Genomic DNA, 115,343 nt, shown 5'->3' with positions numbered 1-115,343 from the left:
GGGATTTCCGGATTTGTTATGAAGCCGGAGATTGTTTTAGAGCCAGTTATTTTTGGTGGTACCGGTTTTGAATCTGCTAATCAGAATATGCCTAACAGCTTGCCAGAGCGTTATGAGATGGGGACGAGTAATATTGTTGGGCTTGCCGGTCTGAACGCTGCTTTAAAATGGCTTGATGAGCAAGGAAAAGATAATGTATGGAAAAAAGAAGTTGAGCACAGGCAAAGACTCTTAAGTATCATAGAGCAATATGATTTCTTAAAGGTTGTCGGCAATAATGACCAGCAAAAATTTGTTGGCATTGTATCTTGTGTTATGAATGGAATAAGCAGTGACAGTGCTGGCGGAATTTTTGATAGGTATGGTATTTCAGTGCGTACCGGTCTGCAATGTGCGCCTTTAGCACATCAATTTTTAGGGACATATCCTGCCGGGACAATCCGATTTAGTGTAGGGTATTTTACCAGTGATGAAGATTTTACTGCGCTGGAGAGGGCGCTGGAAGAGATAGAAGATTGCTTATAATGGGGTGATTATTCATGAGCTTGAAAGACTTAAATTTAAAAAGAGAATATAGAAGTTGTATAGATGATATAGCAAAGAAATTTTATATTCCGGTTTTGAGCGAGGGTAATCAATATGATAGAGCAGTTGGCTTTTTTTCCTCATCAATTTTTTCACAAATATATAAAGGTATTAATTCATTAATAAAAAATGGCGGACGAGTAAGGATTATTGCATCTCCTAATTTATCAGAAAAAGACATAGTGGCTATAAGAGAAGGTTATGCTAAACGCGATGAAATCATAAAAAATTCATTATTAAGGGAATTAAAGAAGCCTATTAACGCTTATGAAGAAGAGCAGTTGAATTACATGGCTAATTTGATAGCCGATGGGTATTTAGATATAAGAATAGCATTTGTGGAAAATGATATAGGTTTTGGTATATATCATGAAAAAGTTGGTATTGTGCATGACAGTTCCGATAATATAGTGGTGTTTACTGGTTCTCCCAATGAAAGTGCGACAGCAATAGTAGATAATTATGAAACAATGGATGTGTATGTTAGTTGGGCAGAAGGCTCTGAAAAAGATCGTATAACTGATAAATTAAATGCGTTTGAGGCAATTTGGAATGATATAGAGCCTAGAATAAAGACTTTGGAATTTAAAAATGTAACAGATGAATTTGTAAAAAGATATAAAACAAAAAGTGTTGATTATCATGGTTATACAGAAATCGATAGTGGTATTGAAGTAAAAGAAAAGGCTTTTTTTAGAATACCGGAAAATATAGAACTGCATGAATATCAAATAAAGGCTATTGACAATTGGTTTACTTCACAGAACTGTGGTATTTTTGATATGGCTACCGGTACAGGAAAAACATATACTGCCTTAGGTGCATTATCTTCTTTATCAAAAGCTTTAAATGATGATTTAGCTGTCATAATCGTAGTTCCGTATCAACATTTAGTGGAGCAGTGGGTTGAAGATATTAATAATTTTAATGTAGAACCTATAAAAGCCTATTCTTATTCAGGAAATAAATGGCGAAAGGAATTTCAAGAAGCATTAAATTTATATAATAGAGGTATTGTAAAGAACTTTTGTGTTGTAGCTACAATTGCAACTTTTATATCTGATGATTTTCAAAAGTTAATTAACGGGTTTACAAGAAATTTTTGCTTTGTAGCTGATGAGGCTCATAATTTTGGTGCTCAAAAAACAAGAAATATCTTACCCTTAAAAGCAAGATATAGAATAGGTTTATCTGCGACTATCGAACGTTATGGAGATGAAGATGGAACAGAAGCGTTACGTAAATTTTTTGGTAAAACAAGTATTAAATTTACGCTTAAAGATGCTATTATAAATGGTTTTCTGACCAAGTATTATTACAAACCGGTAATTAATTATTTATCACAAGATGAATATGATGAATATGAAGAACTTACTAAAAAAGTCACAAAGTTAGGTAAAAGTAGTCATGAAGAATTTGAAAACAGTGACTATCTGAAAATGTTATTAATCAAACGGGCTAGAATTATATCTGGGTGTAAAGACAAAATAAAAAATATAGCACAATTGATGGAAGAACATAAAAAGGAAAATTATATGCTTGTTTATTGTGGAACTAATAAGTATGAGTCTTCTATAACGGATTGCGAATCGGATATTAAACAGATAGAACTTATAACAAAAAGAATTAGCGATATAGGTTTGCGTGTTAGAAAATTTACATCGTTTGAGGATATAAATGAACGCGAAGAGATCAAGGCAATGTTCTCAACAGGATTTCAAATACAAGTTATTACAGCAATAAAGTGTCTTGATGAAGGTGTAAATATACCTAATATAAGAAAAGCATTTATATTAGCTAGTAGTACTAATCCTAAGGAATACGTCCAACGTAGAGGTAGAGTGCTAAGAAAGGCTCCAGGTAAGAAATTTGCCGAAATCTTTGATTTCATAACTCTTCCGAGAAAGTTAAATGAGGTGAAATATATAGATAGTTCAACAAAAAAATGTGATATGACGCTTATAAAAAAAGAAATCGATAGAATGAGAGAATTTGCTGAAGCTGCAGAGAATACTAATGCTGTCGATGATTTAATTGAATCTATTTATCAAGCATATGGAATTTTATAAAGGATGGTATGGAAATGTCTGAACAAGAATTAAAAGAAGAAGCATTGAAGCGCATGATTAATAGAATTTATATATTAGAGCGTGATAATGCTAAAACACGTTCTAATAGCGATAACAAGATGAAAGAATTAATAAAACAGATTATTATTGAGGAGGCTAACAAATGTTATTGAAGCGCATAAAATATCATAATTTCAGACCATTTATAGGTGATCAGGAAATATTGTTAGATGTTGTTGATGAGGATAAGAATGTAGTTGTCCTCTTAGGTGACAATACGCATGGCAAATCAACTTTTGTTCTTTCGTTTGTATGGTGCTTGTATGGCGAAAGCAGATTTAATGAAAAAGATAGCATTTTAAATGCAAGAGTTGCTAGAGAATTAAAAACAGGAGAAACTGATACTGCATTTGTTGAAATAGAATTTGAAGATGATAGTACTCAATATACTATCAGACGTACTCAGCGCTTTGAGAAATTAGCTGATGGAAACATTAAAAATGGAATAGATGAAGCAGAAATGACACGTACAGATAAAGATGGTGTAATTCGGCGTGTACAGAAGTCAGATATTTCATCTATAGTAAAAACGATCCTTCCTATGGATTTATCATCTTATTTTTTCTTTGAAGGTGAAAAAGATAATGAGATAAATAAAGCAGAGTTAGGGGATGCTGTAAGAACACTGTTAGGATTAACTGCATTTGGTAATATGAAATTTCATATATATGGACCGCATACTGCAAGAAATTATTACAGCAACAGCGTTATGGGAATGTTTGAAAGAATGCAAGCTGGACTTAGTAGTGGTGAAGTAGATAGGATTCTTGCTAAAAAAAATGACTTGGAGAATAAATTGTCCGAATATCAGAAAGAGAAAGATATTTGTGAAGTAAATATTAATGATTATATGCAAAAAAAAGATTGCATAGAAGAAAAGCTTAGGCAAGCAGAACCGTCGAAACAATTACAAAAAAACAGAGATGAGCTAGAAAAGTTTATACAAAAGGCAAGTAAAGATTTACAGAAATTCCAATCTAAATTAGTTGATAGCTTTGGTAAAAAGTCAATGCATTTATTTATAAAACCTTTATTAGAACCGGCAATGGCTAGAATGGAAGCAATGGATGTAGTTGACAAAGGTATTCGTGGCATAGATGCACAAGCGTTAGATGAATTACTTGCTCGTAAAAAATGTCTTTGCGGTACAGAGCTAAGAGAAGGGAGTATGGCATATAAAGAACTAATGAAATACTATGATATTCTCCCTCCAAAGGCAGTAGGAACACTTATTACTGAATTAGAAGATAGTATGGCTGAAAGTTCTCAAAATTGTACCGACTTTATAAAGGAGATTGATGATAATTATGAAGATATACTTGAATTAAGAAATAGAATTAATGAATATGAAAAAGAAGTAGCTGAAATTTCGAAACAGTTGGCTGAAATGGAAGAATGTGATATAGCTACATTGGAGGAGACTAAACGTAATTATGCAAGAAATATTAGAGATTTAACTGAAAAAAAAGAGACGGTTATTGCTAATATTAGTGCGGTAGAGAGTGATATAACTAATATAAATAAAAAATTTAATGACTCTAAAGATAAAAGTGAGAAATCAGCGAAGTACCGTTTGTACTTTAAATATGCAGAGGAAATATATAATTGGCTTAATCGTGAATATGGCAAAAGTGAAAAAGATATGTTGAAACGTCTTAATAAAAATGTATCACATATATTCAATGAAATGTATAACGGAAAGCGTCAGGTTTCTATAGATGAAAACTATAAGTTCATAATGACATATGATGGAGGGAAAGTGGATACTACAGGTGGTTTGCGTGCAATACAGTACTTTTCATATGTAGGTGGTCTGGTAAAACTTGCTCATGATGTGATGAATGAACGAAATAAAACGCTGGCGAAACTTGGCGAACAGTATCCGCTTGTTCTTGATGCTGCTTTTTCACATGCAGATGAGAAGCATACTAAAAACATTTCAAAAGAGTTAGCAAAATGCACATCACAACTTATATTTGCTTTAATGTATAAAGATTGGAGATATGCGAAAGAAGGTATTGATACTAAAGTGGCTCGTGTTTATCATTTTGAAAAAATTGATGAAACGGAAGTACATATTGTCGAGGAAGGCGCATAGTATGAATTATATTATTGAGAAAAGTAATAATGGTTTATTTGAAAATGAAATAGAGTTACGTGGAATTTATGCCAAGAAATTGAAGGAGCTTAAAGAAGACATAGGACTTTTTAATACAATTAGAGAGGGATATGTTTTAAGTATATTGATAGGATATTTAAACAATGTAACTATTCATGATACTGATGAATTTAGAGATAGGGAAGTTTCTATTTTTGCAAATGACTTGAATTCCAGGAAAAAAGACTTAAAATTCATATACAGAATAATTTTGTTAGCTCAGGAAATCCCTGGTATGAGTGTAGAGGATTATATGAACAGAACGTTTAGAGATGATACGGATCCTAATCGTAGGGAACAACTGAAAGCTAATATGAATATTATTAATGAATATGCGGTAAAAGGCATAGAACTGTTGTACAATAAGTTTTCTAATTGTCATGATAAACAGATTCTTTGTGATCAGCTTTATGAATTTGTTAATAGCTTTGCTATAGATATAGGAGAAAAGAAAGAAGAACAATTAATAGATTTTCATCCGGATTTTGATTAATATATAATTAAAAAATATCATGGGAGTGAGCGGTATGAGTAATATTCTTGATGGATTGACTATTGATGATGTAATTAACAATAATAAAGATGATGAGATTAATATTGAGACATTAGATGATACGAAAGTTGAGTTAATGCAGAAAAAAATAGATGATGGAAGTATATTTGAATTAACATTAAAAGAGATTTTTTCATATTTAGATTTATCTTATGTAGATAAACGAGATAAAAAAGGTGCTTTATGGGTAATTGGAGATAACTCCTTAAATGACTTGATGCAATTGTTTGAGAAACATGGATTTAAATTTATTTTTTCCTCAAAGGGTGGAAGAGCATCAAAGAACATGCCTGCGTGGTTCACAACAGCAAAAGGAGACAGATTATCACCTGATGGAACAACGGAGCAGAATTACGAGATTATAAAAAACTACGGGTACATATCTGATAATACTCGTCCTATATGTATAAACTATATGCGATGGTATAATAACCCGCCGGCATTTGATATTCGTGAATGGAATAACACTTCTTGCGAAAAACCCGGGAAGGGAATTGTGCTAAATAAAGAAGAAATTCTTAAACTGCGTGATGTATTACGAGAAGATACAATATTTTCAAAAGATGAGTTGTTGCAAGTTATTGATTTGGGAAATGCTAGCATTGATGACTATGGACTTGTTACTGTGTTGAATAATAAGGGTAATTGGTCAACAGAAGCACGTGTCATTGATTGGGGATATAAAAAAGGATTAGATATTCGAAAATGGGATCATAAACATACGAAGTGTGGCAAAGGAGTAAATTTAAAACAGAGTGAATTAGAAAAGCTGATTGCTATTTTGGAGTCGATAGAATTATAGACCTGTTCAATGGAAAAATGTTAATCTAGAAGTGTGATTTTCGATATTAGGCAAGTATAAACACATCAACTTCTACCGTAACAGCCTTTACTATTATGCTATAATAATATGTAGAAAAAACAACGTAAGGAGCGATTATCATGAAATACGTTGCCTGTTACGGCGATTCTCTGGTGCAGGGCTTTCCCTTTGGCCCACGCTATTCCTGGACCGCTCAGGTGGAAAAGCTGACGCAGATTAAAATGCTCAATTATGGTGTCTGCGGTGACTGCTGCGACGATATCATCTACCGCATGCGCCAGTACGCGCTGCCGGAATATGTGCATCACATTATCTTCCTTGGCGGTGCCAACGACATTCTGCAGGGACGTCATCTGGAGGGCATTAGCCGCGATTACAGGCGTGTGCTGGAGTGGTGCGAGGAAAAGCACTACAGCCTGTGCATCGTGCTGCCGTTTATCAGCACGGAGCAGGCGCTCAACCGTCAGCTGCTGAACCTGCGGCAGGAGGCAGAGCATATCTGTGGCGGCAAGGCCTTCCTGCTGGATTTGCAGCCTGCCATCGGCATGGACGCAGGGGCACGCTTCAAGGCCTACGTTGACGGCATTCATCCCAAATCCCAGACGTATGAGGCGATGGGAAGCTACGCAGCGCCGCTGATTTGGAAGTGGCTGAAGGACGAAAAAGAGGCTTAGAAAAATTTTTGAAGGTGACAAGTAAAAATACTTGACAAGCATCGCTTTATGCTTTATACTTACATAGTCGACTAAATTTCGAGAGGGATAAATATGTCAGCAGAAGAAATTTTTGCGCAGCGTATGCGCTTAGGCAGGCTCTTTGATATTTACGGCGGACTTCTGACAGCTAAGCAGAAGCAATGCCTGGGACTGTATTTCTATGACGACTTGTCTCTGAGTGAGATTTCGGAGGAGCTGGGCGTTTCGCGTCAGGCTGTCCACGACCTGCTCAAGCGTGTTGAGCAGCTGCTAGAACGATATGAAGCATCACTGAAGGTGCTGAGCCGCGAGGAGGAGCTGCATGCTAAGCTGCAGCAGGCAATAGATTTGCTGGCAACTTCGGATGAGGCAAAAAAAGACGAGGCCGTGCAAATGCTGAAAGAGCTTTGCAGTGAAGGTAGGTAGATAGAATGGCATTTGAAAGTTTATCTGAAAGATTACAAAATGCATTAAAGATGTTCCGCGGCAACGGCAAGCTGACTGAGGAAGATTTAAAGGCTCCTATGCGCGAAGTGCGTATGGCGCTTTTGGAGGCCGACGTTAACTTCAAGGTTGTTAAGGACTTTGTAGCCAAGGTTAAAGAGCGTGCTGTTGGTGAAGCGATTGGCGAAGGCCTGAATCCGCATCAGCAGATTATCAAGATTGTAAATGAAGAGTTGATTGAGCTTTTGGGCGGTACCCAAAGCAAGCTCACTGTTGCTCCCAAACCGCCGACAGTTATCATGCTGGTTGGTCTGCAGGGCGCAGGTAAAACCACTACCGCCGGCAAGCTGGCCAACTACCTGAAACGTAAGCACAAAAAACCGCTGCTGGTTGCAGGCGACGTTTACCGTCCTGCTGCTATTACCCAGCTGCAGGTTTTGGGCGAGCAGCTGAATGTGCCGGTATTTACTCTGGGCGACAAGGTTTCTCCTGTAGAAATTGCCCAAAAGGCCATGGAAAAGGCGCATAGCCTGGCATGCGATACGGTAATCATCGATACCGCAGGCCGCTTACATATAAATGAAGAGCTGATGGAGGAGCTGCGCAACATTAAGGGCGCTGTTCATCCTCAGGAAATTCTGCTGGTTGTAGATGCTATGACCGGTCAGGACGCAGTAACTGTTGCTGAAAGCTTTGATAAGGAATTGGGTATTGACGGCCTGATTGTTACCAAGCTCGATGGCGATGCCCGCGGTGGTGCGGTGCTTTCCGTAAAGGCTGTTACCGGCAAGCCGGTTAAGCTGATCGGCTTGGGCGAAAAGCTGGATGCTCTGGAGCCCTTCCATCCGGATCGTATGGCTTCCCGTATTCTGGGCATGGGCGATATCCTGACTCTGGTAGAAAAAATCCAGTCTACAACTGACCTCGCCAAGGCTCTGGAGATGGAGAAGAAGCTGCGCAAGGACGAATTCACCTTAGAGCAGTTCCTGGACCAGATGCAGCAGGTTAAAAAGCTGGGTTCTCTGGAAACCATCTTAGGCTTAATCCCCGGCATGGGCGGCATCAGCCAGAAGCTGAAGGAAGCTAATGTGGACGAAAAGGAATTCGACCGCATTGAAGCAATCATCCGCTCCATGACCAAGAAGGAAAGACAAAAACCCGAAATCATCAACGGCAGCCGTCGTAAACGTATCGCTGCAGGCTGCGGCATGCGTGTACAGGATGTCAACAAGCTTCTGAAGAACTTCGAAGAAAGCAAGAAGATGATGAAGCGTATGCAGGGTATGGCAAAGTTTGCTTCCAAGGGCGGCTTCAAGCTGCCGTTTGGCAGATAATAAATGAAAAGTTCCATGTTGTGAGATATTAATTTAAGGAGGTGAAAATCAACATGGCAGTTAAAATCCGTTTAAAACGTATGGGCGCTAAAAAAGCTCCTTTCTATCGTATTGTTGTTGCAGACGCTCGTTCTCCTCGTGATGGTCGTTTCATCGAATCTATCGGTTACTACGATTCCACCGTTCAACCGGCTAGCGTAAAAATCGATGCTGAGAAAGCTATCGACTGGATGAACAAAGGCGCTCAACCGACCGATACCGTTAAAAACCTGTTCAGCAAGGATGGTATCATGAAAAAATTTGCTGAAGCTAAAGCAGCAAAATAATTTGAGGGGGCGTGATCTACATGAAAGAATTGGTAGAAGTTATGGCCAAATCTCTTGTAAATGATCCCTCTGCAGTAGTAGTGGAGGAGGAGACCACCGGTACAACAACGGTGCTTCGCCTCCATGTTGCTTCTGAAGATATGGGTAAGGTTATTGGAAAACAGGGCCGTATCGCAAAAGCTATCAGAACTGTTATGAAAGCAGTAGCAACCCGTGAAAATGTGAAAGTCATTGTCGAAATTATTTGATTGAGGATGGTATATCGCTATGGATAAAATGATCGTTAGGGTTCCCGTCGCTGTTAAAGCAAAAGTTACTGAAGATTTAAAGTTGAAAATTGTTGGAGATCTCCAAAATACCATAAAGAATATGGAGCTTGATCTGGAGCAATTCGAGTTCCAGGCTAAAAAAGCATTGCATCAGGCTGCCAGCGATTTGAGCGTGCTTCCGGCTTTGCGCGAACAAATTGACATCGAAAGAAATAAGCGTACTGCTGCTAAACAAGAAGCAGAGGCTAAGCTGAAAAGAGCGGAAGCTCTGGAGCTGGGCGCTGAAATTGGTCATGGTACCCTGGAGCGTACTGTAGAAATTACCGTAGGCACCAATATCGATACCCTGATGGGCGCAGAAATCCTTACCGAAGACGGTAAGATTATCGCTTTCCGCGAATAATCCATGGAAAACCAAATAGTTATTGGCAAAATTGTCGCTCCGCACGGTGTGCGGGGCGATATTCGTATATTGCCGTTAACCGATAAGCCGGAACAATTTTTAGACCTGGATTATCTGCTGCTGCCGGACGGTCGCAAGCTGACCGTGAAAGCAGCACGCTTTCATAAAAGAATGGTGCTTGTGACTACTGCCGAAATCAAAAGCATGAATGAGTCCGAGCTGCTGCGCGGTATGGAGGTAAGCATTAACGCTGAGGACCTGCCGGAGCTGGAGGAAGGACGCTTTTATGTTGCTGACCTTATCGGCCTGCCTGTTTATGACGAGCAGGGCGAGCAAATCGGTACCTTTAAGGACGCACTGAGCACAGGCAGCAATGATGTTTATGTTATCGCTGTCCCCGGACAGAAGGATTACCTGCTGCCGGCACTGAAGAAATATGTCAAGGAAATCAATCTGGCAGAAAAGCGCATTGTCGTGGAGCTGCCTGAGTGGGTTGAGGCAGAATGAAGTTTTTATTTGTAACCTTATTTCCCGAACAGATTGAGCAGGCCGCAAGCCACAGCATTCTGCAGCGCGCTGCCTCCAAGGGCCTGATTGAGGTGAGCTGCATTAATCCGCGCGATTTTACGCATGACGTGCATCGCACGGTGGATGATTCTCCCTTCGGCGGCGGTGCAGGCATGGTGCTGAAGCCCGAGCCGATGGTGGCTGCCATCCGCAAGGCGAAGGAGCAGCTGCCGAACGCCCGCGTTATTGCCATGTGTCCGGGAGGACGCACGCTGAAGCAGAGCATCGTCGAGGAATATGCTCACAGCGGCCAGGATTTCATCTTCGTCTGCGGTCATTATGAGGGCTTTGACGAGCGCATCTTCCATTGGGTAGATGAAAAGCTGTCTATCGGCGATTATGTGCTCACCGGTGGCGAAATGCCTGCCATTATCGTGATGGATGCAATTTCCCGCTTTATTCCCGGCGTACTGGGCAAGATTGAAAGTGCGGAGGAGGATTCCTTCAGCACTGGCCTTCTGGAATATCCGCAGTACACCCGTCCGGTGAATTTTGAGGGCATGGAGGTGCCTGAGGTGCTGCGCAGCGGCAACCATGCGCTGATTAACAGCTGGCGCCTGAAGCAGTCGCTCAAAGCAACGCTCGCTCTGCGTCCCGACCTTTTGAGTGCGGAGCAGAAGGAGCTTTTGACAGGCCGCCTGCCCTATAAAATGAAAAAATCGGAGCGCCGCTTCTATGAGGAGCTGCGTGCCGAAATCGCTGCCGATCAGGAAAAACGTACAAGCGCCGAGGTGAAGGAGGATGAGGTGAATGGCTGATTTATATGTTGGCCTGGTCCATTATCCTATCTACAACAAGCGCATGAACGTTATCGCCGGCGCGGTGACTAACTTTGATATCCACGATATCTCGCGTACCTGCCGCACTTATAACGTGCAGGGCTATTACATCATCCATCCGCTGGAGGTCCAGAAGCAGATTATCGACAAGATACTTTCCTACTGGCAGGAGGGCTATGGCAAGGTGTATAACCCCGACCGTGCCGACGCGCTGAGCCGTGTGCTGTGGCAGCCTGATATCGCAAGTGCGGTGCAGACGATTACAGAGCGCACAGGCAAGCAGCCTTACGTTGTTACTACGGATGCACGCATTTATCCCAACACCGTTTCCTACAGCTTTATGCGCAAGCAGCTGCAGGAGGGTGACAGACCGGTGCTGCTTTTGTTTGGCACAGGCTTTGGCATCGAGGCGGAAACTATGGCCAAATTTGACTATATTCTGGAGCCTGTTTACGGCCCATGCGACTATAATCATCTTTGCGTGCGCAGTGCCGCAGCCATTATTCTGGATAGGCTTGCAGGCGAGGCCTGGTGGGAAAAAAATTAAAGAAAAATGCAAGAAATTATACACTTTTCTCTTGCATAAATTGTTTGTCTATGATACAATTTACGTTGTGTAATACGGACGGTCCGCTGTGGAGTTCGCACATGAACGTCTATGATTTAGGAGGAAACTATGAACATTATTGAAGTACTGGAACAAGAACAACTTCGTTCCGACATCCCTGAGTTTAAAGCAGGCGACACCGTTAAAGTTTATTGCAAAATCGTCGAGGGTACCCGCGAGCGCGTTCAGCTGTTTGAAGGCGTTGTAATTTCCCGCAGTGGCTCCGGCGTTCGTGAAAACTTCACCGTTCGTCGTATTTCTTACGGCGTTGGCGTAGAAAGAACTTTCCCGGTTCACAGCCCGCGTATTGAGAAAATCGTTGTAGCACGCGTTGGTATCGTTCGCCGTGCTAAACTGTATTATCTGCGCAAACTGACTGGTAAAGCTGCTCGTATCAGAGAAAAACGCTAATCAATCTTTGTTTATAGTAAAAGGGACTGTAGTAGTACGGTCCCTTTTATTACGTTATGAAGCATTTATGCTTTAAAATAAAGCAATTTTACAATTATGTCATAACTGAAGCTGTAATCTATGCTACAATATATCTATATTATTGTAGTTAAAAATCCGGCCTGTGCCGGCGATAGAGAGGAGGCTCATTAGTTGAGCAAGAAAAGTGAAACCTCCTGGCAGGATTCTGCCAGCGACTGGCTTGTTTCGATTATTATTGCGGTTGCACTGGCATTCTGCATCCGCACCTTTTTGGTAGAGCCTTACATGGTAGAAGGCTCCTCTATGTATCCTACTCTGGTAAACCATGAGCGTCTTGTCGTTGATAAGCTGAGCTACTTTGTTACCGACCCGAAAAAGGGCGAAATCGTAGTCTTCCGCTTCCCTAAGGATCAGACCCGTGACTTTATCAAGCGCGTTATCGCAGTTGGCGGTGACACTGTGGAGATGCAGCAGGGCAAGGTATTCGTCAACGGCAAGCAGCTGAACGAAACCTATATCTACCACAATGACCCGAAGGGCAAAAACATTTCCGATTACCGCAAGGTAGTTGTTCCCAAGGATACCATCTTTGTATTGGGTGATAACCGTAATAACTCTGAGGACAGCCGTTTTGCCGATGTTGGCTTTGTGCCGCTGAAGCTGGTTAAGGGACGTGCGCTGGTTGCCTTCTGGCCGCTGGACAAGATGCGCGTGCTGAAGGCTGATACGGGTATGGGCGAATGATGCTGGAGGATTTTAAGATTCAGTGGTTCCCCGGCCATATGACCAAGGCGAAGCGCATGATGGAAAGCCAGATTAAGCTGGTTGACGTTGTGGTGGAGATGCTGGACGCACGTATTCCGCGCTCCAGTACCAACCCCATGCTGCAGGATATCCTTGGCAGCAAGCCGAAGGTTATCGCACTGAACAAGATTGATATGGCAGACAAGGCGCAGACTGATGTGTGGCTGGAAAAGGTTAAGCACAGCGGTTTGCCTGTGTGCAAGATTGACTGCGCTACCGGTAAGGGCGTTAAGCAGCTTATCAATGCAGTTCAGCTGGCTGCCAAGCCGGTGATTGATAAATGGCTGAAGAAGGGCGTGCGCAACCGTCCCGTCCGCGTTATGATTGTAGGTATTCCGAACGTCGGCAAGTCTACCCTGATTAACCGCCTCGTAGGCAAGAACAAGGTAATGGCTGCCGATAAGCCGGGTGTAACACGCGGACAGCAGTGGGTAACGATTGCCAAGGGCTTAGAGCTTTTGGATACGCCGGGTGTACTCTGGCCTAAGTTTGATGACCCGTCGGTAGGCTTTGCGCTTGCCGTTACCGGTGCCATCAAGGAGGATGTATTCGACAGGGAGCAGGCCGTAGAGCTGCTGCTTGATCTGTTGATACGCAAATATCCTCAGGATTTGCAAAATAAATATGCAGTAAGCCTCGAGCAGGGTGATGATGTCAACGCCGTTATGGCGAAGATTGCCGTTGCCAGAGGTTGTCTGAAGTCTGGTGGACAGCTTGACATCGATAAGGTGGTTCAGCTTGTACTCAGAGATTTCCGAGCAGGACGTTTAGGGCGGTTTACAATCGACGAGCCTTGATTTGTCGTGCCATAAAAACCGCCGCAGGGCGGTTTTTCTTTATGCAAAAATAAATGTTAAGGGGGATACAGAAGATGAATATTACCGAAATCAAGGAGCTGCTGGCAGGTGCACCGACGGCGGAGCAGCTGGCGACATTGGCAGCAGACGAGCGCAAGGGAGTACAGAAGCTGCTGGCAGCATACAACAAGCGTCTGGAGAAGGCGGCGGCGGAGAAGGAGCGCTTTACGGCGATGCTGAAATTGGAACACGAGCTGTATGATGAAGGCTACGAGCTGATTGCCGGTGTAGATGAGGCAGGACGCGGACCTTTGGCAGGACCGCTGGTTATCGCTGCCGTTATTCTGCCCAAGGATGTGTTTATCAGCGGGCTGAACGATTCCAAGCAGCTTTCCGCTGCCAAGCGCGATATGCTGTATAACGAGGTTATGGCCAAGGCGCTGGATATCGAGGTAAACATCGTCAGCGTCAGCAATATTGATGAGCTGAATATCTATGCCGCAACGCAGCAGGGCATGGCGCAGGTGCTGGAAAACCTGCACTGCAAGCCGCAGGCAGCGCTGATTGACGCTATGCCGGTGAAGGTTCCCGATATGAAGATTGAATCCGTGGTGCATGGTGATGCGCTGAGCGCTTCTATCGCCGCTGCTTCTATTATCGCAAAGGTTACCCGTGACCGCATCATGGAGCGCCTTGATCTTGTTTATCCTGCCTACGGCTTTGCGCATAACAAGGGCTACGGCAGCGGCGCGCATATGCAGGCCGTGAGCGAGCTGGGGGCCACACGCTGGCACCGCCGCAGCTTTGAGCCTGTGAAGAGCATGCAGCTGCCGCCGGTGTCTGCTGAGGAAAATATCCTCTATGCTCCGCAGACGGATAACTATGAGTACCCCGTCGAGGAGTAGTCTTGGGAAATACGGCGAAGATTTTGCCTGCCGCTATCTGCAAAATATGGGTTATAAAATATTAACCCGCAACTTTCGCTGTCACCGTTATGGTGAGATTGATATTATTGTTGAAAAAAGTGGCTGTATCAGCTTCATAGAGGTCAAGACGCGTGCTTCTACCCGGTTCGGCAGACCGATAGAGGCCGTGACACCGGCAAAGCAAAGAAAAATTCATCGTTGCGCTGAATATTATCTCCAATGCAGAGGTCTGCTGGAGCAGCCGCCGGTGCTTTCCTTTGATGTAGTAGAAATTATCATTGAAAGCACTGCGGCTATCAGCATCAGGCATTTGCCGCACTGCTTTTAAAAGAAAAGGAGTGTTGATAATGTTTGCACAGATTCTTGGCGAAACAACTTGTGGTATTGATGGTGTACAGATTTTGGTTGAGGTGGACGTGAGCAACGGCTTGCCCAGCTTTGATCTGGTGGGACTGCCGGCGATGGCTGTGCGTGAGTCCAAAGAGCGCGTGAAGGCGGCGCTGCGTAATTCCGATTATCCCTTCCCGATGACGCGCATTACGGTCAATCTTGCGCCCGCAGATTTGCGTAAGGAGGGCAGCGGCCTTGATTTGCCGATTGCCATAGGCCTGATGACCTGCGGCAGAATTCTGGAGCCGGAAAAGCTGGAGAACAAGGTTTTTATCGGCGAGCTGTCGTTGGACGGCAGAATACGCAAGGTTTCCGGTGTGCTATCCATGATTATGGATGCCAAGAAGTGCGGGGCGCAGGAGGTGTATATTCCGCAGGCCAACGCCGCCGAGGGCAAGCTGATTCATGGCATTGACGTGTATACGGTGGCAACCTTAAAGGAGCTGGTGGAGCACCTGAAGGGGAAGAATACGCTGACGCCGTTGCCGAAGGAAAATATTCTGCAGAATAATAACAGGATTTATCATGTGGATTTTGCCGATGTCAAAGGACAGCTCGTGGCGCGCAGAGCCTTGGAAATTGCTGCCGCCGGCGGTCACAGTATCCTGATGGTGGGTTCTCCGGGCTGCGGGAAGACGATGCTGGCACGCCGCCTAGTGACAATTTTGCCGCCGATGACGGAGGCCGAGGCGCTGGAGGTAACCAAGATTTACAGCATCGTAGGACTGTTGCCGCAGGCCGACAGCGTTATGCTGGAGCGTCCGTTCCGCAGTCCGCATCACAGCATCAGCGGCAGCGCCTTGCTTGGCGGTGGCAGTACACCGCGCCCGGGAGAGGTGACGCTGGCGCACAACGGCGTACTGTTTTTGGACGAGCTGCCGGAGTTTGAACGCGCTACTCTGGAAATGCTGCGTCAGCCGCTGGAGGATGGCGAGGTGAGTATTTCGCGCGTCAGGGCGGCGATGACCTTCCCGAGCAAGTTTATTTTATGTGCTGCTCAAAACCCTTGCCCTTGTGGGTTTCTCGGCGATTCGGTGCACCGTTGTTCCTGTAAACAATCGGAAATTGACAGCTACAAACGCAAGATTTCCGGTCCGCTGATGGACAGAATCGATATGCAGATAAACCTGAGCAGGGTGGAGTTCAGCGAGCTGAAAACGAAGGAAAAGGGAGAATCTTCGGCTGCCATCCGCGAACGCGTAGTGAAGGCGCGACTGCTGCAGCAGGAGCGCTTGGAGGCCTTGGGGATGCACTGTAATGCGCAGATGGGACGGAGCGAGGTTGTTAAATATTGCCAGCTGGACGCGGCGGCGCAGAATGTTATGGAGCGCTACTTTAATATGCTCAACCTCAGCGCCCGCAGCCATGACCGTATCCTGAAGGTGGCACGCACGATTGCGGACCTTGCGGGCAGTGAAAGCATTGAGGCGGTGCATCTGGCGGAGGCCATTCAGCTGCGCACCAGCGTGCGGCCGTAAGGAGCAGAGAAGTCTTGCGTAGCTGCAAGATATGCTTTTTTTGGCAAATATGCTATAATTTAAGAAGAAATATTTGAAGCAAGGAGATGGAATGATGCGTAAGACCTTTAATACGACAGCTGTTTGCATACCCGGCGAGCATTATATGGTTGATATCAGTGGACGACTGCAAAAGATTAAAGAAATGATCGATGCCAAAAAGTATTTCACCATCAACAGAGCACGCCAGTATGGTAAGACAACAACGCTGCAGGCACTTTTCGGCTATCTGCAAAGTGAATATTACACCGTCTTGCTAGACTTTCAAACCTTTGATGCTTCTAAATTTAAGGACGGCAATATATTTTCTATTGCTTTCGCAGGCTCTTTTCTACATGCGCTGAAGCGTAACCGCCTGTCGGAAAATACTGCCTTGGAAAAGGCCTGTGCAGATTTGAAAAATGCTGCTGTAATCAGTAACAGTATTTTCAGTCTGAAGGAGCTTTTTGAATGTCTGAGAGATATCTGCGCAGCGAGCGATAAGCCTATCGTTCTGATGATTGATGAGGTGGACAGTGCTTCCAATAATCAGGTTTTTTTAGATTTTTTGGCACAGCTCAGGGCGCAATATATCGAACGTGCCTGGCAGCCTGCGTTTCAGTCCGTTATTCTTGCCGGAGTATATGACATCAAAAATCTTAAACAAAAGCTGCGTGCCGATGAAGATCATAAATATAACAGTCCTTGGAACATAGCGGCGGATTTTACGATAGACATGAGCTTTTCACAAGCCGAGATTGCTGATATGCTTGATGAATATGCCAAGGATTACGGACTTGCTTTTGATACCAAGACTTTTGCAGGCTGGATTTACGATTATACGGCAGGCTATCCGTTTTTGGTTTCCAGATTGTGCCAGCTGCTCGATGAAAAGGTTTGCTTAATGCCGGAGTATACTTCTAAAAAAGCTGCTTGGACTAAGGATGGCTTTAATGCGGCGGTGCGCCTGCTTTTGCAGGAGAAAAACACCCTGTTTGAATCCTTGATAGGGAAGCTGCACGCCTATCCGAAGCTGAACCGGATGCTGAAGGCAGTGCTTTTCTCCGGCAATATGTATCCTTACAGTGCTGATGAAGCAGCTATTGATATGGCTACGATGTTTGGCTTTATAAAAAATAAAGACGGGTATGTAGCGATTGCCAACAGAATTTTTGAAACCAGACTCTATAATTATTATCTGGCGGAGGATGAGCTGCAGAAGAATGAGCTTTACAAAGCATCTCTGCAGGATAAGAATCAGTTTATAACTAATGGCAGACTGGATATGGAACTGGTGCTCCAAAAATTCATTGTGCATTTTAATGATATTTTCGGTTCGTGTGATGAGCGCTTTCTGGAGGAAGAGGGAAGAAAGTATTTTTTACTGTACTTGCGGCCTATAATCAACGGAACCGGCAACTATTATGTCGAAGCGCGTACAAGGGATTTATGCAGAACAGATGTGATAGTTGATTATAATGGTGAGCAGTATATTATCGAAATGAAAATTTGGCGCGGAAGCGAATATAATAATCGCGGAGAAAGCCAATTAGCTGCTTATCTTGATGCTTATCATACCAAGGTTGGCTATCTGCTGAGCTTTAGCTTTAACAAAAATAAGCAGGCAGGAGTGCAGCGGCTCAATGTAGGAGATAAGGTAATTATTGAGGCAGTAGTTTAAGTTTGGTCTTTTAACGCTTTGCGTATTACTGACGGTAGTACGCAGAGCGTTTTTTGTTGCTTTCTTTCTTGAAATAATTTAAAACGAAAGATAACGAAAGTAAATGAAAGGAACGAAAGATAATGACGAAAGAAACACTTGCGTATGAAAGTTTTGCTATTGCTATTGCAACAGGCTAAAAATTGATACAATTCTTTTTCTTTCGATAATTTTATGGTAAAATATTCATTAGAGAATTGCATGATTTATGAAAAGCCTAAACTATAAATATTACTATGGATAAAATACACGTTTTGTAGAAGGCTTTTTAGAGTTAATATGCTGATATTATCTAAGGCTTATAGATTTATCATTAGGAGGGTTAATTATGATGCTTGGCAAGAAATTTTCTGTTGCATGTATTTCTTTATTGATGGTATTGGCTTTGGCCGGTTGCGGAAAGACCGGTGAAAGTGAAGCAGAAAAATTAGTTAAAGAGGCATGCAAGATTCCTGATTCATATAAAAAGGTAGATTACCAAGTTGATGATAAGAATGGTATTTCATACTTAGATTTTAAGGCGAAGAACATGTTGGGCATGGAAATACCTGGAAGAGCATATTTTAAAATTACTAAAGATCGCATCGTAGGTATTGATACTGATGGTATTGAAAGAAATGTCTTAGATGATTTTTATAAAAATGCTCCTACCCAATTTGCAGAATGCGTGAGCAGCTATAAAGTTTTAAAGAAAAACCATTATGCAGAAAGTTTTGATTTGAAATTTTTCTTGGAACGATATAAAGAATTAAAATATGAAAATGATAATTTCTTTTCTTGGAAAATGGTAGCTAAAGACAGTATTAAAGCGAATGATATAATAAAAAAGTATAATGATGCTTATAAGACTGCCCCTGAAATTGTCAAAAAGTATTTTTCTGAGCCTATGCAATACTTTAAAATTAACTTAACTGGTAGTTATATGGGCGGTTGGAGTGCTAATGCCGAAAGAACTGACGAATATCCTGAGCAATAATTTAGATGTTATGGTACGTTAAGTACTGTGGTTGATAATACATTTACGGGTGACAAATATTTAAAGACACATAGTTTACCGTTTTTCAACGAATCTGTGACTAAGATGCTTCAAGATAATTGAGTGAATTATTATGTATGCAGTAAACAGGGTGATAAGGAGAAAAATTAGTAATATAATATTTCGCCTTTAAATACTCTTGATTAGTTCACTTGCTTGAGCCAATTGCTTTTGCTTTGTTACAAATCTGTAAACAGCTTTACAAAAGTTTCCTAAAATAAAAAAATCTGCAAGTTTTTGTACAAAGGTGTTGACGAAAGATATTCGCAGTGGTAAACTAGGCACAACTTCAAAAAAACCACAAACCGTTGAGACGGAGATCAAGTCAGCAGATGCGCTTACAGAGAGTTCGGGCAGGTGGAAGCCGGATAGAGATGCAGGCTGATAAATGGACCGTTGAGGGTGCTGTCAAATCGCTTCGGCGAGAGTATTCGGCAACGCAACACCGGCGTTAAGGGTGAGGAGTGTGATGGCACTCTGCGAGAGCGCGTCGCGATAGCGACGAAACAAGGTGGTACCGCAGGTATAAGTATTTATAGCCTGTCCTTGGAATTGCTTAGAAAAGCTAAGCAGCTTCAGGACAGGCTTTTTTGTATAACAAATCTGTGATAGACCTTCTCGTAGAATGTTAGCGTAAACTATGGGAGGAATTAAAAATGATTAAAGAAGCAATTGTAAAAATCGTCGGCAAAGAGGATTTAACCTATAACGAAGCATATGACGTAATCAACGAGATTATGAGCGGTGAAACAAGTGCAACGCAGAATGCGGCCTTTCTGGCAGCGCTTTCTACCAAGAGCACTACGGCGGAAACTACCGATGAAATCGCCGGCTGTGCCGCTGCGATGCGTGACCACGCACTGAAATGCGAAACCGGCATGGATATCTTTGAAATCGTCGGTACCGGCGGCGACGGCTCCAACAGCTTCAACATTTCCACAACCTCCGCTCTGGTTGCTGCGGCAGGCGGCATGAAGGTTGCTAAGCACGGAAACCGCGCTGCTTCCTCCAAATGCGGCACCGCGGATTGCCTGGAGGCGCTGGGCGTAAACATTCAGCAGGACCCGGAAAAATGCGTGGAGCTGTTAAAGGAAGTCGGCATGTGCTTCTTCTTCGCACAGAAATACCATACTTCGATGAAATATGTAGGACCTATCCGCAAGGAACTGGGCATCCGCACCGTATTCAACATCCTCGGACCTCTGACGAACCCCGGCAGCCCGAAGATGCAGCTCCTGGGCGTGTATGACGAGTATCTGGTTCAGCCGTTGGCGCAGGTACTGATGAACCTGGGAGTTAAGCGTGGCATGGTGGTTTATGGTCAGGACAGACTTGATGAGATTTCGCTGAGCGCACCGACTACCGTTTGCGAGTTCAAGGACGGCTGGATGAAAAATTACGTGATCAAGCCTGAGGACTTCGGCATGGAGCGCTGCACTAAGGCTGATCTGGTAGGCGGTCTGCCGGAGGAAAACGCTCAGATTACGCGCGACATTCTTGCAGGAGCGCAGGGACCGAAACGCAATGCAGTTTTGCTGAATGCCGGCGCCAGCCTGTACATCGGCGGCAAGGCTGAGAGCTTTGCGGATGGCGTGAAGCTGGCGGCAGAGCTGATTGACAGCGGCAAGGCACTGCATACATTGGAAAAGCTGATTGAGCTGAGCAATAAATAAGCTGATTAAAGAGGTTAGATTATGATTTTAGATGAGATTGCGGAATATACCAAAGAGCGTGTGCGGGCGCTCAAAGCGCACAAAAGCCTTTACGCGGTGCGTGATGAGGCAGAGGGCAGACCGCAGGGCAAGGATTTCAGGGCAGCGCTTGCTGCCCCCGGCCTGAGTGTCATCGCCGAGCTGAAGAAGGCATCCCCCTCGAAGGGCGTGATTGCCCCCGATTTTACGGACATCTATCTGCGCAAGGCTGCAGAGTACGAGGCAGGCGGCGCAGCAGCCATCTCCTGCCTGACGGAGCCGCAGTTCTTCCAGGGCAGCGATGCTTACCTGCAGGCAGTGCGCCAAAGAGTGGAGCTGCCGATTCTGCGTAAGGATTTCACGTTGGATGAGTACCAGATTTACGAGGCCAAATGCATCGGCGCCGACGCGGTTTTGCTTATCTGCAGCCTGCTGAGTGCAGCGCAGCTGGATGAATACCTGGCGCAGGCGCAGGAGCTGGGGCTGAGCGCATTGGTGGAGGCGCACACTGCCGACGAGGTGCAGCAGGCACTGGCGGCGGGCGCGGAAATCATCGGCGTGAACAACCGCAATCTCAAGGATTTCAGCGTGAACCCTGTGAACAGCCTGCGCCTGAGGGATGCGATTCCTGCAAGCAAGATTTTTGTAGCGGAAAGCGGCATCAAGTGTGCTGCCGATACGCAGGCGCTGAAGCAGGCAGGTGTGCAGGCGGTGCTGGTGGGCGAGGCCTTGATGCGCAGTGCAAATCCTGCGGCGATGCTGAAGGAGATGCGTGATGCGTAAGGTAAAGGTTAAAATCTGCGGCTTGAAGCGTGCGCAGGACATTGAATGCGTCAACAAGCTGCTGCCGGATTATATAGGCTTCGTTTTTGCCAAGACCAAACGCGAGGTGACGGAGCAGCAGGCAGCACAGCTGAAGGCAATGCTTAACCCGCAGATTAAGGCAGTCGGCGTTTTCGTCAATGCCGAGATAGATTTGATAGTACGCCTGGCTAAAAGCAGGACGATAGACATCATCCAGCTGCACGGTGACGAGGATGCAGCCTATTGCGAAAGGCTGCGCCTGCAGACGGAGCTGCCGATTATCAAAGCAGTCCGCGTGAAGGACGCAGGCTCCTTTGAAAATCTGCAAGCCTATCCATGTGATTACCTGCTCTTTGATACCTATACCAAGGGGCAGTACGGCGGCACCGGTAAGCGTTTTGATTTATCGCTGGTGGCAGATGAAAAAATCAATAAGCCGTATTTTATCGCAGGCGGTCTTGAGGCAGCGAATGTTGCAGATGTATTGAAAAACAGTAACGCCTTTGCCGTAGATGTAAGCGGTGGCGTAGAAACAGAAGGGTTGAAGGACCCGGAAAAAATTGCCGCATTTATAGCGGAGGTAAGGGGAGATAATGATGACAAAAGGTAGATATGGTATTCACGGCGGTCAATACATGCCGGAAACTTTGATGAACGCAGTGCTGGAATTAGAGGCTGCTTATGAAAAATTTAAAAACGATCCCGAATTCAAGGCTGAGCTGGCGCGTCTGTACCGCGAATATGCCAACAGACCGTCCCTCCTGTATTACGCAGAGAAGATGACCAAGGATTTGGGTGGCTGCAAGATTTATCTGAAGCGTGAGGATTTGAACCACACCGGCGCCCACAAAATCAACAACGTATTAGGACAGATTCTGCTGGCGCAGAAGATGGGCAAAAAGCGTGTAATCGCCGAAACCGGCGCAGGCCAGCACGGTGTTGCGACTGCTACCGCAGCGGCGCTGATGAACATGGAATGCGTTGTTTACATGGGCAAGGAGGACTGCGAGCGTCAGGCGCTCAACGTGTTCCGCATGGAGCTTTTAGGTGCGAAGGTTGTGCCTGTAAGCAGCGGCACCGGTACCCTGAAGGACGCAGTAAACGAAGCGCTGCGCGTATGGACCGAACGTGTTGAGGATACCTACTATGTTCTGGGCAGCGTTATGGGCCCGCATCCGTATCCGGAAATTGTGCGTGACTTCCAAAAGATTATCGGCGAGGAAATCAAAGCGCAGATGCTCGAAAAGGAAGGACGCCTGCCTGACGTGCTGGTGGCTTGCGTAGGCGGCGGCTCCAATGCTATGGGTATGTTCTATGACTTCATCGAGGACAAGGACGTGCGCTTAATCGGCGTAGAGGCTGCAGGCCTGGGCGTAGATAATCCCAAGAACGCCGCAACCATGGCTAACGGCAAGCTGGGCATCTTCCACGGCATGAAGAGCTACTTCCTGCAGGATGAATACGGCCAGATTGCTCCGGTTTATTCCATCTCCGCCGGTCTTGATTACCCCGGCATCGGCCCCGAGCATGCTTATCTGCATGACATCGGCCGTGCGGAATATGTTCCTGCTACCGATAAGGAGGCAGTGAATGCCTTCAACTATCTTTCCAAAACAGAAGGTATTATCCCCGCAATCGAAAGTGCGCATGCCGTAGCCTACGCAATGAAGCTGGCACCGACTCTGCCGAAGGATAAGATTATGGTTATAAATATTTCCGGCCGCGGTGATAAGGACGTTGCCGCAATCGCACGTTATATGGGAGTTGATTTACATGAATAGAATACAAAAGGCATTTGACGAAAAGAAAAAGGTATTTATCGGCTTTGTGACCGCAGGCGATCCCAATCTTGATACAACCAAGGAGCTGGTGAGAGCCATGATTAAGGGCGGTGCAGGCTTAATCGAGTTCGGCATTCCCTTCTCTGACCCCGTGGCTGAGGGCGAGGTTATCCAAAAAGCTGATATGCGTGCGTTGGCTGCAGGCACTACTACCGATAAAATTTTTGACCTCGTAGCGGAGCTTCGCGAGGAAACACAGGTGCCGCTGGTATTTTTGACCTACGCTAATCCGATTTATGCCTACGGTGCGGAAAAATTCTTTACCCGCTGCGAAGAAACAGGTGTAGACGGCGTTATCATACCGGATATACCGTACGAGGAGCGCGAGGAGATGCGTCCGTTCAGCGAACCGCATCACGTTGCCCTGGTGCCGCTGATTGCGCCTACCTCCAAGGACCGCATCCAGAAAATCGCCGCTATTGCCCAAGGCTATGTATATGTAGTTTCTTCCTTAGGCGTTACCGGCGTACGCAGCAACATTACTACCGATATCGACGGCATTGTGGCAGAGGTGCGCAAGGCTACCGATATTCCGGTGGCTGTCGGCTTCGGTATCGCTGCTCCCGAGCAGGCGTACAAGATGGCGAAGGCCAGCGACGGCGCTATTGTGGGCAGTGCGATTGAAAAAATCGTGGCACAATACGGCGAGGCTTCTCCAGAGCATGTTTACGAATACGTCAAGAGTATGTCCGAAGCGGTTGCCAAGGCAGCTGCGGAGGCTTGATTACAAAAGTTTGGGCACAAAAAAACTCCGTTCCTTACTGCACAGGCAGCAGGGAGCGGAGTTTTTCGGTTTAAATTATTGCAGCGGCATGGGTTCAGCGCCACCGTTTACTGCGTCCGGCTGTTCAAAAATGAAGGCAGGGGACGGATAGTAGAATTTGCAGTGCTGGAAGTTTATAACTTCGGTGGAGAAGCGTTTCAGCAGAGCATAGGAAGCGCGCTCTTCGAAATCAATCAGGTTGTCCTTGTTGATATCAGCGTCTTTTACGATTACCAGCAGATAAGCCGGTACTTCCGGTGCATCCTTGGGAACCTGGCTGCGGTCGAGAGGGATGTTCGGAATAATTTCCAGATCACCGATAGGCTGTTGGTTTTCATTGTACAGCATAGCATGATAAACATTTTCGTACAGGGTACGAGCGAGTCTTAAAGAATAAGCTCCGGAACTCATATTATTCACTCCTTAAAAAGATGTTTTTGATGACTCTCGCTTTATCAGAAAAAGCAATAAACATAACGCTATTATTGTAACATAGATTACGGAAATAAGCAAAATGAATCTATAATGAAATGATTCCACAGCAATTTATGCAGAAAAGCTGTATTAATAATCAAAAAATAGCAAGAATTTTTCATGGAATCTGCATTTTTATGCTGAATGTATTCTGTATACATGACATTTCTGTCGATTTTTTAGCAGGAATTTACACAATGTTGACGAATAAAAAGAATAACAATATGTTGCTGCGTGAATTTTGTTATCTTAGCACATATGTATATTAAAGGAGGGGAACTCTTATGAAAAAACTCTTGGCTTTTTTACTTGGTATCATGGTTATGGCTACTATGATTGCCGGCTGCGGTGGTGGAGACAAAAAAGATGATAAAAAACCTGCTGCACAAAAATTCATTAACATTGCTACCGGCGGTACATCCGGTACCTACTTCCCGTTAGGCGGTGCTTTGGCTGATATCCTGAATAAAAATATTCCGGGTACCAATGCTTCCGCACAATCTACCGGCGCTTCCGTAGCTAACGTAAACCTGCTCAGCCAAGGCAAGGTTGAAATTGCTTTTATTCAAAATGATATTGCTTACTATGCTGCCAACGGCACTGAAATGTTCAAAGGCAAACAGGTTGCCGGCCTGCAAGGTCTTGCAACTCTGTATCCGGAAACCGTACAGATTGTTACCCTGAAAAAATCCGGTATCAAATCTGTTGCTGATTTCAAAGGCAAACGCATCGCTGTAGGTGCTGCAGGCTCCGGTACCGAAGCTAACGCTCGCCAGATCATGGAAGCATATGGCATTAAATATGATGATATTAAGGTTCAATACCTGTCCTTCGGTGAAGCTGCAAGTGCTCTGAAAGACGGCAACGTTGATGCTGCTTTCGTAACCGCAGGCCATCCGACCGCTGCTATTCAGGATATCGCAACTCAGAACGACGTTGTACTGGTTCCGGTTGATGCTGACAAAGCTGACGCTCTGATCAAACAATATCCGTTCTACACCAAGCTTGTTATCAAAGCCGGTACTTATCCGAAGCAGGATGCTGACGTTACCGCAGTAGCAGTAAAATGCATGCTGGCAGTAACCGACAAGATGGACGAAAACACCGCTTATGCAATTGCTAAAGCTCTGTACGGCAACCTTGACCGTATGAAATCTGCTCACTCCGCAGCAAATGCTATCAGCAAAGATACTGCTAAAGACGGCATGTCCATTAAGCTGAACCCGGGTGCTGAAAAATTCTTTAACGAAAAATAAGGATTTTAAATGATGCCGAACTTCAAAGACCGGAAACCGGCGTTTGCCGGTGGCCGGTCTTTTTTCCCAGTAAAGAATTTAGTAATTATTGTAAGCGTTGTGTTAATGCTTTTGGGGTGGTATAGTACGCGCCTGGTGGTGGCGATTATACCTGAGGGAGCTTCGGGAGCTGTTACTTTTGCCACAGCGGCAGGTGATGAATGGTACATCAGCCTGACGCATTCGGTGGAAAAAACTGCCTGGAATGATTATTTCAGGGTTAACGGCGCAAATAACATGACCATGACGCACACCCGCTTTTCCTCGCTGGGCTGGGGCTATCCTTATTCCGCTGCTGACGGCAAGCTGACGCAGACTGCCGATGGCAAGTTTGATATGGAGATGAACCGTCCTTATAAGGAGGTTGCCCTGCGTATATCCGAGCAGGCAATGCCGCATATTGTCCACGGCGGCGACAGCTATGACCTGATTGCTCTGTACGGGCAGGGGACTGCGGTAACGGTGAAGGCCATGTATCGATATCAGTACTGGCTGGAACGGTACTTTTAGGTTTTATTATATTAAATGAGAGGAGCTGATACCCATGTCTGAAAAAGAAAAGAAAGTAAGAGAGCTTTCAGCAGAAGAGGTATTGCAAAAATTTGACAAGGAATCAGACAAGCGTGAGCTTACAGGTGTGTGGGGTAAAATTATTTCCGCAATCTGTATTCTGTTTGCACTTTTCCAATTATATACAGCCACCTTCGGTGTGCTGGATGCGCATCTGCAGCGCGCTATTCACTTAGCCTTCGGCTTTTTATTGATTTTCCTGCTGTATCCCAGCAGACATTCCTGGTCCCGCAGCAAGATGCATCCCTTTGATGCCTTCCTGGCACTGCTCAGCGCAGGTACTGCCATGTATCTGGTTGTCAACTATCAGGAGCTGGTACTGCGTGCCGGCATGAACACAGAAACCGACTTCATCGTCGGCCTTATCGGTACGATTATGGTATTTGAAGCAGCGCGCCGCGTAGTAGGCTGGCCGATGATCATCGTTGCCTTCTGCTTCATGCTGTATGCCTTCTTAGGCCCTTACGTTCCCGGTATTCTGGCGCATCGCGGCGTTGGCGTGCAGGAAATGTTTGACCATCTGTTCTTCACTACCGAGGGTATTTTCGGTACGCCTATGGGTGTATCTTCTACCTTCATTTATCTGTTCATCCTCTTTGGTGCATATCTGGAAACCACCGGCCTGGGCAAATTCTTCATTGATATTGCCAACGCAATCGCAGGCTGGGCAGCAGGCGGACCGGCGAAGGTTGCCGTACTGTCCTCCGGCCTCATGGGTACTGTTTCCGGCAGCTCCGTTGGTAACGTTGCCGGTACCGGCGCTTTCACTATCCCGATGATGAAAAAGCTCGGCTATCGTCCGGCATTTGCGGGCGCTGTTGAGGCCGCTGCTTCTACCGGCGGTCAGCTGATGCCTCCTGTTATGGGCGCTGCTGCCTTCCTGATGGCAGAGTTCGTAGGCGTTCCGTACTTTGATGTTGTTAAGGCTGCCGTTATCCCGGCAATGCTGTACTACATCGGCGTATGGCTGGGCGTTCACTACGAAGCTAAAAAGTTCGGTCTGAAGGGCACTCCGCGTGACCAGCTGCCGAAGTTCAAGGAACTGTTCCTGGAAAAAGGCCATCTGGCTATTCCGTTAATCGTTATCGTTTACCTGCTCGTAAGCGGTTATACTCCTATGCGTGCTGCTTTGGCAGCCATCGTGCTGACCATCGTTTGCGCCTGCCTGCGTAAATCCACCCGCATCGGCTTCAAGCAAATCGTCCAAGGCCTCATTGACGGCTCCAAGGGCGTGCTTGGCGTACTGATTGCCTGTGCAACCGCAGGTATCATCATCGGCGTTGTTACCAAAACCGGCGTTGGCCTGAAGATTGCAACTGCTCTGCTGGACTTGGCAGGCGGTAATCTGCTGCCGGCAATGTTCTTTACCATGATTACCTCGTTAATCCTGGGCATGGGCGTTCCGACAACTGCTAACTACGTAATTACCTCTACCATTGCAGCGCCTGCTCTGGTGCAGATGAATGTACCGGTACTGGCAGCGCACATGTTTGCGTTCTACTTCGGTATCGTTGCCGACGTTACTCCGCCTGTTGCTCTGGCTGCTTATGCCGGCGCAGGTATTGCCGGTGCTAACCCGATGCGTACCGGCGTTATCGCTGCTAAGCTGGCGATTGCTGCGTTCATCGTTCCGTACATCTTCGTCCTGGCACCTGAGCTGCTGATGATCAACGCAACTCCGTTCACCATCTGCTACAGCGCTTTCACCGCGATTGTAGGTATGTGGGGTGCTTCCATGGCGATGATTGGCTTCTGCAACAATCTGCTGAATGTTCCGCAGCGTATTCTGTTCCTCGTTGGCGGTATATGCATGATTATCCCTGGCGTATTTACCGACGGTATCGGTGTTGCGCTCGTTGCTGTTGCTTATGTATGGCAGCGCATGAACAAGGTTAAGGGTGCGATTCAGCAAGATGGGGAAGACCTGTAAACCGAAAATTTCATAGCAAGTTTCATAGTCCTGCGTGCATTATATATGTTGCGCAGGACTTTTTTTTCTTATTATACTAATCTTTTGGGATTTATTTTGCTTTCGGATAGGCAGCTTGCAGGTTCCATTCTGCGATTGCGGGGATGCATGCCTAAATCACTATATATAATGAAGAAAACCCTCAGACTTTTATGTCCGGGGGCTTTTTTGTTTTCTATAAAGATGGGCTGCCGCATTATGTGTACGACAGCCCCTGTGCCATATGATTAGTTCTTTAGTATATTTTCGCTTGTATATACTATTTACTGCTGTGCATATGGAAATTGCATCACAAGTCTTTCCTGCAATACACGGGTTAAGGTATCGATATTGGCACTCAGCTTTTCAATTCTGCCTTCCATACGGACCAGAAGATACGAGCTGACGAGCATGGGGAAACCATAATCCGCAGCAGCGGAGAGAAGTCTGTCAAATTCCATGAGGATCACTCCTTAGTGTTTTTTACGCCAGAACTTGGACATTACGATTGACAACACGAGCTTCAACAGCTTGTACCAAGTCACCGCCGACGGTGCTGAAAATGTTGGCTGCGACGATTTTTTGCATCGCTGCGTCGGTTTCGGATTTGGAGAGGTTGTCTTTGGGGTTGGAGATGGTGATGATTTTGGTGCTGCCTGCAGCGTTTTTAAAGACGAGTTGTAAAGATTTTTCCATGGGTGATTGCTCCTTTGTGTTATGTTGATACAACCCTCAGTCAAAATCACTAACGTGATTTTGCCAGCTCCCTTTCAGGGAGCATATATGGGTTAGTGGTGGTTTTAAGAATTACGTTTCGCAAGTAGGTTATATCTCCCCTGAAAGGGGAGGTGGCTACGAGCGTAGCGAGTAGACGGAAGGGTTGTGACGAAAAGCCTTACGCTTCCGCCAGCTCACTCTTCTCGGTCAGCTCAATATCCTTATAAGGCTTCTCCATCAAGCCGCCGATAGCAGTACCTGCCTCGTACACCTTGTCCAGTGCAGCGTCGGTCTTGATGCCGTTGAAGTTTTTCGCCTTATACTTGGTAGTGCCGTCGGCACCGGTGCCATCCTCAACGTTGATTACCAGAGTACGTTTCAAAATTTCCTGATTGATTTCTGCCATAGATTAAAACTCCTTTTGATGATGAAAAAAATGAATGGGTAGATGAGAGGCTCCCCTAGGGGGGAGCTGTCGCCGTAGGCGACTGAGAGGGGACTGCTGTGAAGTGGTAAACTTATTTTAGACACAGAGGGGGTATTTCTTGTACAGATGATATATAATGGAATACACCAATATATATATCAATAGACAAGCAATACTTCGGTCTAAACAGGAGGTTTACCATGAAATACACTAAACAAGAAAAATTAGACATTGGTCGCCGAATATATGATAGCGAGATTACTCGCTATCAAGCAGCAGAGTTATACAATATTTGCGAAGGTACAGCACGTACCTATATGCGTATGTACAGAGATGCGAATAACCTGCCTGCAAAAAATTGTAAACAACAAAAATGTAATATAATACGTCCCAATGCACCTGCACTTTCTGCGAACACGGATGATTATCAATCTATGACCAAGGAAGAATTAATTCGTGAGTTGCTTAAAGCAAGAATTGCAGAAGCTAGATTAAAAAAAGGCTATGCGGTGAAAGGGGATGGTACAGTAATTCTATACGGCAACAAGAATACCAAGTAATATTAGAACTCTCTGGCGAATTTCCGGTAAAACTTATATGCGAAACAATGAATGTACAGCGTAGCAGCTTCTATGCATGGAAGAAGAAGCTCTCACATCCTTCTACAAAAATGCGGAATCTGCTTAGTAATATTTTGCTTTTTAATGAATACCATGCTAAATATCCTTCTCACGGATATCGCTGGCTTAACGCTAAGATTCGTCTGGATACCGGTCTTATCCTTTCGGATGCATATGCACATAAGTGTTGCAAAATTACTGGTATTAAAAGTCAGGCTAAGCATTACAAATACAAGAAACCAGGGGATTCATACCGGATTTTTCCGAATCTGCTCATGAAAGAAATGCAGATTGATGGACCGCTACAATGTATTGTAAGCGATATGACTGCTTTTCATGTTAAAGGGATTTATTATGAGCTGACATTGTATATGGACCTTTGGAATAATGAAATTGTAAGTCATTCTCTTTCTTCTAAACGAGGTGACCGCATGACATATATTAGCGGTTTGGAGGATTTAATTGCTTTAAAGAAACAATATCCAGAATATGAAATGATCCTACATTCAGACCAAGGTTCCGTTTACGCGTCTAAGGCATTTAATGACTTGTTGCCAATGTATAGCATTACCCATTCTATGTCTCGTGCAGGAACACCTACCGATAATGCAGCAATGGAAGCGATTAATGGTTGGATAAAAACAGAAATGTTTACTGATTTTCATGTAACAGGAGAAAAGTCTGTTGTAGATGAAGTAACAGAATACATTCATTTCTTTAATGAACAGCGTCCTGCTTATTCTTTAAACTATCTGACGCCTATTCAATATCGCGAGTTGCATTATAGAAGTGTAGCTGAATAACAGAGAGATTTTTGTTGTATATTTTTTTGTGATTTGTGTCTAAAATTTGTTGACTAGTGCACTGTCATTATGCTTAGCAATTAAACCCCTCTCCGTCATCGCTTCGCGATGCCACCTCTCCCCAAGGAGAGGCTTTTTTGTCGGCGCTAGGCGTTGCTCTCACGCTGCCAGCAGCTCAGGCTGCTCCGCCTTGGGTTCATGCGGCTGCAGCAGCTTGTCCCTGAGCATACCGTGCAAATACGCCAAAGCTTTTTTTCGCAGCAGCACGCCTCCCGGGCGCAGGGCCCTCGTTTCCGGCATGCCTTTGAGCATGTACAAATCCCAGCGCATATCGGGATCACCTTGACCGGGACCATATTGGTCGCGATTGGCTGCTTCGGCATGCGTCAGAACTGTATCATTATTGATTTCCAGTTCCAGCTCATGACACAGGATAGCGACTACTATCGCCATCTGTTCCACTTGAAGTTCAGTCGGTGGATATGCGCCAAACACAGGATTGCATTTGTAGGCGAGGATAGCATCCTTAGCGCAACAGAGAGTGACGCCAATGGAGCGACTGTTACGACGCCAGGTATGCGACTTATATTCGAGCAGCATATTGCAGGTGAGGTAAAGCTCGCCATGCTCGCCGATGTTGATGTGGTAATCATCAAAAACCTGGTCGTAGGTTCCTGCCGTCCAATGCAGATAGATGTGATTGATACCGCCTTTGGCATTTCTAGCCAAGATTCGCAGCTGTTCATGATTAATTCTGCGGGGATTTGTTACAAGCATATATCAAAAAGCTCCTTTGTATTTTTTTCTCCCATGCGCTTACTTGCATATCCGGATTCTGCTTTGGGCAAGAGGCGGGAGCATGTTGTTTTTGCCTCTCACTCTATTAATGGCTTTTTTAGGTCGTTTTACTCACCCCCTAAAGCAAAAAAATTTAAAAATATTTTTCTAAAAAAATTTGCACTGGGGGGTGAGTAAATTGATGTTTTTTAGCCATTAGTATAATGAGTTTTCTTTTTTCTCTCTTTCTTTTTTATAATTTTTTCTTTCTGTCTTTATTTCTTTTGGCTGTGATAAAAACTACTAGCGTAAGCTAGTAGTAACCTTGTTCTTTAGAGTTCTACCTAGAGGATAGACGTAAAGTACGGTAGAAGTAGAGCGTAGGCGTAGGCAGAAATCCCTTATACTTGACAAGTGAAAAGAGAATAAATCCAGATTCTTGACACTTGAAAAAGGAGATTTTCCTAACTCTTGACAAAAGAAAAGGCTGAATCCCATTTACTTGACAATGCTCTTTTTTTATACCGGCGTAGAAATAAAAAAACGTCCTGCTGAACTGGCAGCAGAACGTCAAAATAAAATTAAGCAATCATACGCTTAAGGTTGTCTAAACCTCTATGCAGATGCAAGTAGGCAGTTTTGTAGCTTATCTTATGTTCTTCGCTATATTTTTTTATTGTCATATCCGGTTCTTGCATGGCGTTAATAATATTACGCTGTTTATCCGTAAGACGTTTGAAGGCAAGCTGCATGGCCTGATTGTCCTCCATTTGAGCAATAGCATCAAATTTTTCGGCAATCTGCATTCCATCGCCTTCTTCCTCTGCGTCCAGATAATAGCAATCCTTGACAGATTTCCCGCGTGTAAACTTGTGCAGCAGTCCGTAATGGACATGGTACTGCAAAAGTCCCGGCAGATGCCCGAAGTCGCGTCCGTCATACTTCTTGATTTGCTCTAAAAAGATTAACCAGGCAGTATTGACGGCATCCTCGCCCAAGGCTTCACGCACTTCGTAGCGATAGGCCTCTTTGTAGATTAAGGGCTTAAAGGCTGTGCATAATACATTGATGGCCTCGCGGTCACCTTTTTGGGCGCTGTGCACCAGCTCTTTAAATTCTGTGAGAGTGAAGGTTGTTTTTTCCTCCGTGCGGTCCTGCGGTTCGGTGCCTTCCGGCACGCAGCAGATTACCTGTTCGGTATTTTCCTGCTCAGGGCAGTTTTTTGTTGTTATGTTGTCCAGTTCCTTTCTGAGGCGGTCGCAATGCCGCATATGACAGAATTCTGTGCTGTACTGCATCAAGTCTTGATGGGATTATTGTATCACAGAAAATTGAAAAAATTATAAAAGAGGACAGATATGTCCGTTTTAGCCGTCAAAATAAATTTATGTAATACGCTATTCCCATATGGAGGCGATTACATGGATAAAGACAATGAACGTATTTTATTGGCCAACGTGATTGGTGAGTGTATTAAATCTCTGCAGCTTGACAAGAATATTAATCAGAAAGAGCTGGCGTTGCTGTCGGGAGTGTCGGAGCGTTCGCTGCGCAGGATTGAAAGGGGGCAGGTGAACGTGAATGTGTATGTGCTGAGGCAGCTGGTGATGGCGCTTGGTGAGGAGATGCCAGATTTTTGGCGGATTGTGGAGAAGAATATGGAGCTGATGGGTGAGGAGTTTCCGCATGTGCGCAAGAGGGTTGCGGATAAAGTGTTGAGGGATAATAAAAAATAATAAAATGTAAAAATTGAGGTATATGTGGAAGAATTTTTCGAAAGCAAGAATTACCAAAGTGCATATTTTAAATTAGTACATAAGTTTTTCTTTAGGATGTAGGAAAGAAAATCAGTTTATGATATAATAAAAGAGCATTAAATACTTGAAGTTGATGATTCGAATTATTATCATAGTTAACACTCAAGAAAGTGCTAATCTAAATTATGTAAGGTTGGGGGAATAAAAGCCTTGGCGTATACTTCGCCACGGACAACGATCTGGACGATGCAGAGCGCTTTGCGGAAAAGGTGCTCAAATACCTGTGGGACGATGCTTTTAAGCTGGGCAGAAAGGAACTCTTCAATGACTGCAGCCAAGGTCTTTCCGCTGAAAAAGGTACTGGTGCCCGCTGTTTATGACGAGATGCAGAAGAAGATGGCCGAAATGGCAGCAGAGCAGGCTCAAACTGCGGAAGAAAAGACATCCGAGGAAGAAGCAGCGGAGAGCGCTGCAGAAGATAATCCGGCTCAAAAACCGGCAGGCGAGGAGTGAGCACCTTGCTCAAGGACAGATGCCATATCAACACCAACAGAAAAACCGATACCTTTGTCGGCCTGGAATTTGACGGCAAGGATTACACGGTTTCCTTTCCGCTGGGGTACGCCATAGCGTCCGAGGATGATGATAAGCTGTTGCGCGAGGATTTGCTGCTGCTGTTCCACACACTGGCGCTGTACAGCAGCCATACGGAAAGCAAAAGCGGCTTTAAGCGCGAAAAGGACGCAGCGACGGAAACGCCGATGTATGCCTATATCTACATCATTATGGACTTTGTCACCCGAGGCTACTACAAGGAAGGCATCGTGGAATACGCTTCATCCAAGCGCGGTAAAATCCACTGGAACCGCACGATTAAGCAGAAAAAGCCTGTTATTCAGGAAGCGGATGTCTATTATCTGGACTTCATCACGAAGAAGAACGTTATCAACGAAAATGACCTGATAACCCTGATACATCAATATTGCGTCTATATCAGCTTTATCCGCTTCGGCTGGCTGTTCACGGATTACAAACCGCCCGAGCCGCAAATCCCGTTCCACCGCCAATGGTTCAGCGCTGCGCTGCAGGAAAAGCTGTGCCGTACCTTTAACGATGCCAACAAGATGCTTTTTGCCAATATGCTGAAAATCATCAACAACGAGCCTGACGAGGGCATGAGGGAAACGAGCTTTACCTTTGGCACGAACAGGTTTGAGTATGTCTGGGAAAAGATGATTGACGCAGCTTTCGGCATCAGCGACAAGCAGCGCTATTTCCCGAAAACGAAGTGGAAGCTGGCGCGCAGCGGTAAGGAGTACGATAACTCTAAGCTGGAGCCTGATACTATTATGCTGTACAACAATAATATCTATGTGCTTGACGCGAAGTATTATAAATACGGTGCGACGAAGAACCCTTTCGATTTGCCGGAATCAGCTTCAATCAACAAGCAGATAACCTACGGCGAATATATTGATGCGCAGGCGGACCTCAAAAATCCGGACAGCGTTATCTACAACGCATTTCTTATGCCGTTTGACAAAAACCATTGGGCGGAAGAAAACGCAGGCACGCTGCATTATGCAGGCGAGGCTGTGGCGCTGTGGAAGGATGCCGGCGAGGGCAGAGGCAAGGAGTACGAGCATATTCAGGGCGTTCTGCTGGATGTAAAGCGCCTGATGCAGATTGCCGAGAAGCGTTCGGAAACCGATATTCGGCAGCTGGCAGAAATCATCGAGGAGCATTGCAGCAATCATGGACAAGCTGACTAAGGAGCAACGCCATAAAAATATGCAGGCCATCCGCAGCAAGGACACAAAAATCATGACCACCCGTCAAACGGGTGGTTTGACGACGGGCTATAAGCCCTTAATACTAGCCAGCGCCTCAAGACGCTGGCTTTCACTTTGTTCAAGCCACATTGCACTTTTCTCTTTCGCTGCCCCTGTCAGGGGCGTTTTGAATACTAGTTACCCTTAAAAGGGTCTTCGTACTCTTTTACACTTAACTTATCTAAAGCTATATCGTGCTTTTCTTGTTCCGCAATATATTTCTTTACGGTGGCTTCATTTAAACCTACTGTAGATGCGTAGTAACCTTCTGCCCAAAAATGTCTATTGCCAAACTTATACTTTAAATTTGCGTGTTTATCAAACATTTGAAGCGCTGACTTTCCTTTAAGATAGCCTATAAATGTCGATACTGCAATTTTAGGTGGAATACTAAGTAGCATATGCACATGATCAGGCATCATATGACCTTCGATAATTTCTACACCCTTGTACGAACATAACCGTTTAAAAATTTCTATTAAATCCTCACGGTATTGATTATAAATGATTTTTCGTCTATACTTAGGTGTAAAGACTATATGATATTTGCATACCCACTTTGAATGCGATAATTCGTTAGTTTTATTTGCCATTAATACGTCATTCCTTTCTTTGCAATAGTGACTTGAACACTTACTATTGTATATCGGAATGACGTATTTTTGTATAACAATCAATGCGCACCCGCATAGCGGGTGGTTCTGTGTGAAGCACTATCTCATTTCTTTGAAAAGAAACTCGATAGCGCTCCACGGGCTAAAGCCACATAAATAGAAATCCTTCTGCGCAAGGCACTGTGGCACGAGGGCATCCGCTACCGCAAGAACTATAAGGTGTGCAGCTGCCATCCGGATATTGTCATTACCAAGTACAAAATTGCAGTATTCTGTGATGGGGAATTCTGGCACGGAAAGAGTTTGGAGCGCTACGACGTTGCGACCAACGTAAAATATTGGCACGAAAAAATCAGGCGTAATGTGGAGCGTGACCTTGAAAACACCATCGAACTGCGCGACAACGGCTGGATGGTGCTGCGCTTCTGGGAAACGGAAATAAAAAAGCACCTTGCCGACTGTTTGGCGGAGGTGCAGCGCTGCATTGACGCGCGAAGAAGTGCTGTAAAGAGAAAGTAAAGCTGACGCGCGAAGAAGAAGTGGCGCGTAAGGCGAACACAGAACACTAAAGGCGTTCTACCCAACTGCGGTAGAACGCCTTTTGCTTTAATGTTGTGTGTGCGTATCAGGCTTGCTCAGCTTGCTCTTCCTTCAGCTTCTCCACATCAGCGAGAGATAAATTTGTAAGCTCAGAAATAACCTCGAGAGAATAGCAGCCCTTGGCCAGCATACGTTTAGCAGTAGCGAGTTTTTCCTCAGCAAGGCCAATTTCTTTGCCTTTGGCAATACCCACAGCTTCGCCTTCACGCCTTTCATCTAATAAACGTGCTTCCATAAGCATAAATTCTCGCCTCACTTTCGTATCAAGTTTCAGATAGCTGATTTCATCGTCAATCTGTTTGGTGAAATCAGTAGTTACAATGTGGTTGTTTACATAATCATAAAAGCTCTTGATGTCTTTAGAAATATCGCCATGCGTACCTTTGGTGTTCAAAATCATGGTGGTTGCTTCATCGGAAAGCTCCAACTCCCGATTCTCCAGACAACACTTTTTAAAGGTATAAACGTAATTATCCTGTTCAAAGAAGTCAAAAACGCAGATAAAAATAATAAATGTCGGTGGCAGCAGGTCATACGGCTGTCCCTTCTGCAGCAAATCAATATCAAGCAGCGCCTGATAATAGCGGGAGCGCTTGGGCAGGACGTAGGTATCCGTATCGGGATTTTTATTGTTTTTCACCTGCATCTCCAGATTATAATGCGTGTTTTTATCGTCCGCTACGATGATATCAAGGCGGATGCCGCGGCTGGTGTACTCAGGCTCAAGCGTCTTTTCTGCCTCAATGTAGTTAATGTCAGCAATTTCTATCTGCAGCAGCTCCTCCAGCAGATGCTTGCAGATGCGCTTGCGCGACATTACCTTCTTGAAGATGAAGTCGCTTTGGATTGTCAGGTTTGCAAATTTTGTTGCCAGGTCTTGCATGGTTTTTCTCCTTTCATTTTAACACAGATAAAGTAAAAAATACATAAGCAGTTGCAAGACGCCTGAAAAACAAAAAAGAGCAGTACCCTGACGATAAAAATCGTCAGTTTGTACTACTCTTAGAATGTACCAGATAAAAATAAATGGCCTTGCTTAAGCTTCTGCAGAAAAGGTGCATCTGCAGGATATACTGCTTATTTAATTGTCCGCAGGTAAATGAGCCGGAGGCGTAAGCTTACTTGCGGTTTTCAAGAACTTAATTTAAGTTTACTTGAAATATGGGGGAATGTCAAGGGAGTAGGGGGCACCTTGCCCGCAGCCACTTTTTTGCATGCGCTTTACCTCTCCCAAAAAATCATCCGTTTGGCAACAAACTTTTCACAAAAAATATGTATCACTATTTGTCAATAGCCCATATTTAGTGTATAATAAAGTAGAGAGTATGTGTGCGGACACAGTATCAAATTCAATTTCTACATTTGTACGGAAGAATGTAAAATAAAAAATGGAGGTGTATTTTTTTTGGGTAAATTTCAACATAAGGTTCAGATTATCCCGCTTGGTGGTTTGGGCGAAATTGGTAAAAATATGACGGTATTCCGTTACGGGGACGACATGATCCTGATTGATGCAGGCCTGATGTTCCCTGAAGACGATATGCTCGGCATTGACTTGGTTATTCCCGATATTACATATTTGGTTGAGAATAAAGATAAAATTAAGGGTATCTTTCTGACACATGGTCACGAGGACCATATCGGTGCGCTGCCCTATGTTATGAAACAAATTGATTGTCCCGTTTATGGTACCGCACTTACTCTGGGTATTTTACAAGGCCGCTTGAAGGAAAACGGTGTAGGCAACGAAAACCTGCACGTAGTAAAACCCGGTGACAAGATTAACGCCGGTGCCTTTAAGCTCGATTTCATCCGCGTAAACCACAGCATTCCCGACGCTGTTGCAATCGCAATTACTACTCCTATCGGTGTTATTATCCACACCGGTGACTTCAAAATCGACCACACTCCTGTTGACGGACAGGTTATGGAATTCAATAAATTTGCCGAATACGGCGACCGCGGTGTGCTGTGCCTGCTGGCAGACAGCACCAACGCCGAGCGCCCGGGCTTCACTCCCAGTGAAAAAATGGTAGGCCAGACCTTTGACGAGGAGTTCCGCTATGCTAAGCATCGTATTATAGTAGCAACATTCTCCTCTAACGTACATCGTATCCAACAGGTTATTGATACTGCTGTGAAGTACGACCGTAAGGTAGCAGTTATCGGCCGCAGCATGGTGAATGTTGTAAATATCGCCAAGGAGCTGGGTTACCTGAAGGTTCCCGAGGGCGTTTTGATTGATATTGACGAAACTCATAACTATACGCCGGAAAAGGTTGTTATTATCACCACCGGCAGTCAGGGCGAGCCTATGAGCGCGCTCACCCGTATGGCTATGAATGACCATAAAAAAGTTGATATTATGCCCGGTGATACAGTAATTATTTCTGCTACACCGATTCCGGGCAACGAAAAGCTCGTTTCCCGTACTATCGACCATCTGTACAAGCTGGGTGCGGACGTTATCTATGAAAAGAGCAACGGCGTCCACGTTTCCGGCCACGCCAGCCAGGAGGAAATCAAGATGATGCACAATCTGGTGCGTCCGCGTTTCTTCATGCCTGTGCATGGTGAATACCGTCACCTGGTTAAGCATGCTAATCTGGCGAAATCCCTCGGCATGCCGGCAGACCATATTGTTATCGGTGAAAACGGCAGCGTTATCGAGCTGACCAAGAGCAGCATTACCATTAACGGCAAGGTGCCTGCAGGCAAGGTGCTGGTTGACGGCCTGGGTGTCGGCGACGTAGGCAACATCGTACTGCGCGACCGCCGTCAGCTTTCTCAGGACGGTATTATGATTGTTGTTGTAACTATCGACAAGGAATCCTGTCATGTAGTTTCCGGTCCGGATATCGTTTCCCGCGGCTTTGTTTATGTACGCGAGGCCGAGGACCTGATGGATGAAGCACGCGACAAGGTGCAGGCTGCCCTGGACCGCTGCGAGGAAAACAATGTTTCCGAATGGTCGGCAATCAAGTCCACTGTCCGTGATTCTCTGGGACGCTTCCTGTTCGAAAGAACCCGTCGCCGTCCGATGATTCTGCCGATTATCATGGAAATCTGATAGCTTTCAGTGATTAGTGGCTAGTGAATAGTGATTAGTTTTTAGTGAGCGGTTGTTGGCAGTCAGCTGATAACAGATGACTGCTGACTGCTGCGATTTTAGGAGTTGTCTTATCTTGCGCAAGGAAAGAAGAAGGAAGCAACAGAATAGAAGCTACTCGGCGCTTGCCGGTGCTGTATGCCTGCTTATGGGCCTGCTGTTTGCAGCCGCTCTTCTTATGAAGGCTGAGGACGGCGTAATGCATTATGCTTATCTGGTGGAGCAGCATCTGCTGGGTAAGGGTATCTTTTTGCTGCCTTTGGCTTTCTTTGCTGCGTCCTGGCAGCTGCTTAGGGGACAGTTTGGTGTTTTTAACAAGAGAACATTAATTTTTACTTTGGTGACGCTGTGCCTTACAGGCACAGCTCATCATGTTTTTGTGCCTGTTGGCTCTGAGCTGGAGCCTTCGCTGATAGCGGATGGCGGCGGTTTGGTCGGCGGTTTGCTGCTGAAGCTGCTGCGTTCCTTTGCCGGTGATGTGACGGTTTATATTATCCTGGCCTTAGGCTGGCTGTGGCTGCTGGGTCTGGTGTTGCCGCTGCGCAAATGGTGGGAGCTGTGGCAGGATTACCTGACCTCCGATGAGATTACGCTGATGCGCCCAGACGACAAGGTGAAGGAGGAGCGTAAGCGTCCCGAGATTGCGCCTAAGACTGTGTTCAAGCGCAAAAGTGCCGCGCCTCAACCGCATACCGCTCCTGCGGATAACGTTATCAGCAACTATACCAGCCCCGAGTTTGACGCCTTCAACGAGGGCGTGCAGAAGAAAAGTGCTTTCAGAAGCATTTTGGGCTTTACGAAAAACAAGAGCGTTTACGAAAAATCTCCTTTAAAAGAGGAAATAGAGCGTGACCCGGTGCAGCTGCCCGAATGGGAGCAGTCCAAACCCGAGGTCATTGTAAGACCGATTATCAATTATGACGATGATTACGAGCCGGACAGCCGTTTTCTGGATGATGCGGAGCCGCCGGCTGCCGAACCGGAGCCTGAGCCGGAGCGTCCTGCTTCCGTAATCCGCAATACCTATCGTGAGGAACAGGCACCGGCGTTTGCAGCGCCTGTTAAGGCGGAGCCGCAGCCTGAGCCTGAACCGGAGAAGCCGGCCGTAACAATTTTTGACAGCGCAGATAAAATTGCCGCAGCAGCGCCTGCTCCGCAGACCGCTGCAGCATATGAGCCTGAAGCGCAGGCAGCGAGCAGCTATCAGCTGCCCCCGCTGGAGCTTCTGGATACGCCGAAGGCCAGCGACCCGTCCACCTATCAGAAGGACATCATGGACCAATGTGCGGTGCTGGAGCAGACTTTGGCAGATTTCAAGGTGCGCGCCAGAGTTGTTGCCGTTACGCGCGGACCGTCGGTTACCCGCTTTGAGCTGGAGCCTGCGGCAGGCGTGAAGGTAAGCTCGGTGGTGAACCTTGCGGATGATATCGCTCTGCGTCTGGCTGCGCCCGGTGTGCGTATCGAGGCGCCGATTCCCGGCAAATCCGCCATCGGTATCGAAGCGCCGAACACGAAGAACGATCCTGTGTGCTTCCGTGAGGTTGTGGAGGCAGGCAGTGTGCGCAATGCGAAGGAGCATCTGTGCATCGGTCTGGGCAAGGATATCAGCGGTGATATTATTTCCGCCGACCTTGCGAAAATGCCCCACCTTCTGGTAGCAGGCTCCACAGGCTCCGGTAAATCGGTGTGCATCAATACGATTATCGCCGGTCTTTTGTACCGTGCTACCCCGGACGAGGTTAAACTGATTCTTGTCGACCCTAAGGTCGTTGAATTGTCTAATTACAACGGTATTCCGCATCTGCTGACACCTGTTGTCACCGAGCCGAAAAAGGCAGCCAGCGCGCTGCATTGGGCGGTAGCGGAAATGGAGCGCCGTTATAAGGCGTTTGCCGACAGCCGTGTGCGTGACATCAAAACCTATAACGCACAGGCCGCCGAAAAGATGCCCTATATCGTAATTATCATCGACGAGTTATCCGACTTGATGATGGTAGCCAAGGTTGATGTGGAGGATGCCATCCTGCGCCTGGCACAGAAGGCCCGCGCTGCCGGTATCCATCTGATTCTGGCAACCCAGCGTCCGTCCGTAGATGTTATTACAGGCATCGTCAAGGCGAATATTCCTTCACGTATTGCTTTCGCCGTATCCTCGCAGACAGATTCGCGCACCATTATTGATATGGGCGGTGCCGAAAAGCTGCTGGGCAAGGGCGATATGCTCTTTTACCCCATGGGCTACAACAAGCCTGTGCGTGTACAGGGTGCTTTCGTCAGCGATGATGAGCTGAATAAAATAGTAGATTTCATTATCAAGCAGTCCATTCCTGTAAATTACAGCGAAGAAGTAACAGAGCAGGAGCTGGAATGTGATAATAAAGGCCATAATGCCGAGGATGCAGGCTCCAATGCGCCTGCAGAGGATGAGCTTTTTGAGGATGCCCTGAGCCTTGTGCTGGATATGGGGCAGGCATCAAGCTCCATGCTGCAGCGACGCTTCCGCATAGGCTATACGCGTGCGGCGCGTCTGGTAGATACCATGGAGGAGCTGGGCATTGTCGGTCAATCCGTAGGCAGCAAGCCACGAGAGGTTATAATGTCGCGTAAGGAAGCAGAGGAACGCTTCCTGCGTCGTGAATAAGCGGAGGTGCAGGCGAAATGGATGATAAGGAAAAGACTGTTGGCGCAATTTTAAAAGAAGCAAGACTGGCCAAGGGTATTTCCCTGGCTGATGCAGAAAAGGCTACCAGTATCCGCAGCCGTTATCTGCAGGCTGTAGAAAATGACGAATATGACAAGACTCCGGGCGAGGTTTTCCTGAAGGGAATAATCCGCAACTACGGCAATTATCTGGGACTGAACGGTCCGGAGCTTGTTAATGAATATAAAGCAAGTGCTGCCGGTATGGCGGCAGAGGCTGTACGCAGCCAGGGTATCCGCGAGGTGGAAAAGGTCCGCCTCAATATCCAGCTGAAGGATAAGCGTGATATCGGCAGCGGTACAGGCCGTTTTGAAATGCCGGGTTTGCCGAAGCTGCCGATGAAGCAGTGCCTGGCAGGCTTAGCAGCGGTAGCGGTGCTTACCGCAGGCTATTTTGCTATTCCCGCTACGATTGATTATTTTAAAAACATGCCTAAGGATGAGGCTAAGCAGACCGAGCAGGTTAAGCCTGAAGCTAAAGCACCCGCAGTGCTGGACAAGGTTACCGTTGACCTGGAGGCCGAGGGTGACTGCTGGCTGGAGGCAAGTGCCGACGGCAAGGAGCTTTTTGCCGGCATTCTGCATGCTAAGGAAAGCAAGCATTTCGAGGCTAAGGATAAGCTGATTATCAAATACGGCAATATCGGTGTTGTGCGCATTAAGGTGAACGGCGAGGCTGTTGACCTGAAGGGCGAGCATGGCGTGGCCGTGAAGACCTATCTGCGCAACGCTCCCGCACAGCCTGCAGCTGAGAAAAAAGCAGAGGAGGCTGCACCGCAGCCCGTAGCCGAAACCAAGGCTGCACCTGCTGCCGCAGTAGAGGAAGCAGCGCCGCAGCCCGCAGCAGCAGCACCTGCGCCGAAGGCAGAAGAACCGAAGCCGCAGGCTGAGGTTAAGCCGGCTGAGCCGCAGCAGCCGCAGGCTGCCGGCGAAGTGAAGGCCGATAAGAAGAAATAATAATTTGTTCAGGAGTTTTTAATGAAACAGTTTTTACCGATTTCCGCTCAAGAAATTGCCGAGCGTGGCTGGGAGCAGATTGACTTTCTGTTTATCAGCGGCGATGCTTATGTAGACCATCCCTCCTTCGGTCCGGCAGTAATCTGCCGTGTACTGGAGGCGCAGGGCTACAAGGTAGCTATGCTGTGCCAGCCGCGTTGGGATAAAGCAGAATATATGGCAGAGCTGGGCAAGCCGCGACTGGGCGTGCTTATTTCCGGCGGCAACCTTGACTCCATGCTATGCCGTTATACGGCAGCCAAGAAAGAGCGTTCTGTCGACAAATATACCGCAGGCGGTGCTGTGGGACAGCGCCCCGACCATGCTACGGCCGTTTATGCGCAGCTCGTCAAGCAGCTGTGGCCCGATATGCCTGTAATTATCGGCGGCATTGAAGCCAGCCTGCGCCGTTTTGTGCATTTTGACTACTGGGAAAACAAGCTGATGCCTTCTATTCTGGAGGCCAGCGGTGCGGACCTTTTGGTTTACGGCATGGGCGAAAAGCAGATTATGGAAATTGCCGATTATCTGGCAGGCGGTGCCTCTGCCGAGGACATGCATTACATCCGCGGCACGGCCTATATGTCCGACACTTTGCCTGATGAGGAATATGTGGAGCTTCCCGACTGGCAGGCGATCAAGAATGACCGCAAGGAATTTGCCAGAGCCTTCAAGCTGCAGAGCAAGGAGCAGGATCCGTTCTACGGCAAGCCGGTAGTTCAGAAGGGACAGAAAAAATATATCGTACAGAATCCGAACATCTTCCCGCTGACGATGGAGGAGATGGATGCTATCTACGATTTACCCTATATGCGTAACTGGCATCCGAGCTACGACGCCAAAGGCGGCGTGGCGGCGCTGGAGGAGGTTCAGTTCAGTTTAGTCAGCAGCAGAGGCTGCTTCGGCAGCTGTTCCTTCTGCGCTATTCATGCGCATCAGGGACGTATAATTCAGGCTCGCAGCCATGAATCTATTCTGCGTGAGGCAAAGCTGCTGATACAGCTTCCCGGCTTCAAGGGTTATATCCATGACGTTGGCGGCCCTACGGCCAACTTCCGTCATCCTTCCTGTGCCAAGCAGCTGAAATACGGCGTGTGCAAGGACAGACAGTGCCTGTTCCCCAAGCCGTGCCCCAATATTGATGCCGACCACAGCGATTATATAGCACTGCTGCGCAAGCTGCGCGCTTTACCGGGCGTCAAGAAGGTGTTTATCCGCAGCGGTATCCGTTATGATTATCTGCTGGCGGATAAAAAGCAGGAGTTTTTGGACGAGCTGTGCCGTTATCACATCAGCGGCCTGCTGAAGATTGCACCGGAGCATATCGCACCGCAGGTTCTGGCGCGTATGGGCAAGCCCGGCAAGGAAGTTTATCTGAAGTTTATGCGCATGTTTACGCAAAAAAATAAAGAAATCGGTCTGCCGCAATATCTGGTGCCGTACTTTATTTCCAGCCATCCGGGTTGCACGCTGAACAATGCTATTGAGCTGGCAGAGTTTTTGCGTGACATCAAGCACAATCCGGAGCAGGTGCAGGACTTCATTCCTACTCCCGGCAGTGCGGCGACGGCGATGTATTATTCCGGCATCGACCCGGAAAGCGGCGAAACCGTATTTGTGGCCCGCAATCCGCATGATAAGGCAATGCAGCGTGCGCTGATGCAGTACCGTGTTCCGCGTAACCGCAAGCTGGTGCTGGAGGCGCTGCAGAAGGCCGGACGCATGGACCTTGTGGGCAGCGGACATAAATGCCTGCTGCATACCGAGCAGGAGCAGCGCGGCGGAGTGCGAGGCGCGAAGCGTGATGCATCTCGCGGACCGAAACGTAATGCAACGGGCAGTGCGACATGTAATGCAGCGCGCAGTACCGCTTCAGGCAGTACCGGTGGAAAAAGGCGTGAGGATAAGCGCCGCAGATAGTAACGGAGGGATGAGATGATCCGTTGTATCTTTTTAGTGCTGATTTTGGCCGGAATACTGACGGGAGGCTGCGGTGAGCAGCCTGCTCCTGTACAGAACGCAGGGGCAAAAACCGTTATCCTGTATTCCGAGCTTGATAATAAATTTACTGAAAATCTGGTTGATGCCTTCAACAAGGAGCAGAAGGATAAGCTGCAGCTGAAGGCTGTTTACGAGCTGAAGCCCGGCGGGGAGCTGCCGGACGTTGTGCTGGCCGAACAGCGCACGCTTGTCGGCCTGAAGCGTCAGGGACGCCTGAAGCCTGTGGCCTTTGCCGATGGCGACAGACTGCCGCAGAAGTTTCGTGACCCGGATTTAAGCTGGTACGGCGTTTTCTATGATCCGATAGTTTTTCTGGTCAACCAGCAGTACGCCCGTACTGTCGGTCAGACCAATATCTGCAGCTGGCAGGATTTGGCAGGGAAAGAGCAGCTGCGCATTGCTCTGGAAAATTTATCCGACAGCAACAGTACGCAAAACTTTCTGGCAGGTCTGGCAGACCGCTTCGGCGAGGATGAATCGCTGGAGTATTTAGGCAATATCAACCGCTTTATCGGGCAATATTCCAAGTTTCCCTTTACGCCTGTGCGCATGGCGGCGGTAGGTGATGCGGATGTGGCTATTACCAGACAAAGCTACGTTTTTAAATATCTGGAAAATAAATTTCCCGCTTATGTTGTCTATCCCAAGGAAGGCACGCCGGTAAATCTTTTCTGCGTAGGCCTGTTTAAGAATACTGCAGATGATTTGCAGGGCCTGAAGGTTATGGAATGGCTTTTGACAAGCGAGCAGGTGCAGGCGATAGCGCAGGAAAATGCTACAGGCTATCTTTTCCTGTTCCCGCGTGGCTTTGATGAGGCTGCCGCCGATGCCGATAAAATCTGGCTCAACAGCAGTTATCTGGAGCCTGGTAAGCAGGACGGCCTGACAAATAAGTGGCTGAGTAAGGTAAGATTCAGTAAATAGTGGCTGGTGATTAGTGTTTAGTCATCAGTGATTAGTGATTAGATTATAGTGATTTATGCTCTTGCTTGCTGTCCCGACAGCTTGGGTGAGGGCAGCAGGTTTTGGAGGTAAAGAATGAAAATAGGTATGGTCAGCCTTGGCTGTCCCAAAAATCTGGTAGATTCTGAAGTTATGCTGGGTATTATCAAGGATAAGCAGCTGGAGATTACCAATGATCCCGCAGATGCCGAACTGATTATTGTTAATACCTGCGGTTTTATCGAAAGTGCGAAGGAAGAATCCATCAGCACAATTTTACAAATGGCGCAATATAAGGAAGAGGGCAGCTGCAAGTATCTGATTATGACAGGCTGCCTCGGCCAGCGCTATGCAGACGAGCTTTTCGAAAGCATGCCTGAGGTAGACGCTATCGTCGGCACCGACAGCTTCACCGATATCGGTTGGGTTATCGACCAGGTGCTGGCAGGCAAGCGCGTAAAGCATCTGCAGAAGTTGGAAAGCAAAAATGTGCAGGCTCTGCCCAGAATGCTGACTACGCCTGGTTACATGGCGTATCTGAAAATTGCCGAGGGCTGCGACAACTGCTGCTCCTACTGCATTATTCCGCAGCTGCGCGGTCCCTACACCAGCCGTCCTTATGATGAGGTTATGGCTGAGGCAAGAAGCCTGGCTGCTCACGGCACCAAGGAGCTGATTGTCGTGGCGCAGGACACCACCCGCTACGGCGAGGACCTCACCGGCAAGCTGCTTTTGCCGCAGCTGTTGCGTGACCTCAACGAGCTGGAGGGCATCGAGTGGATTCGCGTTATGTACCTGTATCCCAACAACTTTACGGACGATTTGATTGCAGCCTTCGCCGAATGCGACAAGGTGTGCAAGTATATTGATATTCCTCTGCAGCATGCCAGCGACAGACTGCTGGAAAGCATGAACCGTTACGATACACGTGCGCAGGTAGAAGAACTTCTGGCCAAGCTGCGTGAGCGTATCCCGGGAATTACTATACGCACTACCTTCATCGTGGGCTTCCCCGGTGAAACCGATGAGGATTTTGCGGAGCTGATGGACTTTGTTGAAAAGCAGCGCTTTGAAAATGCAGGCGTGTTTCAGTATTCCCAAGAGGAGGGTACTGTGGCCGGCGCTATGGAAAACCAGATTGAGCCTGAGGTTAAGGAAAACCGCTATCATGAGCTGATGGCGCTGCAGGCAGGTATTTCCGAAGAAATCCATCAGGAGCGCGAGGATGAGGAGCTGGACGTTATCGTTGAAGGCTTTGATGAAGAAAACCCCGCTCTTGCGGTAGGACGTTCCTATCACGAGGCACCTGATATCGACGGCAACATCTTTATCGAAAATGCCGCCGAGCTGGAGGTAGGCCAGATGGTAAGAGTGCGTATTCTGCAAGGCTTTACCTATGAAATGGTGGCAGAGCTGGTTTAAGAGCGTTGCTGTAAGAGTCAAAATAACCGGTGAGAGGGTGACAGCAGGATGAAGGTTGAAATCATTACTACCGGGACGGAGCTGCTGCTGGGTGAAATTTTAAACACCAATGTGCAGTATTTATCCCGCAAGCTGAATAATATAGGCTTTGATGTTTTATATCACACTACGGTCGGAGATAATCCGGAGCGTATGCGCGCAGTGCTGGAGCAGGCCATGCAGCGCGCCGATATCATCATTACCAGTGGCGGTCTGGGACCGACGCGCGGTGATATTACCAAGGAGATGGTGATGGAGGTATGTCATACCGAAGGCTATCTCGATTTGGATACATGGGGACGCATAGATGCTTATTTTGCCAAGAAGGGACTTTGCCCCTCGCAAAATAACGAAAAGCAGGCATATGTACCCATCGGTGCCGAGGTACTGCAGAACGATGTGGGTACCGCTCCCGGACTGTGGCTGGAATATAAGGACAAAATCTTCATTATGCTGCCAGGACCTCCGAGCGAGCTTACGGATGTGTGCGAAAAGCAGCTGCTGCCGCGCATGCTGCAGCGCTTCAGCGAGCACGGCATTATCATGTCGCGCACCTTGCATCTGCGCGGTATCGGCGAATCCATGGTAGCGTCCAAGCTCGACGAGCTGATTATGGCGCAGACAAATCCGACGATTGCGCTTTATGCCCGCTACGGAGAAATTCTCATCAGGCTTACGGCGAAGGCTGCCAATGACAAGGAGGCAGTTAAGCTGCTCGACGCTATAGAAGCCAAGGTACGCAAGAGCGTTGATAATTATATATACGGTGTGGATGATGCTACTCTGGCGGCCTGCCTGGGGCAGGAGCTTTTGAAGCAGGGCAAAACTATTGCCTTTGCGGAATCCTGCAGCGGCGGTCTTGCCAGCAGTCTGGTTACGGATGTGCCGGGCAGCAGCGAATATCTGCTGGGAAGCATTGTCAGCTACACTAACATGGCTAAGCAGAAGCTGCTGCATGTGCAGGCAGATACACTGGCCAAATACGGCGCTGTCAGCCGCGAAACCGCCTGCGAAATGGCGCTGGGCGTGCGCAAGCAGCTGGGCAGTGATTATGGTGTGAGCATTACGGGCAACGCCGGACCGGGAGCCAGCGAGGGCAAGCCGGTAGGCCTTGTATATATTGCCGTTGCTACTGACGACGTGGTATATTGTCAGGAGCACCATTTTATGTCGACAAGAACAGAAAATAAGCTGAGAATAGCTCAGACAGCTATTTCCATGGCTATTGATAAATTATTAGAAGAAAAAAACAATACGGAGGATAAAAATTAATGACCATTCAAAAAGAGATGTTCGGCGAATTAGAGCTGGACAAAAAAATTGTAACTGCCCTGACTGACATGGGCTTCGAAGAGCCTTCTCCGATTCAGGCCGCTACTATTCCCCTGGTGCTCGAAGGTAACGACGTTATCGGCCAGGCACAGACCGGTACCGGCAAAACCGCTGCCTTCGGTATTCCTCTGGTGCAGGCAATTACCGACTTCAAGCATATTCAGGCTCTGATTATGACTCCGACCCGTGAGCTGGCTATTCAGGTTGCGGAAGAAGTAGGCAAAATCGGCCGCACCCGCCGCGTGCGTGCGCTGCCTGTTTACGGCGGCCAGCCGATTGAACGCCAGATCCGTGCGCTGCGCAACAATGTACAGATTGTTATCGGTACCCCGGGCCGTCTGATTGACCATATCAACCGCGGTACTATTCGTCTGGACCATATCAAATTCCTGGTACTGGACGAGGCCGACGAAATGCTGGATATGGGCTTTGTTGATGATATCGAAGAAATTATGCGCAGCCTGCCGGCTGAACGCCAGACTCTGCTGTTCTCCGCAACTATGCCCCGTCCGATTCTGAGCCTGACCAAGAAGTACATGAAGGCGCCGAAGAATGTAACCATTTCCAAGGAAGAGCTGACTGTACCTCTGATTGAGCAATACTATTTCGAAACTAAGGATAAGATTGAAGGCCTGTGCCGTCTGCTGGACGCAGAAATCGACGGCAAGCTGATTATCTTCTGCCGTACCAAAAAGGGTGTTGATGACCTGTCTATCGCACTTTCCAGCCGTGGCTACATGGCTGAGGGCCTGCATGGCGACCTGAGCCAGAACCAGCGTGACCGCGTAATGAAGAAATTCCGCGAAGGCGCTGTTGATGTGCTGATTGCTACCGACGTTGCTGCCCGCGGTATCGATGTTGACAACATTACCCACGTTATCAACTTTGATATTCCGCAGGATCCGGAAAGCTACGTTCACCGCATCGGCCGTACCGGTCGTGCAGGCAACACCGGCGTAGCTATGACCTTCATCACTCCGCGTGAGTTCCGTCAGCTTAAGCTGATTGAGCGTACCGTCAAGACTAAAATTCAACGCCGTCAGCTGCCGACCGCTGCTAACGTTATCGAGCGTCAACGCGACCAGATTATCAGCAAGATGCAGACTGTGTTGGAGCTGAACGCTTACCATGATTATATGCCGATTGCCGAAAGCCTGCTGGATGATTACAGTGCGGAAGAAGTTGCTGCCGCAGCTCTGAAGCTGATGCAGGAGGGCATTAAGGCTCTGGAGGCTCCGCAGGAGGATATTCTGTCCAAAGACCTGCGCAACACCGGCGGCCGTCCGGGCATGGTGCGCCTGTTCATCAACATCGGCCGCAGCCAGAAGATTATGGTTAAGGATATTGTCAGCACCATTGCTATCGAAGCAGACATTCCGGCACGTGATATCGGTCTGATCAATATCTATGATAAGTTCACCTTTGTTGAGGTACCGGAGGATGTAGCCGAAAAGGTTATCGGTGCGATGAACAAGAACTTTATTAAGGGGTATAAGGTTAATATTGAGCCTGCGAAGGCAAGAAGATAATAAAAAGCCTCTCCTTGGGGAGAGGTGCCGAGCTTGTCGAGGCGGAGAGGGGTTCTGCCTAAAGCAATGTTTCTTTCAGGCCCCTCTCAGTCGCCCTGACGGGCGCCAGCTCCCCCCAAGGGGAGCCTTTCGATAAGCAAATTGCTAAGTTAACCCCGAGATGAACAAGAACTTTATCAAGGGGGTATAAGGTTAATATTGAGCCTGCTAAGGCAAGAAGATAATAAAAATAGCCTCTCCTTGGGGAGAGGTGCCGAGCTTGTCGAGGCGGAGAGGGGTTTTGCCTAAAGCAACGTTTCTGTCAGGCTCCTCTCAGTCGCCCTGACGGGCGCCAGCTCCCCACAAGGGGAGCCTTTCAATAAGCAAATTGCTAATTTAACCCCCAATTGGAGGTGATTACCCATGGCTAATGAAATTTACGGCAACCTGAAGGGTATCCGTAATTCCGTTATTGAAGAATTAAAAACCTTTTATGATATCCGTCTGGAGGGCGGTCAGCTGCTGACAAGCGAGCTGGCTTTGCGTATGGCGGATGTTACTGATTTTATTAACCGCGAAGTGAGCGTTTATGTTGCGCGCAACGGTCAGGTGCTTGCCGTATCGGTGGGCAATGATCAGAGTGTGGAGCTGCCTCCGGTTGAGGGCAGACGCGGTGCCAGCCGTTTGAGCGGTGTGCGCTGCGTGCATACTCATCCCAACGGCAATCCGCTGCTGAGCGGTGTGGATATTTCCGCGCTGAAGAATAACCGCTTTGATGCGATGATTGCTGTCGGTGTTACTTCGCCGGATATCAGTCAGTCGCAGATGAGCTTCGGCATGATTACCGGTATTGACGATAACGAGCAATATCAGGTGGAATGCTACGGACCGCTGACGCTGCAGGAGGCGGAGGGAGTGTTCTTCCCGAATCTGGCGGCAATGGTGGAGCGCATCCTTGACAAGCAGACGGGCAGTGCCAGTCTGGCGCAGGGAACAGAGCGGGCGATTATCGTGGGCATGGAATATGGTGCCCCCAACAGCAGCGGCTGGACGGCCGAGGATTCTCTGGAGGAGCTGAAGCAGCTGGCAGATACTGCCGGTGCGGAGGTTGTGGCAAGATTCCTGCAGAAGCGCCCCAAGCCGGACCCGGCATTCTTTATCGGCCGCGGCAAGGTGCAGGAGCTGGCGCTTTATGTGCAGCAGGAGAACGTAGACCTGTGCATTTTTGATGATGAGCTTTCGCCGGCACAGCAGCGTAATATTGAGCAGTCAATGGGTGTGCGTGTGCTTGACCGCACGGCGCTGATTCTTGATATTTTCGCCCAACGTGCGCATACTAATGAAGGTAAGCTGCAGGTTGAGCTGGCGCAGCTGCAGTATACGTTGCCGCGCATTATGGGCAAGGGCCTGGCGCTGTCGCGTCTTGGCGGCGGCATCGGTACCCGCGGTCCCGGCGAAACTAAGCTGGAGGTTGACCGCCGTCGCATCCGTGACCGCATTGCCTATATTAAGGAATGCATCGGCAAGGTTAAGAGTGTGCGCACTCTGCACAGGGCCGGACGTGCGAAGGCAAGTGTGCCTACGGTAAGCCTTGTGGGCTACACTAACGCCGGCAAATCTACGCTTTTGAATACGCTGACGAATTCGGATATCTACGCGCAGGACCAGCTTTTCGCAACGCTGGACCCGACTACGCGCCAGTTAGATCTGCCGAATAAGCAGCAGGCTATTTTGACCGATACCGTTGGCTTTATCCAACGCTTGCCGCATCAGCTTGTTGCAGCCTTCCAGTCTACGCTGGAGGAGGTTGTGCAGTCTGACGTGCTGCTGCACGTTATTGATGTCAGCCATGAGCTGTATAAGGAGCAGGCTGCTGCTGTTTATCAGGTTCTGGATGAGCTGGGTGCCAAGGATAAGACGATTATCACGGTTTATAATAAAATTGATAAGCTGCCGCCGGATTCCGGTCTGGCAGAGCGTTTGGGCAAGGAAGAAAACAGCATCTGTATTTCCGCTAAGGCACGTTATAATCTTGACGGCCTGCTGGCGCTGATAGCAGAAAACCTGAAGCTGAAGGCGGTAGAGGAGAGCTTCCTCGTGCCTTACAGCGATTCCGCTGCGGTAGGACGCTTGCATGATGCAGGCACGGTACTGGAGCAGGAATATCTGGCGGAGGGCACACTGCTGAAGGTGCGTCTGGACGCAGAGCAGGTGCAGCAGTTTGCCAAGTATCTTGCTGCAGATGCCAAGGCTTAGGATTAATTGGCGCTATGCCAAAAAAATATAAAAATATCAGGTGAGAATTTTGGTTGATTACAATGCATTAGAGCAGGCAGCCTTAGCTGAGGTTGCTAAGCATACCGCAGAGCTGGAAGCAGCAGCTTTGTACAATACTGAAAAGGTTATTGCGGCCTTCCGTAATAACATGGTTTCCGACTACTACTTGAAGCCTACTACAGGCTATGGCTACAGTGATGTGGGCCGCGATACTCTGGATCTGATTTATGCCGAGCTGTTCAAGACTGAGGCAGCATTGGTGCGTTCTCAGTTCGTCAGCGGCACTCATGCGCTGGCAGTTGCTCTGCTGGGCAACCTGCGCGCAGGCGATGAGCTGATTGCTGTAACTGGTGCTCCTTATGACACTATGCAGACTATTATCGGCTCTCCGGTTAAAACTCCCGGCTCTTTGGTTGACCTGGGCGTAACTTACAAGGAGCTGCCGATGACCGGCGACCATGTTGACCTGGAGGCTGTAAAAAATGCTGTTACCTCCAAGACTACGATGATTCACATTCAACGCTCCTGCGGCTACAGCAGCGAACGTAAGACTATTGATGTTGCGGAAATCGGCCGTATCTGCAGTGCTGCAAAGGAAGCTAACCCGAATGTTATCTGCTTTGTCGACAACTGCTACGGCGAGTTTATCGAGAAGCAGGAGCCTACCGAGGTTGGTGCTGATTTGATGGCAGGCTCTCTGATTAAAAACCTTGGCGGCGGTTTGGCTCCTACCGGCGGTTATATTGTCGGCCGTGCCGATTTGGTAGAGAACGCTTCCTACCGTCTGACCGCTCCCGGTCTGGGCGGCGAGATGGGTGCAACCTTGGGTGACACTGCTCGCGAGTTCTATCAGGGACTGTTCCTGGCTCCGCATATCGTGGTGCAGGCTGTTAAGACTGCTGTTTTTGCGGCTGCTGTTTTCAAAGGCCTTGGCTATGCTGTTAAGCCGCTGCCGGAGGAACGCCGCAGCGATATTATTCAGGCTATTACCTTGGAGAGCAAGCAGCGTCTGTGCGATTTCTGTGTTGCTATTCAGGGCAATTCTCCTGTTGATGCGCACGTTGAGCCGGTTCCAAGTCCGCTGCCGGGTTATCAGGATGAGATTATTATGGCTGCGGGTACTTTTGTACAGGGCGCTTCTATTGAGCTGAGTGCCGATGGTCCGTGCCGTGAGCCGTTTAATGTTTTCTTCCAGGGCGGTTTGACTTTTGAGCATGGTCGTCTGGCGATTATGGCAGCGGCTAAGCGTGTTGGCCCCAAAGAGGCGTAATAAAGTTAAAGATTCGTAATTAAATCTCATTCCGTTCAAAAGAATTGCGGGCGCTCGTTTCGTGTGGAACCAAGACGAAGTGCCGAAAAACTCGCGCTAAGCTAAAAAATTATGCAATATTAGCTTGCATAGCGCTCAGACAGTTTCGGCCCTTCGGTGGTTCCAAACACTTACTCGCTGCAATTATTATTTCTCTGCATGAGAATTTAATTACTCAATGTAGTTTGCTCTTAGCTTTGCAATAAGAGTTCATTTATCCATTTTAGTTTGCTCTTAACTTTGCAATAAAGTTTCGGTTACTCAATTTAGTCTGGCATCGAATTGACGTCAATTTTGATGGCGGAGTTGTTTAAGGATGATTTATATGAATAACATGGCAGTATGTAATTATATAGTGGGCGTGCTGGGCGCGGTTATCGGCGGTCTGATTATGCAGGCTGCGGCAGCCTTTCCGCTGGAGTTTACGGAGAACGGCCCCGGTCCCGGCTTCTGGCCTTTTACGCTGGGAGCGGTGCTGGGAGCTGTTTCGGTTTTGCTGCTGCTTTATACCTTTATCAATAAAACTGATTTACATGGCGTGAAGGTGCAGCTTTCTTCGACAGGCAACAAGCGCGTTTATTTAATGATGGGACTTGTTGTTTTGTTCTGCGTGCTCATCAGCATTCTCGGCTTTTATCCGGCAGCGGCACTTATGATTCCGGCTGTTATGCGTCTTATGGATTATCGCAATTATAAGGTAATCGGCCTGACAACGGTGCTGTGTCTGCTGTTTATTTATCTTGTTTTCGGCATGCTGCTGCATACGCAGATGCCGCAATCTGTTTTCATGGAGTAGGGGGTCATACTGATGGTTGATATAATGAGCGCATTAAATATGATTTTCGTCCCCATGAATCTGCTGGGACTTTTCTTCGGCGTGCTGGTTGGCATTGCCTTCGGCTGTATGCCCGGCCTGAGTGTTAACATGGGTTTGGCGCTGCTGTTTCCGCTGGCCTTTACCTTTCACGGTATCGGCGGCATTCTGATGCTGCTGGGTATTTACTGCGGTGCGATTTACGGCGGCAGTATTTCGGCAATCCTGTTGAAAACTCCGGGTACGCCTGCTTCCGTAGCGACTACTCTGGATGGTTACCCGATGGCGACGAAGATGGGACAGCCCGGACGTGCTCTCGGTCTTTCCACCTTGGCCAGCACCTTCGGCGGTATTTTCAGTACCGTCTGTCTGATTTTGCTGGCACCGCAGCTGGCGAAGGTTGCACTGCAGTTTTCCAAGCCGGAATATTTTGCTCTGGCTATTTTCGGCCTCAGCATTATTACGAGCGTTTCCTCAGGCAGTGTTATCAAGGGTATTATGGGCGGTCTTATCGGCCTGTTCCTGGCGACTGTCGGCATTGACGGTATGAGCGGCGCTATCCGCTTTACCTTGGACACCAACTATTTTATGGGCGGTGTGTCCTTTATCCCTGTGCTGATCGGCGTATTCGCCTTTGCGCAGGTGTTGAGCAGTATTGAGGATTATTATCATAATGAACGTCAGGAGCAGCACATGATGCTTGACCGTCTGCTGCCTTCGTTTGATGATATCAAGAGAGTGTTTACCACGCTTTTGCGTTCCTCCTTCATCGGTACATTCATCGGCTGTGTGCCCGGTACCGGCGGCGATATCGCTTCCTTTGTTTCCTATGATCAGGCGAAACGCTGGTCTAAGCACAGCAAGAACTTCGGCAACGGCGAGCCTGAGGGCATTGTAGCCTCCGAGGCAGGCAACAACGCTGTATCCGGCGGTGCTTTTATTCCGGTGCTTACGTTGGGTATCCCCGGTGATGGCGCAACGGCAATTATGATGGGTGCGCTGATGGTTCAGGGCCTGCAGCCCGGTCCCTTGCTGTTTGTGGAAAAGGCGCCTGATGTTTATGCTATCTTCATCGGTCTGCTGTTGGCCAACGTGATTATGGGTATCATGGGCTTTTCGTTAATCAGACTTTTTATGAAGGTTGTTAACGTGCCTGTGCATATTCTGCTGCCGATTATCGTGATGATGACCTTCGTGGGCACTTATTCCTACAATAATTCCCTGAATGATGTTTATCTGATGGTAGCAAGCGGTTTCCTGGGTTACTTTATGAATAAGCTGGGCTTTTCCATGTCGGCGATTATCATCGGCATTATCCTCGGCGGTATGGCGGAGCAGAACTTTGTCGGCTCGCTGATTATGAGTGACGGCAGCTTTGCTATTTTCTTCCAGCGTCCGCTGTGCCTGTTCTTCCTGGTGGCAGCTCTTTTATCACTGCTTTCGCCGCTTTTCGGCAAGCTGTTCAAAAGAAGCTAAATTTTACTTGACAAACTCCCGGCGTTTGGATAAACTATGCATATAAAGGGAGTAGCTTGCACGCATGGCGTGTTCACTCTGTCGTCAGTACGATTGCTTCGGCAATCCGGCTTTGTGACTAAGTAGCGAGACTTTGTTGTAATTTTATTGCAGCAATGTCTCGCTTTTTTGTTTTTAGGGACGGCTGCAAATCAAGGAGGAAGAAAATGGAAATAGCTTTACAGTTTGTTTTATTGGCTTTAGGCTTTGTGATGCTCGGTAAGGGGGCGGATTGGTTTGTTGAAGGTGCAGCAGGCATTGCCATGCGCTTCGGCATTCCGCAGCTGGTAATCGGCCTTACTATCGTGGCGATGGGTACGAGCGCACCGGAGGCGGCGGTAAGTATCGCTGCTGCAGTTAAGGGTAATGCAGATATTACCATCGGTAATATCGTCGGCAGTAATATTCTTAATATCCTGGTGATTCTCGGCCTTGCGGCTTCTATTGTGCCGATTGCGGTAGCGCGTTCTACCGTACGCATCGAAATCCCCTTCATGATTGGTGTTACCGCACTGCTGTTTTATCAGGGACGCGACGGTAGCATCAGTCTGGCGGACGGCGGTGTGCTTATGGTAGCCTTTGCCGCATATATGATGTATCTGTACACCATGGCGATGAAAAGCAATGTCGACAGTGACCTTGAAGAACCCGGCCTGCCGCTGGGACGCTGCCTTTTGGGTGCAGTGGGCGGTTTGGCGCTGATTATTGCGGGCAGTAATGTTACCGTAGGCGCAGCAACCTCTATTGCAACCTATGCGGGACTCAGCGAGCGTTTCATCGGCCTGACGATTGTGGCCTTGGGAACCTCACTGCCGGAGCTGTTTACCTCTGTGGCGGCAGCACGTCGCGGCAATGCGGATATTGCGATAGGTAATATCGTCGGCAGTAACATTTTCAATATCCTTTTCGTAGTAGGCTTGTCCTCGCTGATTATCGACATTCCCTTTGCATCTGCTTTTAACTTTGATACTTATGTAGCGCTTGGTGCGGCAGTGCTTCTGTGGCTGTGCGTGCTGCGTACGCAAAGACTGCAGCGCTGGGCCGGTGCCTTGATGCTGGTTTGCTATGCGGCGTATCTGGGGTATATTTTGTAAGCACAGCATTATAATGTAAAAATTTAACATTTACCCTCCGCAAGCAGTAAAAATCTCTTGCCTGCTTGCGGAATTTATGGTAAAATATTTTGGTGTAAAAATAACACACGCAGGAAAATTCATCTGTTGCTACGTTTTGCCGCGTAGAGAAGAATTATAACCCATTCCTGCGGAGGAAAAAACAGGAGGAAACAAAAAATGGCTATTATCTCTATGAAACAATTACTTGAAGCTGGTGTACACTTTGGTCACCAAACCCGTCGTTGGAACCCTAAAATGGCTCCGTACATCTTCACCGAACGTAACGGTATCTACATCATCGACCTGCAAAAAACCGTAAAAAAGGTTGACGAAGCTTACAACTTCATCCGTGAGGTTGCTGCTGCCGGCGAAAACATTCTGTTCGTTGGTACCAAAAAACAAGCTCAAGAAGCTATGAAAGAAGAAGCTACCCGCTGCAACATGTTCTTCGTTAACGAGCGTTGGCTGGGCGGCATGCTGACCAACTTCAAAACCATCCAAACCCGTATTGCACGTCTGCGCAAACTGGAAGCTATGGAAGCTGACGGCACCTTCGACCTGCTGCCGAAGAAAGAAGTTATCGGCCTGAAACATGAAATGGAAAAACTGACCAAATACTTGGGCGGTATCAAAGACATGAAAAAACTGCCGGGCGCTATGTTCATCGTTGACCCCCGCAAAGAGCACATCGCTGTTCTGGAAGCTCACAAACTGAACATTCCTATCGTTGCAACCGTTGACACCAACTGCGATCCGGACGAAATCGATCATGTAATCCCTGCAAACGACGACGCTATCCGCGCTGTAAAACTGCTGACTGCTAAAATGGCTGACGCTGTTCTGGAAGGCCGTCAAGGTATGCAAACCGAAGAAGCTGCTGCTGAAGAAGCTCCGGCAACCGAAGAAGCTGAATAATCCTAACGTTAATATATTACATTTTGAGGAGGAATAACTGATGGCTCAAATTACTGCTGCATTAGTTAAAGAACTGCGCGAGCGTACTGGCGCTGGCATGATGGACTGCAAAAAAGCACTGACCGCTGTAGAAGGCGATATGGACAAAGCAATCGACTTCCTGCGTGAAAAAGGTCTGGCTGCTGCTGCTAAAAAAGCCGGCCGTATCGCTGCTGAAGGCGTTGTTGGCTCTTTCGTAAGCGCTGACGGCAAGATCGGTGCAATCGTAGAAGTTAACTGCGAAACCGACTTTGTTGCTAAAACCGACGGCTTCAAAGAACTCGTTGAAAAAATTGCTGCTCATATTGTAGCTACCAAACCGGCTGACGTAGAAGCTCTGCTGGCTTCCGAGCTGGACGGCCAAACCGTTGAAGCTCTGGTAACCGCTAGCGTTGCTAAGATCGGCGAAAAGATTTCCGTTCGTCGTTTCGCTCTGTACGAAGCTCCGGAAGGCGTTGTTGCTGCTTACATCCATGGCGGCGGCAAAATCGGCGTTATTGTTGAATTAAAAGGCGGCAATGCTGAACTGGGTAAAGACGTTGCAATGCATGTTGCTGCTGCTAACCCGAGCTACCTGGAACGCTCTCAAGTACCGGCTGCTGAGCTGGAACACGAGAAAGAAGTTCTGTCCGAGCAAGCTAAAAACGAAGGCAAACCGGAAAAAATCATCGAGAAGATGGTTATGGGCCGTATCAACAAATACTACAAAGAAGTATGCCTGGTTGACCAAGAGTTCGTTAAAGATCCGGACCAAACTGTTGGCAAACTGGTAAAAGCTGCAGGCGCTGAAGTTCTGGCATTCTCCCGTTTCCAACTGGGTGAAGGCATCGAAAAGAAACAAGAGGACTTCGCTGCAGAGGTTATGTCTCAAATTAAATAATCCGTTTAGTTTGGACTGCAACTGAACATTTAAGGCTATCACAAGCAATTGTGGTAGCCTTTTTTGCATTGCAAAACTTTTAAAAAGTGTAAAATAGTATACATTTTTCCTGCTTGACTATACTCCTGCAAAAGAATATAATAACAACGTATTTTGTTTTAGCAGTCTAGTAAACTGCTGGGGAGGTTAATGTATAATGAATAAGTTTTTAAAATACGCTCTTGTAGGCGTACTGACAATGTTTGCTATCGTAGCTGCAGGCTGCGGCGGTTCTAAGGATGACGGCAAGGTAGATATGAATAAGCCCGTTATCGTAGGCGTAAACCCCGGTCCGCATGCTATCATTATGGATAATGTAAAGAAGATTGCCGAGAAAAAAGGCCTGAAGATTGAGGTTAAAGAGTTCAGCGATTTCGTAACTCCTAACTCCGCTCTGGCTTCCGGTGAAATCTGGGCTAACTGCTTCCAGCACGAGCCCTTCCTGAAGGCAACCATGAAGAAGGAGCCTTCCTTCAAGCTGGCTAAAGCTTTTAACACTGCTTTGTTCCCGATTAACATCTATTCTAAAAAATTGAAACCCGGCGATACCATTCCTGACGGTGCGAAAATCGGTATTCCTAACGATCCGACCAACGGCGGCCGTGCTATTCTGTTGCTTGCTGCCAACAACCTGATTAAGGTTAAAGACCCGAAGGATGTTACTACCAGCGTTAAGGATATCACCGAAAATCCGCACCATTTCGAAATTGTTGAGCTGGAGGCTGCAGCAATTCCCCGCAGCCTGGATGATCTGACCTGCGCAGCAATCAACACTACCTACGCTATCAGCGCCGGCCTGGACCCCGCCAAGGATCCTATCCTGCGTGAAACCAAGGATTCTCTGTATGTAAACATTGTTGCCGTACAGGAAAAAGACCTGAACGATCCGCGTCTGAAGATTTTCCAGGAAGCATATCAATCTAAGGAAAATGCAGAATTCATCGAGAAGAAATTCCCCGGTTCTGTATACTTAGGCTGGGATAATAAATAATGAGCTCATGGTCAACGCGCAAACTCCTGCGGGAGCTTTGCCGTTGGCCTTTTGTTATGCAAAGGTGGTAATTAAATCATGGATATTCAAGCACATATTAATGAGGTATGGCCCAAGCTGCATGCTCTGGCAGAGCCTGCTTTTAAAGAGGTTAGGACTGCAGCCTTTCTGGCTGATTTTTTGCGTAAGCTTGGTTACGATGTAACCGAAAACGTCGGTGATACTACCGCGCTTACCGCTGTGCTGGACAGCGGCAAGCCTGGACCTACGGTAGCAGTGCGCACCGATATGGATTGCCTGCTGTTTAAAAACGAGGACGGCTCGCTGGAGCCTATTCACGCCTGCGGCCATGATGCGCATATGACTATCGCTTTGGGCGTAGCCAAGCTGCTGCAAGAGCAGGGGCTTGCCTGCGGCCGCGTGAAGATTCTTTGCCAGCCTGCTGAGGAAATCGGCAGAGGCGCACTGGCAATGCTGGAGGCAGGAGCGCTGGATGATGTGCAGTACGCTTTAGGCTACCATGTAATGCCGAAGGATATGGCACGCAGCGGTCAGATTATCGCGCAGATCAACTGGACGGCCTGCACCCTGATGGAAGGCGAAATCCGTGGGTTGGCAGCGCACGGCTCCCAGCCGCATCTGGGCGTGAATGCTATTGATGCCGGTGCCGCTATCGTCAATGCCATCAACGCACTGCACAGCAATCCGCTTTTGGGCGGCAGCATCAAGACTACCCGCTTCATGGGCGGTGCAGGCTCGCTCAACGCTATCTGCGACAAGGTAAGCATCGGCTTTGACCTGCGCAGTACGTCGAACGCCGAGATGCTCGAGCTGCGCCGCAAGGTAGAGGACATCGTTGTGAATACGGCGAAGGTGTACGGCGCGGAGGCGGATTGTCATATCGTCGGCACCTGCCCGGCGGCGGAGGCTGACCCGTCACTGTTGGCGCTGACGCAGGAGGTAATTTCTGCAGAGCTGGGAGCGGGGGGACTGATTCCCGCTGCCAATATTACGGTAGGCGAGGACTTCAACTTCTTCAAGCAGGAGCGTCCGCAGCTGAAAACTGCCAGCCTAGGCATAGGCTGCAATCTGGAGCCGCGTCTGCATGACCGCGATATGCACTTTGACCACAGCGCGCTGGCTAATGCCATCAACGTGCTGACAAATCTTACGCAGCGTATTTTATGCGTAAAGCCGTAAGTATATCCTGAAAAATTATAAAGCAAAAGGCTTCTGCAGTAAGGTGTTGCCAAACTGCGGAAGCCTTAATTTTACGCTTATGATTCTGTTTATGCTTCTTTTATAGCTGCGGCGATGGCTGCTACAGCCTTGTCTTTGAGGCCGGTTGCTTCGATACAGGGATTAAAGGCTGCGTCCTTGCAAATTTCAGTCATAGCCTTTTCGCTGCTGCCCTTGCCGCTGCTGCCGTAGGTGCAGACAGGGATAATTGTTTTGCCGCTCAGGTCGTTTTCTTCCAGAAAGGTGAGGATGATATTGGGGCAGGTGAACCACCAGATAGGGAACATCACCACAATGGTGTCATAGTCCTGCAGGTTCTGCGGCTTAGCCTTCATCGCAGGACGGGCGTTCTGCAGGTTTTCCAGCTTGGCCTGGCCTACGCAGATAAGATAAGAGGAGGAATATTCTTTTACCGGCTCAATAGCAAAAAGGTCGGCGTCAGTTTGCTTGGCGGTGTCCTCGGCCAGCTTTTGGGTAATGCCTGTGCGTGTGAAATAGGCGATAAGAGTTTTCTTCATAATGGGAACCTCGCTTTCATATAGTAGTATTATAACACAATTTTAGACAAAGGCTGAATTTTCTTTACAGTTTTACTGTCAGCTTGTATATTTAGCTGATTTCATGTATAATAGAGTTAGTTTTTTCAAATGGAGGGATGTCGATGAAAAAATACTTTCTGCCTATAGGCAAACGACAGGAAGAGGTAGTGCTCCCCGAGGAGCGCGTTATATATGATATTCACGGCAATGAATCCAGCGTCTGCGAGGACGTTGTTGCCGCTACTACCGAAGCAATCCGTAACCCGATTGGCACCAAGCCGCTGCGCGAAATTGTGCATGCAGGCGAAACTGTGGCTATCGTTATCAGTGATATCACTCGTCTGTGCGGTACGTCCGAATTTCTGCCGGTAATTGTTGCCGAGCTGAACAGTGTGGGCGTTAAGGACGAGGACATCACCGTTATTGTTGCTACCGGTACCCACCGCGGTCATACGCATGAAGAGGATATCACCGTTTGCGGCGAGGAAATGGTGCGCCGTCTGAAAATTGTGCAGCATGACTCCCGCAAGAGCGAGGATATGGTATTGCTTGGCCAAACCTCCTTCGGTAATGATGTTGCTATCAGCAAATATGTTGCCAATGCCGACAGAGTTATTCTGACCGGTGCCGTAACACTGCATCCCTTTGCCGGCTTCGGCGGCGGACGCAAGGCTGTTATGCCGGGCGTAGCGGCATATGACAGCATTATGAAAAACCATTGCATGACTATGTCCCCGGTAGAAGGCGCAGGCTGCAACAAGGCCTGTGACGCAAGTCTGCTCGAGGGCAATCCCATTCATCAGGATATGTATGAATCCTGCAAGCTGCTGGATCCGGATTTTCTGGTGAACACTGTGTTTACTCCGGACGGAGAAATCAGCGAGGTTGTTGCAGGCCACTGGTACGAGGCATGGCAGAAGGGCTGTAAGGATTTGCTGGCTATGGCAGGCGTACACATCAAGCAGCTTGCTGATGTAGTAATTGCTTCCGCAGGTGGTTATCCGAAGGATTTGAACCTGTATCAGGCTACCAAGTGCCACATGAACGCACAGTTTGCGGTTAAGCACGGCGGCATCATGATTTTCACTTTGGACTGCCCGGATATTAAGGAGCCTGCTATTTTTACGGACTGCTTCAGCCGTAACGATATGGAGCAGTTTGAAAAGGATATCCGTGCTAATTTCACTATTCCGGCCTTTGTTGCCTTCAAGGCGCGCTGCATTGTCAACGATGTAACCGCTTATCTGGTAACACGTCCGGAGAACTTCGATTTTGTCCGCAAGACAGGTCATATTCCCTGTACATCCTTGCAGGAGGCCTGGAATCTGGCTCAGGAAAAGCTTGCAGAGCAGGGCAAAAAGGATTACAATATTACCATTATGGGCCATGCGTCAGCTACGCTGCCTATTTTGGACAAATAAAATATTAAAGAATAATTTGGGGGGAACTTAATTATGAAAACAAGAAAAGTTGGTATTCTCGGTTTAGGTCACGTTGGTGCTCACGTTGCATACAGCCTGGCTATTCAAGGCATTGCTGCCGAGCTGGTGCTGGTAGATCCGAAAGAATCCAAGCTGGCTGCCGAGGTACAGGACCTGCGCGACGCAATTCTGTATTGCCCGCATGATGTAAAAATCAACGGCGGTACCTACGCTGACTTGGGCGACTGCGACGCTATCGTAAACTGCATCGGCGATATCGACCTGGTTGCCAGCGGTGACCGCTTGGATGAACTTACCTTTACCGCAGCACAGGTTAAAGGTTATATCCACAAGGTTATGGCCAGCGGCTTCAACGGCTTCATTGTTAACATCACCAATCCCTGCGATGTTATCACCAACATCCTTTATCGCGAAAGCGGTTTGCCGAAAGGCCATGTAATCGGCACCGGTACCGGTCTGGATACCTCCCGTCTGGTATCTGCTTTATCTCTGCAGACTGGCGTTTCTCCGCAATCCATCAGCGCTTACATGATTGGCGAGCACGGCGCTTCCCAAATGGCTGCCTGGTCCTGCGTAAACTTCAACGGCATTCCTTTAAGCTCTTTGGAGAATGAGGACGCAAAATTCGCTTTTGACAAACCGGAGCTGCAAAAACGCGCTATCGGCGGCGGTTGGGTAACCTACAGCGGCAAGCACTGCACCGAATACGGCATCTGCTCTACCGCAGCACGTATGGTACGCTGTATTTTCAACGACGAGCAACGCATTATGCCTGCTTCCATGCTGCTTGACGGCGAATACGGTGAAAAGGATGTCTTTGTAGGCGTTCCTGTTCTGCTGGGCAAAAATGGTGCAGAGCGTGTGCTGGAGCTGCCTCTGACTGCCGAGGAGCTGGCAAACTTCCACAAATGCTGCGACGATGTACGTAAGAACATCAAAACCGCAGAAGGCATTGCTGCTGCAGAATGTAAATAATTTTTAACGTATGTCTTGTAAAAGGCAGGCCGACAACGCTGCAAGGCGCTGCTTACGGCCTGCTTTTTTGCTGCTTATGCTACAAAGTTAACAAAAAAAGTGCCTTAGCAAAGATAATAGTTGAAAGTTTTGCCAATGAGTGGTAAAATATTTAGGTGATTCATAGCTGTCACAAGTTTTATGGAAAGAGGGTAATATCATGACGCGTATCAATAGAGTTTTGGAGCATATGGCCAAGCTGCAGGTAGACAGTGTCATTATTAAGGATGTTACCACAATCCGTTATCTGACCGGCTTTACAGGAGATTCCAGTCTGCTGTATCTGGACAGACAACAGGGCGTGCTGATTACGGATGGCCGTTATACAGAGCAGGCCAGAAACGAAATGAAGTTCTTCAAGGTGCTGGAGTATACTCCGACAGGTGCGCACAGCATCTGGGCTGCCGCCGCTGATTTGGCAAAGAATGCTCAAGCGCAGGTAGTAGGCTTTGACGGAGCGTATTACAGCTATGATGATTATACTGTGCTGCACGAGCTTTTGGGCGAAACCTATATGCAGAGCATTGATTTCAGCGATATCCGCATGATTAAGGATAAAAAAGAGCTGGACATGCTGCTGAAGGCTGCCAGCATCGCTGACGAAGCCTTTATCCATCTGTTGGAGGATATCAAGCCCGGCTGTACCGAGCGCAGTCTGGCAGGCCGCTTGGAATACTATATGCGTGCCTTGGGAAGTGAAAAGACTTCCTTCGATACGATTGTAGCCTCCGGCGTACGCAGTGCTTTGCCGCATGGCATGGCATCCGACAAGGTTATCGAGGTCGGTGATTTTATTACCTTTGACTTCGGTGCCGTCTATAAGGGATATCATTCCGATATGACGCGTACATTAGTAGTGGGCCTGGCAAATTCCTGGCAGCAGGAAATTTATACTATAGTTGAAGAAGCACAGCGCAAGGGCCTGAAGGCTGCCGAAGCAGGTATGACCGGCAGAGAGCTGGACGCTATTGTGCGTGACAGCATTACCGCCTGCGGCTACGGCGATTATTATGTGCATGGAACAGGTCACGGCGTAGGCCTGGAAATCCACGAAATGCCGATGATCAACAAGCGTGGCGCTACAGTGCTGCAGACAGGCATGATTTTCACTATTGAACCTGGTATATACATTCCCGGTAAAGGCGGGGTACGTATAGAAGATACTGTTGTTTTGACAGAGGATGGGGCGAGAGCCTTGAACGGTGTCAAAAAGCAGCTTATTGAAATTGTCTAATATTTAAATTTATAGGAGGGCTTCCAATGATTTCCACAAACGAATTTAAAACCAACGTAACTGTTACTATCGATGGCGACGCTTGGCAGGTTGTTGAATTCCAACACGTAAAACCTGGTAAGGGTGCTGCTTTCGTACGTGCAAAAATGCGTAACCTGTGCACCGGTGCTGTTGTTGAGCGTACCTTCAACGCAGGCGAGCGTCTGCCGAAGGCTCACATCGACCGTCGCGAAATGCAATATCTGTATGAATCCGACGGCATGTATGTATTCATGGACAATGAAACCTACGAACAAACCGAGCTGAGCAAAGAAACTCTGGGCAGCGCACTGAACTTCCTGAAAGAGAACATGGACGTTAAAATCATGATTTATGACAACCGTGTACTGGGCGTTGACCTGCCGAACACTGTAGAACTGACCGTAGTTGAAACCGAACCCGGCATCAAAGGCGATACCGCTACCGGCGGCAGCAAGAATGCTACCATGGATACCGGCTATGTTGTTAAGGTTCCTCTGTTCATCAACGAGGGCGACGTTCTGGCTATCGATACCAGAACCGGCGACTACATTTCCCGCGCTTAATTTTAATTAAGAATTACGCAGCAGCTGCTGCAGGCTTGTTCTGTTACTTACGGTGACGGAACCTGCCTGCGGCAGCTTTTTTGTATATTTGCATGCGTGTCATGTGCACTGAATTTGTTCAAAATTTACAAAAATAACAAGTGTACTTTTCAAGAGAACAGTGGTATAATATTAAAAGAACTTTGTATGAAGAAAGGGGACACTAGTATGTCTGAAAAATCCACATTCTATTTGGTTCGCGAAGAAATTCTTCCTGAAGCAATTAAAAAAACTATAAAGGTTAAAGAAATCCTTAAACGCGGCGAAATCAAAACTATTAACGAAGCAGTTGAAAAAATGGGCCTGAGCCGCAGTGCTTATTACAAATATAAGGATTTCGTTTTCCCGTTCTATGAAGCAAGCAAGGAAAAAATTATTACCTTGTCCTTACTGCTGGAGCACAAATCCGGCGTGCTGTCCAAGGTTCTGAATACTGTTGCCGACGATTCCGGCAGCATCATGACCATCAACCAGGGCATTCCTCTGCAGGGCGTTGCCAACACCACTATTTCTATCGAAACCAAGCATCTGACTGTAGATCTGGAGGCTCTGCTGGACAAGCTGCGCATGATTGACGGCGTAAAACGTTTGGAAGTTTTAGGTCAGGTATAACCGATTACTTATTTAGGTATTGGAGGGGTACTAAATGAAGGATTTTGTAAATGTTGGTCTGTTGGGCGCCGGCACTGTCGGTGGCGGCGTGCTGAAGGTTTTAGAGAAAAATGCAGAAAAAATAGCCAAAGAGGTAGGCAAGCCTGTAAGAATCACCAAGGTGCTTGACCGCCATGTAGACCGCCTGAAACAGGAATACGGTGATAAATATATTTTTACCGATAACGCTGATGAGGTGCTTGAGGATAAGGATATTGATATTATCGTTGAGCTGCTGGGCCGCGAGCATCCTGCCAAGGAATTTATCGCTAGAGCCTTTGCCAACGGCAAGCATGTTGTTACTGCCAACAAGGACGTTCTGGCCAAATTCGGCTCCGAGCTGTTCCCGCTGGCACATGAGCACAACTGCGACTTTATGTTTGAAGCCAGCGTCTGCGGCGGTATTCCTATCATCGGACCGATGAAAACCAGTATGGCAGCCAATCAGATTACCTCTATTATGGGTATCGTGAACGGCACCACCAACTATATGCTGTCCAAGATGGCTAACGAACACCTTGATTACGATGAGGTGCTGAAGGAAGCGCAGGCCAAGGGCTATGCAGAGTCCGATCCTACTGCCGATGTAGGCGGTCTGGATGCTGCGCGTAAAATCGTTATTCTGGCATCTATCGCTTTCAATACCCGTTTTAATCTGGACGATGTACAGGTTGAAGGCATTGAAAGCATTGAAGCCTGCGATATCAAATATGCAACTGACCTAGGTTACGCAGTAAAGCTTCTGGCAATCGCCAAGAACGATCCGGAAAACGGTGTAAGCCTGCGTGTTAACCCGACGATGATTCCGCTTTCCCATCCGCTGGCAGGCGTAAACGGCGTTTATAACGCTGTATTCGTCAACGGTGATGCTATCGGTGAGGCCATGTTCCTGGGCCTCGGTGCAGGCCGTCTGCCGACTGCAAGCTCCGTCTGCGGCGATATTATTGATGTTGCCCGCAATATGCAGCATCAGTCTACCGGACGCATCAGCTGCACCTGCTTTGAGGAAAAACGCCTCTGCCCGCCTGATAAGATGTCCGCACCGGCATATATCCGTCTGCAGGTAGCAGATAAGCCGGGCGCACTGGCAGCTATCGCTGCAGCCTTCGGCGCACAGAACGTGAGCCTGCGCAATGTTGTACAGACTAATGATGTTAAGAGCAACAAGGCGGAAATTGTTGTAATTACCCACAGCGTTTCGGAGGCTAATCTGCAGATGGCGCTGCAAATTTTGCGCGTGCTGCCGGTAGTAGAAGCAATCAGCTGTGTGATTCGTGTAGAAGACAGCCATTTGGCATAAAGAGGCGGCAGCATGAAAAAAGTATTTATTCAGGTTCCTGCAACCTCAGCTAACTGCGGCCCCGGCTTTGATACCCTTGGCCTGGCCTGCAATTTGTATAACGAAGTAAGCTATGAAATAACCGATAAGAAGGGCTTCCAGCTGGAGGTAGAAGGCGAGGGCGCAGATTATCTGAAGCCGTTTGGCCGTAATTTGGCTTTCGCCAGCTTTCTGCGCGTGTGGAACGCCGTAACCGACGGCCAGCGCATCGGTCTGAAGGTAAAGATGCTCAACCGCATTCCTATGTCCCGCGGTTTGGGCAGCAGCTCCAGTGCGATTGTTGCCGGTCTGTTTGCAGCCAACGCTTTGTGTGATGACCATTATACCAAGGACGAGCTTCTCGGTATCGCTACGGAAATCGAGGGCCATCCCGATAATGTGGCGCCGGCGCTGTACGGCGGCTTCACCATCAGCTATATGGAGCAGGAGAAGGCGCATTCCCTGCGTCTGCTGCCTGCCAAGCCGTTGAAGTTCATCGCCGTTGTTCCCGACAGCAAGCTGCCTACGTCGCTTGCGCGTCAGGCTATTCCCAAGACTGTACCGCATAAGGACGCAGTGTATAACACCTCCAGAGCTTCGCTTTTGGTCGGAGCGCTGCTGAGCGGCAATTATGAGTATCTGGGCATGGCGCTGGAGGACAAGCTGCATCAGCCGTACCGTGCACATCTGATTCCTGGCTTGCCAGATGTTTTTGCGGCTGCCAAAGAGGCAGGCGCATATAACGCTATTATCAGCGGCGCAGGCTCTACGGTAATGGCCTATGCTTCGCCGGAGGCAGACTGTGAGCGCATTGCCAAGGCTATGGTAGATGTGTTTGCAGCCAATAATGAGCACGCATGCTACCATATTCTGGACCTCGATACAGAGGGTGTAAAAAAAATTTAAAATAATTTATAAAATAGTGTTGACAAAATCCAAATAAACCTGTATAATACTCCTTGTGATTCGGGGCGTGGCTCAGCTTGGTAGAGCGCTTCCTTGGGGTGGAAGAGGTCGTGGGTTCGAATCCCGCCGCTCCGACCAATGTCGGACTTATAGCCTTTACGTTTTAACGTAAAGGCTTTTTTCATGTTTAAAAGGAAGTTGGGGCATGCGGGATAATATTATAATGCTCTCGATAAGAGCTAGGGAAAAACTAATCTTATAAACTTAGAACCGATTTTGGTTCTTTTTATTTGCGTAAATTTACATAAAAGTGTAATTCAGAACACAAAAAATCCCATAAAATGTGAGTAGTAAGCATTTTATACAATTCGCTCTGCAATACGTCCCAAACAGCCTACATTTTAAAGAAAAATTATTAGGGAAAAACAATCTGATATGTTATAATATAGAACGTGTAAATAAATTTTGCGCAGCTGCCGGGCAGCAGAGGTAAATACAACTGCCGCTGACGGCATAATAAAGCAATTCGAACAGTAATTGACAGCAAAAGCTGCAAAACATCAGGCCGAAGGCGCATAACTCGGGAACACAGCTTCCCGACAGCCACGGCATTACTGATTACTGTTATAGCAGAGCGCCTTGCGTTCGACGTAAGGGCTTTTTCATATTATATTGGGAGGTTTTGACCGATGATTCGTACATTGGAATTCGTCTGCAGCGAATGCGGCGAACATTTTGTGCCCGGAGAAAAATTGTATTATCGTGATAATTACATGAACAACAGCATTCGCGATACCAAATTTATCTGCCCGGACTGTATTGCCCGCTGGCAGCAGAAATGGCAGATTAAAACAGCCAGCTTTCATGAGGTTGACTACGTGCTGACAGTTGACCTGGAGCTGGAGGACGGCACAGTCTACAACAACATGGACTGCACGCCGATAGATGAAACCGAAACCGTTGTCCTGGGCGAGGACGTGCCGGTGGAGGCACAGCAGGAGCTGTACAAAATCTATGCAGCCTGGGATAAGGAACGCAAGGCACACATCCTGAAGGACTGCACCTTCAAGGATGAATTCATGCGTACTTCCTTCACCTGCGAAACCTACAGCGGTGAACGCTATGAGAACGTTGCCTTCCGCGTAACAATGCGCGGTGAGCTGCAGACGGAAATCCCTGTTCCCGACTACATCAAAATGCAGATTCTTGATGCCTACAAGCTGTACGAGGAGCAGAACGCCGATTATCCGGCAGTAGACGAGCTGGTTTCCGATGAGGATGAAATTGCCAGGATTACCAAAAATTTAAAGAAATAGGAGAGCATATACATAATGACAGAATTGATGGATAAAATTAAGAAACGCCGTACCTTCGCTATTATTTCTCACCCTGACGCAGGTAAAACAACCCTTACCGAAAAGCTGCTGCTTTACGGCGGAGCTATTCACCTGGCAGGCTCTGTTAAGGCTAGAAAGAGCAACAAGCACGCTGTATCCGACTGGATGGAGATTGAAAAGCAGCGTGGTATTTCCGTTACTTCTTCCGTGCTGCAATTTGATTACGACGGCTTCCGCGTAAACATTCTGGATACCCCCGGTCACCAGGACTTTTCCGAGGATACCTACCGTACTTTGATGGCTGCCGACAGCGCTGTTATGCTGATTGACGCTGCCAAGGGCGTAGAGCCGCAGACCAAGAAGCTGTTCTGGGTTTGCCACCGCCGCCGTCTGCCTATCTTTACCTTTGTCAACAAACTGGACCGTTACGGCCGTAATCCCTTCGACCTGATGGACGAGCTGGAAAAGGTGCTGAACATCCGCGCATATCCGATTAACTGGCCTATCGGTATTGACGGCCATTATAAAGGCGTGTATAACCGTCTGGAAAACACCATTGAGCTGTTTGAGGACGACACCAGCCATGGTGCCAAAAAGCTGAAATCCACTACCGGTTCTTTGGACGATCCCAAAATCAGAGAGCTGCTGGGTGACGAGCTGTACGAAAACCTGTGCAACGATATTGAGCTGCTGGACATGGCAGGCGATGAGTTTGACATGGAAAAGGTTAACACCGGCGAGCTGACTCCGATGTTCTTCGGCAGTGCTATGACCAACTTCGGCGTACAGAGCTTCCTGGAAAAATTCCTGGAAATGTCTCCCATGCCACAGCCGAGAATGCTGCAGGATGGTACAATATTGTCACCGGAGAACGAAAAATTCTCTGCTTTTGTTTTTAAAATCCAGGCTAATATGAATCCTGCTCACCGTGACAGAATTTCCTTCATGCGTATTTGTTCCGGCGTCTTTGACAAGGGAATGAGCGTTTACCACAAGCAATCCGGTAAGATGGTTAAGCTGGCACAGCCGCAGCAGTTCCTGGCTCAGGAGCGCACAATAGTGGAAAAAGCATATCCAGGTGACATTATCGGCGTTTTTGATCCGGGTATCTTCGGTATCGGTGATTCCTTGAGCGACAGCAGCCTGAAGCTGCAATTTGAAGACTTCCCCGTATTCCCGCCGGAAATTTTTGCCCGCGTACAGCCTAAGGACTCCCTCAAACGCAAGCAGTTTGAAAAGGGCATCATCCAGCTGTCGCAGGAGGGTGCTATTCAGGTATTCCGTCAGGAGGGCGTAGGTCTTGAAAGCTACATCGTCGGCGTAGTCGGTGTACTGCAGCTGGAGGTTCTGGAATACCGTCTGCTTAACGAGTACAGCTCTAAGCTGCTGATGAACCAGCTGCCGTACTCTGTTGCACGTTGGGTATACGCAGAGGATAAGAAGCTGATCGAGAACATTAAAGGCTTGGATAACGGAATGCTTGTTTATGATAAAAAGGGCAGACCTGTTATTCTTGTAAATAACGAGTGGTCCCTGAATTGGATTCTGGAACGAAATCCTGGTATTCAGTTCCTGACGGTACCTGCTGATGTGGAGAAAATCTAAAGATAATTACAATTACAAATCAGGAAAAACGCTTTCACTTTTACAGAAAATAGTAGTACTCATTACGCTCGTAGTGGGTATTGCACTGCTGCCGACATCTTTGTTTACGACGCAGAAGGTGGCGCGGGTAATTTACGACCGCGTCAGTATCAACGCCGTAAGCATCAACAACATTCTCTGTAACTCTCCGGAAATAAGGGAGAGCTTGGAGAAGCAGAACAAGAGGCCGGAGGATTCCGTAGACAGCTTTATGGCTGCCTTTGTTAACGATGTTGACCATTCGGATGAAGCTGGCGTAGCGATTTACGACAAGAACCGCCATCTGCGCGTGTTGTATAATCCCGGCAAGCTGCCGGACTTCGAGCATAGCGCGCGTAATCTGGTTGACAAATATGCGGGACGCAACAATATTTCCTATAAGGAAAATTACTCGATTCCCAATAAGGCCATAGGCTTTGTTAAAGATGACAACAAGAAAACCATCGGTTATGTTGTTACCGGTTATTCCGACGAAATCGTCAATAACTCAACAATCGACGCGGTTTTATTCTTGCTGTCTATGACGCTGCTTGGTCTGATTGTCGGCATCTGGGGCGCAATTTATTTGGCGAAAAGGATTAAAAGTGTTCTTTTCGGCTATGAGCCGGAAGAAATCGCCAGAATGCTGCAGGAGCGCGATGTTATTCTTAACTCTGTACGTGAAGGTATTATCAATATCAACAGCAACGGCTGCATTACGCTTGTTAATTCCGAGGCCCAATTGCTTTTAAAGCAAGCAGGTATTGAAGGAGTTAATGAACTATTTGGAAAATCTGCAAAAGATGTCTTGAAACGTGTGCCGTGGGATGATATTATAAAAGAAGGTAAAACTTTAGTTGATGCCAGTGTCAAGATGGGTAATACTGTCTTTATTATTACTGCAGTACCGCTGCTGGATGGCAAGAACATTATCGGTGCCGTGATTACCTTCCGCAAAAAATCTGTAGTAGAAGAGATGGCTAACCAGCTGACAGGCTTCAAAAATTATGCTACTGCTTTAAGAGCGCAGACACATGAGTTTATGAACAAAATGCATGTGATTATGGGCCTGATAGATATGAAGGCCTATGACGAGCTGAAGAATTTTACGCAGGAAATTGCCTATAACAGACAATCTGAGGTTTCTTATGTAGTAACCCGCCTGAAGGATATAACTTTATCAGGCTTTATCCTCGGTAAAATAAGCCGCAGCCGTGAACTTGATATCGACTTTTCTTTGACAGAGGAAAGCGAGCTGCACAGCGAGCTGGATGTGCCTTCGGTACATGATATTGTACTGATTGCCGGCAATATTATCGAAAACGCCTTTGATGCGTTGAAAAATTTTGACGGTGAACGCATTGTTAATCTTTCCATTCTGGATTTTGACCGCGAGATTGTTATCGTCGTGGAGGATTCCGGTCCCGGTATGAGCGACGAGATACGCGAGCATATCTTCCAGCGTGGTTTCAGCAGCAAATGCGAAAGCGGTCATGGCTTTGGCTTATATCTGGTTAAGCAAAGCATCAATAACCTTAATGGCACCATTACCGTGGAGTCTGCTCCGGGTGAAGGCACTACCTTTACCGTAAGGCTTCCGACCAGGAAAGAGGGGGATTAAGATGATTAACGTGTTAGTTGTAGAAGATGATCCGATGGTTGCCCAATTACATGAGCATTATCTTAGCCAGATCAAGGGGTTTCAGCTGTGTGATATCGCCGGTAACGGAGATACTGCACTGAAGCTGCTGCGTCAGAACAAATATGACTTAATCATTCTTGATGTCTTTATGCCTACTATGGATGGTTTGCAGCTTTTGGCTAAAATACGCGAGAGTGGTTATGATGTAGATGTCATCATCGTTTCGGCAGCAAACGATAAGGATAAAATTAAGCTGGCGCTGCGTTTGGGCGCTGTCGATTATATTATCAAGCCCTTTGAGTTTGAACGCTTTAACCTTGCGCTGAACAATTATCTGAAGCGTTATCAGATTGTTGAGGAGCAGGGCATCATTAAGCAGTCTGACCTTGACACTACTATTATGCGTCAGGAAAATCAGGTTGCGGTAACTCTGCCCAAGGGCCTTGATAAAAACACCTTAGGCACTGTTTGGAATTGCATCTGCAGTATTGACGGCATGTTTACTACCGAAGAGGTGGCAGGCATGGTGGGAATCTCCCGCGTTTCTATCCGTAAATATCTGGAGTTTTTGAAATCCCTACACCTGCTGAAGCTGGATCTGCACCGCGGAAGCGTAGGCAGACCGGTATATAAGTATCTGTGCCTTGACAAGCAGAGCGATGTGCTGAAGGCATATATACAGTAAAGCAATTCGGGTGAACCCTCGGCAGCAAATGCCGCAGGGTTCACTTTTTCTTGTATACGGATTTGAAATAATTGTCAGAGTAGTGTACAATAGTAGTATTATTATGCAGAAAAGAGGGGGCAAAACATATGCAAGACCCGATTAAAATATTAGGCGTGCCTGTACACGCAATGACGATGCAGGAGGCAGTGAAAACGCTTGAAGAAAGAATGCTCGCCAAGGAGCAGACCTTCGTTGTTACCGCGAATGCCGAAATCATCATGATGTGCCAGGAAAACGCAGAGTACAAAAAAATTATCTGCGAGGATGCGGAGCTGGTGCTGCCCGACGGCGCCGGTGCCGTGTGGGCAGGCAGACACCTCGGCTACAAGGTGCCGGAGCGTGTAGCAGGCTTTGACCTGTACAACGAGCTGTTGGATTTATCCGCGCACAAGGGCTACAAGGCGTATTTTTTCGGCGGCAGTCCGGGAATTGCCGAAGCTGCGAAGGCAAAGGCTGAGGAGCTTTATCCGGGCGTAAAGGTAGTAGGCTGCCACAACGGTTACTTTAAGGATGAGGATGTGCCGCAGATTATTGCGGATATCAACGCCAGCGGTGCAGATATGCTTTTCGTTGCTTTGGGCGCACCGAAGCAGGAGAAATGGCTCGTTGCACACCGCGCAGAGCTTAACGCAAAAATTCTGATGGGCATCGGCGGCAGCTTTGATGTGCTTGCCGGCAAAATGGAGCGCGCACCGAAATGGATGCAGGATGCTTCCTTGGAATGGGCCTTCCGCCTGTACAAGCAGCCCAGCCGTTTTATGCGTATGATGGCGCTGCCTAAGTTTGTAATCAAAGTAATGGCATCCAAGTTCTGATATTGACCGAAAATGCTATGCTTATCAAAAGTGCTAAGAATTTTACACTTATATAGACAAAAGCAGGTTGGTGTATTATAATAAAGTGATGGAAGTAGCATTCCATCACTTTTTATATCCGCGAAAAACAGACTGCACAGTCAGTTTGAATTTAATTTCTGATATGAAGTTTTAGATTAAAAGAAATATTCGCAGGAAAGCGAGGCTTTATATGTTTATTGTAAAAGATGGTTATATTTATGTTGGTGTTTCTCTGTTGTTGGCTGCAATAGTATATTATTTCTTCGGTGCTGTGTGGGCCGTAATCCCCGTAGTGCTGGCGTTATACTTTGCCTACTTCTTCCGCGATTTTCACCGCGTTACGCCTTATGATCCCAACATACTGTATTCGCCTGCGGACGGTACGGTAATGGGCGTAGATGAAATTTTTGATGATGAATATCTCAATGAGCCTGCGATTAAGGTAACTATTTTCCTTTCCGTATTCAACGTGCACACCAACCGTGCGCCGCTCGACGGTGAAATCAAATATCAGCGCTATACCTGTGGTCAGTTCGTGCCTGCGTATGAGAAAAATGCTTCCTTTGAAAACGAGCGTCATGCTATCGGTATGGATAACGGCCGTATGCGTTTCCTGGTAATCCAGATTGCCGGTCTGCTGGCACGCCGCATCGTTTCCTGGGTAACTGTAGGTACTAAGCTCCAACAGGGCGAAACCTACGGCATGATCAAATTCGGCTCCAGCACGGAGCTGGTTGTGCCCAGAAATGTTGAAATCACCGTTAAGAAGGGTGATAAAGTTGTTGGCGGTATTACCGTAGTGGGGAGGGTTAAAGAACAATGAACTGGCGTCGTCTGATTCCGAACAGCATCAGCTCTGCGAGCCTTATTTTCGGCGTGCTGTCAATCTTTAAAACTATCGAGGGTGATTTTTTCCTTGCCCCCGTTTTCATTGTAATCGCTGTACTTTTTGACTCTATGGATGGCCGTGCTGCCCGCGCTCTCGGCGTTGGCGGCGGTGACTTCGGCAAGGAGATGGATTCTCTTTGCGATATGTGCTCCTTCGGCGTTGCGCCTGCCATCATGATTTATATGTATGGTCTGCAGGACCTGGGCCTTGCAGGTCAGGTAATCGCCGCACTTTTCGCTGTGGGCGGCTGCCTGCGTCTGGCACGCTTCAACTGCAACACCGGTGTTGTACATGGTTATTTCCAGGGCATGCCTATTCCGGCAGGTGCCTGCTTCTTGGCAACCTATGTTGTTTCCGGTTACCAGTTCGCTCCGCCTGTGCTGGCAGCAGTTACTCTGGTAATTGCCTGCATCATGTACAGCGAGGTTAAATTCCCAGATTTCAAGGGCAAGGGCAATCCTATGTACCGTCTGCCTGTAATTATTGCCGTAATCGTCGGTGCCGTAATGCTGTACGAGCGTCCCGGTGCGTGGCCGTTTGTAGCAATGTTCACCTATACGCTGGCAGGCATTGTAAACCATGTTTACCGTGCTCTTACAGGTAAGAACAAATAATTTGCCGTTAGGGGAGTAAAGGAGATTTTTGATGTATACAGCTTTTGATATAATCATGATACCTTTGCAGCTATTGATTATATTTTTTACGCTCTACTACTTTTTTGTTTCTTGGTTCGGCCTGTTCGGCAAGAAGAAGGAAGTTAAGATATATAATGAAAGCAAGACCTTTGCCTTGATTGCCTGTGCGCATAATGAGGAAAGAGTTATTGCTCAATTAGTAGATAACCTGCGTCGTCTGAATTATAATGACGCTTTATATGATATCTATGTTGTTGCGGACAACTGCTCGGACAAAACCGCAGAGGTTGCACGCAAGGCCGGTGCGCTGGTGCATGAGCGCTTCAGTGAAACCGGTAAAGGCAAGGGCTTTGCTCTCGCATGGATGTTCGACAGACTGTTCAAGCTTGATAAGAAATATGATGCAGTTTGCGTTTTCGATGCCGATAACCTGGTGCATCCCAACTTCCTGCAGGAGATGAACAGCCGTCTGTGCAATGGCGAACGCATTATCCAAGGCTACATGGATGCCAAAAACCCGACTGATACCTGGGTAAGCGGCGTATTTGCAATTTCCTTCTGGATTGTTAACCATGTATGGAGCCTGGCAAAGTACAACATGGGCCTGTCCTGCTGTCTTGGCGGCACCGGCATGTGCTTTGATACCGAGGTGCTGAAGCGTTACGGCTGGCGTGCAACCTGCCTGACCGAGGATATGGAGTTCACCATTCAGGCGATGATGGAAGGCATTCCTACAACCTGGGCGCATGATGCAATTATTTACGACGAAAAGCCGTTGACCTTCAAGCAGACCTGGAACCAGCGTAAGCGTTGGTCGCAGGGCCACTTTGATGTAGCGGACCGCTATCTCATTCCGATGATCAAAAAAGCAATCAAGACAAGTAATATCGTCATGCTGGACTGCTCTGTGAACCTCATTCAGCCGTACTTCCTGATGATTTCCACGTTCTTCGTGCTTTGCAGCTATATTTATAACTTCTATCCGTTCTACACCAATATCCTGTATACCATTATTCCGGTAGAGGTTTGGACCTTGGTTGGTATCGGCCAGTATATTTTCCCGGTAGCGGTACTGTGGAAAATCCGTGCTTCCTTCAAGTCCTGGATGTATCTGCTGCTGTATCCGCTGTTTATTTACAGTTGGATTCCTATTACAGCTCTTGGCTGGTGGCACCGCCATGATCATGAGTGGAGCCATACGCTGCACACCCGCGGCATCAGCTTCGACGATGTAATTATTCCCGAGGACGCAGTAAATGACGGTCCTAAGGAAGTAGTCTTTGCGAAAAAGGACGAAAAATAACGTTTATAAGCACTTCTGCGTAAGTGGGAGTGCTTTTTTAGTGCGCAAAGGCAGGTAAACATGATATAATAAATTTATTATGCTTATACAAATGTTATGAAGATGAGCAAAAAGAGCGGAGAGGATATGAAGATGCAGATTAAGGGAATACTTTTTGATTTTGACGGCACTATTGCCAATACCATAGATTTGATTATCGCCACCTTTGAGCACACCTGTCAGGAGGTTCTGGGCTTTACGCCGGAGCGCGAGAAGATTGTTGCTACCTTCGGCCTGCCGCTGCCGGAGGCGATGATTGCGCTTTCCGGTAAGCCTGAGCTGGTGGAAACTATGCGTGACGCTTACAGAGAATATAATAACGCGCATCACGATGATATGATCCGTCCTATCCCCGGCGTGAGGGAAACGCTGGAGCAGCTGAAGGCACAGGGCATTAAGCTGGCGGTGGTCACCTCCAAAAAGCCGCCGATGCTGCGCCGTGGGCTGGACTGCCTGCAGCTGACGCCGTATTTTGATGCGACTGTTGCCTTGGGCGATACGAAGGAGAGCAAACCGCATCCTGAGCCTATGCTGGCCGCGTGTGCCAAGCTGGGAGTGAAGCCGGAGGAGTGCCTGTGCGTAGGCGACAGTCCCTTCGATTTGCAGAGCGGACGTAGTGCGGGGGCGAAAACCGTTGCCGTGCGCTATACGGCCTTTGGCTGGGAGAAGCTGCTGGAGGATGGCAGGCCAGATTTTGTGATTGCAAGGCCGCAGGAGCTGTTGGAGCTTGTGGAGAAAGCAAAATAAAGTCAGATAAACAGATTAAGCACTTTTGCGGTTAATGCGAGAGTGCTTTTTCTTTGCTCTTTAAATTATGCCTTATTTATGGTATTATATAATAGAAAAAGTGTGGAGAATCTGCATAGATATTATGCGTAATAACATACTTCAGCAAACAGTTTTCATTCTCACATTTAACTATAAAGGAGGCAAAGCATATGCGTAAAATTGCTATCATTGGCGGAACCGGTATTGATAATCCCGATACCCTGAAGGGATTCGAAAAAAAGATTATAGAAACACCGTTTGGTAAAGCATTGTGCAACATCGGCACAATGAGCGGTAATCAGGTGGTTTTCGTGAGCCGTCACGGCGTTGACCATTCCGTACCGCCCCACAAGGTAAACTACCGCGCCAACATCTGGGCCATGAAGAGCCTGGGAACGGAGGAGATTTTTGCTACTACCGCAGTTGGTTCCCTCAACCCGGAGATGAAGGCAGGTCACTTCGTAGTTTGCGACAACGTGTTGGACTTCACCAAGAGCCGCATCAACACCTTCTATGATTCCCCAGAGCGTGGTGTAGCGCACTGCGATTTCACCTATCCGTATTGCCCGACTTTGCGCGAGAAGGTTATCAAATGCCTGGAGAAAACGGATATTACCTTCCATAAGCACGGTGTTTATGTTTGCACCGAAGGCCCGCGCTTTGAAAGTGCTGCCGAAATTAAAATGTTCGCTATGCTGGGCGGTGACCTGGTTGGCATGACCAATATGCCTGAGTCTATTCTGGCGCGTGAGGCAGAGATGTGCTATACAAACTGCTCCATCGTTACTAATATGGCTGCCGGCATTTCCCCAACACCGCTTTCCCATAAAGAGGTTTGCGACGCAATGGCACTCAGCATTAAGAATATGGAAAAGCTGATTCTGTCCTTCATCGCTTATGAAGAGCCGACTGAGGCGAAATGCAACTGCCATCATGCAATGCAAGAGTTTGGCGGCTTTAAGCTGTAAGAGGTTGTTATGGTAGAAACTATGCGTTGGGAGCAGGGGAGCCTGGTGCTGTTGGACCAGACTCTGCTGCCGCAAAAGATAGAATGGATTACCTGCGTAGATTATAAGCGCGTGAAAGTGGCGATTGAACGCTTGGAGGTGCGCGGTGCTCCGGCAATCGGCGCTGCCGCTGCCTTCGCTATGGTGCTGGGTGCGCGCGAGGTTGAGAATAAGCCTGACTTTTTGGGTGCGTTGGACGTTGTGCGCGCAGATCTGATTACTGCGCGTCCGACGGCGGTAAACCTGGCGTGGGCGGCGAATCTGCAGTACGCTTTGGCTGTGCGCCTGAACGGCGAGGATAAGTCACCTGCGGCTATTATCAAGGCGCTGGAGGAGAAGGCCGAGCAGATTTATGCGGACGATATCACCATGAATAAGCGTATGGGCGAATACGGCGCTGCTGTGCTGCCTGACGCTGCCGTAGTGCTGACGCACTGCAACGCAGGCGCACTGGCAACCTGCGGTTGGGGCACGGCGCTGGGCGTTATCCGCAGTGCCTACGCGCAGGGCAAGCTGAAGATGGTTTATGCCGACGAAACACGCCCGCTGCTGCAGGGTGCGCGTTTGACGGCGTTTGAGCTGTTTGAGGACGGCATTCCGGTGACGCTGATTACCGATAATATGGCAGCGTGGACCATGCGCACGAAGGGCGTGAACGCTGTTGTTGTCGGTGCCGACAGAATTGCGGCCAACGGCGATACGGCGAACAAAATCGGCACCTATGGAGTGGCACTGGCGGCGAAGGCACACGGGATTCCGTTTTATATCGCCGCGCCGACGAGCACCTTTGATTTTACGATTGCCACAGGTGCGCAGATTCCTATTGAGGAGCGCAAGGCCGACGAGGTACGTCATTTCCGCAGCGAGCAGACTGCGCCTGAGGGCGTGACAGTGTTTAACCCTGCGTTTGACGTGACACCGGCAGAGCTTATTACCGGTATTATTACCGAGCATGGCGTACTTAAAGCGCCGTATACAGAAAGCATTAAGAAATTGCAGGCTCTTTTAAAAGATTAAAGAGCTTAATTTAAGGAGGATTTTCAGATTTATGCAAAGCATCATTAAAGACATCAAATTGGCACCGTTAGGTCATCAACGTATCGCGTGGGCAAAGGAATATATGCCCCTGCTGAACCATCTGAACGATGAATACAGCAAAACTAAGCCTTTCCAGGGCATCAACATGGTTGTAACCATTCACCTGGAAGCTAAAACCGCTTATCTGGCACTCGTGCTGAAGAACGCAGGCGCTAATGTTGTTGTTACCGGCAGCAACCCGCTTTCCACTCAGGACGAAATTGCCGCAGCACTGGTTGACAGCGGCGTAACCGTTTTCGCAACCCATGGCTGCACCAACGAAGAATATGATATGTATCTGCGTGAGGCTTTAAAGAGCGAGCCGCAGCTGATTATTGATGATGGCGGCGATTTGGTTAATATGCTGCACGGCGAACGTCGTGACCTGATTCCTAACCTGATGGGCGGCAGCGAGGAAACCACTACCGGCGTACATCGTCTGAAGGCTTTGGCTGCAGCAGGTCATCTGGCATTCCCGATGATTGCCGTTAATGATGCTTACTGCAAGTATCTGTTTGATAACCGTTACGGTACCGGCCAATCCTCCTGGGACGGCATCATGCGTACCACCAACATGTCCGTAGCAGGCAGAACCGTTGTTGTTGCAGGCTATGGCTGGTGCGGTAAGGGCGTTGCTATGCGTGCCAAGGGCCTGGGCGCTAACGTTATCGTTACCGAGGTTGATCCGATTAAAGGTATTGAAGCAGTATTTGACGGCTTCCGCGTTATGCCGATGCAGGAGGCTGCTAAGCACGGCGATATCTTTGTAACCGTAACCGGCTGCAAGGACGTAATCACCAAACCGCATATGGAGGTTATGAAGAACGGCGCTGTTATGTGCAACGCAGGCCACTTCGACGTAGAAATCAACAAACATCATCTGGAGGAGCTTTCCGTAGTTGCTCCGTATGAAGTACGCAAAAATATCATGACCTACACCATGGCTGACGGACGTAAGCTGAACCTGCTGGGCGAAGGCCGTCTGGTTAACCTGGCATGCGGCGATGGTCACCCGATTGAAATCATGGACCTGTCCTTCGCTATGCAGTTCCTGGCTATGAAATACCTGCTCGACCATAAGGGAGCAATGGAAAATAAACTGTATGTACTGCCGGAAGAACTGAACACCGAAATCGCTGCTCTGAAGCTGCAGGCTATGGGCGCAGGCATCGATACCCTGAGCGATGAGCAGAAGGCATATCTGGCTGCCGAATAATCATGGAAACGCAGTTATTTGCTAAAGAAAGTGCATGTGCCGCCATTGTGGAAACAGGCCATGCGCTGATTGAAAAAAAGCTCGTCGCAGGCTCCTGGGGCAACATCAGCTGCCGTATTGACGCGCAGAATATTGCTATCACACCCTCCGGCCATGGTTATGAAACACTGACGCCTGAGGACGTTGTTATCATCAACAGAGATGGCAACGTTGTCGAGGGCAAGCACATTCCTTCTTCCGAACTGAAGGTGCACACCGCCATTTACAACGCCTATCCCGAGGCAGGTGCCGTAATCCATACGCACAGCATTTATGCCAGTGCGCTTGCGGCCATGCATCAGGGGGTACCGGCGATTATCGAGGATATCGTGCAGATTATCGGCGGCAGGGTAGAGTGCGCACAGTATGCTCTTTGCGGTACGCAGGAGCTGGCGGACAACACCGTGCGTGCGCTGAACGGCAAAAAGGCTGTGCTGCTGGCCAACCATGGCGCTGTGTGCTGGGGCAAGAACCTGGCGGAGGCACTGCTTGCTGCCGAAATTCTGGAAAAAGCGGCGCAGATTGCCGTAATCTGTGTAGGCACTGGCAACAAGGTGTTCGAGCTGAGCTGTGAGGACGTGGACGTGATGCATGATTTTTATGAAAAGCATTACTCCAAACGTCAGCAGGGCGAGGAGTAGAAAACAATAATATCACGGTCATCTGCCTCCCTAAGCATTAAACAGGGAGGCAGGACTTAATTTATACCAAGGAAGTGAAATCTTTTGGCTAAGCTACTGATTAAAAATATCGAGCTTCTACATACTCCGAACGGTGAAATGCAGAACATCGCCGTTGAAGATAATAAGATTGTCTATGTAGGCAAGGACGTGCCTGCAGACTTTGCTGCCGACGAAATTGTAGACGGCAAGGGCAAACTGGCTACCGCCGGCATGGTCAACACCCACGGCCACGTTTCTATGACACTACTGCGCAGCTATGCCGATGACATGGCGCTCATGGACTGGCTGCAAAACAAAATCTGGCCGATTGAAGACAAGATGGACGCTAACGACATCTACTGGGGCGCAATGCTGGGCATCGTAGAAATGCTGAAGGGCGGTACTACCTGCTTTGCCGACATGTACGCCTTCATGGAGGATGTTGCGCGTGCCTGTGCTGAAACCGGTATCCGCGCTAACCTCAGCCGCGGCTTGATTGGCGTAGCGCCGGACAAAGACGTAAAGCTGGCAGAAAACACTGTGCTGGCGAAGAATTGGCAGGGCTATGACAACGGCCGTATCCGCATCACCTACGGTCCGCACGCTCCTTATACCTGCCCGGTAGATTATCTGGAAAAGGTTATTGCCGAGGCTGCTGCCAACAAGGCAGAAATCCAGATGCATCTGTGCGAAACTAAATTTGAGGTTGATACCGTTGTCAAAGAGCATGGTATGACTCCGATTCAGCTGATGGATAAGCTGGGCATGTTTGAGCTGGGTACCATCGCTGCGCACTGCGTACATCTGACCGACGAGGATATGGATATCATGGCTACCAAGCACGTGCGTGTAGCACACAATCCGCAGAGCAACCTGAAGCTGGCAAGCGGTATCGCACCGGTAGCGGCAATGCTGAACAAGGGCATTTGCGTTGGCCTGGGCACGGACGGCGCATCCAGCAACAACAATCTGGATATGCTGGAGGAATGCCGTGCTGCCGCAATGCTGCATAAGGCAACCACCTTTGATCCTCTCGTTGTTCCTGCTAAAAAGGCGTGGGAGATGGCAACCGTTGACGGCGCCAAGACTCTGGGCTTTGCCGATACAGGACTTTTGGAGGCAGGCCAGCAGGCAGATATCGTACTGTGGGATATGCACAAGCCTTACTGGTATCCGCGTCACAATAAGCTGTCCCAGCTGGTTTATGCAGCAAGCAGCACCGACGCCGACACTGTTTTCGTAGCAGGCAAAAAGGTTGTGGAAGCAGGAAAACTGCTGACCTTTGACGAAGAAAAGATTTATGCGGAAGCTGAGGCTTGCACCAGAAAGCTCTTGAATAAATAGCAATTAGCAGCAAAAGGAGAAATGCAAGAAAATGGCTAAAATCATTACCAAAGCAAATTTAGCACCTGCAGTTTACGAGTTCGTCGTAGACGCGCCGCTGGTGGCACACAAATGCCATCCGGGACAGTTTGTAATCATCCGCACTGACGAATACAGCGAACGTATTCCTCTGACTATTGCGGATTTTGACCGTGAAAAGGGATGCATCACCTTAATCGTGCAGGCTGTGGGCAACACCACCAAGCATCTGTGCGACACCTTTAACGAGGGTGATGATATTCTCGACGTGGTAGGTCCTTTGGGACATCCTTCCGAGATGGGCAAGTTCGGTACTGTTGTAGTAGTTGGCGGCGGCATCGGCGTTGCACCTGTTTATCCAATCGCGCGTGCTTATCACGAGCTGGGCAACAAAGTTATCTCCATCATCGGTGCGCGTGACAAGAATCTGGTAATCTGGCAGGATAAAATGGCTGCTATCAGCGACGAGCTGATTTTGACCACCGATAACGGCAGTGCAGGCCGCAAGGGCTTTGTAACCGACCCGCTGCGTGAAATGCTGGAAGCAGGCGAGAAGATTGACCTGGTATTGGCCATCGGCCCTGTTATCATGATGAAAAACGTGGCAGCAACCACCAAACCCTTCGGCGTTAAAACTACGGCCAGCCTCAACACCATCATGGTAGACGGCACCGGCATGTGCGGCGGCTGCCGTGTAATGGTTGGCGGTGAGAACAAATTTGCCTGTGTAGACGGACCGGAGTTTGATGCTCACGAGGTAGATTTTGCAAACCTGGTAATGCGTCAGCAGATGTACAAGGACCAGGAAGCACTGGAATATAGCTGTGGAGGTCATTGCAAATGCGTGGAGGAATGAGAAATGCTATGCCGGAACAGCCGGCTGATGTGCGTAACAAAAACTTTCAGGAGGTAGCACTTGGCTACACTAAGGAAATGGCGGTAGACGAGGCACAGCGCTGCCTGAACTGCCCCAAACCGCGTTGTGTAGGCAGCTGCCCGGTTAATATTGATATTCCTAAGTTTATCCATGAGGTGGCACAGGAAAACTTTGCCGAGGCTTATAAAATTCTCAAGCAGAAGAGCACCCTGCCCGCTGTCTGCGGACGTGTCTGCCCGCAGGAAAACCAGTGCGAAGGCAAATGCGTGCTGGGCATCAAGGGCGAGCCTGTAGCTATCGGCCGCCTGGAGCGCTTTGTGGCCGACTATGCACGTGAGCACGGCCTGGATAACGATGTGGAAGCTCCGGCAGAACGCAAGGGCAAAAAGGTTGCCGTAGTAGGCAGCGGCCCCAGCGGTCTGACCTGTGCCGGCGATTTGGCTAAAATGGGCTATGATGTAACCATGTACGAAGCGCTGCATGCTGCCGGCGGCGTGCTGATGTATGGTATTCCGCAGTTCCGTCTGCCGAAGGAAATCGTACAGCATGAAATCTCCGCACTGAAAAAATTGGGCGTAAAAATTGTAGTTGACGCTGTAATCGGCCGCACCTTCACCATCAAGGAGCTGATGGAGGAGGAAGGCTTCAGCGCTGTTTATGTTGGTACCGGTGCCGGTCTGCCGCATTTTATGCAGATTGACGGCGAAAACCTTAACGGTGTATATTCCGCCAACGAATTTTTAACGCGTGTAAATCTGATGAAGGCTTACGAGTTCCCGAACTACGCTACACCTGTATACGTTGGCAAGAAGGCTGCTATCGTTGGCGCAGGCAACGTGGCAATGGACGCAGCGCGTACCGCGAAGCGCCTTGGCGCGGAGCAGGTATATATCGTTTACCGCCGCAGCGAGGAGGAAATGCCCGCGCGTAAGGAAGAAATCGGCCATGCTAAGGAGGAAGGCATTGAGCTGCGCCTGCTGAACAATCCGGTTGCAATTTTGGGCGATGAAAAGGGCTGGGTTAACGGCCTGAAGTGCATCAAGATGGAGCTTGGCGAAGCAGATGCCAGCGGCCGTCGTAGCCCTGTAGCTATCGCAGGCAGCGAGTATGTGCTCGATGTTGACATGGTAGTTATGGCTATCGGCCAAGGTCCGAACCCGCTGATTAAACAGACTACTCCTGATCTGGAGGTTAACAAGCGCGGTAACATTGTTGCCGACGAGGCAGGTGCTACCTCTATTCCGGGCGTGTTCGCCGGCGGCGATATCGTAACCGGTGCTGCAACCGTAATCAGCGCTATGGGCGCAGGCAAGAAGGCTGCAGCTGCTATTGACGAGTACCTGAGCAAGTAAGGGGAAAGCCGGCGCTGTTGCATAATTTAATATGAGATAAGCGTAAAATCCTATTGCAGATGTTCTGAGTTAGTCTGCAATAGGATTTTTTATTGGTGCCGTTCAAAGAAATAAAAAGCCTTAAAACGTTTCTTTTATCTGCTTAAGGCTGTATAATATAATTATGAATTTGTTTGTTGAGTAATTACTATACATTAAGATAAATTTAGGAGGTTTTGACGTGACTGATATCAAGAAGGAACAGGAAAGAGAAGAGCTTCACCGTGCTATTTGGGCGATTGCGGATGAGCTGCGCGGAGCTGTAGACGGCTGGGACTTAAAAAACTATGTGCTTGGCACTATGTTTTATCGCTTTATTTCTGAGGATCTGACTAATTATATTAACCTAAATGAGATTGAAGCAGGTGATGCTGACTTTGATTATGCTAAGATGTCCGACGAGGATGCAGAGGAAGCTCGCGAAGGTCTTATCGAGGAAAAGGGCTTTTTTATGCTGCCCAGCGAACTCTTTTGCAATGTTTGTGCTAATGCAGCCAATGACGAGAACCTTAACGAACGTTTGGAACGTATCTTCAACAACATCGAAGGTTCTGCTAAGGGAAGTGAGTCTGAGGCTGATTTCTCAGGTCTGTTCGATGATTTTGACGTTAACAGCAATAAGCTTGGGTCTACTGTAGCGAAGCGTAACGAGCGCCTTGCAAAGCTGCTTAACGGCGTGAAGGATATGAACCTTGGTGATATCAATGACCATTCTATTGATGCTTTTGGTGATGCTTACGAATACCTTATGGGCATGTATGCATCCGGTGCCGGTAAAAGCGGCGGCGAGTTCTTTACCCCGCCGGAAGTAAGTGTGCTGCTTACGCGCTTGGGCACGGTAGGCAAGAAGGAAATCAACAAGGCTTATGACCCGGCCTGCGGCTCCGGCTCTTTGCTGCTGAAATGTGCTGAGCTTTTGGGCAGGGATGCTGTCCGCAACGGTTTCTATGGTCAGGAAATCAATATCACTACCTATAACCTCTGCCGTATTAACATGTTCCTGCATAAGATTGGCTTTGATAAGTTTGATATTGCCTGCGAGGATACGCTCACCAATCCGCAGCATTGGGATGAAGAACCCTTTGAGCTAATCGTATCAAACCCGCCGTATTCCGTAAAATGGGTTGGTGACGGCGATGCTACCTTGATTAACGATCCGCGTTTTGCTCCTGCAGGCGTGCTTGCACCCAAGAGCAAGGCTGATATGGCTTTCATCATGCACAGCCTGTCCTGGCTCGCTGCCAACGGCACGGCTGCCATTGTCTGCTTCCCCGGCATCATGTATCGTGGCGGTGCGGAGCAGAAAATCCGCAAGTATTTGGTAGATAACAACTATGTAGATGCGGTTATTCAGCTTAGCGGCGGCCTTTTCTTCGGTACGAGTATTGCAACCTGTATTATGGTGCTCAAAAAAGGCAAAAGCGATAACAAGGTTATGTTCATTGATGCTTCCAAGGAATGCATTAAGGTCACGAATAACAACAAGCTGACTCCCGAAAACATTGACCGCATTGTTGATGTATTTGCCAAACGCGAGGAAGTTGCTCATTTCAGCCATCTGGCAGACTATGCGGAAATCGCAGAAAACGATTTTAACCTTTCTGTTTCTACCTATGTGGAGCCTGAGGACACCCGTGAGAAGATTGATATCAAAAAGCTAAATGCGGAAATCGCGGAGATTGTTGCCCGTGAGCAGGTTCTGCGCAGCGAAATCGACAAGATTATTGCGGAAATTGAGGGGTAAAGATGGATAAGCAGATGCAGTTTTTGATTTATAAGGTTGCGGATGAAAATAGATTTATCAATGCTTTTATTCAGAATGAAACTATTTGGGTAACGGCAAATCAAATGGCAGTGCTTTTCGACAAGAGTGAATCGACAATCCGTAAGCATATCAATAACGTTTTTGAAGAAAAGGAATTGGAACGTGAAAACAACACGCAAAAATTGCGCGTTGATGGTGTAAAACAGCCGGTTGCTTTTTATAATCTTGATACTATTATTTCCGTAGGGTATCGAGTTAATTCTCATCGTGCTACCAATTTTCGCATCTGGGCGACGCAGGTTTTAAAGGAATACATGCTAAAAGGCTTTGCTATGGATGACGAACGCTTGAAGCAAGGAAAGACAGCCTTTGGCAAGGATTATTTCCGCGAATTACTGGAACGCGTTCGTTCTATTCGTGCAAGCGAAAGACGCATTTGGCAGCAGATTACGGATATTTTTGCTGAGTGCAGTATAGATTATGATAGTAACGCTGATGTAACACAGAGCTTTTATTCTACGGTGCAAAATAAATTTCATTATGCTATAACAAAACAGACAGCAGCAGAAATAATTTATAATAACGCTGACCATACTAAAGAAAATATGGGTTTGCAGACCTGGAAAAATGCGCCGCAGGGACGTATCTTGAAATCTGATGTTAAGGTTGCTAAGAACTATCTTTCTGAAAAAGAAATACGTCAGCTGGAACGAGCTGTAACAGGTTATTTTGATTATATCGAAGATTTGATTGAGCGGGAAAATACCTTTAGCATGAAAGAATTTGCTGCCAGTGTCAATGAGTTTTTAGCATTTAGGCGTTATGATATTCTGCCGGATAAGGGCAGGGTATCGCGTAAGCAAGCGTGGGAAAAGGCTTGTGCAGAATACGATATTTTTAATAAAACACAGAAGATAACTTCGGATTTTGATTTACTGCTTAAGGCAACGGAAAAAATGGGAGAAGGAAATGAGTAATTTAGAAGAGTTGATTGAAAGGCTGTGCCCCGATGGGGTGGAGTATAAATATCTTGCTGATGTTGTAACTATAAAACGTGGTGTAAGGTTAATAAAAAAAGAATTGAAAGATAACGCCAAGTATCCAGTGTATCAGAATAGCTTAATACCATTAGGATATTATGATGATTATAACTGTGAAGCTAATAAAACAATGATTATTACTGCTGGAGCAGCAGGAGATATTGTATATAGTAATACTAAATTTTGGGCAGCTGATGATTGTTTTTATTTTATATGCAATAGGAATATAGATGATAAATTTCTGTATTATGTATTAATGTCTCAACAAAGAGGAATATACTCAAAAGTGCGTAAAGCTAGTATCCCAAGATTGCCGAGAATTGTTATTGAGAAAATCAAGCTCCCTGTACCTCCTCTGGAGGTACAACGTGAGATTGTCCGTATTCTGGACAATTTCACGTTCTTAACTACCGAGCTTGCAGCCGAGCTTGCAGCCGAGCTTGCAGCTCGGCAGAAGCAGTACGAATATTACCGGGATTTACTGTTGACGTTCAAACCGAATGAGAGTACCATTTTGAACGAACGAACGAACGAACTAGAGCTTAGTGGCGCTATTCGCTGGATGAAGCTGGGGGATTTAAGTATCACAATAACTAAAGGTACTACTCCTAAAACTTATTCAAAATCAGGAATTTGCTTTATTAGAACTGAGGCTATAGAATCAGATTTGATTAATTTTGATAAAGTAAAATATATTGATGATGATATTCATAATGGTTCCTTGCGTCGTTCGATTTTGCAAGCCAATGATATATTATTTACTATAGCAGGAGCAACAATAGGAAAATGTGTTGTTGTCCCTGCATCAGCATTGCCCGCTAATACAAATCAAGCATTGGCTATAATTAGATTGAAAGAAAATTATGAACATAAATATATTTTTTATCTGTTAAAATCAAAATATATGAAAGACTATATACAAAAGAGTATAAAGGGCTCTGCTCAGCCTAATTTGAATTTACAACAATTGAATGATTTTGTTATACCTGTCCCTCCTCTCGAAGTCCAACAACGCATCGTCGATATTCTCGACCGTTTCGACACTCTTTGCAACAACATCTCCGATGGTCTGCCTGCAGAAATCGCAATGCGCCAAAAACAGTACGAATACTATCGTGACAAGCTTTTAACCTTTAAGGAACTAAAAAAGGAGGCGTAAGCCATGCCTTATTTCAATATCGTAGCGGAAACTACGGAAAGCACGGTTATAACCGAATATGAGCCTGTGCCAAGACGCTCGGACAGCTACCAGAGCGAAGAGGAGCTGGAAAAGGAATTTATCCGTCTGCTGACTGAACAGGGCTACACCTATCTGAACATTCATAAGGAGGCAGACCTTATCGCTAATCTGCGTGAACGCTTGGAAGAGCTTAACAACATTAAGTTTACGGACAGCGAATGGGAGCAGTTCTTTAATACTGCTATCGCTAATCCTAATGACAAGATTGAAGATAAGACGCAGACAATCCAAGAAGACTATGTAAAGGTTCTGAAGCGTGAGGACGGCACTTCCAAGAATATCCGCTTTATTGATAAGAAGAACGTGCATAATAACCGCCTGCAGGTGCTTAATCAGTACGAGAACGGCAAGGCAGAGGGTGCAAAGTATAATAACCGCTATGATGTGACTGTGCTAGTCAACGGCCTTCCGCTGGTCCATATCGAGTTAAAGCGCAGGGGAGTGCCTATCCGCGAAGCTTTTAACCAGATAGAGCGTTACCAGCGTGATTCCTTCTGGGCGGGCTGCGGACTCTTCGAATATGTGCAGATTTTCGTTATCTCCAACGGTACGCTGACCAAGTATTACTCTAATACTACCCGTATCAATACAATCAAGGATGCAGTGAGCGGTAAGACCAAGAAGTCCAAGACCAGCAACAGCTTTGAGTTTACAAGCTACTGGGCAGATGCCAATAATAAGGTAATTCCTGATATAGTAGATTTTGCTAAAACCTTCTTTGCCAAGCACACGTTGCTTAATATCATCACCAGATACTGCATTTTCACTTCTGAAAAGATGCTGATGGTCATGCGTCCTTATCAGATTACGGCAACGGAACGCATTCTGAACCGCATTGAGATTGCGCATAACTACAAAAAATACGGCGACGTAGCTGCAGGCGGCTTTATTTGGCATACTACCGGCAGCGGCAAGACCTTAACCAGCTTTAAGACAGCAAGACTGGCTTCACAGCTTGATTTCGTTGATAAGGTTCTCTTTGTTGTAGACCGTAAGGACCTTGATTACCAGACCATGAAGGAATATGACCGCTTCGAGAAGGGTGCTGCCAACAGTAATACCAGCACAGCGATTCTGAAAAAGCAATTAGAGAATCCTAATGCTAAAATCATTATCACTACGATACAGAAGCTTGCTAATTTTATTAAGAGAAACCAACAGCATGATTTCTATAATAAGGAAATAGTTATCATCTTCGATGAATGTCACCGTTCTCAATTCGGTGATATGCATACCGATATTATCAAGCATTTCAAGAAGTATTACCTGTTCGGCTTCACCGGTACGCCTATCTTTGCCAAAAACGCAGGCGCAAGGAAGAACGCACAGCTTATGACTACGGAGCAGGCCTTCGGTGATAAGCTCCATACCTATACCATCGTTGATGCTATTAATGACAAGAACGTCCTGCCCTTCCGTGTTGATTTCATCAAGACGATGGCGCTGGAAGAGGATATCAAGGACGAAGATGTATGGGGCATTGACCGTGAGAAGCCGATGATGGCTCCCGAACGTATTTCGCTTGTAACCAAGTATATTCTCAATAACTTTGACCGCAAAACCTACCGTGGCGACAAGACCTATGTGTTCAACGCTCTGACCAACATTAAGGATGTTGCTTCTGCAGGCCGTCAAGAGGTTGAAGAAATCAAGCGTAAGCAGCGTCTGAGCGGTTTTAACTCTATTTTCGCGGTAGCTTCTGTGCCAATGGCTAAGCTCTATTATCAGGAGTTTAAAAAGCAGATGGCGGAGGATCCTTCCAAGTCTTTGAAAATAGCAACTATCTTCAGCTATGGAGCTAATGAAGAAGAAGCTGATGGCGTTATTGATGACGAGAACTCCGAGGATACATCAGCTCTGGACCAGAATTCAAGAGATTTTCTTGAAGATGCTATCCGTGACTATAACGTCATGTTCCATACGAACTATGATACTTCCTCTGACAAGTTCCAAAACTATTATAAGGACGTATCGCTCCGCATGAAGAACAAGGAGCTTGACCTGCTTATAGTAGTAAATATGTTCCTTACAGGCTTCGATGCGACCACGCTCAATACGCTCTGGGTTGATAAGAACTTAAAGATGCACGGACTTATTCAGGCGTTCAGCCGTACAAACCGCATCCTGAACTCTATTAAGACCTACGGCAACATTGTATGCTTCCGCCGGTTACAGCCACGCATGGAAAGTGCTATTGCGCTTTTCGGAGACCGTGATGCGAGCAGCATTGTGCTTGTGCGTACCTTTAAAGAGTATTATTACGGCTGCAGGGACGATGATGGCAAGCCTGTTCGTGGTTATATTGATATGATTGCTGAGTTGCAGGAAAAATATCCTGCCTCCGAGCATCAGATTATTGGCGAAAAGAACCAAAAGAACTTTATTATGCTTTTCGGTGCAGTGCTTCGTATGCGCAATCTGCTTAGCTGCTTTGATGAATTTGTCGGCAAGGAAGGCATCAGCGAGCGTGATATGCAGGATTATCTCAGCATTTACGAGGATTTGCGTCAAAACTGGCCTCCAAAAGGACCAGAAGGCGAGAAGACCGACATCACCGATGATGTTGTCTTTGAGGTTGAGCTTGTAAAGCAGATTGAAGTCAACATTGATTATATCCTTATGCTGGTCAAGCAGTATCATGACAGCAACTGCGAGGATAAGGATATACTGGTTACTATCCCAAAGGCTGTTGATTCTAGTCCGACTCTGCGCAGCAAGAAAAAGCTTATTGAAGCGTTTATTGAGGATGTCAACGACAGTGACGGTAACGATATAATCGGAGACTGGAATGATTTTGTCTTTGAAAAGCGCGAAGAAGAGCTTGAAGATATCATTAAAGCTGAAAAGCTTAAGCCTGAAGCTACACGCAACTTTCTTGAAAACGCATTTCAACAGGGTGAAATCAAGACTACCGGTACGGATATTGATAGCATGATGCCGCCTGTAAGCCGTTTCACGAAGAATAATAAGCGTGAAGAAAAGAAGATGGGTATTATTGACCGTTTGAAGGCTTTCTTTGAGAAGTATTTTGGTATTGGTGGCAACAGAAGCTTTTTCAGTAAGAAAGAGGAATGATCGCAAGAGGAGTGAAATTATGCCTAAGACGGAAATATCTTTTGAAATTGTTGAACATATCGGTGTTCTGAGCACTGGTTCTAAAGGCTGGACCAAAGAGCTTAACCTGATATCCTGGAACGGGCGTGAGCCTAAGTACGACCTTCGCGAATGGTCTCCAGAGCATGACAAAATGGGTAAGGGTGTGACGCTCAGTAAAGAAGAGCTGGAGGCACTAAAAGATCTTTTGCAAAAAATGTAAGATTGACTTTATGAACAAAGAGGTTGGGACAAAACCCGGCCTCTTTGTTTTTAAATATGCTTAAAAAAAACACACACCTTTTTAGGTGTATTCTCAAAAATTAAATATTATGTTATAATACATTTTGAGACAACTGGTAGTCGGTTTTTCTACTCCCTAGCGAGTGGGGGTGATGTTATGACTGTTTTTGAAGCGTTATCTCTGATGATTGCTTTCGCAACTCTGGTCGTGCTGATCCTTACGTATCGTAAGTAATTACGGCATGAAAAAAACCGCCTAGCGGTAAGACGGTTTCTTTCTGAATACAAATTTTTGAGGAGAACCGGCTTTCCACAACCAGTTGTCTCTTTATGTTTATTATACGTTTTATCTTGTTTTTTGTCAAACCTGAAGGGTTTGCGGAGGGTGTTTTGGATTTTACTGTGGTTTAATGGCAACCTTAATCCCAAAAATAAAACACATACCCTAAGAAACCTGCTAATATTTTAGGCAATTTGCTTACTCTCCTTTGCCATTTCCCACATAAGTAAAAGATTATCCGCTGCGAAGCTTTCAATCCAATAAAGCTCGTCCTCACTAAAGCCAAAAGCCTTGATAAACTTTTTGTCAGGCATAATAATTTCAGCGAAATCAAAACCATTATTATTGTTGGGACGCTCAAATCTTACGCAAATATATTCCTTGTATTCTTCATCTATAATGTCGCTGGTAGTGACTGTAATGCCGTTGAACATGCAGTAGTAATGCTTGTTGGTACACATAGGCGCACAACTCCTTTCAATGAGCTTATTTAATTATATTATAGCGTAGCAGGGGTGAATAGTAAATAGAAGAATATCTCCCCATCACCTCCACACTTAATTCACAATAGTTTTATATTTTCTTTTAGTAACCTATGCTATAATATGCTTAGAAAGTGTAAATGAGGTGATTATCATGCGTAAAGTTACAGCCTTACTATTAGCTGCCTTAGTGCTTGTAGGCGCCAACACAGCTCTTGCTGATAAAACCATAACCTTAGACAAGGATACCAAGCTGGTGCCGCAGGGCTGGACGGTAGCGGACGATATCAAGTTCAAGAAGAATACTGTTGTAAAGATCAACGATGACGGTCAGGTAATCGAGGGCGTGCTGGCGAGCGCAACCTATCTGCGTCCTGCAGGATGGAAGAACCTGGCGAGCAATTATTATTATGTGGAGCGGAGTGCGCCGTTCTTCCCGCCGCGCTTTTTCTACCATCCGTATCGCCCGGGGCTGGTGATTCCTGCCGACGGTCATGTGCGCTACATGGGCAATAAGTCCGTGACCTTTGCCAAGGACGGCACTGTGCTAAGCGGTGTGATTGATAATGACGTTATCCTGCAGCTGAGCGATAACGGCTACGGCTTTGTGCGCTTTAAAAATGATAATCTGCTGACCTTTGATACAAACGGCAGGGTTATAAGCGGTACACTGGCGGAGGCAACGAAGCTGCGTCCTCGTGGCTGGCAGCACAACCTGCAGGATGAAAGCGCTGGCTTTGTAGAGTTCAAGAGCGGTACAGGCATCTCCTTTGATGCGACTGGACTTGTAACCAACGGTTCGCTGAACAAGAAAACCTTGTGGCATAATGCTGATGGCAGCACGAAGGAACTGGAGGCCAAGGCAACGGTTGCCTTTACTGCGGACGGAGCAGAGCAGGGTTAACAAAAATATATAATACCGTACAGGCTTCTGTGGCTATGACGCTGAGGTCTGCACGGTATTTTTTATAGGCGAGTATGCCTAAGGATAAAATAGAATTTTTGACATCAGCGTTTGTAACAGGCGCTAAGTGTAGCCGTAAAAGCAATACTGTACAATTATGGAGTAATGAGGTATACTATATGTAGTGCGAAAGCAATATTATTATGAATTGAAAAAATTTTCTTCAAGGAGGAAACAGCATGGAAGAAACAAGACCCTTTGTAAGCTGGGACTTAGTCCACGATTTTATGGTAGACGTATTTGTTAAATACGGTGTTCCCGAAGAGGATGCACGCATTTGTACAGATGTTCTGCTGGAAAGCGACAGACGCGGTATCGAGAGCCACGGCTGCAACCGCTTCAAGCCTATTTACCTGGATCGTATTAAAAACGGCACCCTGCTGCCGAAAACCGAAATTGAAATTGTCAAGGATACTCCTTGTACTGTAGTTATGGATGCTCATAACGGCATGGGCATGGTTGCTTCCCATAAGATGATGGAAATGCTGATTGAAAAGGCTTCCAAGTACGGTATGGCCGGCGGCACCATCTTTAATTCTACTCACTACGGCATTGCAGGCTACTGGACCACTATGGCTGAAAAGGCAGGCATGATCGGTATTTCCGGTACCAACGCAAGACCTTCCGTTGCTCCTACCTTTGGTGTTGAGCCGATGATGGGCACCAACCCGCTGACCTTTACTATGCCTACCGATGAGAAATTCCCGTTCAACTTTGACTGCGCAACAAGTATCATCCAAAACGGTAAGATTGAGTTCTATGCAAGACAGGGCAAGGATACTCCGGCCGGTCTGGTAGTTGCTAAGGACGGCGGCACTATGACCGAATCCGCTACCATCCTGAAGGAAATGCGTGCAGGCAACGTTGCTCTGCTGCCGTTGGGCGGTTTGGGCGAAGAAACCGGCGGCTACAAGGGCTACGGCTTCACTACTATCGTAGAGATTCTGTCCTCCGCACTGGCAGGCGGTCCTTTCATGAAGGCGCTGTCCGGTAAGGATGAAAACGGCAACAACGCTATGTATCATCTGGGTCACTTCTTCTTCGTTATCAACCCTGCATTCTTCATGGGCGTTGACACCTTCAAGAAAACTGCCGGCGATATCTGCCGCGGTCTGCGCAATTCCACCAAGGCTCCCGGTCAGGAACGCATTTACACTGCCGGCGAGAAGGAATACATGGCTTGGCTGGATAGAAAAGACAAGGGTGTACCGGTTGGCGAATCCATTCAGAAGGAATTCATTCAGCTTAGAGATGAGCTTGGCCTGACTAAGTACAAATTCCCGTTTGAAAAATAATAAGCTATAACAAAAGCCTGGGCGTTTGCTCAGGCTTTTTGCGTTTGGGGAGATGTTGTTAAAGAGGAATAATCATATTATTATTTTATTGACAAAGCCGTACGGCTTGATTTATACTTTTAAGTAAGAAAATAGCCGTACGGCTTGATTTTGAAAGTTATGGTTGTTTTATAGCCGTACGGCTTGTTTTAAGTGCTAATAATAAAGCGAGTATTGCTTTGGAGGATTTATGAAAATATTAGATGTTATTTCTTTAGGCAGTGCGATAAAAGAGCGTCGTAAAGAGCTTAATTATACTCAAAAATTTTTATCAGAGGTTACCGGACTAAGCAGCAGCTTTATCTCTGATTTAGAGCATGGTAAGGAAACTACGGAAATCGGCAAGGTTCTTTTTTTAATCAATACTTTAGGATTAAACTTTATTCTTGAAAAGAGAGGTTAAGTAAATGATTGATTTGATAGTGGAGATAGAAATTTCTGGGCTAAATTGCGTTGTTGGCAAGATAATCGGAAACGATTATAATGATGCACGTTTTAGCTATACTGTTGATTATTTGCAAATGGAAGGTAGCAGACCGATTTCCTTAAGCTTGCCTTTGCAGACAGAAGCGTTTAGTGTTCATGTTACGAGAAATTTTTTTGAGGGTTTACTTCCCGAAGGATTTATCCGCAAATGTGTTGCTAAAGAAGTTCATGCTGATACAAATGATTATTTGAATATTTTAGCTGTACTCGGCAACGAATGTTTGGGAGCAATTCGGATTGTTGATAATGAAGCTGCTATCCCTGTAACTTCATATAAATTACTGCAGGATGCAGAGATAAAGGCTTTAGCGCAAGAGGGAGCAACGGAATCTGTTCAGCTTATTACAAAATCCCATCTGTCTTTAACAGGAGCTTCCGGAAAAGTTGGTTTATATTATGAACCTGAAAGTAAAAAATGGTTTTTCCCGGAAGGCAATGCACCAAGCACCCATATAGTAAAGCAGAGCCATATAAGATTAAAAAAGATAGTTGCTAATGAGCAGCTGTGTATGTTGACAGCTAAAAATTTAGGTATAGAAATACCGGAAAGCTTTATTGTTAATGTTGGCAGCGATAATAAGGAAGATATTTTATTCGCAACCAGGCGTTATGACAGAAAATTTGATGAGGACTCAGCTGTTTTAAATGGACTAAGAGTACCTTATAGGCTTCATCAGGAAGATTTTGCGCAAGCATTAGGAATTGCTGCCGGTGATAAGTATGAGAAAAGTGGAGCTGCTTATTTAAAGAGGTCTATGAATCTTTTGCGTTCTTTTTCATCAGACCCTATTACAGACCAATTGAAGCTGTGGGATATTTGTATTTTTGATTATTTAGTGGGAAATACTGACAATCATATAAAGAACTTGTCGCTGCTTTATAGCAAGAATTTAAAATCTATCCGCCTTGCTCCTGCTTATGATATTGTAAGTACTATGGTTTATGATAGTAGTACCGAAGATATGGCTATGAGTATCGGTGGAATCTATAACATTAATGATATTGACAAAAAAGCGTTTGAGCGTGAAGCTCTTAATGTCGGATTAGGCAAGAATATGGCACTTAAGCACTTTGATAAAATGGTGGCAGGATTTTGCGACGCAATAGATAAAGCAAGCTTTACTCTGATGTCACAGGGTTTTGAATACGTTGATGTAATAAAACAGGAAATCCTGCAAAAGGGCGGTATTAAAAGTTATTTATAGTTTGACTAGAACAGCTATAACAAAAGCCTGGGCGTTTGCTCAGGCTTTTTGCGTTGGCGTTATGTTGTTATTAAAGCATGAAAAAAGCCGTACGGCTTGATTTTTACTATTACAGTAAATTTATAGCAGTACGGCTTGTTTTTAGTCTTTATTCTTGATGAAGATGAAGATCAGTCCGCTGATACCCATCAGCAGCGGATAGAAGCAGTAGGGGATGATGGCGAAGGGGGTAAGTCCCGTGAGGCTTGCCGCAGCCAGAAGCTGTGCGCCGTAGGGGATAAGTCCCTGGCCCATGGAGCTGAACATATCAAGCAGAGAGGCGCTGCGGCGAGGCGTTACGCCGAACTCTTCGCTGATATCCTTGGCAATCGGACCTGCCATAACAATCGCAACAGTGTTGTTTGCGGTGCAGATATCAACAAGCAGAGCGAGAGCTGCAATACCCAACTCACCGCCTTTGGTGCTGCTGATGCGGCTCTTGATGAAGTTCAGTACGAAATCAATACCGCCGTATTCCTTAATCAGGGTAATGATGCAGGCCACGATGATAGAAATAACGGTGATGTCATACATAGACATAATGCCGTTGCCAACGTGGGTAAACATTTTGGTAGCAGTAAACATGCCTGTTCCGAGGCCTACCAGCATACTGAGCACAGTACCGATAATAAGAATCACGAAAACGTTAACACCGCTTACAGCACCGATTAATACGAACAGATAGGGAAGAACCTTTATCAGACTGTAGTCGAGGTTACCGTTGACCTGATATTCGTTGGTGTTGCCCAAAAAGTAGAACAGGCCAAGAGTGATGATTGCTGCCGGCAGGACGATTTTAAAGTTTTCGCGGAACTTGTCGCGCATATCACAGCCCTGTGTTTTGACAGCAGCAATGGTTGTATCGGAAATAATAGAAAGGTTGTCACCGAACATAGCACCGCAGACTACGGCACCGGCGCAAATAGCCATTGGGAAGCCGGTTTTGTCGCTGATGCCTGCAGCAATCGGAGCAAGTGCGGTAATAGTGCCTACGGAAGTACCCATAGAAATGGAAATAAAGCAACCGATAGCGAAAAGGCCTGCTACTGCCATGTTGCCCGGCAGAATGGAAAGCCCAAGGTTGACGGTGCTTTCTACACCGCCGGCAGCGCGTACAGCGCCGGAAAAGGCACCTGCGGCAAGGAAGATGAGGCACATGGTGAGAATATTTTCGTCACCTACGCCGGTAGAAGCAAGGCGCAGCTTCTGCACAAAGCTGAGCTTTTTGTTTTGCAGGAAAGCTATGATTAAAGCAATTAAAAAGCCTACAATCGCAGGCATGCTGTAAAAATCCCCGGTAATCAGGCCTGAGCCTATAAAAAACAGCAAAAAGACTGCGATAGGCAGCAGAGCGATGGCACGCCCCTTGGAATGGTTGTTGGTCATAAACAGAATCTCCTTTTATATAATTTTCAGCTTTTTCTATTATATCAATTAAATTTTTAGTATGCAAGGAAGATTGATGAAGGATTACTAAAAGAATAAAAACAAAAAGCTCCGAACTTCTAAAAGTTCGAAGCTTTAATTTCTTGGCTCCCCGAGTAGGACTCGAACCTACGACGCCCTGATTAACAGTCAGGTGTTCTACCGGCTGAACTATCGGGGAATTAAGGTTGGTAAGTCAACCAACGAAGATTATTATACTCGCATGGCAATTATTTGTCAACAGTTTTTTTAGAAAAATTTATAAGTATTTTGGGAAGGCGATAAATGCGCGGAATTTAGGAGATGAAATGCCTATATAGAATTAAGGCAAGTGATATGAAAGGCGAGGGAAAGATGGTCTTGATGTGTTGCCTTAAAGACACCACCCTTCATCTTTACTTAATGCAGAAATTGAAGAAACCAGTAAAAGATAAAATCTTTAGATAAATAGTAGGCGCATTTAAGGTTTTATGCTATAATATCCTTAATGATATAAACTACATGTGTAAAGGAGTGTTCCCCATGGAAGAAGCTGTATTATACGCTGTGGAAAACAATATTGCGACGATTACTATGAACCGTCCGAAGAGCCTGAATTCAATGAATGACGCGCTGATTGACGGTCTGCATGCTGCCATTACCAAGGCTGCTGCCGACGCTGAGGTGCGTGCTATCGTACTTACCGGCAACGGCAAGGCATTTTGTGCCGGCGGTGATCTTAGCTACCTGAACGGCTTGGAGTGCGTTGCTGCCAAGAAGGACTTTATCGCTAAGGTGGGCGACGTTGCCAAACGCCTGACTACTATTCCTAAACCTGTTATTGCTTATATCAATGGCGTTACTGCCGGTGCCGGCGTTAACCTGATGCTGGCCTGCGACCTGGTGTATGCATCTGCCAAGGCACGCTTTGGCGAAAGCTTTGCCAAGGTTGGCCTGATTCCCGACTGCGGCGGTCTGTATTTCCTGCCGAAGGCTATCGGTGTGCTGAAGGCTAAAGAGCTGATGTTTACCGGTGATCTGATTGACGCTGCGACTGCCAAAGAGCTTGGCATGCTGAACGATGTTTATGAAGACGAAGAGCTGAAGGATAAGGTTTACGCTATGGCTGCACGCTTGGCAGCAAGCGCTCCGCTTTCTATCAGCCTGACGAAGAAATATCTCAATGACCATGACCTGACTCTGGACGAGGTGCTGGCAATCGAAGAAACTACCCAGGCACTGCTGATGGGTACCGATGACTGCAAGGAAGGCATTGCTGCCTTCTATGAAAAGCGTGCGCCGCAATTCACAGGCAAATAAGAAAATAATTAGCAGAAAAAGTAAATGTTTACGGAACTGTCACATAATTTATACTGATGGTTCCGTTTTCTTTTTGACGTAGGAATACAAGATGTTGTATAATAAATCTATTGATAAATTTTTCTCGGAGGAAAGTATGCTCGATTTCAGTACGATGATCTATCGCATTCCTGCGCTGCTGTTTGCGATTACGATACACGAATATGCCCATGCGCAATGTGCGGACAGCATGGGTGACCCGACTGCGCGTTATATGGGACGCATGACCTTCAACCCGATGGCGCATCTGGACCCGTTGGGTGCGATTCTGCTGGTGGTAGCCGGCTTCGGTTGGGCTAAACCAGTAGAAATTAACCCCAGCAATTTCCGCAACCGCCGCGAAGGTATTCTGAAGGTTTCCTTTGCCGGTCCCGCAGCCAATCTGTTTTTGTGCTTTCTCGCAGCATTCTTCATGACGTTTTTAAATCGCTTCGGTCTTTTGAGTGATGGCGTTTACCGCTTTTTGCTGTGGATGCAGTTATATAATGTATGGTTTGCTTTCTTCAACCTGATTCCGGTTCCGCCGTTGGACGGTTCCAAGATTCTTTCGGAGCTTCTGCCGCCGTCTATGGCCTGGAAGTTCGATAATCTGGTTGGACGCTACGGCTTTTATATTCTGATTGCGTTGGTTTTTACCGGTATCACAGGTGCGATTATCAGACCGCTTGCCGCAGGCTACATGATGCTGGTAAACGGTATCTTGGGTTTAGTGTTCTAAGCCATGGCTGATTTATCGTTGAAGCTGACTGCGTTCGAGGGCCCGCTGGATTTGCTCCTGCACCTTATCGAGCGTGATAAAGTAGATATTTATGATATTCCTATCGCTGCGGTTACGGAGCAGTATATAAGCTATCTGCGCAGCATGAGTGAATTTGATATGGAGGTTGCCAGTGATTTTCTGGTGATGGCCGCAACGCTGCTGCAGATTAAATCGCGTATGCTGCTGCCCAAGCAGTTCGTTGAGGGCGAGGAGGAGGAAGCAGACCCGCGCCAGCAGCTGGTGGAGATGCTGGTGGAATACCGCCGCATTAAGCGTGCCGCTGCTGCTTTGGCGGATATGAAGCAGAGCGCTGACCTGTATTGGCAGCGTGATCCGATGTTCGGCAACTTGGTGGAGCGCACTATTGCTCCCTGCACGGTGCAGCAGTTATTGAAGGCTTTGGCAGGCATGACTACTGCGCCCGACGGCAGACCGGCAGCCTTTATCGAGCCGCAGGCCTATAGCGTGCAGGATAAAATGGCAGATATTCTGCAAAAACTGCAGCGCAGGCCGCAGGGCTTTATGCTGAATGAGATTTTTACCGCCGGCAGTGCTGCCGAGAAGGTGGCCTGCTTCTTGGGTGTACTGGAGCTGCTGAAGCTGGGGTTGATTACTATCAGCCAGGCACAGCGCTTTGCACCGATTTATATCTTCGGCAAGCAGGGACAGGAGGAAGCAAACGATGTATCTTGATAAAATGACAGGAGCACTGGAAGCGGTGCTGTTTGCTGCTGGAGAGCCTGTTTCTGTGGCAGAGCTTTCAGACCTTCTGCAGATGGAAAAGCCGCAGGTGTGGGAGCTTGTTTCGGAGCTGAAGCAATCCTACGAGGCGGAAAGCAGGGGATTGATGCTGCGTGAAACAGCAGGCTGCTTTCAGCTGGTGACCAAGCCGGTTTACTACAGCATATTGCTGGGCTTGGGACGCAAAAAGGAAGTAAAGCTGACGAATGCATCTTTGGAGACATTGGCGATTGTTGCTTTTAAACAACCGGTGACGCGTGCTGAGATGGAGGCCATCCGTGGCGTGAAGGTTGACGGCGTACTCAATACACTGCTGGACCTTGGTCTGGTGGCGGAAGCAGGACGCAAAAAGGCTTTGGGCAACCCCATTTTATATGCTACGACAGAAAAATTTCTGATGGTGTTCGGCTTGAACTCATTGGAGGAGCTGCCTCCGCTGGAAACGAAGCCTGAGGACGAGGCAGAGGCCGCACAGCAGGTGCTGCAGCTTGATAATACATTAGAAGCAAAGGAAAACTGAGATAGATGGAAGAACGTTTACAAAAAATCCTGGCGGCAGCAGGCGTTGCCTCCCGCCGCGAAGCAGAAAAAATTATTACGGCAGGTCGCGTCCGCGTGAATGGTAAAGTAGTTACCGAGCTAGGCTGCAAGTTTGATGCATCAAAGGTACGCATCAGCGTTGACGGCAAGCCTATTGCCCAAGAGGCTAAGGCATATTACATGTTCTATAAGCCGAGGGGAGTAGTCACCACGATGTCCGACCCGCAAAACCGCCGCAGCATTGCCGATTTCGTGCAGAACCTGCCGGAGAGAGTTTTCCCGGTAGGCCGTCTGGACTTCAATACCGAAGGACTGCTGCTGCTGACGAATGACGGTGCGCTGGCACAGGCACTGATGCATCCGAGCCATGAAGTCAACAAAACCTACCTTGTTAAGGTTCCGGGCATTGTGCCGCAGGAAAAGCTGGACCAGCTGCGTTTGGGCGTAAAGCTGGAGGATGGCCCGACCGCTCCGGCGATTGTTAACCTGCGTGATTATGACCATGAGCGTGGCTTTACGCTTTTTGATATCACCATCCACGAGGGACGTAACCGCCAGATTCGCCGCATGTGCGACGCTATCGGCTTCCCGGTGCGCGATTTGAAGCGCATCAAGCTGGGACCGCTGCAGCTGAGCAACTTGGGACGCGGCAAGTTCCGCAGCCTGAGCGAGCAAGAATTATCTCAGCTCAGAAAGGCGGCTAAGCTATGACGCGAGTTGCGATTGTAGGCGGCGGCGCGGCAGGCCTGTTGGCAGGTATTGCTGCAGCCTGGGGCGGAGCGCAGGTAACGATTTATGAAAAAATGCGTGTGCCGGGCAAGAAAATGCTCATCACAGGCAAGGGACGCTGCAACATTACCAACGCTTGCGAAATCCCCGATTTCATAAAAAATCTGCCCGGAAACGGAAGATTTTTAAATAGTGCTTTACATAGGTTCACAAATGATGATATAGTATTGCTGTTGGAGAGTAACGGATTGCCGACGAAAGTTGAACGCGGCGGACGTATTTTTCCGGTAAGCGACAAGGCGAAGGATGTAGTTGATACGCTGGTAAGGGTTTATACCGAGGCCGGCGGCAAGCTGCAGACCGACACCAAGGTTATTGATATCATGGTCAAGGAAGGCCATGTGTACGGCGTGCGCACGGTCAACGGCGTGTACGAGGCAGACAGAGTTATTCTGGCTGCGGGCGGCGCCTCCTATCCGGGCACAGGCAGCGACGGCGGCGGCGCCAAGCTGGCGAAAAAGCTGGGGCACACGATCGTACCGCTGAAGCCTTCTCTGATACCGTTGGAAAGCGATTATCCTTATGTTGACGACCTGCAGGGCTTATCTTTGCGCAACGTACAGGCAACGCTTTTGGCTGACGGCGTGAAGCTGGGCAGTGAATTCGGCGAGATGCTGTTTACGCATTTCGGCGTTTCCGGTCCCATTGTGCTTTCGCTGAGCAATCTTGCCGCGGACGCTTTGGCTGCGGGCAAGGATGTAGAGCTGGAGGTTGACCTGAAGCCTGCGTTGAGCGAGGAAAAGCTGGATGCGCGCATTCAGCGCGATTTTGTGCAGTACAGCCGTAAGCAGGTGCTCAACGGCATGAAGGATTTGCTGCCGCAGCGACTGATTCCCGTTGTGCTGGATATGTCCTACGTTGATGAGAACAAATTCATCAACCAGGTTTCGCGCGAGGAGCGTCACAGACTGCTGCAGACGCTGAAGCATTTTGTGATCACCATTTCCGCAACACGTCCGATTGCAGAAGCTATCGTTACCGCAGGCGGCGTGAGCGTGAAGGAGATTGACCCCAAGACCATGGAATCCAAGCGTATCAAGGGCCTGTACTTTGCAGGCGAGGTTATGGATGTCGACGGCTATACCGGCGGCTATAATCTGCAGGCGGCCTTCAGCAGCGGTCATGCTGCGGGCGAAGCGGCGGCTGCGGAAGAATAATTCATAAATTTGACTTAAATTAGGCTATCCATATGCATGTAAAACATGGTATTATATAGATAGCTAATACATTATAAAGTGTGGTTATGTAGAATGAAGAAAATTGTTGTGGCAATTGATGGTCCCGCAGGTGCAGGCAAAAGCACTATTGCGAAGCTGGCTGCCGAAAAATTAGGCTATGCCTATATTGATACCGGTGCCATGTACAGAAGCGTAGCCTGGAAGTTTTTGCAGACAGGCAAACCTTTTGACGAGGACTTTATCAGCGGCTTATCCAAAACTATGCTGATTGACTTCAAACCGGAGGCAAAAATCAACCGTGTTTTTGTGGACGGTACCGAGGTTACCGATGCTATCCGTACTCCCGAAGTGACGGCGATTGTATCGCGTGTTGCTGCTATCGGAGCAGTGCGTGAGGCAATGGTGGACCAGCAGCGCCGTATGGGCGAGGCAGGCGGTGTCCTGATGGACGGCCGTGATATCGGTACGGTGGTATTCCCGAACGCACAGCTGAAAATTTTTCTTACTGCTTCGGTTGAGGAAAGAGCGCGCCGCCGCTATGCGGAAATGGTGGCCAAAGGTCAGCAGGTTGATCTGCAGCAGCTGCAGGCGGATATTGCCGAGCGCGACAAGCAGGACAGCGAGCGTGCTATCAGTCCGCTGCGTCAGGCAGAGGATGCCTTGCTTCTGGATACATCCGATATGGGCATCAGCGAGGTTACCGAGAGAATTTTACAGCTGGTGCAGGAGCGCGCACAATGATTTATACCTTAGTGAAGAATCTCTTTAAAATTCTTTTTACAATCTTTTTGCGATTGAAGGTAGAAGGAACAGAAAATATTCCCAAGGATGGTCCGCTGGTTATAGCGAGCAACCATCTGAGTCTGCTTGATCCGCCTGTACTTGGTACGGCAGCAACCCGTAAGGTCCACTTTATGGCCAAGGAAGAGCTGTTTGTGCCGGTTCTGGGCACTATCTATAAAATTCTGGGTGCTTTCCCGGTGCGCCGTGGCGGTGCGGACCGTGCTGCAATCAAGCATGGTATTGATATCCTGGAAAGCGGTCAGGTGCTGGCGATTTTCCCTGAGGGAACACGCAGCAAGACCGGCGAGCTTGGTAAGGCTCAGCCCGGAGCGCTGATGATGGCGAGCAAGGCGAAGGCAACTATCGTGCCGGCCTGTATCATCGGTACCGATTACAAGCGTCACGGCCGTATCTGGCCGAAGGTTACGGTGCGCTTTGGCAAGCCGATGCCCTTCCCTGAGGACGCTGTGGTCAACAAAGAATTTTTGCATGCAATGACTGAAGAGCTGATGCAGCACATTGCAAAGCTGCAGGCAGGTGAAGATGTATAATGGAAATTAAGGTAGCAGAGCACTGTGGTTTTTGCTATGGTGTGAAGCGCGCGGTGGCGTTGGCCCAGAAGGCTGCGACCGACCGTGTGCAGGGTGCAACGCTGGGACCTTTGATACACAATCCCCAGCTGATTGCCGAGCTTGCATCTAATGGCATTGCCTGTAAGGACAGCCTGGAGCAGTTTGCTCCCGGTGAAACGGTTATCTTCCGTTCACACGGCGAGGGGCCTGAAACCTACGCGCAGGCAGAAAAACAAGGGCTGATAATTCTGGACGCAACCTGTCCGAATGTACGCCTGGCACAGCAAAAGGCTGCTCAGGCAGCAGCTGATGGCTATTTTCCTGTAATAGTCGGAGAAAAAAATCATCCGGAAGTAAAAAGTATTTTAAAATGGGCAGGAAAAAACGCTATCTGTGTAGAATGTATAAAAGATATCTCTTATGTACCGCGCCAGGAGCGTTATGGAGTAATCATCCAGACGACTTTTGAGCTGCAGAAATTTAATGATATATTGCAGGCACTGCAGGAGCAGCGCCCGGGAGAATACCGTGTGGAGCGCACCATCTGTCTGGCGACAGCGCAAAGACAGCAAGCCGCTGTAAAGCTTGCTGCTGAGTCTGATGCCGTTATCGTCATCGGCGGACGCAACAGCGCCAACACAAGGCATCTTTTCGAGCTGGTGCAAAAGCATTGCAGGCAAGCATATCATATAGAGACTGCCAGCGAACTGAGCAGCGATATGCTAAGGGGTTGCAATAAAATAGGAATCACGGCAGGAGCATCGACTCCGGACCGTTTAATTAAGGAGGCTATTTTAGTAATGGAAAACATGGATTTTGAAAGCATGCTCAACGAAAGTATGGAGGTAGAGGTATATCCTGGCAAAGTTGTCAACGGTACCGTTATTCAATTGGATAAAGACGGCGTTTATGTATCTTTTGGATATAGACATGATGGTCTGATTCCTTATTCCGAATGGTCCCAGACCGAATCTGCTGAAGAACTGCAAAACTCTATCAAAGTTGGCGACGAAGTAGAAGCTAAGGTTGTTCCTGGCAGCACCAAGAGCGATTTCGTTCGTCTGTCCAAAATCAAAGCTGAGCGCGACGCTGCATGGAAAAATGTTGCTGAGCTGCCCGAAGGCGAAAAACGCCCGGCAACCGTTAAAGTTCTGCGCATCATCAAAAACAAAGCTAAAAACATCGTTGGTCTGGCTGTTGCAGTTGAAGGTGTTGAAGGCTTCATGCCCGCATCTCATGTTGAACTGCGCCGCGTAGAAGACTTCACCGGTTATATCGGCAAAGAGCTGGAAGCTGAAATCATCGAAGTTGATCTGGAGAAAAAACGTATCGTTGTTTCCCGCCGCGACCTGCTGAGAGCTGAAGCTGAAGCAAAACGCAAAGCTTACAAAGAAGCTAAAGAAGCTCGCATTGCTGCTGCTAAAGAAGCACGCGCTGCTGCTGAAGAAGCTGCTTACAACTCTGTTGAAGAAGGCAAAGTATACACCGGTAAGGTTGTAAAAGTTGCTGAATTCGGTCTGTTCGTTGAAATCGGCGAAGGCCTGGTTGGTCTGGTTCACAACACCGAGCTGTCTTGGGACCGTAGCGTAAAAGCTGCTGACGTTGCTAAAGAAGGCGACGAAGTAACCGTTCTGGTTAAGAGCATCGACCGCGAAAACAAACGCGTTGCTCTGAGCATCAAAGCTACTCTGGAAGATCCCTGGAAGGTTGAAGCTTCTCAATTCCACATTGGCGACATTCTGGACGTAGAAGTTGTTCGTCTGCTGGCTTTCGGCGCTATCGTTAAACTGAGCGACAAGGTTGAAGGTCTGGTTCACATTTCCGAAATCGCTCCTGAGCGTATCGAAGCTCCGAGCGACGTTCTGGAAGTTGGCCAAGTTGTTAAAGCTGAAATCATTAAAATGGATCTGGACAGCAAAAAAATCGGCCTGAGCATTTCCAAAGTTAAACGCGACGCTGAAAAGAACGAGTTCCGTTCCTACATGGGCAGCAAAAAATCTCACCTGAGCCAAAACCTGTCCGAGCAGCTGGAAAGCCTCGAAAAATAATTGGAGAAGGATATGCAACGTGCAAAGCGTAAGCTAGAACATATTCAATATGCACTGGAGCTGGGCGACGGCCCGGCGGCAACGCACCTTGCTGATCTCCGCTTCTTACACAACTGTCTGCCGGAGATTAATCCGGCAGACTTTGTTTTATCTGTAGAAATTTTAGGCAAACGTCTGCGTTTGCCTTTTTTCATTGATGCTATTACCGGCAGTACAGATGCGGTGACGGAGATTAACAGAAAGCTGGCGCAGGTGGCGGCAAGAACCGGTATCGGTATGGCTGTCGGCTCGCAGTTCGGCGCTGTACGTGACGACAGCGGTATCGCGAGCTATACTGTGGTGCGCGAGGAGCTTGCCGAAGGTCTTGTTATCGGTAACATCAGTGCTCTTGCTACGCCTGCGCAGGCGCAGGCTGCCATTGACATGCTGCAGGCTGACGCGCTGGAGGTTCACCTGAATGCTGCGCAGGAGCTGTGGATGGCCGAAGGCGACAAGGATACCTGCGGACTTTTGGCAAACCTGGTGCAGATTCGTGATGCTGTGAGCGTGCCTGTGATTGTTAAAGAAACAGGCTGCGGTATTGCGGCAGAGCAGTACGAGCTTTTGCTGGAGGAGGGCTTTATAGCCTTTGACTGTGCCGGCGCAGGGGGGACGAACTTCCCGGCGATTGAGGCGAAGCGTCAGGGCGTGGAGCTGACGGAAGAGTTTGCTGCCTGGGGTGTGCCTACGTGCTGGAGCTTGCTTGACGCGCAGCAGACACTGCCGCAGAATGCTCTGCTTTTGGCGAGCGGCGGCATCCGTACAGCCGGGGACGCAGCGCGTGCCTTCGCTCTGGGTGCGGACGCGGTGGGCATTACCGCTCCGCTTTTGCGTCTGGTCATAGAGCAGGGAGTTGACGCTGCCGCAGACTATGTGGAAACACTGGCGGACGGACTGCAGAAGTATATGCTGCTTTTGGGTTGCCTGACGCCGAAGGAGTTGCGTGACGTTCCGCTGATTGTGACGGGAGAAACGCGTGACTTTATTGCCAGCCGCGGCTACGAGCTGGCGAAGCTGTGCAGATGGCGCAGAGGGTAGAAAAGTAAATATTTTGGCCAATCATGACCACCCGTCCAACGGGTGGTTTGACGACGGGCTATAAGCCCTTAATACTAGCCAGCGCCTCAAGACGCTGGCTTTCACTTTGTTCAAGCCACATTGCACTTTTCTCTTTCGCTGCCCCTGTCAGGGGCGTTTTGAATACTAGTTACCCTTAAAAGGGTCTTCGTACTCTTTTACACTTAACTTATCTAAAGCTATATCGTGCTTTTCTTGTTCCGCAATATATTTCTTTACGGTGGCTTCATTTAAACCTACTGTAGATGCGTAGTAACCTTCTGCCCAAAAATGTCTATTGCCAAACTTATACTTTAAATTTGCGTGTTTATCAAACATTTGAAGCGCTGACTTTCCTTTAAGATAGCCTATAAATGTCGATACTGCAATTTTAGGTGGAATACTAAGTAGCATATGCACATGATCAGGCATCATATGACCTTCGATAATTTCTACACCCTTGTACGAACATAACCGTTTAAAAATTTCTATTAAATCCTCACGGTATTGATTATAAATGATTTTTCGTCTATACTTAGGTGTAAAGACTATATGATATTTGCATACCCACTTTGAATGCGATAATTCGTTAGTTTTATTTGCCATTAATACGTCATTCCTTTCTTTGCAATAGTGACTTGAACACTTACTATTGTATATCGGAATGACGTATTTTTGTATAACAATCAATGCGCACCCGCATAGCGGGTGGTTCTGTGTGAAGCACTATCTCATTTCTTTGAAAAGAAACTCGATAGCGCTCCACGGGCTAAAGCCACATAATAAAAAAACACACAGCGCAAACTTCACAGTTTGTTCGTTGTGTGTTTTGGTTTTATATGATAAAATATTGTGTAAGACAACCGAGCTAGAGGGTGGGGCATTGCCGAAATTCTTCGGAATGGAGGTGATGTCTATGGTATATTTCAGTTTTCAGGATTTAATGTCCTTTGGAATTTTTATCGTAGCATTGCTGACGTTCATTTTTCAGAACCGAAAGTAAAAGCATACGGACATAGAAAAACCGCCCCTATACTTTGACGAGAACAGGGCGGCTTTTCCGTAACCTAAATCGGCAACCCACCTAGTTGGGCGGTTGTCTTATCATCTATAATATAACATAAAGCCATGCTTTGTGCAAGTTGCGCTTTGTGAACTTTTGAAGGCTGTCGCTAATGGGCGCAGTATTTATGTAAACAGGAGGAACTTTGCCTATCTTTTTTATATAGCAGTATTATTTTGGGGGCCACGTCAGTGTGTCCCCTTTTTGCATTCTTCAAGCTAATATGATATAATAATTTGACGACTGATCTTTTCACGGTTTATTATATGCATTTTTTTAAGGAGTTGTAATGGTAGGACTTATTAGTGGTGTACGCAAGAACAGTTTGGCAGCGGACGCAGGCATCAAAGTCGGCGAAAAGCTGTGCAGCGTAGACGGCGTACAGGTTAAGGATATAATTGAATTGAGCTTCTATACCTCCGATTACGAGGTTGATCTGGAGATAGAGGCCACCGATGGCACACGCCGTCAGGTACATATAGAAAAATATCCGGATGAGGCTCTTGGCTTGGAGTTTGATTCCGCAGTTTTCGACAGAGTTGCGACCTGCTACAATAACTGTGTTTTCTGCTTTGTCGACCAGATGATTCCCGGTATGCGTCCGGGTCTGTATGTGCGTGATGACGATTACCGTCTGTCCTTCTTATATGGTAACTTCATTACACTCACCAACATGAAGGATGAAGATTTTGAACGTATTATCCGCACGCATCTTACGCCGCTATATGTTTCGGTACACGCTACCGACCCGCAGGTGCGCTGCCAAATGATGCACAACCGTTTTGCCGGTCAGCTGATGGAGCGCTTGCAGCTTTTGTTCGATGCGGGCATTCAGGTGCATACGCAGATTGTCTGCTGTCCCGGTTATAACGACGGCGAGATTCTTGCCAAGAGCTTCCACGATTTGTACGCGCAGTATCCCAATGTGCTGACAATGGCGGTTGTTCCTGTTGGTACTACCAAGCACCGCGAGCATCTGCCGCAGCTTGCTACATTTACGAAGGAGCAGGCCGCAGAGGTTGTGGAGCAGGTGACCGCATGGCAGGAGCGCTGCCGTAAGGAAACAGGCAAGACGTTTATCTATTTGGGCGATGAATTTTATCTGCTGGCGGAAAAGCCTTTTCCTCCTACCGAATGGTATGACGGCTTCCCGCAGCTGGAAAACGGCATCGGCCTTACTGCCAACTTTATGCTGGAGTGGGACGAGGCGTTGGCGCAGATGCAGAGATTTCATGCTGCAGAGCCTGCGGTGATTCCCGTGGGTGAGGGCGCTTACCGTGTGCTGGAGCCTTTGATGGCGAAGCTGAACAGCCAGTTCGGTTCGGAGCACCGTTTTGTGCCTGTGCCTAACAGCTTTTTCGGCGGCAAGGTCAATGTCACCGGTCTTTTGACAGGCACAGATATCTTAGCGAACGTGCAGGATAAGAAGATTATTCTGCCGGATGTGGTTTTGAATAACGATAAGCTGTTTTTGGATGATATGTCGCTGGCGCAGTTCAAGGAGCGTTACCCCGGCAAGGTGGAAATTGCCAAGGGTGCGAAGGAATTGCTGCATTTATTATTGGAAAGATAGGTGAAGCGTATGCTGCAGGTTTATACAGGTACAGGCAAGGGCAAGACTACTGCCGCTTTAGGCGTAGCGCTGCGTGCCTCCGGTTATGGTATGAAGACGCTGATGCTTTCATTTTTGAAGGATGATCCTGAATACGGTGAAGCGCGGGCTGCAAAGAATCTGCCCTGGTTTACGCTGCGGCAGGTGGGACGCGACGCCTTTGTCAACTTCCGTAATCCCGATCCTATTGATTTAAAGATGTGCCGTGACGGCTGGGAAGAAGCGAAGAAAGCTATCAGCTCCCACGCTGCGGATGTTATTATCCTTGATGAGCTGAATATTGTGCTTGCTACCCAAATGCTGCCGACTCAGGAGGTTGTTGATTTCCTGAAGCAGTATAAAAGCACCGTCGAGATTATTATGACGGGCAGGGGTGCGCCGCCGGAGCTGGTGGCAATTGCTGATTTGGTGACGGATATGAGCGAGGTTAAGCATTATTTTCACAAAGGAGTTGGCTCTCGTAACGGCATCGACCATTGAGGTGTGCGTTAAAGGACAACCCTTCCGTCTACTCGCTAACGCTCGTAGCCACCTCCCCTTTCAGGGGAGATATAATAGTATTGCGAGATTTTAACTTTAGCTATTACGACGAACTTTTATATGCTCCCTGAAAGGGAGCTGGCAAAATCACGTCAGTGATTTTGACTGAGGGTTGTGCTTGCGACAAACTAGGTCGTAGCGTCAAGGGAGCTGGCATCGCCGAAGGCGATGACTGAGGGTTGTATGCGTTGTAATAGACATATTCCCCATAAATATGCAAAAATTTTACATTTCTATGATAGACACATACTAAAAAATTTATTATGATGAAGGAGATTTGATTATGGCTAAACCGATAGTTGCTATAGTTGGACGTCCGAACGTAGGCAAATCTACTCTTTTTAATATTTTTGCCAACAGCAGGATTTCCATTGTTGAGGATACACCGGGCGTTACCCGCGACCGTCTGTATGCTACCGCCGAATGGCTGGACCACGAGTTTATGATGGTTGATACCGGCGGTATCGAAATCATGAATGCCGATGCTATTGCTGTTTCTATCCGTCAGCAGGCACAGATTGCGATTAAGGAGGCGGACGTTATTCTGTTCGTCTGCGATGCGCGCGCAGGCATTACTACCGAGGATGCTGACGTTGCCCGTCTGTTGCGTCAGTCCAAGAAGCCGATTGTGCTGGCTGTCAATAAGGCGGATTCTCCGAAGCAGGAGATGAATACTTTTGAATTCTATAATCTGGGCATCGGTGACCCGATTGCTGTTTCCGCGTCCAACCATTTGGGCCTGGGCGATTTGCTGGATGCCGTTGTTGCCAAGTTCCCGTCCGATAAGATGGCAGGCGACCTGGAGGAAGAGGACGAAATCAAGGTTGCTCTGATTGGCCGTCCTAACGTGGGCAAGTCCTCTATTTTCAACGCACTGGTAGGCGAGGAGCGTTCTATCGTAAGTGATGTTGCAGGCACTACCCGTGATGCGATTGATACTCCGGTAGTACGCAACGGTCAGAAGTACCTGTTCATTGATACCGCAGGCATGCGCCGCAAGGCTAAGGTTGACGAACCGATTGAAAAATACAGCGTTATGCGCTCTCTGCGCGCGGTTGACCGCAGTGACGTTGTGCTGATGGTTTTTGATGCTGTTGAAGGCGTAACCGAGCAGGATAAACGTATCGTCGGCTATGCGCATGAGGCAGGCAAGGCTGTTATTCTGGTTGTCAACAAGTGGGATTTATACGAGAAGGACAATTCCTCCACTCTGCGTTACACCGAAACTCTGCGCAAGGAGCTTGTTTTCCTGCAGTATGCGCCGGTAGTTTTCGTTTCTGCCGTTACCAAGCAGCGTATTCACCGTCTGCCGGAGGTTATCTCTTATGTTGCCGAGCAGAACGCTATGCGTATCGCTACCAGTATTCTCAACCAGGTTATCGAGGACGCTGTGGCTATCAATCCGCCGCCGACCGAAAAAGGCAAGCGTCTTAAGATTCTTTATGTTACACAGGTCAAAATCAAACCGCCAACCTTTGTTATCTTTGTCAACGAACCGGAAATCATGCATTTCTCCTATCAGCGTTATCTGGAGAACAAGCTG

General features: G+C 47.5%; 112 protein-coding genes and 2 tRNA genes (2 of these 114 only partly in view). 101 read left to right on the top strand and 13 right to left on the bottom strand.

Annotated elements, in window-relative coordinates:
- From KAH19_RS10310 to trpA, 28 genes are all read left to right on the top strand, one after another.
- On the top strand, positions 1 to 525 hold the end of the coding sequence (locus tag KAH19_RS10310; RefSeq protein WP_210684518.1) for an aminotransferase class V-fold PLP-dependent enzyme. The gene continues 621 nt to the left of window position 1, outside the view; only the last 525 of its 1,146 coding nucleotides appear in the window; the start codon falls outside the window, past its left edge; its stop codon occupies positions 523 to 525.
- Positions 526 to 539: 14 nt separating this feature from the next.
- Positions 540 to 2,654, top strand: a complete 2,115-nt coding sequence (locus KAH19_RS10305; protein ID WP_210684517.1) for a DEAD/DEAH box helicase family protein — start codon at positions 540 to 542, stop codon at positions 2,652 to 2,654.
- 14 nt (positions 2,655 to 2,668) lie between these two features.
- Positions 2,669 to 2,827 (top strand): hypothetical protein, encoded by a 159-nt coding sequence (locus tag KAH19_RS10300; RefSeq protein ID WP_210684516.1) that lies wholly within the window; start codon positions 2,669 to 2,671, stop codon positions 2,825 to 2,827.
- On the top strand, positions 2,818 to 4,812 hold the full coding sequence (locus KAH19_RS10295; protein WP_210684515.1) for an AAA family ATPase: 1,995 nt from the start codon (positions 2,818 to 2,820) through the stop codon (positions 4,810 to 4,812). Before KAH19_RS10300 ends, KAH19_RS10295 begins: the two co-directional genes overlap by 10 nt.
- A 1-nt stretch (position 4,813) precedes the next feature.
- Entirely contained in the window at positions 4,814 to 5,365 is a 552-nt protein-coding gene (locus KAH19_RS10290) for a hypothetical protein (protein ID WP_210684514.1), read from the top strand.
- Positions 5,366 to 5,399: 34 nt separating this feature from the next.
- Positions 5,400 to 6,227, top strand: coding sequence for a PC4/YdbC family ssDNA-binding protein (locus tag KAH19_RS10285; protein WP_210684513.1), 828 nt, complete (start codon positions 5,400 to 5,402; stop codon positions 6,225 to 6,227).
- 140 nt (positions 6,228 to 6,367) lie between these two features.
- The gene (locus KAH19_RS10280) at positions 6,368 to 6,922 is read left to right on the top strand and encodes a GDSL-type esterase/lipase family protein (RefSeq protein ID WP_210684512.1); all 555 of its coding nucleotides are present in this window, start codon (positions 6,368 to 6,370) and stop codon (positions 6,920 to 6,922) included.
- A gap of 93 nt (positions 6,923 to 7,015) precedes the next feature.
- A complete protein-coding gene (ylxM, locus tag KAH19_RS10275; protein ID WP_210684511.1) occupies positions 7,016 to 7,369 on the top strand; it encodes a YlxM family DNA-binding protein in 354 nt (117 codons plus the stop codon).
- A gap of 5 nt (positions 7,370 to 7,374) precedes the next feature.
- On the top strand, positions 7,375 to 8,721 hold the full coding sequence (gene ffh, locus KAH19_RS10270) for a signal recognition particle protein (RefSeq protein ID WP_009145931.1): 1,347 nt from the start codon (positions 7,375 to 7,377) through the stop codon (positions 8,719 to 8,721).
- 53 nt (positions 8,722 to 8,774) lie between these two features.
- The gene (rpsP, locus tag KAH19_RS10265; RefSeq protein ID WP_009145930.1) at positions 8,775 to 9,047 is read left to right on the top strand and encodes a 30S ribosomal protein S16; all 273 of its coding nucleotides are present in this window, start codon (positions 8,775 to 8,777) and stop codon (positions 9,045 to 9,047) included.
- 20 nt (positions 9,048 to 9,067) lie between these two features.
- Complete coding sequence (locus KAH19_RS10260) at positions 9,068 to 9,295, top strand: KH domain-containing protein (RefSeq protein WP_009145929.1); 228 nt, start codon at positions 9,068 to 9,070, stop codon at positions 9,293 to 9,295.
- A gap of 19 nt (positions 9,296 to 9,314) precedes the next feature.
- Positions 9,315 to 9,719: a YlqD family protein gene (locus KAH19_RS10255; protein WP_021719181.1), complete on the top strand. Its 405-nt coding sequence runs from the start codon at positions 9,315 to 9,317 to the stop codon at positions 9,717 to 9,719.
- Positions 9,720 to 9,722: 3 nt separating this feature from the next.
- Complete coding sequence (gene rimM / locus KAH19_RS10250; RefSeq protein WP_009145927.1) at positions 9,723 to 10,226, top strand: ribosome maturation factor RimM; 504 nt, start codon at positions 9,723 to 9,725, stop codon at positions 10,224 to 10,226.
- On the top strand, positions 10,223 to 11,044 hold the full coding sequence (gene trmD, locus KAH19_RS10245) for a tRNA (guanosine(37)-N1)-methyltransferase TrmD (RefSeq protein ID WP_210684510.1): 822 nt from the start codon (positions 10,223 to 10,225) through the stop codon (positions 11,042 to 11,044). Before rimM ends, trmD begins: the two co-directional genes overlap by 4 nt.
- Positions 11,037 to 11,612, top strand: a complete 576-nt coding sequence (locus tag KAH19_RS10240) for an RNA methyltransferase (RefSeq protein WP_210684509.1) — start codon at positions 11,037 to 11,039, stop codon at positions 11,610 to 11,612. Before trmD ends, KAH19_RS10240 begins: the two co-directional genes overlap by 8 nt.
- 129 nt (positions 11,613 to 11,741) lie before the next feature.
- Positions 11,742 to 12,083, top strand: coding sequence for a 50S ribosomal protein L19 (gene rplS / locus KAH19_RS10235; protein ID WP_009145924.1), 342 nt, complete (start codon positions 11,742 to 11,744; stop codon positions 12,081 to 12,083).
- Positions 12,084 to 12,275: 192 nt separating this feature from the next.
- Positions 12,276 to 12,848: a signal peptidase I gene (lepB, locus tag KAH19_RS10230; RefSeq protein ID WP_009145923.1), complete on the top strand. Its 573-nt coding sequence runs from the start codon at positions 12,276 to 12,278 to the stop codon at positions 12,846 to 12,848.
- Positions 12,845 to 13,705 (top strand): ribosome biogenesis GTPase YlqF, encoded by an 861-nt coding sequence (ylqF, locus tag KAH19_RS10225; protein ID WP_210684508.1) that lies wholly within the window; start codon positions 12,845 to 12,847, stop codon positions 13,703 to 13,705. Before lepB ends, ylqF begins: the two co-directional genes overlap by 4 nt.
- 65 nt (positions 13,706 to 13,770) lie before the next feature.
- Positions 13,771 to 14,610: a ribonuclease HII gene (locus tag KAH19_RS10220; RefSeq protein ID WP_371816706.1), complete on the top strand. Its 840-nt coding sequence runs from the start codon at positions 13,771 to 13,773 to the stop codon at positions 14,608 to 14,610.
- Positions 14,588 to 14,959: a YraN family protein gene (locus KAH19_RS10215; protein WP_210684506.1), complete on the top strand. Its 372-nt coding sequence runs from the start codon at positions 14,588 to 14,590 to the stop codon at positions 14,957 to 14,959. The genes KAH19_RS10220 and KAH19_RS10215 overlap by 23 nt, the downstream gene beginning before the upstream one ends.
- Positions 14,960 to 14,978: 19 nt before the next feature.
- Complete coding sequence (locus tag KAH19_RS10210; RefSeq protein ID WP_210684505.1) at positions 14,979 to 16,499, top strand: YifB family Mg chelatase-like AAA ATPase; 1,521 nt, start codon at positions 14,979 to 14,981, stop codon at positions 16,497 to 16,499.
- A 91-nt stretch (positions 16,500 to 16,590) separates the two neighbouring features.
- The gene (locus tag KAH19_RS10205) at positions 16,591 to 18,198 is read left to right on the top strand and encodes an AAA-like domain-containing protein (protein ID WP_210684504.1); all 1,608 of its coding nucleotides are present in this window, start codon (positions 16,591 to 16,593) and stop codon (positions 18,196 to 18,198) included.
- 367 nt (positions 18,199 to 18,565) lie between these two features.
- Positions 18,566 to 19,213 (top strand): hypothetical protein, encoded by a 648-nt coding sequence (locus KAH19_RS10200; protein WP_210684503.1) that lies wholly within the window; start codon positions 18,566 to 18,568, stop codon positions 19,211 to 19,213.
- Positions 19,214 to 19,929: 716 nt separating this feature from the next.
- Positions 19,930 to 20,946, top strand: a complete 1,017-nt coding sequence (gene trpD / locus KAH19_RS10195; RefSeq protein WP_210684502.1) for an anthranilate phosphoribosyltransferase — start codon at positions 19,930 to 19,932, stop codon at positions 20,944 to 20,946.
- A 21-nt stretch (positions 20,947 to 20,967) separates the two neighbouring features.
- On the top strand, positions 20,968 to 21,747 hold the full coding sequence (gene trpC / locus KAH19_RS10190) for an indole-3-glycerol phosphate synthase TrpC (protein WP_210684501.1): 780 nt from the start codon (positions 20,968 to 20,970) through the stop codon (positions 21,745 to 21,747).
- The gene (locus KAH19_RS10185; protein WP_210684500.1) at positions 21,740 to 22,378 is read left to right on the top strand and encodes a phosphoribosylanthranilate isomerase; all 639 of its coding nucleotides are present in this window, start codon (positions 21,740 to 21,742) and stop codon (positions 22,376 to 22,378) included. The genes trpC and KAH19_RS10185 overlap by 8 nt, the downstream gene beginning before the upstream one ends.
- Positions 22,365 to 23,549: a tryptophan synthase subunit beta gene (gene trpB / locus KAH19_RS10180; protein ID WP_210685541.1), complete on the top strand. Its 1,185-nt coding sequence runs from the start codon at positions 22,365 to 22,367 to the stop codon at positions 23,547 to 23,549. The genes KAH19_RS10185 and trpB overlap by 14 nt, the downstream gene beginning before the upstream one ends.
- Positions 23,542 to 24,333: a tryptophan synthase subunit alpha gene (gene trpA, locus KAH19_RS10175; protein ID WP_210684499.1), complete on the top strand. Its 792-nt coding sequence runs from the start codon at positions 23,542 to 23,544 to the stop codon at positions 24,331 to 24,333. The genes trpB and trpA overlap by 8 nt, the downstream gene beginning before the upstream one ends.
- A gap of 75 nt (positions 24,334 to 24,408) precedes the next feature.
- Here the strand turns inward: trpA and KAH19_RS10170 are convergent, their stop codons facing one another.
- A complete protein-coding gene (locus KAH19_RS10170) occupies positions 24,409 to 24,783 on the bottom strand; it encodes a hypothetical protein (RefSeq protein ID WP_210684498.1) in 375 nt (124 codons plus the stop codon).
- Positions 24,784 to 25,130: 347 nt separating this feature from the next.
- Here KAH19_RS10170 and KAH19_RS10165 point away from each other — a divergent pair, with 347 nt between their 5' ends.
- The 3 genes from KAH19_RS10165 to KAH19_RS10155 all read left to right on the top strand — a co-directional run bounded on the left by KAH19_RS10165 (position 25,131) and on the right by KAH19_RS10155 (position 28,641).
- A complete protein-coding gene (locus KAH19_RS10165) occupies positions 25,131 to 26,102 on the top strand; it encodes a TAXI family TRAP transporter solute-binding subunit (protein WP_210684497.1) in 972 nt (323 codons plus the stop codon).
- 111 nt (positions 26,103 to 26,213) lie between these two features.
- Positions 26,214 to 26,651, top strand: coding sequence for a DUF1850 domain-containing protein (locus tag KAH19_RS10160; RefSeq protein WP_210684496.1), 438 nt, complete (start codon positions 26,214 to 26,216; stop codon positions 26,649 to 26,651).
- A gap of 34 nt (positions 26,652 to 26,685) precedes the next feature.
- The gene (locus KAH19_RS10155; RefSeq protein WP_210684495.1) at positions 26,686 to 28,641 is read left to right on the top strand and encodes a TRAP transporter permease; all 1,956 of its coding nucleotides are present in this window, start codon (positions 26,686 to 26,688) and stop codon (positions 28,639 to 28,641) included.
- Between the two features lie 302 nt (positions 28,642 to 28,943).
- Here KAH19_RS10155 and KAH19_RS10150 read toward each other — a convergent pair whose 3' ends face one another.
- The 3 genes from KAH19_RS10150 to KAH19_RS10140 all read right to left on the bottom strand — a co-directional run bounded on the left by KAH19_RS10150 (position 28,944) and on the right by KAH19_RS10140 (position 29,782).
- On the bottom strand, positions 28,944 to 29,120 hold the full coding sequence (locus tag KAH19_RS10150; protein ID WP_210684100.1) for a YvrJ family protein: 177 nt from the start codon (positions 29,118 to 29,120) through the stop codon (positions 28,944 to 28,946).
- Positions 29,121 to 29,142: 22 nt separating this feature from the next.
- Positions 29,143 to 29,355 (bottom strand): DUF2922 domain-containing protein, encoded by a 213-nt coding sequence (locus KAH19_RS10145; protein ID WP_210684494.1) that lies wholly within the window; start codon positions 29,353 to 29,355, stop codon positions 29,143 to 29,145.
- A gap of 199 nt (positions 29,356 to 29,554) precedes the next feature.
- Complete coding sequence (locus tag KAH19_RS10140) at positions 29,555 to 29,782, bottom strand: DUF1659 domain-containing protein (protein ID WP_210684493.1); 228 nt, start codon at positions 29,780 to 29,782, stop codon at positions 29,555 to 29,557.
- 221 nt (positions 29,783 to 30,003) lie between these two features.
- On the opposite strand from KAH19_RS10140, the gene KAH19_RS10135 reads away from it, so the two are divergent.
- On the top strand, positions 30,004 to 30,363 hold the full coding sequence (locus tag KAH19_RS10135; RefSeq protein WP_210683834.1) for a hypothetical protein: 360 nt from the start codon (positions 30,004 to 30,006) through the stop codon (positions 30,361 to 30,363).
- Positions 30,363 to 31,226: an IS3 family transposase gene (locus KAH19_RS10130; protein ID WP_246869461.1), complete on the top strand. Its 864-nt coding sequence runs from the start codon at positions 30,363 to 30,365 to the stop codon at positions 31,224 to 31,226. Before KAH19_RS10135 ends, KAH19_RS10130 begins: the two co-directional genes overlap by 1 nt.
- 159 nt (positions 31,227 to 31,385) lie before the next feature.
- Here KAH19_RS10130 and KAH19_RS10125 read toward each other — a convergent pair whose 3' ends face one another.
- Together KAH19_RS10125 and KAH19_RS10120 are read right to left on the bottom strand one after the other, a co-directional pair.
- Positions 31,386 to 32,003: an N-acetylmuramoyl-L-alanine amidase gene (locus KAH19_RS10125; protein ID WP_210684492.1), complete on the bottom strand. Its 618-nt coding sequence runs from the start codon at positions 32,001 to 32,003 to the stop codon at positions 31,386 to 31,388.
- A gap of 581 nt (positions 32,004 to 32,584) precedes the next feature.
- Positions 32,585 to 33,274: an RNA polymerase sigma factor gene (locus KAH19_RS10120; RefSeq protein ID WP_210684491.1), complete on the bottom strand. Its 690-nt coding sequence runs from the start codon at positions 33,272 to 33,274 to the stop codon at positions 32,585 to 32,587.
- Positions 33,275 to 33,424: 150 nt separating this feature from the next.
- Here KAH19_RS10120 and KAH19_RS10115 point away from each other — a divergent pair, with 150 nt between their 5' ends.
- The 3 genes from KAH19_RS10115 (at position 33,425) to KAH19_RS10105 (ending at position 35,532) form a co-directional block, all read left to right on the top strand.
- Positions 33,425 to 33,739, top strand: a complete 315-nt coding sequence (locus KAH19_RS10115) for a helix-turn-helix domain-containing protein (RefSeq protein WP_021721162.1) — start codon at positions 33,425 to 33,427, stop codon at positions 33,737 to 33,739.
- A 345-nt stretch (positions 33,740 to 34,084) separates the two neighbouring features.
- Positions 34,085 to 34,273, top strand: coding sequence for a hypothetical protein (locus KAH19_RS10110; protein ID WP_210684490.1), 189 nt, complete (start codon positions 34,085 to 34,087; stop codon positions 34,271 to 34,273).
- Between the two features lie 5 nt (positions 34,274 to 34,278).
- Complete coding sequence (locus KAH19_RS10105) at positions 34,279 to 35,532, top strand: LlaJI family restriction endonuclease (RefSeq protein WP_210684489.1); 1,254 nt, start codon at positions 34,279 to 34,281, stop codon at positions 35,530 to 35,532.
- Positions 35,533 to 35,726: 194 nt separating this feature from the next.
- On the opposite strand, the gene tnpA (KAH19_RS10095) is transcribed toward KAH19_RS10105, so the two are convergent.
- Entirely contained in the window at positions 35,727 to 36,185 is a 459-nt protein-coding gene (tnpA, locus tag KAH19_RS10095) for an IS200/IS605 family transposase (protein ID WP_178511231.1), read from the bottom strand.
- Positions 36,186 to 36,362: 177 nt separating this feature from the next.
- Between tnpA (KAH19_RS10095) and KAH19_RS10090 the strand changes: the two genes are divergently transcribed.
- A complete protein-coding gene (locus KAH19_RS10090) occupies positions 36,363 to 36,725 on the top strand; it encodes a very short patch repair endonuclease (protein WP_210685540.1) in 363 nt (120 codons plus the stop codon).
- A gap of 106 nt (positions 36,726 to 36,831) precedes the next feature.
- Here the strand turns inward: KAH19_RS10090 and KAH19_RS10085 are convergent, their stop codons facing one another.
- Positions 36,832 to 37,689: an Rpn family recombination-promoting nuclease/putative transposase gene (locus tag KAH19_RS10085; protein ID WP_210684488.1), complete on the bottom strand. Its 858-nt coding sequence runs from the start codon at positions 37,687 to 37,689 to the stop codon at positions 36,832 to 36,834.
- Between the two features lie 522 nt (positions 37,690 to 38,211).
- Between KAH19_RS10085 and KAH19_RS10080 the strand changes: the two genes are divergently transcribed.
- The 17 genes from KAH19_RS10080 (at position 38,212) to KAH19_RS10000 (ending at position 61,949) form a co-directional block, all read left to right on the top strand.
- On the top strand, positions 38,212 to 39,876 hold the full coding sequence (locus KAH19_RS10080) for a ribonuclease J (RefSeq protein WP_021721156.1): 1,665 nt from the start codon (positions 38,212 to 38,214) through the stop codon (positions 39,874 to 39,876).
- 115 nt (positions 39,877 to 39,991) lie between these two features.
- The gene (locus KAH19_RS10075) at positions 39,992 to 42,556 is read left to right on the top strand and encodes a DNA translocase FtsK (RefSeq protein ID WP_246869363.1); all 2,565 of its coding nucleotides are present in this window, start codon (positions 39,992 to 39,994) and stop codon (positions 42,554 to 42,556) included.
- 17 nt (positions 42,557 to 42,573) lie between these two features.
- Complete coding sequence (locus tag KAH19_RS10070; protein ID WP_210684487.1) at positions 42,574 to 43,572, top strand: helix-turn-helix domain-containing protein; 999 nt, start codon at positions 42,574 to 42,576, stop codon at positions 43,570 to 43,572.
- A gap of 21 nt (positions 43,573 to 43,593) precedes the next feature.
- On the top strand, positions 43,594 to 45,531 hold the full coding sequence (locus KAH19_RS10065) for a YgiQ family radical SAM protein (RefSeq protein WP_210684486.1): 1,938 nt from the start codon (positions 43,594 to 43,596) through the stop codon (positions 45,529 to 45,531).
- Between the two features lie 15 nt (positions 45,532 to 45,546).
- Positions 45,547 to 46,536 (top strand): ABC transporter substrate-binding protein, encoded by a 990-nt coding sequence (locus KAH19_RS10060; protein ID WP_210684485.1) that lies wholly within the window; start codon positions 45,547 to 45,549, stop codon positions 46,534 to 46,536.
- Positions 46,537 to 46,650: 114 nt separating this feature from the next.
- The gene (gene rimO, locus KAH19_RS10055; protein ID WP_210684484.1) at positions 46,651 to 47,976 is read left to right on the top strand and encodes a 30S ribosomal protein S12 methylthiotransferase RimO; all 1,326 of its coding nucleotides are present in this window, start codon (positions 46,651 to 46,653) and stop codon (positions 47,974 to 47,976) included.
- A 48-nt stretch (positions 47,977 to 48,024) separates the two neighbouring features.
- Entirely contained in the window at positions 48,025 to 49,287 is a 1,263-nt protein-coding gene (locus KAH19_RS10050) for a competence/damage-inducible protein A (RefSeq protein ID WP_210684483.1), read from the top strand.
- A complete protein-coding gene (locus KAH19_RS10045) occupies positions 49,287 to 50,876 on the top strand; it encodes a DEAD/DEAH box helicase (RefSeq protein WP_210684482.1) in 1,590 nt (529 codons plus the stop codon). Before KAH19_RS10050 ends, KAH19_RS10045 begins: the two co-directional genes overlap by 1 nt.
- A 402-nt stretch (positions 50,877 to 51,278) precedes the next feature.
- On the top strand, positions 51,279 to 53,111 hold the full coding sequence (hflX, locus tag KAH19_RS10040; protein ID WP_210684481.1) for a GTPase HflX: 1,833 nt from the start codon (positions 51,279 to 51,281) through the stop codon (positions 53,109 to 53,111).
- A 40-nt stretch (positions 53,112 to 53,151) separates the two neighbouring features.
- Positions 53,152 to 54,402 (top strand): methionine gamma-lyase family protein, encoded by a 1,251-nt coding sequence (locus KAH19_RS10035; protein WP_246869362.1) that lies wholly within the window; start codon positions 53,152 to 53,154, stop codon positions 54,400 to 54,402.
- Positions 54,403 to 54,766: 364 nt separating this feature from the next.
- Entirely contained in the window at positions 54,767 to 55,237 is a 471-nt protein-coding gene (locus KAH19_RS10030) for a tripartite tricarboxylate transporter TctB family protein (protein ID WP_210684479.1), read from the top strand.
- 12 nt (positions 55,238 to 55,249) lie between these two features.
- Positions 55,250 to 56,731 (top strand): tripartite tricarboxylate transporter permease, encoded by a 1,482-nt coding sequence (locus tag KAH19_RS10025; protein ID WP_210684478.1) that lies wholly within the window; start codon positions 55,250 to 55,252, stop codon positions 56,729 to 56,731.
- A 206-nt stretch (positions 56,732 to 56,937) separates the two neighbouring features.
- A complete protein-coding gene (locus KAH19_RS10020; RefSeq protein WP_246869361.1) occupies positions 56,938 to 57,864 on the top strand; it encodes a calcium/sodium antiporter in 927 nt (308 codons plus the stop codon).
- Between the two features lie 198 nt (positions 57,865 to 58,062).
- Positions 58,063 to 58,800, top strand: a complete 738-nt coding sequence (rpsB, locus tag KAH19_RS10015; RefSeq protein ID WP_021721143.1) for a 30S ribosomal protein S2 — start codon at positions 58,063 to 58,065, stop codon at positions 58,798 to 58,800.
- A 40-nt stretch (positions 58,801 to 58,840) separates the two neighbouring features.
- Positions 58,841 to 59,719 (top strand): translation elongation factor Ts, encoded by an 879-nt coding sequence (gene tsf, locus KAH19_RS10010; RefSeq protein WP_021721142.1) that lies wholly within the window; start codon positions 58,841 to 58,843, stop codon positions 59,717 to 59,719.
- A 196-nt stretch (positions 59,720 to 59,915) separates the two neighbouring features.
- A complete protein-coding gene (locus KAH19_RS10005; protein WP_210684476.1) occupies positions 59,916 to 60,749 on the top strand; it encodes a MetQ/NlpA family ABC transporter substrate-binding protein in 834 nt (277 codons plus the stop codon).
- Between the two features lie 78 nt (positions 60,750 to 60,827).
- Positions 60,828 to 61,949 carry an amidohydrolase gene (locus KAH19_RS10000; protein ID WP_210684475.1) on the top strand — a complete coding sequence of 374 codons (1,122 nt, stop codon included), beginning with the start codon at positions 60,828 to 60,830 and terminating at the stop codon, positions 61,947 to 61,949.
- A gap of 89 nt (positions 61,950 to 62,038) precedes the next feature.
- Here KAH19_RS10000 and KAH19_RS09995 read toward each other — a convergent pair whose 3' ends face one another.
- Complete coding sequence (locus tag KAH19_RS09995; RefSeq protein WP_210684474.1) at positions 62,039 to 62,506, bottom strand: flavodoxin; 468 nt, start codon at positions 62,504 to 62,506, stop codon at positions 62,039 to 62,041.
- Between the two features lie 143 nt (positions 62,507 to 62,649).
- Between KAH19_RS09995 and larA the strand changes: the two genes are divergently transcribed.
- The 30 genes from larA to KAH19_RS11130 all read left to right on the top strand — a co-directional run bounded on the left by larA (position 62,650) and on the right by KAH19_RS11130 (position 94,761).
- The gene (gene larA / locus KAH19_RS09990) at positions 62,650 to 63,948 is read left to right on the top strand and encodes a nickel-dependent lactate racemase (protein WP_246869360.1); all 1,299 of its coding nucleotides are present in this window, start codon (positions 62,650 to 62,652) and stop codon (positions 63,946 to 63,948) included.
- Between the two features lie 33 nt (positions 63,949 to 63,981).
- Positions 63,982 to 64,944 (top strand): L-lactate dehydrogenase, encoded by a 963-nt coding sequence (locus KAH19_RS09985; protein WP_210684472.1) that lies wholly within the window; start codon positions 63,982 to 63,984, stop codon positions 64,942 to 64,944.
- 199 nt (positions 64,945 to 65,143) lie between these two features.
- Positions 65,144 to 66,217 (top strand): Xaa-Pro peptidase family protein, encoded by a 1,074-nt coding sequence (locus KAH19_RS09980; protein WP_210684471.1) that lies wholly within the window; start codon positions 65,144 to 65,146, stop codon positions 66,215 to 66,217.
- A 26-nt stretch (positions 66,218 to 66,243) separates the two neighbouring features.
- Positions 66,244 to 66,801, top strand: a complete 558-nt coding sequence (gene efp, locus KAH19_RS09975; protein WP_009145091.1) for an elongation factor P — start codon at positions 66,244 to 66,246, stop codon at positions 66,799 to 66,801.
- Positions 66,802 to 67,008: 207 nt separating this feature from the next.
- Positions 67,009 to 67,452: an ACT domain-containing protein gene (locus tag KAH19_RS09970; protein WP_040564968.1), complete on the top strand. Its 444-nt coding sequence runs from the start codon at positions 67,009 to 67,011 to the stop codon at positions 67,450 to 67,452.
- Positions 67,453 to 67,486: 34 nt separating this feature from the next.
- Positions 67,487 to 68,791, top strand: coding sequence for a homoserine dehydrogenase (locus tag KAH19_RS09965; protein ID WP_210684470.1), 1,305 nt, complete (start codon positions 67,487 to 67,489; stop codon positions 68,789 to 68,791).
- Between the two features lie 12 nt (positions 68,792 to 68,803).
- A complete protein-coding gene (gene thrB, locus KAH19_RS09960) occupies positions 68,804 to 69,715 on the top strand; it encodes a homoserine kinase (protein WP_210684469.1) in 912 nt (303 codons plus the stop codon).
- Positions 69,716 to 69,776: 61 nt separating this feature from the next.
- A tRNA-Pro gene (locus tag KAH19_RS09955) sits at positions 69,777 to 69,853 on the top strand.
- 551 nt (positions 69,854 to 70,404) lie between these two features.
- Positions 70,405 to 71,031 (top strand): hypothetical protein, encoded by a 627-nt coding sequence (locus tag KAH19_RS09950; RefSeq protein ID WP_210684468.1) that lies wholly within the window; start codon positions 70,405 to 70,407, stop codon positions 71,029 to 71,031.
- 15 nt (positions 71,032 to 71,046) lie between these two features.
- Complete coding sequence (locus KAH19_RS09945; RefSeq protein ID WP_210684467.1) at positions 71,047 to 72,657, top strand: peptide chain release factor 3; 1,611 nt, start codon at positions 71,047 to 71,049, stop codon at positions 72,655 to 72,657.
- Entirely contained in the window at positions 72,641 to 74,296 is a 1,656-nt protein-coding gene (locus KAH19_RS09940; protein WP_210684466.1) for a sensor histidine kinase, read from the top strand. The genes KAH19_RS09945 and KAH19_RS09940 overlap by 17 nt, the downstream gene beginning before the upstream one ends.
- 1 nt (position 74,297) lies before the next feature.
- Positions 74,298 to 75,002 (top strand): response regulator, encoded by a 705-nt coding sequence (locus KAH19_RS09935; protein ID WP_210684465.1) that lies wholly within the window; start codon positions 74,298 to 74,300, stop codon positions 75,000 to 75,002.
- 128 nt (positions 75,003 to 75,130) lie between these two features.
- A complete protein-coding gene (locus KAH19_RS09930) occupies positions 75,131 to 75,859 on the top strand; it encodes a WecB/TagA/CpsF family glycosyltransferase (RefSeq protein WP_210684464.1) in 729 nt (242 codons plus the stop codon).
- A 211-nt stretch (positions 75,860 to 76,070) separates the two neighbouring features.
- Entirely contained in the window at positions 76,071 to 76,703 is a 633-nt protein-coding gene (locus KAH19_RS09925) for a phosphatidylserine decarboxylase family protein (protein WP_210684463.1), read from the top strand.
- Positions 76,700 to 77,383 (top strand): CDP-diacylglycerol--serine O-phosphatidyltransferase, encoded by a 684-nt coding sequence (pssA, locus tag KAH19_RS09920; protein ID WP_210684462.1) that lies wholly within the window; start codon positions 76,700 to 76,702, stop codon positions 77,381 to 77,383. The genes KAH19_RS09925 and pssA overlap by 4 nt, the downstream gene beginning before the upstream one ends.
- Positions 77,384 to 77,414: 31 nt before the next feature.
- Positions 77,415 to 78,707 (top strand): glycosyltransferase family 2 protein, encoded by a 1,293-nt coding sequence (locus tag KAH19_RS09915; protein ID WP_210684461.1) that lies wholly within the window; start codon positions 77,415 to 77,417, stop codon positions 78,705 to 78,707.
- A 126-nt stretch (positions 78,708 to 78,833) separates the two neighbouring features.
- The gene (locus tag KAH19_RS09910) at positions 78,834 to 79,493 is read left to right on the top strand and encodes an HAD-IA family hydrolase (RefSeq protein WP_210684460.1); all 660 of its coding nucleotides are present in this window, start codon (positions 78,834 to 78,836) and stop codon (positions 79,491 to 79,493) included.
- Between the two features lie 191 nt (positions 79,494 to 79,684).
- On the top strand, positions 79,685 to 80,482 hold the full coding sequence (mtnP, locus tag KAH19_RS09905; RefSeq protein ID WP_009145105.1) for an S-methyl-5'-thioadenosine phosphorylase: 798 nt from the start codon (positions 79,685 to 79,687) through the stop codon (positions 80,480 to 80,482).
- 9 nt (positions 80,483 to 80,491) lie between these two features.
- A complete protein-coding gene (gene mtnA, locus KAH19_RS09900) occupies positions 80,492 to 81,538 on the top strand; it encodes an S-methyl-5-thioribose-1-phosphate isomerase (protein ID WP_210684459.1) in 1,047 nt (348 codons plus the stop codon).
- Positions 81,539 to 81,569: 31 nt separating this feature from the next.
- A complete protein-coding gene (locus KAH19_RS09895; protein ID WP_021721118.1) occupies positions 81,570 to 82,814 on the top strand; it encodes an adenosylhomocysteinase in 1,245 nt (414 codons plus the stop codon).
- Between the two features lie 2 nt (positions 82,815 to 82,816).
- The gene (locus KAH19_RS09890) at positions 82,817 to 83,494 is read left to right on the top strand and encodes a class II aldolase/adducin family protein (protein WP_210684458.1); all 678 of its coding nucleotides are present in this window, start codon (positions 82,817 to 82,819) and stop codon (positions 83,492 to 83,494) included.
- A gap of 84 nt (positions 83,495 to 83,578) precedes the next feature.
- Complete coding sequence (locus KAH19_RS09885; protein ID WP_210684457.1) at positions 83,579 to 84,859, top strand: amidohydrolase; 1,281 nt, start codon at positions 83,579 to 83,581, stop codon at positions 84,857 to 84,859.
- Between the two features lie 31 nt (positions 84,860 to 84,890).
- Positions 84,891 to 85,733, top strand: coding sequence for a sulfide/dihydroorotate dehydrogenase-like FAD/NAD-binding protein (locus KAH19_RS09880; protein WP_210684456.1), 843 nt, complete (start codon positions 84,891 to 84,893; stop codon positions 85,731 to 85,733).
- Entirely contained in the window at positions 85,718 to 87,106 is a 1,389-nt protein-coding gene (gltA, locus tag KAH19_RS09875) for an NADPH-dependent glutamate synthase (RefSeq protein WP_021721113.1), read from the top strand. Before KAH19_RS09880 ends, gltA begins: the two co-directional genes overlap by 16 nt.
- 220 nt (positions 87,107 to 87,326) lie before the next feature.
- Positions 87,327 to 88,889, top strand: coding sequence for a type I restriction-modification system subunit M (locus KAH19_RS09870; protein WP_246869359.1), 1,563 nt, complete (start codon positions 87,327 to 87,329; stop codon positions 88,887 to 88,889).
- A 2-nt stretch (positions 88,890 to 88,891) separates the two neighbouring features.
- The gene (locus KAH19_RS09865) at positions 88,892 to 89,887 is read left to right on the top strand and encodes a virulence RhuM family protein (protein WP_210684455.1); all 996 of its coding nucleotides are present in this window, start codon (positions 88,892 to 88,894) and stop codon (positions 89,885 to 89,887) included.
- Positions 89,880 to 91,109, top strand: a complete 1,230-nt coding sequence (locus tag KAH19_RS09860) for a restriction endonuclease subunit S (RefSeq protein ID WP_210684454.1) — start codon at positions 89,880 to 89,882, stop codon at positions 91,107 to 91,109. The genes KAH19_RS09865 and KAH19_RS09860 overlap by 8 nt, the downstream gene beginning before the upstream one ends.
- Positions 91,110 to 91,112: 3 nt before the next feature.
- Positions 91,113 to 94,265: a type I restriction endonuclease subunit R gene (locus KAH19_RS09855; RefSeq protein WP_210684453.1), complete on the top strand. Its 3,153-nt coding sequence runs from the start codon at positions 91,113 to 91,115 to the stop codon at positions 94,263 to 94,265.
- A gap of 19 nt (positions 94,266 to 94,284) precedes the next feature.
- Positions 94,285 to 94,506: a YdbC family protein gene (locus KAH19_RS09850; protein WP_210684452.1), complete on the top strand. Its 222-nt coding sequence runs from the start codon at positions 94,285 to 94,287 to the stop codon at positions 94,504 to 94,506.
- Positions 94,507 to 94,683: 177 nt separating this feature from the next.
- Entirely contained in the window at positions 94,684 to 94,761 is a 78-nt protein-coding gene (locus tag KAH19_RS11130; RefSeq protein WP_366939773.1) for a putative holin-like toxin, read from the top strand.
- Between the two features lie 230 nt (positions 94,762 to 94,991).
- On the opposite strand, the gene KAH19_RS09845 is transcribed toward KAH19_RS11130, so the two are convergent.
- Positions 94,992 to 95,267: a hypothetical protein gene (locus tag KAH19_RS09845; protein ID WP_021719293.1), complete on the bottom strand. Its 276-nt coding sequence runs from the start codon at positions 95,265 to 95,267 to the stop codon at positions 94,992 to 94,994.
- A gap of 175 nt (positions 95,268 to 95,442) precedes the next feature.
- Between KAH19_RS09845 and KAH19_RS09840 the strand changes: the two genes are divergently transcribed.
- The 4 genes from KAH19_RS09840 (at position 95,443) to KAH19_RS09825 (ending at position 99,277) form a co-directional block, all read left to right on the top strand.
- On the top strand, positions 95,443 to 96,192 hold the full coding sequence (locus KAH19_RS09840; RefSeq protein ID WP_210684451.1) for a hypothetical protein: 750 nt from the start codon (positions 95,443 to 95,445) through the stop codon (positions 96,190 to 96,192).
- A 239-nt stretch (positions 96,193 to 96,431) separates the two neighbouring features.
- Positions 96,432 to 97,547 carry an Ldh family oxidoreductase gene (locus KAH19_RS09835; protein ID WP_210684450.1) on the top strand — a complete coding sequence of 372 codons (1,116 nt, stop codon included), beginning with the start codon at positions 96,432 to 96,434 and terminating at the stop codon, positions 97,545 to 97,547.
- A gap of 229 nt (positions 97,548 to 97,776) precedes the next feature.
- Entirely contained in the window at positions 97,777 to 97,989 is a 213-nt protein-coding gene (locus tag KAH19_RS09830; RefSeq protein ID WP_210684449.1) for a helix-turn-helix domain-containing protein, read from the top strand.
- Positions 97,990 to 97,993: 4 nt separating this feature from the next.
- Positions 97,994 to 99,277 carry a HipA domain-containing protein gene (locus KAH19_RS09825; RefSeq protein ID WP_210684448.1) on the top strand — a complete coding sequence of 428 codons (1,284 nt, stop codon included), beginning with the start codon at positions 97,994 to 97,996 and terminating at the stop codon, positions 99,275 to 99,277.
- Positions 99,278 to 99,418: 141 nt separating this feature from the next.
- On the opposite strand, the gene KAH19_RS09820 is transcribed toward KAH19_RS09825, so the two are convergent.
- Both KAH19_RS09820 and KAH19_RS09815 read right to left on the bottom strand, forming a co-directional pair.
- Positions 99,419 to 100,702 (bottom strand): Na+/H+ antiporter NhaC family protein, encoded by a 1,284-nt coding sequence (locus KAH19_RS09820; protein ID WP_009145783.1) that lies wholly within the window; start codon positions 100,700 to 100,702, stop codon positions 99,419 to 99,421.
- A 144-nt stretch (positions 100,703 to 100,846) separates the two neighbouring features.
- Positions 100,847 to 100,922 (bottom strand) — tRNA-Asn (locus tag KAH19_RS09815).
- A gap of 341 nt (positions 100,923 to 101,263) precedes the next feature.
- Between KAH19_RS09815 and KAH19_RS09810 the strand changes: the two genes are divergently transcribed.
- The 10 genes from KAH19_RS09810 (at position 101,264) to fni (ending at position 110,567) form a co-directional block, all read left to right on the top strand.
- Positions 101,264 to 102,040, top strand: a complete 777-nt coding sequence (locus KAH19_RS09810; protein ID WP_210684447.1) for an enoyl-CoA hydratase/isomerase family protein — start codon at positions 101,264 to 101,266, stop codon at positions 102,038 to 102,040.
- A gap of 136 nt (positions 102,041 to 102,176) precedes the next feature.
- Entirely contained in the window at positions 102,177 to 102,797 is a 621-nt protein-coding gene (locus KAH19_RS09805) for a site-2 protease family protein (RefSeq protein WP_246869358.1), read from the top strand.
- 3 nt (positions 102,798 to 102,800) lie between these two features.
- Positions 102,801 to 103,532 (top strand): ScpA family protein, encoded by a 732-nt coding sequence (locus KAH19_RS09800; RefSeq protein WP_210684445.1) that lies wholly within the window; start codon positions 102,801 to 102,803, stop codon positions 103,530 to 103,532.
- Positions 103,522 to 104,100: an SMC-Scp complex subunit ScpB gene (gene scpB / locus KAH19_RS09795; RefSeq protein WP_210684444.1), complete on the top strand. Its 579-nt coding sequence runs from the start codon at positions 103,522 to 103,524 to the stop codon at positions 104,098 to 104,100. The genes KAH19_RS09800 and scpB overlap by 11 nt, the downstream gene beginning before the upstream one ends.
- Positions 104,101 to 104,105: 5 nt before the next feature.
- Positions 104,106 to 104,831, top strand: coding sequence for a pseudouridine synthase (locus KAH19_RS09790; protein ID WP_021721015.1), 726 nt, complete (start codon positions 104,106 to 104,108; stop codon positions 104,829 to 104,831).
- The gene (locus KAH19_RS09785) at positions 104,828 to 106,066 is read left to right on the top strand and encodes an NAD(P)/FAD-dependent oxidoreductase (RefSeq protein WP_210684443.1); all 1,239 of its coding nucleotides are present in this window, start codon (positions 104,828 to 104,830) and stop codon (positions 106,064 to 106,066) included. The genes KAH19_RS09790 and KAH19_RS09785 overlap by 4 nt, the downstream gene beginning before the upstream one ends.
- A 93-nt stretch (positions 106,067 to 106,159) precedes the next feature.
- On the top strand, positions 106,160 to 106,828 hold the full coding sequence (gene cmk, locus KAH19_RS09780; protein WP_009145774.1) for a (d)CMP kinase: 669 nt from the start codon (positions 106,160 to 106,162) through the stop codon (positions 106,826 to 106,828).
- Positions 106,825 to 107,421 (top strand): 1-acyl-sn-glycerol-3-phosphate acyltransferase, encoded by a 597-nt coding sequence (locus tag KAH19_RS09775; RefSeq protein ID WP_210684442.1) that lies wholly within the window; start codon positions 106,825 to 106,827, stop codon positions 107,419 to 107,421. Before cmk ends, KAH19_RS09775 begins: the two co-directional genes overlap by 4 nt.
- Positions 107,421 to 109,490, top strand: coding sequence for a 4-hydroxy-3-methylbut-2-enyl diphosphate reductase (gene ispH / locus KAH19_RS09770; RefSeq protein WP_210684441.1), 2,070 nt, complete (start codon positions 107,421 to 107,423; stop codon positions 109,488 to 109,490). Before KAH19_RS09775 ends, ispH begins: the two co-directional genes overlap by 1 nt.
- Before the next feature lie 12 nt (positions 109,491 to 109,502).
- Positions 109,503 to 110,567 (top strand): type 2 isopentenyl-diphosphate Delta-isomerase, encoded by a 1,065-nt coding sequence (gene fni, locus KAH19_RS09765; RefSeq protein ID WP_210684440.1) that lies wholly within the window; start codon positions 109,503 to 109,505, stop codon positions 110,565 to 110,567.
- Between the two features lie 165 nt (positions 110,568 to 110,732).
- Here fni and tnpA (KAH19_RS09760) read toward each other — a convergent pair whose 3' ends face one another.
- The gene (gene tnpA, locus KAH19_RS09760; protein ID WP_178511231.1) at positions 110,733 to 111,191 is read right to left on the bottom strand and encodes an IS200/IS605 family transposase; all 459 of its coding nucleotides are present in this window, start codon (positions 111,189 to 111,191) and stop codon (positions 110,733 to 110,735) included.
- Positions 111,192 to 111,937: 746 nt separating this feature from the next.
- On the opposite strand from tnpA (KAH19_RS09760), the gene KAH19_RS09755 reads away from it, so the two are divergent.
- From KAH19_RS09755 to der, 3 genes are all read left to right on the top strand, one after another.
- Complete coding sequence (locus tag KAH19_RS09755; RefSeq protein ID WP_210684439.1) at positions 111,938 to 113,221, top strand: DUF512 domain-containing protein; 1,284 nt, start codon at positions 111,938 to 111,940, stop codon at positions 113,219 to 113,221.
- Positions 113,222 to 113,230: 9 nt separating this feature from the next.
- Positions 113,231 to 113,740: a cob(I)yrinic acid a,c-diamide adenosyltransferase gene (locus KAH19_RS09750; protein WP_210684438.1), complete on the top strand. Its 510-nt coding sequence runs from the start codon at positions 113,231 to 113,233 to the stop codon at positions 113,738 to 113,740.
- A gap of 343 nt (positions 113,741 to 114,083) precedes the next feature.
- A protein-coding gene (gene der / locus KAH19_RS09745; protein WP_021719958.1) for a ribosome biogenesis GTPase Der crosses the window boundary here: on the top strand, positions 114,084 to 115,343 show its 5' portion. 69 nt of this gene lie beyond the right edge of the window; 1,260 of the gene's 1,329 nt are visible here — the first part of the coding sequence; it begins with the start codon at positions 114,084 to 114,086; its stop codon lies off the right edge, out of view.

It is taken from the genome of Phascolarctobacterium sp. Marseille-Q4147 (genome assembly GCF_017968825.1).
GTDB lineage: Bacteria > Bacillota > Negativicutes > Acidaminococcales > Acidaminococcaceae > Phascolarctobacterium_A.
The sequence above is the reverse complement of the archived record's forward strand: the minus strand, read 5'-3'. Positions and strand labels throughout refer to the sequence as shown.

Coding starts and splice junctions, on each gene's coding strand:
- KAH19_RS09930 (WP_210684464.1), top strand. CDS start 75,131: ATGCAAGACCCGATTAAAATATTAGGCGTGCCTGTACACGCAATGACG.
- KAH19_RS09995 (WP_210684474.1), bottom strand. CDS start 62,506: ATGAAGAAAACTCTTATCGCCTATTTCACACGCACAGGCATTACCCAA.
- KAH19_RS10020 (WP_246869361.1), top strand. CDS start 56,938: ATGGAAATAGCTTTACAGTTTGTTTTATTGGCTTTAGGCTTTGTGATG.
- KAH19_RS09910 (WP_210684460.1), top strand. CDS start 78,834: ATGAAGATGCAGATTAAGGGAATACTTTTTGATTTTGACGGCACTATT.
- rimM (WP_009145927.1), top strand. CDS start 9,723: ATGGAAAACCAAATAGTTATTGGCAAAATTGTCGCTCCGCACGGTGTG.
- KAH19_RS09825 (WP_210684448.1), top strand. CDS start 97,994: ATGATTGATTTGATAGTGGAGATAGAAATTTCTGGGCTAAATTGCGTT.
- KAH19_RS09980 (WP_210684471.1), top strand. CDS start 65,144: ATGACGCGTATCAATAGAGTTTTGGAGCATATGGCCAAGCTGCAGGTA.
- KAH19_RS10125 (WP_210684492.1), bottom strand. CDS start 32,003: ATGCTTGTAACAAATCCCCGCAGAATTAATCATGAACAGCTGCGAATC.
- KAH19_RS09970 (WP_040564968.1), top strand. CDS start 67,009: ATGTCTGAAAAATCCACATTCTATTTGGTTCGCGAAGAAATTCTTCCT.
- KAH19_RS09835 (WP_210684450.1), top strand. CDS start 96,432: ATGGAAGAAACAAGACCCTTTGTAAGCTGGGACTTAGTCCACGATTTT.
- KAH19_RS09775 (WP_210684442.1), top strand. CDS start 106,825: ATGATTTATACCTTAGTGAAGAATCTCTTTAAAATTCTTTTTACAATC.
- trpD (WP_210684502.1), top strand. CDS start 19,930: ATGATTAAAGAAGCAATTGTAAAAATCGTCGGCAAAGAGGATTTAACC.
- KAH19_RS10060 (WP_210684485.1), top strand. CDS start 45,547: ATGATCCGTTGTATCTTTTTAGTGCTGATTTTGGCCGGAATACTGACG.
- KAH19_RS09915 (WP_210684461.1), top strand. CDS start 77,415: ATGTATACAGCTTTTGATATAATCATGATACCTTTGCAGCTATTGATT.
- KAH19_RS09800 (WP_210684445.1), top strand. CDS start 102,801: ATGGCTGATTTATCGTTGAAGCTGACTGCGTTCGAGGGCCCGCTGGAT.
- KAH19_RS09855 (WP_210684453.1), top strand. CDS start 91,113: ATGCCTTATTTCAATATCGTAGCGGAAACTACGGAAAGCACGGTTATA.
- KAH19_RS10005 (WP_210684476.1), top strand. CDS start 59,916: ATGAATAAGTTTTTAAAATACGCTCTTGTAGGCGTACTGACAATGTTT.
- KAH19_RS10205 (WP_210684504.1), top strand. CDS start 16,591: ATGATGCGTAAGACCTTTAATACGACAGCTGTTTGCATACCCGGCGAG.
- KAH19_RS10000 (WP_210684475.1), top strand. CDS start 60,828: ATGGATATTCAAGCACATATTAATGAGGTATGGCCCAAGCTGCATGCT.
- KAH19_RS09820 (WP_009145783.1), bottom strand. CDS start 100,702: ATGACCAACAACCATTCCAAGGGGCGTGCCATCGCTCTGCTGCCTATC.
- KAH19_RS10295 (WP_210684515.1), top strand. CDS start 2,818: ATGTTATTGAAGCGCATAAAATATCATAATTTCAGACCATTTATAGGT.
- ispH (WP_210684441.1), top strand. CDS start 107,421: ATGGAAATTAAGGTAGCAGAGCACTGTGGTTTTTGCTATGGTGTGAAG.
- KAH19_RS10155 (WP_210684495.1), top strand. CDS start 26,686: ATGTCTGAAAAAGAAAAGAAAGTAAGAGAGCTTTCAGCAGAAGAGGTA.
- larA (WP_246869360.1), top strand. CDS start 62,650: ATGAAAAAATACTTTCTGCCTATAGGCAAACGACAGGAAGAGGTAGTG.
- KAH19_RS09755 (WP_210684439.1), top strand. CDS start 111,938: ATGGTAGGACTTATTAGTGGTGTACGCAAGAACAGTTTGGCAGCGGAC.
- KAH19_RS09965 (WP_210684470.1), top strand. CDS start 67,487: ATGAAGGATTTTGTAAATGTTGGTCTGTTGGGCGCCGGCACTGTCGGT.
- ylxM (WP_210684511.1), top strand. CDS start 7,016: ATGTCAGCAGAAGAAATTTTTGCGCAGCGTATGCGCTTAGGCAGGCTC.
- KAH19_RS10255 (WP_021719181.1), top strand. CDS start 9,315: ATGGATAAAATGATCGTTAGGGTTCCCGTCGCTGTTAAAGCAAAAGTT.
- KAH19_RS09750 (WP_210684438.1), top strand. CDS start 113,231: ATGCTGCAGGTTTATACAGGTACAGGCAAGGGCAAGACTACTGCCGCT.
- fni (WP_210684440.1), top strand. CDS start 109,503: ATGCAACGTGCAAAGCGTAAGCTAGAACATATTCAATATGCACTGGAG.
- KAH19_RS10280 (WP_210684512.1), top strand. CDS start 6,368: ATGAAATACGTTGCCTGTTACGGCGATTCTCTGGTGCAGGGCTTTCCC.
- KAH19_RS09790 (WP_021721015.1), top strand. CDS start 104,106: ATGGAAGAACGTTTACAAAAAATCCTGGCGGCAGCAGGCGTTGCCTCC.
- trpC (WP_210684501.1), top strand. CDS start 20,968: ATGATTTTAGATGAGATTGCGGAATATACCAAAGAGCGTGTGCGGGCG.
- scpB (WP_210684444.1), top strand. CDS start 103,522: ATGTATCTTGATAAAATGACAGGAGCACTGGAAGCGGTGCTGTTTGCT.
- KAH19_RS10085 (WP_210684488.1), bottom strand. CDS start 37,689: ATGCAAGACCTGGCAACAAAATTTGCAAACCTGACAATCCAAAGCGAC.
- tnpA (WP_178511231.1), bottom strand. CDS start 36,185: ATGGCAAATAAAACTAACGAATTATCGCATTCAAAGTGGGTATGCAAA.
- KAH19_RS09845 (WP_021719293.1), bottom strand. CDS start 95,267: ATGTGTACCAACAAGCATTACTACTGCATGTTCAACGGCATTACAGTC.
- KAH19_RS10290 (WP_210684514.1), top strand. CDS start 4,814: ATGAATTATATTATTGAGAAAAGTAATAATGGTTTATTTGAAAATGAA.
- KAH19_RS09830 (WP_210684449.1), top strand. CDS start 97,777: ATGAAAATATTAGATGTTATTTCTTTAGGCAGTGCGATAAAAGAGCGT.
- ffh (WP_009145931.1), top strand. CDS start 7,375: ATGGCATTTGAAAGTTTATCTGAAAGATTACAAAATGCATTAAAGATG.
- mtnP (WP_009145105.1), top strand. CDS start 79,685: ATGCGTAAAATTGCTATCATTGGCGGAACCGGTATTGATAATCCCGAT.
- KAH19_RS09840 (WP_210684451.1), top strand. CDS start 95,443: ATGCGTAAAGTTACAGCCTTACTATTAGCTGCCTTAGTGCTTGTAGGC.
- KAH19_RS09860 (WP_210684454.1), top strand. CDS start 89,880: ATGAGTAATTTAGAAGAGTTGATTGAAAGGCTGTGCCCCGATGGGGTG.
- KAH19_RS09895 (WP_021721118.1), top strand. CDS start 81,570: ATGCAAAGCATCATTAAAGACATCAAATTGGCACCGTTAGGTCATCAA.
- KAH19_RS10140 (WP_210684493.1), bottom strand. CDS start 29,782: ATGGCAGAAATCAATCAGGAAATTTTGAAACGTACTCTGGTAATCAAC.
- KAH19_RS10145 (WP_210684494.1), bottom strand. CDS start 29,355: ATGGAAAAATCTTTACAACTCGTCTTTAAAAACGCTGCAGGCAGCACC.
- KAH19_RS11130 (WP_366939773.1), top strand. CDS start 94,684: ATGACTGTTTTTGAAGCGTTATCTCTGATGATTGCTTTCGCAACTCTG.
- KAH19_RS10170 (WP_210684498.1), bottom strand. CDS start 24,783: ATGAGTTCCGGAGCTTATTCTTTAAGACTCGCTCGTACCCTGTACGAA.
- KAH19_RS10150 (WP_210684100.1), bottom strand. CDS start 29,120: ATGGAATTTGACAGACTTCTCTCCGCTGCTGCGGATTATGGTTTCCCC.
- tsf (WP_021721142.1), top strand. CDS start 58,841: ATGGCTCAAATTACTGCTGCATTAGTTAAAGAACTGCGCGAGCGTACT.
- KAH19_RS10120 (WP_210684491.1), bottom strand. CDS start 33,274: ATGCGGCATTGCGACCGCCTCAGAAAGGAACTGGACAACATAACAACA.
- KAH19_RS10165 (WP_210684497.1), top strand. CDS start 25,131: ATGAAAAAACTCTTGGCTTTTTTACTTGGTATCATGGTTATGGCTACT.
- KAH19_RS10115 (WP_021721162.1), top strand. CDS start 33,425: ATGGATAAAGACAATGAACGTATTTTATTGGCCAACGTGATTGGTGAG.
- mtnA (WP_210684459.1), top strand. CDS start 80,492: ATGGTAGAAACTATGCGTTGGGAGCAGGGGAGCCTGGTGCTGTTGGAC.
- KAH19_RS10200 (WP_210684503.1), top strand. CDS start 18,566: ATGATGCTTGGCAAGAAATTTTCTGTTGCATGTATTTCTTTATTGATG.
- tnpA (WP_178511231.1), bottom strand. CDS start 111,191: ATGGCAAATAAAACTAACGAATTATCGCATTCAAAGTGGGTATGCAAA.
- KAH19_RS09880 (WP_210684456.1), top strand. CDS start 84,891: ATGGCTAAAATCATTACCAAAGCAAATTTAGCACCTGCAGTTTACGAG.
- KAH19_RS10025 (WP_210684478.1), top strand. CDS start 55,250: ATGGTTGATATAATGAGCGCATTAAATATGATTTTCGTCCCCATGAAT.
- KAH19_RS09850 (WP_210684452.1), top strand. CDS start 94,285: ATGCCTAAGACGGAAATATCTTTTGAAATTGTTGAACATATCGGTGTT.
- KAH19_RS09945 (WP_210684467.1), top strand. CDS start 71,047: ATGACAGAATTGATGGATAAAATTAAGAAACGCCGTACCTTCGCTATT.
- thrB (WP_210684469.1), top strand. CDS start 68,804: ATGAAAAAAGTATTTATTCAGGTTCCTGCAACCTCAGCTAACTGCGGC.
- KAH19_RS10215 (WP_210684506.1), top strand. CDS start 14,588: ATGAGTACCCCGTCGAGGAGTAGTCTTGGGAAATACGGCGAAGATTTT.
- KAH19_RS10030 (WP_210684479.1), top strand. CDS start 54,767: ATGAATAACATGGCAGTATGTAATTATATAGTGGGCGTGCTGGGCGCG.
- KAH19_RS09805 (WP_246869358.1), top strand. CDS start 102,177: ATGCTCGATTTCAGTACGATGATCTATCGCATTCCTGCGCTGCTGTTT.
- KAH19_RS09985 (WP_210684472.1), top strand. CDS start 63,982: ATGAAAACAAGAAAAGTTGGTATTCTCGGTTTAGGTCACGTTGGTGCT.
- gltA (WP_021721113.1), top strand. CDS start 85,718: ATGCGTGGAGGAATGAGAAATGCTATGCCGGAACAGCCGGCTGATGTG.
- hflX (WP_210684481.1), top strand. CDS start 51,279: ATGGCTAATGAAATTTACGGCAACCTGAAGGGTATCCGTAATTCCGTT.
- KAH19_RS10110 (WP_210684490.1), top strand. CDS start 34,085: ATGACTGCAGCCAAGGTCTTTCCGCTGAAAAAGGTACTGGTGCCCGCT.
- KAH19_RS10045 (WP_210684482.1), top strand. CDS start 49,287: ATGACCATTCAAAAAGAGATGTTCGGCGAATTAGAGCTGGACAAAAAA.
- rimO (WP_210684484.1), top strand. CDS start 46,651: ATGAAAATAGGTATGGTCAGCCTTGGCTGTCCCAAAAATCTGGTAGAT.
- KAH19_RS10185 (WP_210684500.1), top strand. CDS start 21,740: ATGCGTAAGGTAAAGGTTAAAATCTGCGGCTTGAAGCGTGCGCAGGAC.
- cmk (WP_009145774.1), top strand. CDS start 106,160: ATGAAGAAAATTGTTGTGGCAATTGATGGTCCCGCAGGTGCAGGCAAA.
- KAH19_RS10285 (WP_210684513.1), top strand. CDS start 5,400: ATGAGTAATATTCTTGATGGATTGACTATTGATGATGTAATTAACAAT.
- KAH19_RS10070 (WP_210684487.1), top strand. CDS start 42,574: ATGGATGATAAGGAAAAGACTGTTGGCGCAATTTTAAAAGAAGCAAGA.
- KAH19_RS10305 (WP_210684517.1), top strand. CDS start 540: ATGAGCTTGAAAGACTTAAATTTAAAAAGAGAATATAGAAGTTGTATA.
- KAH19_RS10300 (WP_210684516.1), top strand. CDS start 2,669: ATGTCTGAACAAGAATTAAAAGAAGAAGCATTGAAGCGCATGATTAAT.
- KAH19_RS09890 (WP_210684458.1), top strand. CDS start 82,817: ATGGAAACGCAGTTATTTGCTAAAGAAAGTGCATGTGCCGCCATTGTG.
- rpsB (WP_021721143.1), top strand. CDS start 58,063: ATGGCTATTATCTCTATGAAACAATTACTTGAAGCTGGTGTACACTTT.
- trpA (WP_210684499.1), top strand. CDS start 23,542: ATGAATAGAATACAAAAGGCATTTGACGAAAAGAAAAAGGTATTTATC.
- trpB (WP_210685541.1), top strand. CDS start 22,365: ATGACAAAAGGTAGATATGGTATTCACGGCGGTCAATACATGCCGGAA.
- KAH19_RS10065 (WP_210684486.1), top strand. CDS start 43,594: ATGAAACAGTTTTTACCGATTTCCGCTCAAGAAATTGCCGAGCGTGGC.
- KAH19_RS10135 (WP_210683834.1), top strand. CDS start 30,004: ATGAAATACACTAAACAAGAAAAATTAGACATTGGTCGCCGAATATAT.
- trmD (WP_210684510.1), top strand. CDS start 10,223: ATGAAGTTTTTATTTGTAACCTTATTTCCCGAACAGATTGAGCAGGCC.
- KAH19_RS09925 (WP_210684463.1), top strand. CDS start 76,071: ATGTTTATTGTAAAAGATGGTTATATTTATGTTGGTGTTTCTCTGTTG.
- KAH19_RS10050 (WP_210684483.1), top strand. CDS start 48,025: ATGAAGGTTGAAATCATTACTACCGGGACGGAGCTGCTGCTGGGTGAA.
- KAH19_RS09935 (WP_210684465.1), top strand. CDS start 74,298: ATGATTAACGTGTTAGTTGTAGAAGATGATCCGATGGTTGCCCAATTA.
- efp (WP_009145091.1), top strand. CDS start 66,244: ATGATTTCCACAAACGAATTTAAAACCAACGTAACTGTTACTATCGAT.
- KAH19_RS09940 (WP_210684466.1), top strand. CDS start 72,641: ATGTGGAGAAAATCTAAAGATAATTACAATTACAAATCAGGAAAAACG.
- KAH19_RS09810 (WP_210684447.1), top strand. CDS start 101,264: ATGGAAGAAGCTGTATTATACGCTGTGGAAAACAATATTGCGACGATT.
- KAH19_RS10210 (WP_210684505.1), top strand. CDS start 14,979: ATGTTTGCACAGATTCTTGGCGAAACAACTTGTGGTATTGATGGTGTA.
- rplS (WP_009145924.1), top strand. CDS start 11,742: ATGAACATTATTGAAGTACTGGAACAAGAACAACTTCGTTCCGACATC.
- KAH19_RS09950 (WP_210684468.1), top strand. CDS start 70,405: ATGATTCGTACATTGGAATTCGTCTGCAGCGAATGCGGCGAACATTTT.
- KAH19_RS09785 (WP_210684443.1), top strand. CDS start 104,828: ATGACGCGAGTTGCGATTGTAGGCGGCGGCGCGGCAGGCCTGTTGGCA.
- KAH19_RS09865 (WP_210684455.1), top strand. CDS start 88,892: ATGGATAAGCAGATGCAGTTTTTGATTTATAAGGTTGCGGATGAAAAT.
- pssA (WP_210684462.1), top strand. CDS start 76,700: ATGAACTGGCGTCGTCTGATTCCGAACAGCATCAGCTCTGCGAGCCTT.
- KAH19_RS10260 (WP_009145929.1), top strand. CDS start 9,068: ATGAAAGAATTGGTAGAAGTTATGGCCAAATCTCTTGTAAATGATCCC.
- ylqF (WP_210684508.1), top strand. CDS start 12,845: ATGATGCTGGAGGATTTTAAGATTCAGTGGTTCCCCGGCCATATGACC.
- KAH19_RS10240 (WP_210684509.1), top strand. CDS start 11,037: ATGGCTGATTTATATGTTGGCCTGGTCCATTATCCTATCTACAACAAG.
- rpsP (WP_009145930.1), top strand. CDS start 8,775: ATGGCAGTTAAAATCCGTTTAAAACGTATGGGCGCTAAAAAAGCTCCT.